Origin of the sequence: Sphingomonas paucimobilis NBRC 13935 (assembly GCF_000739895.2) — a bacterium.
In the GTDB taxonomy this organism is placed as follows: Bacteria; Pseudomonadota; Alphaproteobacteria; order Sphingomonadales; family Sphingomonadaceae; genus Sphingomonas; species Sphingomonas paucimobilis.
In genome coordinates, this window is the sequence record NZ_BBJS01000043.1 from 1 (window position 1) to 111,110 (window position 111,110).

Consider the following 111,110-nt stretch of genomic DNA (forward strand, 5'->3'; position numbering starts at 1 on the left):
TTGTCGAAAACGCGCTGCGCCGGCTTGCCGAGCAACAGCATCATGAAGGCCGATTGCTCAGCGTCAAGGAACGGCTCGCGACCGTGGCAGCCGCTGCGCGTGAGATGATCCGTCCCTCTGTGTACGGGCAGGCAATCATCATCCTCGTCTACGTACCGCTGCTCACGCTGACCGGCGTGGAGGGTAAAACGTTCGGACCGATGGCGCTGACCGTCATCATCGCGCTCGCCTTCGCCTTCATCCTCTCTCTCACCTTCGTGCCGGCGATGATTGCGATCTGGCTGTCGAAGAAGGTCGAGGAGAAGGACGGCCGCATCATCACGTGGCTGAAGAAGCGCTACGAACCCGGTCTCGACCGGGCCATGAAGCGCCCGACGCTGACGATCGGTGCGGGTGTGGGAAGCCTTGTGGTGGCGGCGCTTGCTTTCACTACGCTCGGCTCGGTGTTCCTGCCGCAGCTCGACGAAGGCGATTTGCTGATCCAGTCGCTCCGCATTCCGGCAACGTCGGTCCAGCAGAGCCAGGCGATGCAGGTGCCGATCGAGCGGATGATGTCGAAGCAGCCGGAGGTGCAATTCGTCTATTCCAAGACGGGCACCGCCGAGCTGGCGGCCGACCCGATGCCGCCGAACGCGACCGACATGTTCGTCATCCTGAAGCCGCGCAAGGATTGGCCGGATCCTGAGCTTCCCAAGGAGGAGCTGGTCAGCCGGATCGAGGGTAATCTCGCGAAGATTCCGGGAAATGCCTACGAGATCACCCAGCCCATCCAGATGCGCTTCAACGAGCTGATCGCCGGCGTGCGCGGCGACATCGCGGTGAAGGTGTTCGGGGACGACTTCAACCAGATGAACCGGACGGCCGAGCAAATCGCGGCGGTGCTGCGCAGAACGCAAGGCGCAGCGGACGTGAAGGTGGAGCAGACGACCGGTCTTCCCATGCTCGACATTCGCGTCAACCGCGACGCGATGGCGCGGTTGGGCGTTACGGCTCAGGATGTGCAGGACACCGTGACTGCGACGATCGGCGGGCGAACATCGGGCCAGATCTTCGAGGGCGACCGTCGCTTCCCCGTGGTGATCCGCCTGTCGGAGGCGCAGCGTGCCGACATCGGCCTGCTCCAACAGGTGCAGGTGCCGGTGGCAGGCGGCGGCTATGTACCGCTGTCCAGCGTCGCCGAGATCAAGGTGGTCGATGGTCCGAACCAGATCAGCCGCGAGAACGGCAAGCGGCGCGTGGTGGTGCAAGCCAACGTGCGTGGCCGCGACGTCGGATCCGTCGTGGCGGATGCGCAGGCGGCGATCGGCAGCCAACTCCGGCTGCCTGCCGGCACCTATCTCGAATGGGGCGGCCAGTTCGAGAACCTCCAATCGGCAAGCGAACGGCTGAAGCTGGTCATTCCGGCTTGCTTCATCTTGATCCTGCTGCTCCTCTACGGGGCGTTGGGATCGGTCCGCGACGCCGCGATCGTGTTCACCGGCGTGCCTTTCGCGCTGGTGGGCGGCGTCCTGTTGCTGTTCCTGCGGGGCATGGACTTCTCGATCTCGGCGGCAGTGGGCTTCATCGCCCTCTCGGGCATCGCGGTCCTCAACGGCCTCGTCATGGTCAGCTCGATCCAAGATCTGATCCGATCAGGGATGAGCCGCGAGGAAGCCGCGCATGTTGGCGCGATGCAGCGTCTGCGACCCGTCATCATGACCGCGCTAGTCGCCAGCCTCGGCTTCGTGCCGATGGCGCTGGGCGAAGGCGCCGGCGCAGAGGTTCAAAAGCCTTTGGCGACGGTCGTCATCGGCGGTCTGATCTCGGCGACGCTTCTTACGCTGTTCGTGCTGCCGACACTCTATGCCCGGTTCGGGCAGAAAGTGATCGAGAAACCCGAGCACTACAATGAGGAGCATGAAGGGGACGACCACGGTCAGACCTTCGTGAACAACTTGGCCTGATGGATGGGCGGGGCGATCCGCGATCGCCCCGCCCATCTCTGGGAGATGGGGATATGCCTCGCACCATAACCAGCTCGATGCTTCACGGCGGGCCACTGCGCATCTGGTCGGCACTCACCGATCCGGATCATCGCCGGGCGTGGAGTCCGCTCGTATTTCTCGATGATCCGTCCCGGCTCGGCGACACAGAATGCACCTTTGCGATCCAGGGCATCACCCGGCCAATTCGGACGCCAGCACGGATTGATCGATTCGATAAACCGCACGCCTTCGCTTGGTCCTGCGGCATCCCCTATCTGTTCACGCTCGAAGAGCGGTACGAGCTGGCGGGGGACGATGGCGGCACCAGGCTAACGCATAGCTGCACGCTGCGCGGGGCGCTCTCCCTGCCGTTCGCGGCGATGATGTTGCGCCGCCTGCGATCCCTGATGGTCGAATCTGACGATCGCCTCGCAACCTATCTCCGCTGGCGGGTAGGTCAGCCTGCCCGGGCTATCAATCGTCAGCGCGTCCCCTTCCGCTACAGGAGGAAGGCGCGATGATGATGCACTGTAAGCGGGTGCTGCCCGCCGTCATCCTCGTTGTCGGGCTCGCGGCGTGCTCGGAAAGAAAGCCGCCAGCCCCGCCAACGGAGCAGCAGATCCATTCGTCCGACAGCGCCGTGGCGACCGGGGAAATGGGGCGGCATAGATATCGCTGTTCCGACGGGGAACCGCTGTTCGTCGATTACAAGGACAACGGCCTGCAGATCGATTTGCGGCGCTCCAACGGGGGACCGCCGATGATGCTGACCGCGCCAGCGCAGGGCCTGCAATATGTCGGCGAAACAGCCACCGCGACCTTCAAGGGGTCGCAGCTCACCATCGTGGAAGGCGATGGCCGTACCCGGATCTGCGAGCGGGAAGGCACGCGATGAACTGCCCTGCCTTCGAACGCCACAGGGCGCTTCGTCGGAAGAGACCGATGTCTGACACGTCGATTTCAAATGTGACAACCTTGTGCGGCCTGAATCGGGCCGGTCTGGCGATCGCGCGCCTCGGCGTCGTTCTCGTCTCCGGGGCGGTTATAGGGGCGTGTAATCCAGCGCCGACCCAGCCTACCGAGCCGGCGCATGAAAAGCATCTGACGTCGAAACTAATCGCGCAGCGCATCATGTACTGCGACGACGGCACACGCGCCGATGTCGACTTCATCGATGACGGCTTGAAAATGGCCGTCACCTGGCTGCCGAAGGGCAGGACCGAGATCCTGCGCGCGCAGCGAACCGGTGACGAGTTTCGCGGCGACCATTCGCGGGCTGTCGTGGCGGGCGGATCGATCGCGTTCACGCGACGCGGGAAGATCCGCGTCTGCCACCGAACCCCGGAGGAGTCCTAGGAAATGCAGGCACTGCTCTATACGCTTGCGCCTGTGCTGGCGGTCGTGCTCGGCGCGATTGTCGCGAGCCGCACCAAGTTGAAACCTGGCCTCGTGGCGGGCCTACAGCATCTCGCTGCCGGCGTCGTGTTCGCGGCGGCAGCGACCGAAATCCTGCCGCAGGTCAAGCATGAGGCATCGCCCAGCGCGACGTTGATCGGCGGGGCGGCGGGCGTCGCGACCATGCTGGGGCTCAAGGCTCTTGAGGCCCGCTTCAAGGGGCTGATGGCGCTACTCGCCGCGATCGGCATCGACATTCTGGTCGACGGCCTGGTGCTCGGCCTCGCTTTCGTGGCGGGCGAGAAGGCAGGTCTCCTGCTGACGATCGCGCTCACTCTGGAAGTGTTATTTCTGGGACTGACGCTGACCGACGAGCTGGCGGAAACCTATCGCTCGCGCTTGCGCATCATCGTGATCGTCTCGGCATTGGCCCTGCTGCTGCCGATCGGCGCGCTCGCTGCCGTGCCGGTCGCCGCGCTGTCGCCGGTGATGATCGCCGGCTTCCTCAGCTTCGGGCTGATGGCGCTGCTCTACCTCGTCACGGAGGAGTTGCTGGTCGAGGCGCACGAGAAACCCGACACCCCGCTCATCAGCTCGATGTTTTTCGTCGGCTTCCTGGCCCTGCTGACACTTGAGGAGATGATGGGATGATCCCGGGCAACGACAACAATGGCGGGCAGGAGCGCCGCACACTGTGGATCGTCCTGCTGCTGAACGCGGCGATCGCTGCGGGCTTCTTCGTTTCCGGCTTCTTCGCGGACTCGAGCGCGCTGATCGCCAACGGCGTCGACAACCTGTCCGATACGGCTGTGTATGCGCTGAGCCTTGTGGCGCTCACCCGGGGCCAGACATGGAAGACACGCGCCGCGGTCGCTTCGGGCGTCATGCTGCTGATCTTCGCGGGCGGCATCTTGATCGATGTCGGACGGCGCTACGTGCAGGGCAGCGAGCCCATCGGACCTACCATGATGGTCATGTCCGCGATCGCCGGCGTCGTGAATTACCTCTGCCTGCGGCTGCTCCAGCGCCTCAAGGATCCGGACGTCAATCTCCGGGCCGCAACCACCTTCAGCTTCAACGACTTCATTTCCAACGGCGGCATCCTGATCGCCGGCGTGCTGGTGCTGTGGTTGGGTACCAATTGGCCGGACCTGCTGGTCGGCTTCGCCACCGCCATCATCGCCATCAAGGGCGGTGTCGAAATCCTGCGCGACGCGCGCGCCGAAACCAAGAAAAGCGAAAGGAGGTCGTCATGAACGACAAGCTCGAACTCGACATTCCAGTGTTGTTGCCGGACCTTCCTGACGCGGCCGATGCCTGCCTGGACCGTCTCGTATCAACCCTGTCAAAGCGCGAAGGTGTCGAGCGGGCGCATGTGATCTGTCTCGACGGCAACACGCCAGCGGCGCTGTGCATCCATTTCGATGCCGCCAAGCTGCCGCTGCCACGGTTGCGCGAAATGGTGCGCGCCGCAGGTGCCGAAATCACCGAGCGCTACGGCCATGCGATCTGGCAGGTGACGGGGATCAACCACGAACGTCGGGCGCGCACGGTCAGCGATGCGCTGTGCGCCTTGCCCGGCGTGGTCCAGGCAAGCGCCAGCACCAGCGGGTCTGTCCGGGTCGAATATGATCGCCGCGAAACCACCGAAGAGGAGGTGCGCGCTGCGCTTCGCAAGCTGAAGGTGAGGGTGGGCAAGCGGGTCGCTGCCGATGAACATGCCGGCCACGACCACGGCCCCGGGGGCCACGGCGCGGGCGAAGAGAAGCACGGCCCCGGCGATGGCCACGACCATAGCCACGCCGAATTTCTCGGCCCCAATACCGAGCTGATCTTCGCGCTCGCCTGTGGCGCGCTGCTGGGGATCGGCTACGCGATCGAGAGGCTGGTCGCTGGCGCGCCCGAATGGCTGCCGACCGCCTGCTATATCGCAGCCTATTTCTTCGGCGGATTCTTCACGCTGCGCGAGGCGATCGACAACCTCCGGATGAAGAAGTTCGAGATCGACACGCTGATGTTGGTCGCTGCGGCCGGCGCCGCTGCGCTGGGCGCATGGGCCGAAGGTGCGCTGCTGCTGTTCCTGTTCAGCCTCGGCCATGCGCTTGAGCATTATGCAATGGGCCGCGCCAAGAAGGCGATCGAGGCGCTGGCGAAGCTCGCGCCCGAAACCGCGACCGTGCGACGCGGCGGGCAGACCAGCGAAATCCCGGTCGAGCAGATGGTCGTCGGGGACATTGCCATCGTCCGCCCGAACGAGCGCCTGCCTGCCGACGGCTTCGTCATCAAGGGCACCAGCGCGATCAACCAGGCCCCGGTCACGGGTGAAAGCATCCCGGTCGACAAGGTGCCGGTCGCAGATGCCGCAGCGGCACGCGCCAAGCCCGATGCAGTCGACGCGGAAAGCCGGGTTTTTGCTGGTACGATCAACGGCGGCGGCGCGATCGAGATCGAGGTGACACGCCGTTCCAATGAAAGCGCGCTTGCCAAGGTCGTGAAGATGGTGAGCGAAGCGGAGACGCAGAAGTCGCCGACGCAGCGCTTCACCGACCGGTTCGAACGGATCTTCGTGCCCGCCGTCCTGGTCCTGTCAGTGCTCCTGCTGTTCGCATGGGTGGTCGTCGACGAGCCGTTCCGCGACAGCTTCTATCGCGCGATGGCGGTGCTGGTGGCGGCAAGCCCGTGCGCGCTCGCGATCGCAACGCCGAGCGCGGTCCTGTCGGGCGTTGCCCGTGCAGCGCGGGGCGGCGTGCTCGTGAAGGGCGGTGCACCGCTCGAAAACCTCGGGTCGCTCAAAGCGATCGCTTTCGACAAGACGGGCACGCTGACCGAAGGTCGTCCGCGCATCACTGATGTCGTGCCCGTCGATGGCGCCGATGAAGGCGAGTTGCTGGCGCTGGCTGTCGCCGTCGAAGCGTTGAGCGACCATCCCCTGGCCCAAGCGATCGTCAAGGACGGCCGCGAACGTCTGAACGATCGTGCCGTGCCGACTGCCGGCGACCTCAAGAGCCTGACCGGTCGGGGCGTCACCGCGAGCGTGGATGGCGAGACGGTGTGGATCGGCAAGGCCGAGATGTTCGGAAGTGAGGGCATTCCGGCGCTGGGGCAGGGCGCGCAGGACGCAATCGCGAAGCTGCGCGAGAACGGCCGCACGACAATGGTGGTCCGCAAGGGGGACCGCGACCTGGGCGCGATCGGCCTGATGGACACGCCTCGCGAAGCTGCCAAGACCGCGTTGCGTCGGCTGCACGAGATGGGCGTGTCGCGGATGATAATGATCTCCGGCGATCACCAGAAAGTCGCCGAAGCGATCGCCGACGAAGTCGGGATCGACGAAGCGTGGGGCGACCTCATGCCCGAAGACAAGGTTGCCGCGATCAAGAAGCTCGCCGGCGAAGACAAGGTCGCGATGGTGGGCGACGGCGTGAACGATGCGCCGGCGATGGCAAGCGCCACGGTCGGCATCGCGATGGGCGCGGCGGGGTCGGACGTTGCGCTGGAGACAGCCGACGTGGCGCTGATGGCCGACGATCTGGCGCACCTGCCATTCGCAGTCGGTCTTAGCCGCCATACCCGTGGAATCATCCGGCAGAACGTCTTCGTCAGCCTGGGTGTCGTCGCCTTCCTGGTGCCTGCTACCATCCTCGGCCTCGGCATTGGGCCAGCGGTGGCGGTTCATGAGGGATCGACGCTGCTCGTCGTCATCAATGCGCTCAGGCTGCTCGCCTACCGCGATCCGGCAGGGAAGGCGGCATGAAGTGGCTGATCGCCTTCGACCTCGACGGCACGCTTGCCGAGAGCAAGCGGCCGTTATCGGAGGATATGGCCGCAATCCTCGCCCGATTGCTCGCCATCACGGATGTGGCGGTGATCTCGGGCGGGGACTGGCCGCAGTTCGAAAAGCAGATCGCCTCGCGCCTTCCTGCCGGCGTCGCGCTCGACCGTCTCTGGTTGATGCCGACCACAGGCACGAAACTCTATCGGTTCATCAATGGCGCTTGGCGCGCGGTCTATGCCGAACTGTTCGACGACGCGGAGAAGGCGAAGATCCGCATGGCCTTCGATCAGGCGCTGACCGATGCCGGTCTCGCCGACGAACGTATCTGGGGCGAACGGATCGAGGACCGGGGCAGCCAGATCACCTTTTCGGGCCTGGGGCAGGCAGCGCCGCTGAAGGAAAAGGAAGCGTGGGATCCTGACCGAAAGAAGAGGACCGCGTTGCAGGCCACGTTGCGCGCGAAGCTGCCGGAGCTCTCGATCAATCTCGGTGGCACGACATCGATCGACGTGACCAGAGCAGGGATCGACAAGGGCTATGGCCTGAAGCGCCTGAGTGCCGAGAGCGGTGTCCCGCTCGACGGGATGCTGTTCATTGGGGATGCGATATTCCCCGGTGGGAATGACTATCCCGCTGCTGAAATCGGCCTCGACACAGTGAGGGTGCGCGACGTCGCGGAAACCACCGCCGTCGTGACCGCCATCATCGCGTGTCTGCACCGATAGGATCAAGATACATGGTCGGCTCCATCGCGGAATGCCGCATTGTCAAAGCTCTGGCTTCTGTCGCTTAGGGCAGCGCTTCCTAAAACGAAAAGAAGGCAATGTGCGCGTCTCCGCGAACAAAGCCTCCAGCGATCAATCTAAGAGATTCCGCCGCGCTTCTCAATCGTAGGGGGCGTTTGCGGGAGGGGGCGGAATCCTACGCTAAGGATTTGGGCCAGCGATATTCCCCGGTTGGATTGATGTGTTCCCATCCCAACGGCGAGACGTGGGCGAGTAGATCAGGCGCGATATGGGTACCGCTGGCGGCCCGGGTATTGACGACCTCGCCGAGCTTCATGGTGTTCCAGAATATGATGATGGCGGCGAGCAGGTTCATTCCGGCGATGCGATAGTGCTGGCCTTCGCCGGATCGATCCCGGATTTCACCTCGGCGGTGGAAGCTGATGGCGCGCTTTAGGGCGTGGTGGGCCTCACCCTTGTTGAGGCCGATCTGAGCCTGGCGCTGGAGGCCGGCATCAAGAATCCAGTCGATCATGAACAGGGTTCGCTCGATGCGGCCCACCTCTCGCAATGCGAGGGCCAGCTCATTCTGGCGCGGGTAAGAGGCGAGCTTGCGAAGAATCTGGCTGGGGGCGACGATCCCCGCTGCGATCGTCGCCATGATGCGCAGGATGTCGGGCCAGTTGCGCTCGATGTGCGGTTCATTGATCTTACCTCCGACCAGCGCTCGCACATTGGCCGGCGTCGCGTTGGGCGTGAAGGCATAGAGTCTTTTCTGAGGGAGATCGCGGATACGGGGGGCGAACCTGTAGCCGAGCAAGGCGCAGGCGGCGAACACATGATCGGTGAAGCCGCCCGTGTCGGCAAAATGCTGGCGAACGCGGCGGCCCGCGTCATTCATGAGCAGCCCGTCCAGGATATAGGGAGCCTCGCTGACCGTTGCCGGGATCACCTGGGTTGCGAACGGCGCATATTGATCGGACACATGGCTGTATCCCTTGAGGCCCGGGACGTTGCCATATTTCGCGTTGATCAGATTCATCGCCTCGCCCTGCTCGGTAGCAAGGAAGAACTGCCCGTCGCTGGATGCCGATTGCCCTTGTCCCCAGAAGGCGGCCATGGGCAGGGCGGCGTGGGCCTCCACGATCATGGCGAGCGCCCGATCATAGGCGCTGCCTTCGACATGCCAGCGCGCGATCCGCAGCAATTCCCAGAAGCTGTGCGTGTTGGTCGCCGCCGCCATCTTGCGCAAACCGAGATTGACGCCTTCCGCCAGCAACACGTTCATCAGGCCGATCCGGTCGCTGCAGGGCGCGCCGGTGCGCAGATGCGTGAACGCCTCGGAAAATCCGGTTCGCTCATCGACTTCCAGCAACAGATCGGTGATCCTCGCGGGCGGGAGCTGTTGATAGAGATCGAGCACGAGATCCTCGGCCCCTTCGGGCGTGTCGGCCCTCAGCTTGTCGATGTGCAGCTTGCCGTTCTCGATGATGCCGCCTGGGATCGTGCCGGTTCGCGCCGCGCGGCCAAACTCCTTCAGCCGTGTATCCAGTCGAGCCCTGCGCTCGGCCAGCCATTCGCCGGGTCGCAGCGGCACGGCGAGCCGCGCGGTCTGCTCTATCGCCTGTGGCGGGACCAGAAGCTGCTTGAGGTCGCCATAGCGGCGCGATCCCGCCAACCATATGTCACCGGACCGGAAGGCGTCGCGGATGTGGAACAGCACCGCGATTTCCCAAAGCCGGTGGTCGCCGCTGGGCTCAGCGCGAAGATGACGATGCCATTTCGAGTTGGGACGTAGAAAATCCACCGGCGGATCGACCTTGATCCGGGGACCGGTGAGAGGATGGTCGAAAACGTACGCTAAGCACAAAGCCGTGTCAGCGATCGTATGACATCACGGATGGCCGGCTTTCCATTTTACCGGAATACGCAAGTAGGTGACACCGTTCGCCTCCGCCTGATCGAAATGGCCCGCGCGGATGTTGACCTGGATCGAGGGCAGCAGGAGCTTGGGCACGGATAGCCCGGCGTCACGCTGCTCGCGCATGGCGACGAAGTCGTCCTCATTCACACCGTCATGGACGTGGACGCTCGACCGTCGCTGCTCGCCCACCGTCGTCTCCCAGCGATAGTCGTCGCGACCCGGTGCCTTGTAGTCGTGGCAGAGGAACAGTCGCGTCTCGTCGGGCAGCGCCAATAGCCAGCGGATCGAGCGATAGAGCGTCCGCGCATCCCCGCCCGGGAAGTCGGCGCGGGCGGTGCCATAGTCGGGCATGAACAGCGTATCCCCGACGAACGCCGCATCGCCGATCAGATAGGTCACGTCGGCCGGGGTGTGGCCGGGGACATGCAGCACCTCGACCGCCAGCGCCCCGATCGCGAACTGGTCGCCATTCTCGAACAGGCGGTCGAAGTCCGAGCCGTCCGTTTTCAGATCATCCATCGCGAACACGGGGCGGAAGATTTTCTGCACGTCGCGGATATGCGCGCCGATCCCGATCCATGCGCCTGTATGCGCCTTGATGAAGGGTGCGGCCGACAGATGATCGGCATGAGCGTGCGTCTCCAGCACCATCGCGATCCGCCAGTCCTGCTCGCGGGCGAAGGCGACGATCCGCTCGGCCGAGCGCGTGTCGGCGACGCCGCTCGCCATGTCGAAGTCGAGGACTGGATCGATCACCGCCGCAGTCCGTGTCGCGGGATCGCCGACGAGGTAGCTAATCGTATTGGTCGGCTCGTCGAAAAACGCCTCGATGAGGGGCTGAGTCATGATTTTCTCCGTTAGCGCTTGCTAATATATTAGCTGGTGCTACATAAGCAACACCTAATGGAGTGGCGATGATGCTCAAACCGCCGATGGACCTGGCGACATTCGAGGCGAAGGCCGGGCAGGTCGCCGACACGCTGAAGGCGATCGGCAATGCTCGCCGGCTGATGCTGCTGTGCAAGCTGGTCGAGCATGGCGAGATGACGGTCGGCGATCTGGCCCGTGATGTCGGCTTGTCGCAGTCGGCCTGCTCGCAGCACCTGGCCAGGATGCGCGACGAGGGTCTCGTCACCTACCGGCGGGAGAGCCAGACGCTCTGGTACGCCATCGCGGATGCCCGCGTCGAAACGCTGCTCGGCACTCTCTACCAGCTCTACTGCAAGGATTGATGCGATGACGCTCGCGACCCTTTCTCCCGACGATACCCGTGCCGCGATCGATGCCGGTGCGCGCCTGATCGACATTCGCGGTGCCGACGAGCATGCGCGCGAACGCATTCCCGGCGCGATGAACGTGCCGCTCGACCGGATCGGCGATCTCCCGCGCGACGATCGTCCGGTCGTCTTTCACTGCAAGTCCGGGATGCGCACCGCCGCCAATGCGGCGCAGCTCGGCGCGGCAGCGGGTGGCGCGCCGGCCTATATCCTGGGCGGCGGCATCGATGCGTGGCGGCAGGCAGGACAGCCCACCGTCGCCGATCGGTCGCAGCCGTTGGAAATCATGCGGCAGGTGCAGATTACCGCCGGTGGGCTGGTGCTGATCGGCGTTCTGCTCGGCACGTTCGTCGCTCCCGGCTTCTTCGGGCTGTCGGCGTTCGTCGGGGCGGGGCTGATGTTCGCGGGCGTGACGGGGTGGTGCGGCATGGCCAACCTGCTGCGCGTCATGCCCTGGAACCGGCGCGCGACAGCCTGAGGCGATCGTGGACACCGCTGCCACCCTTGCCGCGCTTGCATCGGGCGGCGTGATTGGCCTGATCCTCGGCCTTGTCGGCGGAGGCGGGTCGATCCTCGCCGTGCCACTCCTGATCTATGTTGTCGGCGTCGGATCACCGCACGCTGCGATCGGGACGGCCGCTGTCGCCGTCACCGTCAATGCGCTTGCCAGCCTGGTCGGCCATGCGCGAGCGGGCCGCGTGAAATGGCGGTGCGCCAGTGTCTTCGCCGTCTCCGGAATGATCGGCGCGGCGCTGGGGGCGGAGTTGGGCAAGGCGTTCGACGGCAAGCGACTGCTTGTCCTGTTCGGGCTTCTGATGATTGGCGTCGGTTTGTCGATGTTGCGCAAGCGCCGCACGGCGGAAGCGCCGGACGTGCGACTGACCCGCGATAGCGCCTCGACGCTGCTGCCGCGCTTGGTTCCGATCGGGCTGGGCGTCGGGCTTGCCGCCGGCTTCTTCGGGATCGGGGGCGGCTTCCTGATCGTGCCGGGGCTGATCCTCGCGACCGCGATGCCGCTGCCCTTCGCGATCGGCACGTCGCTGGTCGTCGTCAGCGCGCTGGGGTTGACCACCGCCTTGTCCTACGCCCTGTCGGGGCTGGTCGACTGGAGCGTGACCGCGATGCTGGTCGTGGGCGGCGTCGCTGGAACGATCGGCGGTATTGCATTGGGCAAGGTTCTCGGCACCCGTAAGGGGCTGCTCGAACGTGGCTTTGCCGCCGTCGTGATTGCGGTAGGAACCTACGTTACGGCATCGTCGCTCTGAACCTGAGCAGCTTCAGCCGACTGCTATCGGCGCCCTCGCGCCAACAGCTTTTCACCATCGGGCCTGATCTCGCCCTTCGGCGTGACGTGTCGGTAGAGTGTTTGGCGCGTCACGCCGAGTTCGGCGCATAGCTCCGCGACCTTGGTTTCCGGTTTGCCCATCGCGGCCTGGGCGAGACGCAGTTTGGCCGGCGTCATCTTGAACGGACGCCCGCCGTGCCGACCGCGTGCCCGAGCGGACTCCAGACCGGCGCGCGTGCGCTCGACGATCAGTTCTCGCTCGAACTCGGCGAGGCCGGCGAAAATCGCGAAGATCAGCCGACCGTTGGCGGTGGTTGTGTCAATCGACGCGCCTTCGCCCGCCAGCACCTTCAACCCGATGCCACGCTTCGTCAGATCACCAACCGTATTGACGAGGTGGCGCAAATCGCGGCCGAGCCGATCGAGTTTCCAGATGACCAGCGTGTCGTCGCGGCGCAGCGCCTTCAGGCAGGCGTCCAGTCCCGGTCGCTTGTCGAGCCGGCCCGATGCGGCATCCTCATAGATATGCTCGGGATCGACGCCGGCCGCGACCAGCGCGTCGTGCTGCAGGTCGTGGACCTGGCTGCCGTCCGCCTTGGACACCCGCGCGTAACCGATCTGCGTTGTCACATATACGTCCGTTCACGTGACGGAGCGGCATTGCCCGTCGATCAATCGCGATAATGTCACATAACCCGTCTTCTGGTCTATGCTCCATGAACGGGTACGCTTTCCTGTTTCGTGACGAACAGGAAGCCGATGCCGACCAAGACCATCCTGTCGCCCGCGCAGCGTGCTGTGATCTTCGACCCGCCTGCCGATCGCGCGACGATCGAACGGCTCTATACGCTCGGTCCCGACGATCTGGCACAGGTGGCGCGACGTCGGCGCGGGGCGAACCGGCTCGGCTATGCGGTGCAGCTTTGCTACCTGCGTCATCCCGGTCGCAGGCTACTGACGGGGGATGCGGTGCCCGCCGCCATGCTCGCGCTGCTCGCCGATCAGATCGGGTGCGTAGCCGACGACTTCACCGGCTATGCCACGCGCCCCACGACATTGCGCGAACACCGGGCCGAGATCGAAGCTCTGCTCGGTCTGCGCGCCTTCGCGCGGGTGGATGTACGGGCGATGCTGGCGCTGGGATCGGAGATTGCCGCTTCGACTGATAGAGGTGAGACGATCGTCACAGGCATGGTCGATCGCTTGCGGGCGGACCGGATCGTACTGCCGGCGACATCGACGCTGGAACGGCTCGCCCTCATCGTGCGGACACGGGCGCGCAAGGCGGCCCATTCCAATCTGATCCGCGACTGTTCGACCGAACAGGAAGCCGCACTCGAACACATGATCGCCTCCGACGATGATGGGCGCACCCGGCTAGGATGGATACGCGAATGGCCGGAAGCACCATCGGCCGCGAACCTGAAGGGAATCGTCGAACGGCTCGACACCGTGCGCGGCATCGGGATCGCGGCTGATCGAGCACGACGTATCCATGCTGCTCGCTATGCCGTCATTGCGCGGACCGCCGGCATCGTCACCGCCCAGCACCTGCGGCGTCTCGAACGTCCGCGCCGGCTCGCCATGCTCGTAGCTTCCGTGATCGAGATGGAAGCGACGTTGACCGACGCCGCGCTGGTCATGGTGGAGAAGATGGTGGGCGCGCTGTTCCGCCGTGCCGACCGCACCCGCTCCGATCGGCTGCTCGGCCAGGCACGGATGCTGAAGGACACCGCGCGTTTCCATGCCCGGCTCGGTCGCCTGCTGGTAGATGCTCGTGCGAGCGGGCGCGATGCCTTCCGCGCGATCGACGCGAAGATGGGCTGGGATCAGCTCGAACGCAGCATCCGCTTTGCCGAGGATCTGACGCGCTCGGCCGATGACGGGCTGGAAGAAGTGGTCGAACGCTATCCCGCCGTGCGGCGTTTCGCCCCGACGTTTCTCGCCGCTTTCACCTTCCGCACCGCGCGGTTGGCTGATCCGCTGCTCGGCGCGATCGAGGTGCTGCGCACGATGTACCGCGACGGTCGATCGGTCCTGCCGAAGCGAGTGCCGACCAGCTTCATCAAGCCGCGCTGGCGCAAGGTCGTGCAGCCGGCGGAAGGGACGATAGACCGGCGCGCCTATGAGATCGCAGTGATCGCCCACCTGCGCGAGCGGCTCGGCTCGGGCAGCATCTGGGTGGACGGCAGCCGCGCCTATCGCACGCTCGACGACTATCAGCTGCCCATGCCCGCCTTCGAAGCGATGCGCGCGAGCGGCGATCTGCGCCTGGTTGTGCCGACCGACTTTTCCAAATGGTACGAGGAACGCCGCACCCTGTTGGCCCGGCGCATGACGGAGGTGGAGCGCGCAGCCGCAGCGGGCGAGCTGGTCGATGTGACGATCGAACGCGGGCAGTTGCTCATATCGTCGATCCGGCGATCCCCGTCCGACGATGCCGATGCGCTAAAGGCCCGGCTCTACGCGATGCTGCCGCGCGTCCGAATCACCGATCGGCTGGTCGAGGTCGCCGCATGGTCGGGATTCGCCGACCGTTTCGTCCATGCGCGCAGCGGCGCCCCCGCCTCCGACCAGTCCGCGCTGATGGGTGCGATCCTCGCCGATGCGACCAACCTCGGCCTGGGCCGCATGGCCGAAAGCTCGCGCGGGCTGACGTTGTCTCGCCTGCGCTGGACGGCGGAATGGCATGTGCGCGACGAAACCTATCTGTCGGCGCTGGCGGCGATCGTCGATTGCCATACCGCGCATCCGCTCGCGGCGGTCTGGGGACCGGGCGATACATCGTCGTCGGACGGGCAGTTCTTTCGTGCCGGTGGTCAGGGCGAGGCCCGCGCCGATCACAACGCCCGCTATGGCACCGAACCAGGCGTGCTGTTCTACACCCACGTCACCGACCGCTTCACGCCGTTCCACACCAAGGTCATCGCCGCCAATGCCGGCGAGGCCGCGCATGTCCTCGACGGCCTGCTCGACCATGAAAGCGAGCTGGTCATCCGCGAACATGCGACCGATACCGCCGGCGCGGTCGATCATGTCTTCGGCCTGTGCCATCTGCTCGGCTTCCGCTTCGCGCCCCGCATCCGCGACCTCAACGAGCGCCGGCTCTACAGCCTGTCGCCGCTCGACTCGTGGCCGACGCTGCGCCCGCTCGTCGCCGGTCCGGTCAAGATCCGCGCGATCGAGGAGAACTGGGACGAAACCCTGCGCCTTGCCGCCTCGATCCGCGCCGGCACGGTGAGCGCCTCGGTCATGCTCCGCAAGCTGGCGGGCTTCCCGCGTCAGAACTCGGTCGCCCGCGCGCTGCGGGAGATAGGTCGGATCGAACGCACCCTGTTCATGCTCGACTGGTTCGATGATCCCGACCAGCGTCGTCGCACCGGCAGCATTCTCAACAAGGGCGAGGCCCGCAACGCGCTCGCCCGCGCCATCTTCTTCAACCGCCTCGGCGAACTGCGCGACCGCACCTTCGAGAACCAGCGCCATCGCGCCTCCGGCCTGACCCTCGTCACCGCGGCCATGACGCTCTGGAACACCGTCTATCTCGACCGAGCTGTCCGTCATCTGCGCGGCAGCGGCGTCGACGTGCCCGACGAGCTGCTCGCCCACGTCGCCCCTCTGGGCTGGGAGCATATCGGCCTCACCGGCGACTATCTCTGGGGCGAGATCGACAAACCTCGCGAGCGGTTCAGGCCGCTGCGCCTCCACCAGCAAAGCCGGGACGCTTAGCGTACGTTTTCGACCATCCTCTCACCGGTCCCCGTATTGCCTCAAACGGCGATAGCCTAAAGTGGAGAGTTTTATTTTGGGAGATCAGGAATGAACATCGGGATGAAGACGATCATGGCGTTGTCAATTGCTCTGCCCGCCGCGGCGTGGGCGCAGTCTGACGCTCGAGCCGCTGATGCGCGCGCCGTGAAGGCTGTGCTGTCGTCGTACAAGAAGGCGATCGAAAAGCTTGACGCCGCTGGAACCGAGCGACTGTTCACGACCAACGCGCAGATTTTCGAGACAGGAGCATCTGAGGGCAGCTACACCACGTACTTGGCTCATCATCTCGGTCCCGAGCTGAAGCAGTTCAAATCGTTCCGTTTCTCAGACTACAAGGTCGACGTCCGCTTCGAGGGACCGGTTGCCCTTGCAACCGAAACCTACCGTTACCGGATTCAGCCCAAAACCGGTGAGGCGGCCGAACGGCTCGGTGTTGCCTCAAGCGTACTTAAAAAGGTGGGCGGCAGCTGGAAGATCGTGTCCATGCACAACAGTGCTCGTAAGCCGAAGGGAAGCTAATGGAGGTAGGCGGAGGCTGGTGCGTGAACGTATTTCTCAGCAGGGATTAACGACTCAGGGAGGTGCTTTCGGGATTGCGCTACACCGGCATGCTCATAATGTCCTTGTAGGCGGACAGCACTTTGTTGCGAACCTGCAACGTCGCCTCGAATGCGATTGAGGACTCCTGCCGCGCAAGCATCACCTTCGCGATGTCGGTTTCCTCTCCGCGTTCGTAGGCAACCGTCAAAGCACCAGCGCGCGCATTGATCGCATTAATTTTTTGAAGCTGCGTCTGAAAAGTAGCGGCGAAGCCGCCTAGATCGGCGTGTCCTGATTGCGAAACGGCCGCCGCTCCGCCCACGCCTGAGACAGAATTTGGGCTATCCGCCTTTCCCAGCGCGGTGTGCATCGCTGCGTCAAAAGCCGCTCCTTTCGCAGCCCCGGACACGGAGACAGAGTTCGGGTTGCTTGCTACGTTCCGAAGCGCCGCGTTCTTGTCGAGGACAGCGTTCCGCAAAGCCATGACATCATTGATGGAGATGCTGCTCATATTTTACCTCGGTGCGCCTTCAGCGCACCGACATGTCGCATTGAAACCGTTATGGCATGGTTAATTGAACTTAGTACTGATTGCCTATTCATGAAGCTATGCACCGATCCCTCGCGCAACGTCTCGTCGCGGATAGGTTCGAGGGTATTGTCTTGATACCAGCGTCGCCCCTCGATCCGGCTCCCGGTGCGAAGCACGCCGGTCGCATAGGCAGCGCGGTCCGCATCATCCATCATAGGGTCGCACCAGCGCCAGCGCCGTTTCGTGGGGCCCGTCAAGCTATGTGGTGAAGTCACGCAGATGGAGGATTACCGGCATCGCCTTGGGATGCCATGGCGAGACGATCGCGTTCGGCGAAGGCGTAGGCTTCGCTACGCACAGTCGGTCGCCATATGCCGACGAAGAACGCGATCGGCTCATTGGGGATCAAGAACCACATCTGCCGGGGCTTGCCATCGTCGCCAGTCCCGCCCTCGGGGTGGGGTCCGGCGAAATGGGTGAACGGGACAAGGCAGCGCCGCTCCGGGTTGGCGAGCGACGGCTTCCACATCGATGAAGCGAGGTTGCGGCCATGGGTCACATACTTGTCCAGCTTCACGACCGGGTCGCGCTTGCTCGGCGCCTGGATCGCGAAGCCCCATTCCATCGTGACCGGCTCCAATGGCCGGTTGCCCGGCGACGATCACCGCACGCCCAGGCGCACCGAGGGGTCTTCTTCTCGGTAGGGAAGACTTCGCGCGGCACCGGGGAGGTCTCATCCCCAGGATTGGCAGACGTATCGCTAAAGCGATCCCCGGCAATGGGGTGCGGGTTCGATCCCTGCCGCTGACGTTAAGACCGAGCAAGACGGATCATGGATGTCAAAAATCGCGACTACGCGGTTTTAATCAAGAGAACGCAATAAAAGTTTAGCGTGAGTATTTTGCGCTCTCGATCTGATATTTCCCAACCCGGAAATGAAGTTCTTTGAAGCATGGAGGGTTGATATCAATTCTGAATGCCGGAAGCAGGCACTTTGAGATATTCGACACGAAGGTGACAACTCACGTTTCATCTGTGACGGTGACCGTATCAGGTTTCACGACCGCATCTCCTTGCGTTGACAATCCGGTTCCCGCTTGCGGCGGGGACCGCAATCACACAACCGATTGCACATTCCCCCGTCCTCCAAAAGCTGTCAGCGACTCCGGTCCTTATCGCGCGGTGCTGGCGCTTGCGCCGGGGTCGCGCGGCCGATTTTGACGTCCAGCGATCCGCCCGCTTTGATCCGATCGGCGACGAGCTGGCGCGTCGACTCCGCGATGGCTCCGACCATGCGCGCGCTCTCGCCCCGATCGCGCGCGGTCTTCATGGCCGCGTCGACGATTGCCTGGGCGGGCGCAAGGCGCGGATCGGCTTGGTTCTTCTCCGGCGTGTTCTTCAGGAACAGCTCGGCAAGCCGCTCCTGCCCCGGCGAGTGACCAGGGGGCAGGATCGGCCGCTCCAGCGACCGCACGGCGCGCTGGAGCTGGGCCGGCTGCTGGTTGTTGATTTGAACACCGAGTGCTGCGCCGATCTCCCGCACGCGCTCCAACGGCGTCTGCTGCGGCGTCACGACGGCATCGACCTGACGGACACCTAGATAGGTGAGAAGGTGCGATTGATAGATCGGCCCTTTGGCATGGCGGACATAGGCGAGTTCGGTGCGCGCGTTGGCGATGGCGGGGGAGGGGGCACCCTCCTTAATCAACCCACGCAGCCGATCGGCCGCCTGTTGGCGAGCGGCCGGCAAATAGCGTTCCAGCTCCTCGCGCGCCTTGGTCAGCGTCACGCGGTAGCGTTGCCCCTCGGGCGGCGCGCGCTTGGGGAGCATGGCGATCCCTGCGGGGCCAATCCGCGCCTCGGGCGCGAGGTCGCGCTTGATCGCCGCTGCGGAGAGAACCGCCGCCATTCCGCGATGATCGCCGGTAAGAAAGCCGTGACGGGACGCCTCCATCCAACGGTCCTTGTCGATCGCGGCGATGCGGATCGGGTGGCCGGCTTCGCGGGCGAGCTGGGCGGCATGGTGGCGCATGGTGCGCCCGTTCCCTTCGCGGAAGGGATGAATGGCGTTGATCTCGTTGATGTGGTTGCCGAGCCGATCGAAAAACTCGTCGCGAGGAAGCACCCGCAAGCCGCTCTGCGCTCCTACCTCGGCGAACCGCTTGTCGAGTTCGCGCGCGATGTAGGGGACGGCGGCGAAGCTCGATCCGCCCTTGGCGATGTTGACGGTGCGGTCCTGGCCTGCCCAATCGTAGAGGTCTTGGAACAGGTGTTTGTGAAGGGCACGGTAGCCGTCGGCGGTGGCTGGAAAGGTCAGGCGCGCAGCCTCCGCGCCGCGCGCCTGCGTCAGTCGTCGTTCGGCCTCGGTAAGCGTTTTGTCTTCCGTAATCCCGAGCCGGTTACGAAGCGTCTCGGTGCCGGGATATGTATAAGGATCGCTTGCCAAGGTCAGGCAGCGATCTGGCGGGTTCCGGGCTGATAGAGACTGAGGATAATCGAGGGCATGAGGGCGGGCGGAACGCCCTCGTCGAGCATCATCGAGAACATCGCGTCCTCGTCGATGGTCGGGGTCATATCCTCGATAACGAGATTGGCACGGGCTTCCGCTACGTCCTCGCGCCAAAGCGCAACCTGTTCAGGGCTGCCGCGCTCGAAATCCATCTGGCGGATGCGCTCGCGCAGCGTTTCAAGATCGATCTGGGCCATCGCGGTCATCCTTTCTGCTCATAACCCTACGCCTTCCAACGCGATTCCTCAACAAATCACGTGCGATAAGAGCCGGTCGGTGCGTCGCGATCCGCGCTCGCTTGAACGCGGATCGCACGCCGGGGACGTCAGTATTCGCTCGCGAGCATGATCGTCAGCACGCGCTTGGTCTGTTGCTCATCCCACGGCGCTTCGCTGCCATAGGTAAGCGTGTTGTCGTAGTAGTCCACCTTCCAGAAAACGGTTTCGGCGATTGCCTTGTCGTCGCTCGGTCGCTCCTGCGTCCACGTTCCCGTCGCGAGCCGATAAACCGCGCCGAAATCATGTTCTCCGTGAGGATCGTTGTCGCCGGTGAATTGCGAGAAGCCGACGATCGCCGCCAGCGCCGCGAAGCGATCCGCGTCGGGGAGAGACTGGAAACCCAGCGTGACGTTGGCGATGGATGCGGTGCCCGGTTGGCTCCGGGCTAGGTCATTAAGGCGACGGATGGTGTCGAGTTGTTCGGGGCTGCACATCACTGATCCTCCTTCTGGCATGGGCCGCAAGGCCGCTCGGCCTCACGGCCCTGCCTGTCCGGCGAGGACGGGATGGGGAGGGGGAGCGAGAATCTACCGCTGGTGCGGGCGAGCCGCCTAGCGCGGCCGAAGCCTCCGGCGACGGGTGCCGCGGTTGGCGGATTACACGGGCGGTCGATTGTCGTTCGGGAACGAAAGGGCAGCGCCCTTGGTGTTCCCCTAGCGCCGGTCGCGCGCATCGCGATCGGCGAGAGTTGCGCGGTGCGGATCTCCGCACGGCACTATCGCGCGCAAGCGCGCCCCCGTCAGGAGGGCGCGTTGCGTGCGTCGCGGGCGGCGATCACCAGATCGACGATACGCGGCTGATGGAACAGCTCGCCACGCTCGACAACACCGAGACCGGGACCATCGAGAACGTCGCGGATGCGATCCTGCACGACCTCCTCCAGGTCTCCGGCGAGAACCCAAAAGTGGCGCGGGTCACGATCGCGGCCATCGGCGCGGAACTGGTCGCTTTCGACGACGGCCTGGACCAGCGCGTTCAGCGCGGCCATCCCCAGCGCGCGCTCGAAGGCGAGCTGCGCGAATAGGCGATGATGGGACATGGAAACCTCCGTGTTGCCGTGATTGGCGACGACGGCGGGAGGGGCGCGGAACGCCGGGTCATAGGACCGCGCCAGCGGCCGGCTTGCCGGGCAGCGGGGGAGCCGATTTGCGCAGCAAATTGGGGGGACCGCTGATCCTTGAGGCGGCGTTCCGCGCCCCTCACGATGGGCGGAGACTGACGGACTGCCTCTACAAACCAACGCCCGCCCACGGGGCGGACCGCTAGCCGATTTTCTGCTTTCGTTCTCGACTCGGCTGACTCATAGAATCGTCATGCCGATCATGGCCGAACATCGCTGGCTCTACCCGATCGACTGGCCTGAGTTGTCGAGGCTGATCCGGTTCGGCCGCGCCAAGGGGCGCTGCGAGCATTGCCAGCGCCCGCACGGCCGGCGGGTGTTCCACTTGGGTGACGGACGCTGGTGGGACGCTGATCGCCACCAATGGCGCGACGGGCGCGGTCGCCGGGTGCGTGCGCCTAAGTCGGACGTGGCGACGATCGTGCGCATCACGCGGGTCTATATCGCGTGTGCGCATCTGAACCATGACCCCACCGACAACGCACCACGCAATTTGGCTGCACTCTGCCAGCGATGCCATATGATCCATGACGCGGCCGAACATCGGCGCCGGCGATGGCTGAATGCTTACAGACGTCGGGCCTTGGGCGATCTGTTCGCATGGTTCGAACCACGCGCGATCTTGGTGAGGAATGGCGGCGGTCGTAGTATCAGCTTGGGTGACGGGCTGCGCGGCTCACACGCGAATAGCAGAATGGAGTGATAGCAATGGATACCTTCAACGCTGGCGTCCAATACAACGACTTCAAGGGAACCGTTGCCGCGGACATTTCCGATAATGTCGCGCTTGCCGGCCATCTGGTGTCTTTGGGAAAAGCTGAAAGCGACGAGCGTGTCATTGGATTCAGGATCGCTTCTGGGGAGAACCAGGGGACACCCGTGACCGATGTGTCGCTGGTGGCTTATCTTCTTCGGTCTGCTGAGTTTGAGCCAGCCCCGGCAGAGGTGCGTGCTGTCGAATTGCGCATCACGCCGGGGGAAGCGCTCGCATTTTTCAAGCGTTTCGACCTCGTGGCAGTTCGGCGCGGCGTCGATTTGAGCGGCACTCACGTAGATGGCCCGCATTACGATTAAACTCGCCATCGCGCCGCCCGTCCCTTGTGGGCGGGCGGCGTGCGCTGATCTGCAAGGGCAGCGCGCGCGACGGCCATGCAGAGCATGGCTGTCGCGCCGGCGAGGGGGCTGATGCTGGGCGGTTGGTCGAGAAAAGGGGGTGATTATCACCGCCCCCCGTATCCGTTTACGCCATTTCGTCGGCCTCCATGTCCTCGCCATCGAAGGCATCGGCGTCGGGATCGTCCAGTTCGTGCCGCTCGGGCTGGTCGAACGCCCCGATCTGCATCGGCGCGGGAAGCCAGTGCGAAGCGAGCCGCCCCGACACGTTGACCGCCAAGTCTGCCTTCTTCTTGATGGTTGCGCAGTTGTCGGCGCTGGCATCGCCGCATTCGGCGCGGAGTAGGTCGATAAGGGCCGCACGGCGCATCTTGTCGAACAGGGCGATGGGGGCTTGCCAGCGGGTCGCAATGTCCACGCCTGTCGCGCGGGCCACCTGCTCAAAGTGATGGTGACGCGCACCGGGGGCACCGCCTGCGAACAAGGTGCCGTCCACCGTCATCGCCACCAATCCGGCGAGTAGCGCCATCTTGTCGTCGTGACTCATGGCGCGAATGACCTCGAACCGGCCATCTGCTGGGACCGATGCGAAGCGGTCGGCCATCGTTTCTTCGACCTCCCGCACGTCGCTGGTCGCCATAAGGTCGTCGGCAACATCGGTCGCGATGGTCTTGGCCTGCACGTCTATCGCCATCTGATAGCTGTGCGCGCCGTGGAGTAGCTGACCCGCAAGGCTGTCCAGCAGCACATCCAGCGCCAGCGCCGGGTCGGCTGAAACCGCCTCCTGCACGATGCGGGTCTTGATCCGCGACAGGTCTGCAACAAGGCTGTTGCTGTAGAGCGGCTGCGGCTCGCCGCTGCTCGCCTTGGGCTTCGGCTCGGCCTTCGCGCGATAGAAGCTCTTGCCGAGCGATCCGTCATGCGAAACCCAGAGCGCCACGCCCCCGACCGCGACCTGCTCGGCATTGAACCCGCGCAAGCCCTCAGTGATCGCATCCCGCTGATCGGACAACGGCGCGATGCGGTCGCTGTCCTCGCCCTCGGCCTCGGCGATCTGTTCGATAGCGACGTCGATTGCCTCGATCCGCGCGGCCTCGTCCTCGGTCGGCTCGCGCGTGGCCGGATACAGGCTGCCCTTCATGTAAAGGTCGTAGGGCCGGTCCAGCGTGGCGCGGACCTCATGCCAACCGATCGCGCGATACTCGTCGGCGATACCGTCCAGCTTGTCCTCCGCCAGTTCCTGCACAAGCTCGGGATGGTCGGCAAACCCCTCGGCCCCTTGGCTGAACAGGTCTACCGTGATCGTCCCGCCCTTCGCCTCGTAGGCGTCGCGCCCGACGAAGATAAACGCGCCGCTGGTGGTGTCCACCTTCTCGGTGGTGAGCATCCGCCGGATGGTGTGGGCGTGGCCGTTCGCCGCCTTGCATACCTTCACCTGTTGGTCGTGGTCGTCAGTGAGGGTGAGCGCGCGCGCCGCCTCAAGCGACAACTGGTCCTTGGCGATCAGGTCGATCAGCGCCGGTGCCAGCGCGGAAAGGCGAAGCATCTTATAGACGAAGCTGACCGCCTGACCGAACCGGGCAGCGATTTCCTCGGCGTCCATGCCGGTATCGCGTAGCGCCGCAAAGGCGCGGATGCTGTCTGCCGGGTGCATGTCCTCGCGCTGGAAGTTCTCCGCGAGCGACAGTTCGATGGCCTCTTCCTTGGTGCGGACCTCGACGGGAAACGCGTCGCTGTTCTTGATCTGCTTGCGCTTCGCCAGTTCTTTGAGGCCGCGATAGCGCCGCCCTCCGGCGAACACATAGAACAGGCCCTCGTCCTCATAGGCGACAAGGTTTTGCAACAGGCCGTGCGCGGCAATGTCGTCGGCCATGCTCTCGACGGCGGAAGGCTTCACGCGCCGCTGATTGAGCGGGGAAAGGCGAAGCTGCGACAGCTTGACGGTGATGATACCCATGATGATGCTCCTGATCTGAATAAGGTTCGGTGATGGGGGAGGGGTCAGCCTTCGAGGCTCGCGAGTTCGTCAAACTCGGCCGATGCGCGCGCCGCGCCGTCCCCTGCGTAGGTCGCGCCGGAACGCGGATAGAAGAACACGCGCTCGCCACGGCGGTAGGGGGTGCCGTCCGCGCTGGTCCCGTCCACATTGGCCCGTTTCCAGTAGGGATCGCCCTTGTATCGGGTGTAAGCCATTCTCTTTCCTCCTTCTTCCTGCGGCTGAAAGCCGGTTGCCGCAGCAACCGGGTCTGCCTCTCCGGCGAGGAGCGGGATGGGGAGGGAGGAGGAAAATCGATGGCCTGGCGCGGGCAGGCCGCCTTAGCGCGGCCGACGCCCCTTAGGGCGTCGGGTGCCGCGCTTGGCGGACCACACGGGGCCGTCTATTTTCCTTCGGGAACGAAAGGGCAGCAGCCCTTGGTGTTCCCCGCGCTGGCGGGCCTCCGGGGGAGGGCCGTGGCGCTCTACAGGGGAGCGTCTCGCATCTTTGCGCGTCCGCAGGTGTGCCACGTGGCACACCTCACGCGAGGATCGTTACCCTTTGGGACGAGACGCCGGGACGGTGGCTCGGTCGGCGCGAACGCGCCGATAGGGCCGTGCCCGTCAGGGTCGCGCAGGGTCTTCAAGCCTGATGGTATGGATTTCGCCGTCTTCACCGCCGAAGCGTCAGACCCGCTCATTATCATCGGTGAGGATGTTGGCAGATGCGTAGGAGAGTGCGACCGCGCTCGAATGCGATCGTTCCTCCGGCCATGATCGCACGCGTGTGACGCCCCGTGAAGGGCTCTCCTGTCTTGGACGCCGCCAGAATCTCGGTCGGCCCGGACGGCAACCATGTCACGGCCATGCGCAAACCGTCGTCGAGGAAATCAATGTCGGCCCGGCTGCCGTCTGCGCATGTGACGTATCGCTGTTCCAAGACCCGCGTCATTGAGTGAGGTCGGTGTATCTCCGACGTGTCGCGAGTATTTGGTGACGGCTCCGAACAGCCAACGGTCATCATAAGTAGCGTGGCGGCGCAGATGCGCACGTCAACCATTCCGCTTCCTCATTAATCCGGACTCACGCCTCGCGGGTCCGTCGCCAAGTTGGCCGGCAACCCCGAAGGGCTGCCGGCTCGGGTATGGTCCCGCAACGAGCCGATTATTCAGCTCGCCGAAGGGTTGGCGGAAACAACCTTGCCGTCCGCACCAATCACGACGTGAAGCGTGCGCCGTGCGACAGGCTCGGAGGGATTGGTGAAAGTCACGACGGTCTGACGCGCGCCGTTGGCGGTCCGCTGCGCGGTGCCCTCGACCTTTGCTTTGGACCAGCTCGGGGCGAGCTTGGATTGCGTCACCATGCGAACGACGTGCTGACGCGCCACCTCGGCGGGCGCTTGGCTATGCGCTTCCTCGTCGTGAACGGGATGGGCGGCGGCGGGGGCTGCGGCCAATACCGCGACGGCTAGGACTGCGTATTTCATGGGTAGTCTCCTCGTGGTGGAAAGGGTGGAGTGCATCGCTACGATCAGGATTTCGGCTTCGCAGCGAAGCTGCGGAACGTGCCGGTCGCCGTCACGGTGATGGTCACGGGCGCAGTGGTGCGGTTGCGCCAATACCATCCGTGCATCCCGTCGAAAGGAGCCTGGAAATCGCCCTTCTCGCCGGCGGACGATCCTTTCTCGTAGCTGGTGTATTTATCTGCCGGCGCGTCGTGTTCCTCGCCGTGAAGCTCGAAACGGACCTCCGGTCCGCCGGTCGACCAGGCGTAGGCGATCCGGTCGCCAGCGCGCATGTCTGCCTTCACTTCGCGACCTTCGTCGGGCTGGAGCGTGATCTTCACCTCGGCCGTCTGCGCGGTCGCCGGCACGCTCGACCTTGCAGCCGGCGAAGCCGGCGCCGTGGTCGCCGGGACTGTGGCGGTCTCGGCTGCATGTTCGGCCTGCTTGACCTCTCCCATGCGAGTGAGGCCGAGCAGGCGGCCCGTCCCGATCGGATCGACGCCGTATTCGGCGGGCAGGATCGTCGTCGCGAGCAGCGCGACGGCGACGCCGAAGGCAAGCGCCGTTGCCCGGTTGAGCTGGCGCAGCGTCGGGAGATCGCCGACGTTTGGCAGATTGGCGTTTTTCATCAGGCGTTCCCTTCGAGAATGAGGCCGGCGAGCTGGTAGCCGGTAAGGACGAAGCCCGCGGTCATCAGGACCACGTTCGCGGCAAAGGCATGTCGGCGGAAGCTGGCGGTGCGGCGCCAGTAGCCCATGACGATCAGGATCGCGGACAGAGCGAGTAACTGGCCGATTTCGACGCCGACGTTGAACGACAACAGATTCACCAAAAGGCCGTTCGATGGCAGCGCGAAGTCCTGGAGCTTGGTCGCGAGGCCGAAGCCGTGGAACAGGCCGAAGATCAGGACCGCGGCCTTGGCGTTAGGCTGGACGCCGAACCACCGCTGATAGGCACCGAGATTGTCGAGCGCCTTATAGACCACCGACAGACCGATAATCGCGTCGATCGCATAGGGACTGACGTGGGTGCCGAGCAGAACGCCGGCGATCAGCGTCGTGCTGTGGCCGATCGCGAACAGCGTCACGTAGGCGGCAACCTGCTTCATCCGGTAGAGGAAGAAGATCACCCCGAACAGAAACAGCAGATGGTCGTAACCTGTGACCATGTGCTTGGCGCCGAGATAGAGGAAGGCGCCAGGGGCGGGTCCGTTGATCGTTTCGATGAATGCCTGATCGCCTTCGGCGACCCCATGTGCATAGGCGGCGCTTGCCATGAACGTCGCGGTGGCGACGGCAAGGAACGTCGTCACCCCTCTCAAGTGCAGCGGGAGGCGCCACGGGCGGTTGGATGATGTTTCCACGGTAAATTGTCTCCGCTTCATCACGCGAGCGCGTGCGTCGGGGTGGCAGGGTCGGGGCGTCGCCGTTGCGACCACCGGCCCGCCAGGGCGGTGATCGCTGGCAGCACCAGCAAGGTCAGGGCGGTCGAAGTAATGAGGCCGCCGATGACGACGGTTGCGAGCGGCCGTTGCACCTCGGCACCTGTGCCGGTGGCGAGCGCCATCGGCACGAAGCCGAGCGATGCCACCAGCGCGGTCATCAGCACCGGGCGGACGCGCTCCATTGCGCCGTCCACGATCGCGTCATCGTCGCTCGCCCCTTCCTCGCGATGCTTCCCGATCGCGCTCATCATCACGAGGCCGTTGAGGACGGCGACGCCCGACAGGGCGATGAACCCGACCGCTGCGGTGATCGAGAAGGGGATGCCGCGCAGCAGCAGCGCAAACACGCCCCCGGCAAGCGCCATCGGCACCGCCGAGAACACGATCGCCGCCGACACGAAGCTGCCGAGCGCCATGTAGAGCAGGGCGTAGATCGCAATGAAGCAGATCGGCACCACGATCAGCAGGCGTAGCCGAGCCGATTGCAGGCTCTCGAAGGTGCCGCCCCACTCGGTATACATGCCAGCGGGGAGCTGCATCTGGCCGATCTTCGCCTGCGCTTCCTCGACGAACCCGCCAAGGTCGCGCCCACGCACGTTGATCTGCACGACCACCATCCGCTTGCCGTTCTCACGACTGATCTGGTTCAACCCTTGGGTGTAGTTGAACCGGGCGACCTGGCTTAGCGGGATCGAGCGCGCCACCTGACCTTCGGCAGCGGGCAGCATCACCGGGATCGACCCCAGCGTCTCAAGGTCGTCCCGCTGCGCGTCGGGCAGGCGGACCACGACGTCGAACCGCCGGTCGCCCTCGAACAGCAGCCCGGCCTCACGCCCGCCAAGCGCAGCCGAGACGGTGTTCGCCACCTCCTCGACCGACAGGCCGTAACGGCCCGCCGCCTGACGGTCGATCTGCACGTCGAAGGTCGGCGCGCCGGACGTCTGTTCGGCACTCACGTCGCCAGCGCCGGGGATCGTGCGCATGACGGCGGCGATGCGCTTCGCCTGTTCGCTCATCGCGTCGAGGTCGTCGCCGTAAAGTTTGATCGCGACGTCGGCGCGAACGCCGGCGATCAGCTCGTTGAAGCGCATCTGGATCGGTTGCTGGATCTCCGTCCGGTTGCCGATCAGCGGCTTCATCCGCTCCTCGATGCGGCGAAGAATGTCCTCCTTGCTTTTCACCTCCGTCGGCCACTCGTTCTCCGGCTTGGGGATGACGTAGGTATCCGACGCATTGGGTGGCATCGGATCGGTGCCGAGGTCGGCGTTACCGTTCTTGGAGAAGACCAGCGCCACCTCCGGCAGCGTCTTCAATGCATTCTCGATCTGGAGCTGCATCTGCGTCGATTGGTCGATCGACGCAGATGGCACGCGGAAGTTGGTGACGGTTATGTCCTTCTCGTCGAGCTGCGGCATGAACTCCTCGCCGAGGAAGCCAAAGCTCAGCACGGCCGCGACGAACACGCCGACACCGCCCAGGATGAAGGGCATCGGGCGGGCGACAGCCCGGCCCAGCACGGGGGCGTAGCGTTCCTTGAACCAGCGGATCGGCTTCACTTCCGTCTCACTGACCCGGCCCTTGACGACGATCGCGATCATCGCGGGAACGAAGGTAAGCGACAGGACGAAAGCAGAGGCGAGCGCCACCATCAACGTGATCGCCATCGGCGCGAACGTCTTGCCCTCAACGCCCTGGAAGGTGAGCAGCGGCACGAAGACGAGGAAGATGATGAGCTGACCATAAACGGTCGGCCGCACCATCTCCTTGGCCGCGAGCGTCGTTTCCTCCATCCGCTCTTCGCGGGTGAGAAGCCGGCCTTCATGCTCCTGGCGTTCGGCGAGGCGGCGAAGCGCGTTCTCGACGATGATGACGGCGCCGTCGACGATCAACCCGAAATCGAGCGCGCCGAGGCTCATCAGATTGCCCGACACGCCCAGCCCGTTCATTCCTGCGGCCGTCATCAACATGGTAATCGGGATGACTGCGGCGGTGATGAGCGCAGCGCGGATGTTGCCGAGCAGCAGGAACAGCACGACGATGACGAGCAGCGCGCCTTCGGTCAGGTTCTTTTCCACCGTCGCGATCGTCGCGTTGACGAGCTTTGAGCGGTTATAGACCGGCTCGGCGAACACGTCGGGCGGCAGCGCCTTGTTGATCTGCGTCAGCTTCTCGGCGGCGTCTGTCGCGACGATGCGGCTGTTGTCGCCTACCAGCATCAGCACGGTCGAGATGACCGCTTCCGATCCCATGCGACTGCCGGAGCCGGTGCGGACCGCACCGCCGATCACCACCTGGCCCACGTCCTTGACGCGAACGGGGACGCCGTTGCGGGTCGCGACGACGGCTTCCTGAATGTCTTCGATCGACTTCAGACGAGCATCGGCGCGGACAAGGAAGCTCTCGCCAGCGCGGCGGACATAGTTCGACCCGGCGGAGAGGTTGGCCCGCTCCATCGCATCCGCCAGCTCCGTGACGGACAATCCATAGCTGGCGAGCGCGTTGAGGTTCGGCTCGATCAGATATTGCTTCACATAGCCGCCGTTGGAATCGACGCCGGCGACGCCGCGCACCGCCCGCATCTGCGGGCGGATGATCCAGTCCTGCACCGTGCGGAGATAGGCGGCCTTCGCCAGTTCGGTGGTCAGCCGCTCGCCCTCGGGGGTGAGGTAGCTGCCGTCCGACTGCCAGCCCGGTTTGCCGTCGACCGTCTTCAGGCCCTTGCCGTCGGGATGGCGGAAGGCGACCGAATAGAAGAAGATCTCGCCAAGCCCGGTGCTGAGCGGCGCGAGGATCGGCTGCGCGTTGGCGGGAAGGCTGTCGCGCGACTGTGCGAGCCGTTCCGTCACCTGCTGGCGCGCAAAGTAAATATCGGTGCGGTCGGTAAAGACCGCTGTCACCTGGCTGAAGCCATTGCGTGAGATGGAGCGGGTCATCTCAAGCCCTGGTATTCCGGCAAGCGCCGTCTCCACCGGGAACGTCACCTGCTTCTCGATGTCGACCGGCCCCAGCGTCGGCGCGAAGGTGCTGATCTGGACCTGCCGGTTGGTGACGTCGGGCACGGCGTCGATCGGCAGCTTGGTGATCTGCCAGAGGCCGAAGCCGATGACGACGAGGGTCAGGAAGGCGACAAGCCATCGCATCCGGACCGAAAGGGAGAGGATGCGGCCGATCATTCCGCCGACTCCTTCTCGATCTCGGCCTTGAGAAGGAAAGCGTTGGTGGTGGCGATCTGCGTGCCGGCGGCAAGGCCGCCGGTGATCGCCACCATCCCGCCCGATCGGCTGCCGATCTGAACCGGCTGCGCGCGGAAGCCCTGGCCGGTGCGGACGAACACCACGCTGTCGCTGCCAAGCGTCTGCACCGCGTCTTGCGGCACCATCACGCCGCTCTTTGCGGCCCCGCCACTGGCGAGGATGCGAGCCTGAACAAGCTGGCCCGGGGCAAGCGTGCTGCCGCCGGCGGTCGGCGTGACGACGACCGTCGCGGTCCGCGATTGCGGATCGACGACGCCGGTCGCCGAACGCACCCGCCCTTCTATCGTGCGACCGTCTGTGGTGGTCAGCTCTACCCTGTCGCCTTCTCGGACACGGCCAGCATCGGCAGGCGGGACGCTTGCGGTAATCTGAAGCCGGCTCGGATCGGCGACGCGGAACAGCTCGGTTTCAGCCGCGACGAACTGGCCGAGATTGGCACCGGCATTGGTAACGCGCCCCGAAACGGGGCTGACGACCGCAACCGATCGACCGTCGCCCGACACGCGAGCCGCGCCCGCGGCGGCGCTAGCCCGGCGAGCGTCGGCCTGGGCGACGGCAAGGTTGGCCTGTGCCGATTCATAGTCGGCGCGGGGTGTCACACCCTGCGCGAGCAAACCGCGCTCTCGTTCGAGCTGACGCGCGGCGAGGGTGACGCGCGCGGATGCGGCCGAGCGGTCGGCTGCGATTTGTGAAGCGTCGCGGCTCTCGACCAATGCAAGGGTCTGGCCGGCGCGAACCGGATCGCCGATGCGGACCATGATACGGCTGACCGTGCCTGGCGCGCGCGCGGTCAGCACCGCCTCGGCGTCGGGCGTCGCCTCGACCGTGGCGGAGGCAAGGATCGCGGCGTCCAGCTCGCCGGATGCCGCCGGGGCTACAGTGATTTGCGATGCTGAAAGCGCCTGTTGCGTCATCGCGACCGTGTTCGACGGCTTTGCTGGCGCTGCGGCTTCCGTAGGGGCAGGGGCGGGGGTGGACGATTGGGTGAGGCGCGCAGCGCCGAACCCAAGCGCAGCGGCAGCGACCAGGCCAATGGCGGCGCCGGTGTAGAGACGATTTTTATCGGTCATTGCACCGCTTCTCCGGTGATGGTGAGGCCCTGCAGACGGGCCAGATTGGCGCGAGCGTCGAGGCGCGCTGCGGCGGCGTCGAGGATGACGCCACGGGCGACCCCGAGATTGTGACGCGCGGCAAGGAGTTCGATCAGCGGGCTTTTGCCCGCCTCGTAGGCCACGCGAGCGAGGCGATAGCCCTCTTGGGCGGTCGCCAACGTCCGCTGCGCGGCAGCGGCGCGAGCGTCGGCTGCCTCTACCAGTGCGAGACCAGCGCGTGTCCCCGCCTCGGCTTCGAGCCGGGCTGCTGCGGCACGCGCCTCGGCACCTTGCAGTTCGGCACGTGCCGCCGAGATGTTGCCCCGGTTGCGATCGAAGAGGGGCAGCGGGACGGATATGCCGGCAACGACGGCGGGGCCGCTCGCGACGCGAAGCTGGCGCACGCCGAGCTGCGCGGTGACGTTGGGGATGGCGAGGCGCTGTTGCACCGTCACCGCTCGCGCTGCGGCGTCCCGTTCGGCTTCTGCAACGCGCACCATCGTCGCCTGCATAGGGTCGATGGGGCCGAACGCCGGCTTGGCGTCGAGCCGATCCAAGAGTGATTCCGACAGGCCGGTGAAGGGGGTTGTAATACCGGCCAGCGCGGACAGGCGTGCCAGCGCGGCCGTCTTGAGGGCGCGCGCGTTTTCGAGGTCGGCCTGAAGCGTGTTGAGTTCTGTTTCAGCCTGCACCTGCCGGAGGCGGGCTTCCTTGCCAGCGCCGACCAAGGCGCGGGCCACCTTCAGGTCGTCGGTCGCCTCCTCAACTTCGTCCTCGGCAATAGCGATGCGCCGATCGGCGATCTCGGCGCCGGCATAGGCGCGTGCCAGCTCGGTCGCATAGACAAGGCGACCATCGCGATTGCGCGCCTGCGCCGCGACGATGCCGGCTTCACCGGCGGCGATCCGGGCTGATCGCTTGCCACCCAGCTCGATGGGCTGATCGATCTGGAACGTCGTTTGCTGCTGGTTGCGCGCGTTGCGATCGAGGTCGCCCGCGAAATTTTCGGCATAGACGTTGATCGACGGGTTAGGCCGCGCGCGAGCTTGCTCGGCAAGGCCCCGCGCGCGGGCGACGTCGGCTTCCAAGACCGTGACGCGGGGCACATCGCGCGTCTGGTTCAGAAGCTGTGCGAAAGGGGGCGCGGTCTGCGACCACGCTGCACCCGCGGGCCATAGCGCCGCGAGCGTGCCGGCCAGCGCAAGCACGCGCTGCCGGCGATAACTGCCGTTCATAATCCATAATCCTCCAGGGGTAAGTCTGTCGGCGCGTCACGCGCCGGCGAGACTCATCCGCGGGGAGGGCGCAGGAGCTTGGAAGGATCGATACCGCTCGCCAGCGATGTGGTGAGGATCGACCACGCGCGAGCGGCGACGATCGCCGGCACTTTCGCAGTCGTCGGCCCGTCGAAGGCGACCCAATGACCAGCGGCATGAGCGAGAACATGCACCGGACTGTCGCCGCCAGTCTGCTTGGCGGGAGCGTGATCGTTATGCTCGGCCGCAGCCGCATGGTCATGGTCATGGTCATGGTCGACGGCGGCGACTTGCACGGGCACATGGTCATGGACCATCGCGCTGTGCCACGACGACGCCGCGACGAGGCCGAGCATGGCGACGAGCGCCAGCACGGCTCCGAACAGCGCGGAAGAGGAACGACGCATCGCCATCGTGCGCAGCGTAGGCGGACGTTGGGAACGGGGCAAGGAAATCACTTACCCGGCCATTTTGGATGGCGACGGTCGATCACATAGGGATGTTCGCCGTGGCTGTGGACCGCGAGATGCGGATCATCGGCGGCGAGGTCGCTATGTTCATGCGCGATCACGTCGGGGTCGTTCGCGGGCCATATACGGACGGCGACGAGGGTGCCGATCGCAGCAAGAACGGCCATCGCACCGAACGCCGCCTCCATTCCGACGCGAGCGCCGAGCTGGCCGTCGAGCGGATAGCAGACCAGCCAGCAGACGTGGCTGAGTGCGAATTGTGCCGCGAACAATGCGGGGCGATCATCGGCGTTCGCCGACCGACGTAGCAGCCGTCCCAATGGCGTGACGCTCGCTGAATAGGCGACGCCCAGCACCAACCATCCGCCGAGCAGGACATGCCAGTAGGCCGGGCCTGGCTGCATGATGGCGGTGATCGCGGCGAGGGCCGCGAGCGCCAACGTCAGGATAGCGGCGGCGACCAGCATGACGGTCCGATCCGCAATCCGATCGAGGATACGAGGCAGGGTCAGCGCAGCGGTGATCGAGCCGCCCCCGAAGGCGGCGAGGGTCAACGCGACGTCGCGCTGGCTTAGGCCCATGCCTTTCACGATAACGACGGTGTTGACGATCACCATTGCGCTCGCGGCGGCAGCGGTGAGGGTCAGCGCCAGCAATCCGCGCAGGCGAGGCGTCGCGAGGTATATACGCGTGCCCCGCGTCGTCTTGTCGTAGATGCCGCCCTTGGCCTCAACCGGCGCCGGTCGGGGCAGGACGGTCGATACGACCAGCAGCGCCGACGCGACAAAGCCTATCGCGGTGCCCGAGAACAGCCAGTGGTAGCTCATCACCGTCAAAAGACCGGCCGCGAGGATCGGGCTCGTCAGGCTCTCCATGTCATAGGCGAGGCGGGACAGGGACAGCGCGCGGGTATAGTCGCGTTCCTCCGGGAGGACGTCCGGGATCGTAGCCTGAAAGGTTGGCGTGAACGCGGCCGATGCCGATTGCAGGACGAAGATCAAGATATAGACCTGCCAGACTTGGTTCACGAACGGCAGGCAAATGGCGACACCGGCGCGGATCACGTCCATTCCGACCAGCAAGGCACGGCGTGGCACGCGATTGGCGAACGCGCCGGCGATCGGCGCGACGCCGATATAGGCGACCATCTTAATCGCAAGCGCAGTCCCCAGCACCGCCCCGGCACTGCCGCCAGCTATGTCGTAAGCGAGCAAGCCGAGCGCGACCGTCGCCAGTCCCGTTCCTACAAGCGCGATGATCTGCGCGAGGAAAAGGTGCCGATACGTGCGGTTGGCGAGGACACTGAGCATGATCGCGCTATATCCCCCCGGGGGATCGAGTCTATCCCCCCTGGGGGATACTCGACAGCAGCCCCTCACGCGCACTAAATAAGGGGATGGCCCATCACGCTCACACCAGCCACCCCGCAATCGTCAAACGGCTCAACCGCGTCGCTGGTCATCTGCGTAGCATCGTCGGCATGATCGAAGAGGAGCGCCCCTGCGTCGATATTGCGCAACAGCTTCAAGCGGTCGAAAACGCCATCGCCAGCGCCAAGCGCGCGCTCATCAACGATCATATCGACCATTGCCTAGTCCATGCCGAAGAAGGTGAGGGGACCAAGGCGGCGGTGGAGCAGTTCCGCGCGATCTCAAAATACTGGTGATGCGCCGCGCGGCGAGGGGTGTGCCACGTGGCACACCTCCTGAAGACCGCTACCGGGCGCATTAGGCCCAGATCGCTTCCTGATCCCAGCCTTCGAGAAACCCGCCCTGCGCGGCGCTGGCGAATGGCATTTCGGGGAAGGAAAGCCAATGTGCTTTCATCCGGCCACTCCACGATGTGCCCGGATTGATCCGCTTGGCGAGATAGGAGGCAACTGCCGCCGCGCCATAGACACGGTTCCGCTGCACGACGTCGTTGCCGATATGGACCATGCGCGGCGCCTCGAACGCTTTGGGCACCTGGGGCTGGTTGATGATGCCGGTATTCCACAGCCGGGAATGATGCGCGCTGATGTTGCGCACGAAGGCAAGGCTCTTGATCCAGCTCACCAGCGTGTCGGGGAGCAGATTATAGCGTTTTGCGATGGCGAAACGGTCGTTGGGATGCGCCATTTCGAGCAGCCAGGATAGCGTTCCAAAATCCCATGCCTCGACAGCCATCCAGATCGGCATTGGCGGCGTGTAGGTATTGTAGAACTCCGACACCCAATCGTCTTTACAGCGGTCGACGGAATCGTCCGCCTTCGCCAACCAGCTCAGGTGCCGGGTCGTGCCTTTAAAATTAGCGTTCGCACGATTGGGATCGAGGTAGGCGACCGATCGATGGGCGAACAGGTCACGATTCCCGAGCGCATGGGCGAGATCGACGCGCAGCGCGACTTCGATCCGTTCGATGGCATCGAGGAAGAGCAAGCGGAGCTGCTTGTCGAAGAGATAGAGATCGACGGCATGGCGAAACTCGGCACCGGCTTGAAACTGGTCGGTGCGAATGGTGCGCGTGGCATCGTCGGGATCGGGGATGCGCTCTTGCAGCGGTTGCCAATAGGGCGACAGGCGACCGTAGCCGATTCGCTCAAGATGGCGGATGGCTTTGGCTTGGTCGGTGACGCCCAAACCGCGGCCTTCAAGGAGGGCGAGCTGGTCGGCGAAGCTGAGATGGGGTTTGGCGTAGGGCGGAAGCATCGCCCCAGATATGAAGAAGGCCGCCCCTTGATGCCATAGGCAACAGCGGGGACGGCCATGTTGTCCTCTATCTAGATGTTCGGGTCTGAGGATTCAATTAAAAATTGACGGCGGGTCGCCGCGTGACCGCTCGGGCGAGGCAAACGCGCTCCGACAAATTTTGGGGGAGGCAAATCTGTCTCCGCCCTATATGCTTCCTTATCCTGATTACACGGTATCGTGTTTACGGGCTCACTGTGCTTCGTGAGACATTGGTGCCTCCCTCACTAGGGACAACAATGTCTCCGAGTGGGCGACGTTTTTGTCTCCCCACCCCCTCTGGAAATGGTGCGCGAATGTGCTATTTCCACCATCATGAGCAAGCAACCCGACGATACCACAAAGGAGGCAGGATCGAACGTCTTTTCGATCGCGGCGGTGGCGAAGCCGAAGAAGCGGAAGGACAAGTGGCCGGATGCCGTCCTGTCGCGTGGCTACAGCATGATCCCGTCGATCCTGTTGTGGGGCCAGGCCAAGATGGGTCTGAAGCCTGACGAGTTGAACGTGCTGCTTCAGCTCATCAGCCATTGGTGGTCGGCCGATCACGATCCGCATCCTGCCAAGGACACGATCGCCCGCCGTATGGGCAAGGACGCACGGACGGTTCAGCGGCACCTGACCGCGTTGGAGACGAAGGGTTTCATCAAACGGGTCGAGCGCTTCAAGCGGCACAAGGGCCAGGACAGCAATGGCTACGATCTGTCCGGACTGATCGCCAAGCTGGAGACGATCGCGCCGGAGTTCGAGAAGGTGACGGATCAGAACAAGCGCCGACGCGCGAAGGCTGAGACGAAAACGGCATAGGTTTCAAGGATCGCGCGCCGCGAAAGCGGCGTGTGGGGCCGGTCAGTCCAAGGCCGGTTCGGAACGTAGGGATTGGCGCTTCGGGCAGAAGCATGGCCCCCTTCCAAAAGGGGTAATGACGCCGCCAATCCCTACGCTCGCTGATTTAGCACAGCGGGGCGCTGACCCCAAACCCCGGGGAAGCTCATGAGCTATACCGAAGAGACACGCCAATCGACCTGCCCTTCATGCGGCAAGCTCAACCATGTCATCGTGGCCTATGCCGGGGACTATCGGGCGTCACCTCAAGCTTTGTACGCTGAACAACGATTTTCCGGACATAATGTGAACATTGGTGTCAGGCAGCGGCGCGAAGGTACTGGTAGAGGGTTTCGCGGCTGATGCCCATGTCGCGCGCGATGGTCGCCTTGCGTTCACCGGCGGCAACGCGGCGGTGCAGATCGGCAATCATCTCATCCGAGAGCGACCGTTTCCGCCCCCGATAGGCGCCGCGCTGCCGAGCGATCGCAATGCCTTCGCGTTGCCGTTCGCGGATCAGGGCGCGCTCGAACTCAGCAAACGCACCCATGACCGAGAGCATCAGATTGGCCATCGGGGAGTCCTCCCCCGAGAAGGACAGGCTTTCCTTCTCAAACTCGATCCGGATACCTCGCTTGGTGAGGCCCTGGACCAGCTTGCGCAGGTCATCCAGATTGCGGGCCAACCGATCCATGCTGTGGACGACGACGGTATCGCCTTCGCGGGCGAAAGTGAGCAGAGCCTCAAGCTGGGGGCGGTTGACGTCCTTGCCCGATGCCTTGTCGGTGAAGGTCCGATCGAGCGACTGACCTTCCAATTGGCGATCCACATTCTGATCGAACGTGCTGACCCGGACATAGCCGATCCGTTGCCCCTTCACTGCGCACTCTCTCCATCAAAATGTCAGGTTGAAATCTATGATACGCAACGACATTCGTCAACAAATTCCGTTTAGTACCCTAATCTGACAGAAACCGCGGTAGCGCCCTGACGTCCGGTTAGGCTATACTCCAAGCTGACATCACAAAATCAAATCCCTCAAAGATGGCGTCAATTGCCTTGATGGGGTAAAAACTGGAGTGCTTCCAGGATGGGACATTCGGCAACGTCATCTCCAGTGCATCTGGCTAACGTGGTCGCCAGCGTCACCTCTATCTTCTGCAAATCTGCAATGCGGCGGCGGACATCTTCAAGGTGGAGTTCGGTTCTCGCCATAACCTCCGCGCAGGTTTGTGCACCGGTATCGGTGAGCGACAACAATGACCGTATCTCATCCATTGCATAGCCAAGGTCGCGCGCGCGCAGGATGAACTGCAACCTTTGCACCAGTTCCGGCGAATAGACGCGGTAGCCGTTGGAACTGCGAGGCGGCCCCGGCAGCAATCCCACCTTCTCGTAATAGCGGATGGTTTCGAGATTGCAGCCTGTTTTCCGGGCAAGCTGGGCACGCAAGATGCCGACCTGTTGCTCCATGAAAATACCTCTTGAGTCTGTAGTGGCTACAGAGCCTACACTGCGAATCACTCAGTTGGAACAAGGGATTCAAGCCATGGTCTCAACGCCGGAAGCGGGACAGCCAGCCCTCACCGAAAACCACGAGCCGAAGCAGGCAAACTGGGTTGCGGCGGGCGCATTGATCGGCGCGGGGCTCGCCTCGGCTTGCTGCGTCGTCCCGCTACTGTTGGTTATGCTCGGAATTTCCGGCGCGTGGATCGCCAACCTGACGGCGCTCGAACCTTACAAGCCCTATGTCGCAGGCGTAACGCTCGCGCTGCTCGGCTACGGCTTCTGGCATGTCTATTTCAAGCCGAAACCGCCCTGTGAAGACGGTTCCTACTGCGCTCGTCCACAATCGGCTTGGACCACCAAGGCGGTGCTGTGGCTGGGCCTTGCCGTCGCCATCCTGGCGCTCACCATCGACTGGTGGGCACCCTGGTTCTATTGAAAGGAAATACCCATGAAAAAGACAGTATGTATCGCTATGGCCGTGCTGGCTATGGCTGGCGGCGGGGTCGCCTATGCAGTTAGTGGCACGGCGCAAGATCGCCCCGCGGCTACCGCAACCGCTCAGAAGCAAACCACCTTTGCCATAGAGAACATGACCTGCGCCACCTGCCCGATCACCGTGAAGAAGGCGATGGAAGGCGTCGCCGGGGTAACGGCGGTCACGGTCGATTTCGCAGCCAAGACCGCGCGCGCAACCTATGACCCGCGCCGCACCAATGCTGCTGCGATTGCCGCTGCATCAACCAACGCGGGTTATCCGGCGCGCGCTATTCAAAACTGAGCGGGGCGCCGCCAGCGCCTCAAGAAAGCGATAAGCAATGAACGACTGTTGCAACCGCCCCGGGCAGGAAGGATTTGACGTGGCCGTCATCGGCGCGGGTTCTGCCGGGTTCTCCGCCGCGATCGCCGCTGCCGATCTGGGCGCGAAAGTGGCGCTCGTCGGTCACGGCACGATTGGCGGCACCTGTGTCAATGTTGGCTGCGTTCCTTCCAAGACGCTGATCCGCGCCGCCGAAGCGGTGCATGGTGGGCTTGCCGCCGCGCGCTTTCCCGGCCTTGGGGGCGCTGTCCAGATGGATGACTGGTCCGTATTGGCGGCGTCGAAGGACGATCTTGTCACGACGCTGCGCCAAAAAAAATATGTCGATCTGCTGCCCGCCTATGACGGTGTGAGCTATATCGAGGGCAAGGCACGCTTTGCCGATGGTGCGCTGATTGTCGGCGATGCGCCCATGAAGGTCGGCAAGGTCATATTGGCGATGGGTGCGCACGCCGCCGTGCCGCCGATTCCGGGGATGGACAGCGTGCCCTACCTAACCAGCACATCGGCGCTGGCGCTGGATCGCTTGCCCAAATCGCTGCTGGTGATCGGTGGCGGGGTGATCGGGGTAGAACTGGGACAGATGTTTTCGCGTCTGGGCGTTGATGTCACCATCTGCTGCCGAAGCCGCCTGCTCCCCGAAATGGACCCGGAAGTGAGTGCCGCGCTGAAAAACTATTTGGAAGCCGAGGGCGTGCGGGTTTGCGCAGGTGTCGGCTATCAGCGTATCGCCCAAACACAGAGCGGGGTCGAATTGACCTGCGAGGGGCATTGTGACACCGTCGCGGCGGAACAGGTGCTCATCGCCACCGGACGCCGACCCAATAGCGACGGGCTTGGGCTGGAGGAGCGCGGCATAGTGCTTGCCCGTAATGGTGGAATCGTCGTCGATGACCACCTCGAAACGTCGGTTCCAGGCATTTACGCGGCGGGCGATGTAACGGGACGGGACCAGTTCGTCTACATGGCCGCCTATGGCGCAAAACTGGCCGCGCGCAACGCGGTGACGGGCAACCAATACCGCTACGACAATTCCTCCATGCCATCCGTCGTCTTCACCGACCCGCAAGTCGCCAGCGCCGGCCTCACTGAAACGACAGCACGGGCGCAAGGCCTGGACATCAAGGTTTCGCTGCTCCCGCTCGATGCTGTGCCAAGGGCACTGGCAGCACGCGATACGCGGGGTCTCATCAAACTGATTGCCGACAAGGCGAACGACCGTTTGCTGGGCGGCCAGATCATGGCACCCGAAGGCGCGGATTCGATCCAGACACTGGTGCTGGCGATCAAACACGGCATGACCACCCTGGAATTGGGTGCAACGATATTTCCTTACCTGACCACTGTGGAAGGCCTCAAACTGGCGGCCCAAACGTTTGATAAGGATGTCGCCAAACTGTCTTGCTGCGCCGGGTGATTGCTCGGGGATCAACCGGCAACGAATGGCCTCCCTCCAGTGCAAGCCGCTTTGGTGTCAATTTTGTTATTCGCCTCAGCGGGAGAGCAAAATGGCACGACGCCGACTTCTGACCGGAGACGAGCGCCGGCGCCTGTTCGATCCTCCTGTCCAAGAAACCGCGATCATTGGGCATTATACCCTTTCTGCGGAAGATGTTGAATTGGTTGGGCGCCGCTATGGTCCAGCAAATCGCCTCGGTCTGGCTGCACAAATCGCTTTGATGCGACATCCCGGCTTTGGTCTGCAACCCGAGATCGGGCTTCCCGACGTCATTCTTCAGTACCTCGCGGCACAGTTATTCGTCGATCCTTCCTCCTTCTCTGCATATGGTCAGCGCGCGCAAACCCGTACCGATCATGCCGATCTCGTGGCGCGTTATCTTGGCATACGCCCGTTTCGACGCGGCGACCTGGCACTTGCCCTGAATCTTGCCGCGCAAGCCGCCGAGTATACAGACAGAGGTGAACCGATTGTTCGCGCCCTCATGGTTGGCCTGAAGGGTGAGCGGTTCATTCTTCCGTCGGGCGACACACTGGAACGCGCCGGTCTTGCTGGCCGGGCACGCGCACGCAAAGCTGCCGCAGCCGCAATCGTCGAAGGCCTCAGCTCTGCTGAACTGACACGGCTAGACGAACTCGTAATCAACAACCCGGATTTCGGCATGACACCGCTGGCGTGGTTGCGTAATTTCGAAGAAGCCCCGACTGCGGCCAATATCAATGGCTTGCTTGAGCGCCTGCGCTATGTTCGCGGCATAGGTATCCACCCGGTAGTTGGGGGCGCCATTCCGGAATTCCGCTTTGCCCAATTTGTCCGCGAGGGCGGCGTGGCACCGGCATTCCTGCTTTCGGATTACAGCGTCAATCGCAGGCGGGCGACGTTGACGGCCGCAGTGATCGACCTTGAGGCCAGACTTGCCGATGCCGCGATCCAAATGTTTGACCGACTTATCGGCGGCATGTTCACGCGCGCGCGGCGTGGGCGCAAGCGTCGCTACCAAGATAGTATTCAGTCGGTGGGGCAACTCATGCGGCTGTTTGGCGCCACGATTACAGCACTTGATGAGGCTGTCCAGAATGGCGGCGATCCGCTCGAATTGATTGACGAAGCGGTGGGCTGGCACCGGCTTGTTGCGGCAAAGGCCCAAGTAGATGCCCTTGCTGATCTTGCCGGCGAGGACGCACTGGTAACGGCAACCGAGCGTTACGCCACGCTACGGCGTCTCAGCCCGGCATTTCTGGACACCTTCACCTTCAAGGCGTCTGGAACAGGGACGGCACTGATCAAAGCCATCGATGTCATTCGCGATGCGAACACACGAAAGTCGCGCGACCTTCCCGATGGCGTTCCACTGCCATTCCCCAATCGGCAGTGGAAGCGTCTCATCACCGAAAGCGGCCGTATCGACCGCCGACGTTATGAAATTGCGATCATGGCAACCTTGCGTGATCGTTTGCGCGCCGGTGATGTATGGATCGAGGGAACCCGCAACTATCAGCGCTTCGATGCCTATTTGCTGGGTCGGCGCGACGCCGCCAAAGTGGCGGATGTGCTTCCGTTCGGTTCAAATGCTGCATCCTACCTCGCTGACCGGGCACGAAATCTTGACTGGCGGCTGCGCCGATTTGCCAAGCAGTTGAAAACAAACAAGCTTGAGGGAGTGTCGCTCGAACGAGACCGGCTCAAGCTTCAGCAAATGCCGCCTGTCACCCCACCGGAAGCTGAAGCCCTCGATCGCAAGCTCGATACCCTGCTTCCCCGCGTGCGCATCACCGAGCTGCTGCTTGAAGTCGCCGAACGCACTGGTTTTTTGAACGCATTCCGTGACCTGCGCTCAGGCAAGGAGCACGACAACCCCAGCACGGTACTCGCCGCAATTCTGGCTGATGGCACCAACCTCGGGCTGGAGCGGATGGCCAATGCCAGCGAAGGCGTCAGCTATGCCCAACTCGCATGGACCCACAACTGGTATCTTTCACCCGAGAACTATCAGGCCGCGCTGGCCATGATCATCTCAGCCCATCACGAATTACCCTTCGCGCGGCATTGGGGCGCTGGCACCAGTTCGTCGTCCGATGGCCAGTTCTTCCGGTCGGGGCGGAGCCGTTCAGGGGCGGCGGACGTCAATGCCAAATATGGCGCCGAACCTGGCGTGAAAATCTATTCTCACCTTTCCGATCACTTCGCATCATTCGGATCACGGATCATGTCCGCGACGGCAGGTGAAGCGCCTTACGTGCTCGACGGGCTTGTCCTGGGCGCCGGCAACCTTCCGTTGCATGAGCACTATACCGATACCGGCGGCGCCACCGATCATGTTTTCGCACTCTGCCACCTACTCGGGTTCCGCTTCGCGCCCCGGCTGCGCGATATTGGCGACCGCAAGCTGGGTTCGATCGCTGCGCCATCGACATACAAGGGCATCAAAAATCTGATGGGCCGCACCATCAAAACGGCAGCGATCGAGGCCGATTGGGATGACATCGTCAGGATTGTCGCCTCAATCAAGGATGGCACGGTGGCGCCGTCAGTAATCTTGCGAAAACTTGCCGCCTACAAACGCCAGAACAGGCTGGATTTTGCATTGGCTGAACTGGGCCGTATCGAGCGCACTTTGTTCACGCTCGATTGGCTTGAACAACCGGAACTGCGACGTGCCTGTCAGGCCGGTCTCAACAAAGGCGAGGCGAGGCACACGCTTGCCGCCGCCATCTATACCAACCGGCAGGGTCGGTTCACCGATCGCTCGCTGGAAAATCAGGAATTTCGCGCATCTGGGCTGAACCTGCTGATTGCGGCGATTTCCTACTGGAACACGGTCTATCTCGACCGGGCCGCCCAGCACCTCAACGCTGTCGGCACGACGTTCGATGCGGCACTGCTTGCGCACCTTTCTCCGATGGGCTGGGCGCACATCAGTCTGACCGGCGATTACCTCTGGGAGCAGGCCAGGCGACTTCCAGCAGGTGAATTCCACCCACTCAACGAGCCAATGGCGCGGTTGAAGCGTGTAGCGTAGCCCATGTTCCGCTTATGTCCGAGAAATCGTTGTCTGGCGAACAAACCTTGAGGTGACGCCTGGTAGCCGCAACAGGGTCGCTGCTTGTCGCATCAACCAAGCCCTGGCCCCAACCATCCCGGCCAACGACCGGTAAGGCAGGGTATACGGGGCTGGACACACCAAGCATATCCATTATGCTGGATATATGGAAAACGAGGATGCCATCTCGGCGCTGGGTGCTCTTGCACAAGGAACGCGCCTTGACACGTTCCGCCTCTTGGTACGGCACGAACCGGATGGTTTGGCTGCCGGCGATATCGCGCGTCAGCTCGACGTGCCGCAGAACACCCTGTCGGCGCACCTCGGCATCCTCGCCCGCGCTGGCCTGGTCCGCTCCGCACGGCATAGCCGCTCGATCATCTACCGTGTAGATCTGGACGGCCTGCGCGCGCTGACGCTGTTCCTCGTCAAGGACTGCTGCGCCGGCAATGCGGAGCTGTGCGCGCCGCTCGTCGCCGAACTCACCCCCTGCTGCTGAAAGGACGCCCTGTGGCCGTCGATGTCGTCGTCTATCACAACCCCGAGTGCGGCACGTCGCGCAACACGCTCGGCCTTATTCGCAACGCCGGCATCGAGCCGCACGTGGTCGAGTATCTGAAAACCCCTCCAGCCCGCGCGTTGCTGGTCGAGCTGATCGATCGCGCCTGCATGACACCCCGCGAACTGCTGCGCGAGAAGGGGACGCCCTATGCGGAGTTGGGCTTGGGCGACACGTCGCTATCCGACGACGCGCTGGTGGACGCGATGATGGCGCATCCGATCCTCATCAACCGGCCGCTGGTCGTATCGCCGCTCGGCGTGAAGCTCTGCCGGCCCTCCGAAGCCGTGCTCGACCTGCTGCCGACCAATCAGCTCGGAGCGTTCGCAAAGGAAGACGGCGAGCAAGTGGTGGACGCATCGGGCCAGCGCGTCGCCTGATGCTCCTTGCTGTCCTGATCTTCGTTGCGACGATCGCGCTCGTCATCTGGCAACCCAAAGGCCTCGGGATCGGGTGGAGCGCGATGGGCGGGGCCGTCGTGGCGCTGCTTGCAGGCGTCGTCACGCTGTCCGACGTGCCGGTGGTGTGGGGCATCGTCTGGAACGCGACAGCCGCGTTCGTCGCGATCATCGTTATCAGCCTACTCCTCGATGAAACCGGATTCTTCGAATGGGCGGCGCTCCATGTCGCGCGCTGGGGGAGGGGGCATGGTCGCCGGCTGTTCGTTCTGATCGTGCTGCTCGGTGCGGCGGTGTCCGCGCTGTTCGCCAACGACGGCGCGGCGCTGATCCTGACGCCGATCGTCATCGCCATGCTGCGGGCGCTGGGCTTCAACGACAAGGCGACGCTGGCGTTCGTCATGGCGGCGGGGTTCATCGCCGACACCGCCAGCCTACCGCTGGTCGTGTCGAACCTCGTCAACATCGTGTCGGCCGACTTCTTCCGGATCGGGTTCGGCGACTATGCGTCCGTGATGGTGCCGGTCGACCTGGTGTCGATCGCAGCGACGCTTGGCGCGCTGCTGCTGTTCTTCCGGCGCGACATACCGGCGGATTATGACGTAGGCGCGCTGCGCGCGCCGCGTGACGCGATCCGCGATGCCGCGACATTCCGCGCGGGCTGGATCGTTCTTGCACTGCTGCTCGCCGGCTTCTTCCTGCTCGAACCGCTCGGCGTCCCTGTCAGCGCCGTCGCCGCTGCCGGCGCGATCCTGCTGCTGGTGATCGCGGGGCGAGGCCATGTGATCCCAACGGCCAAGGTGCTGCGCGGCGCACCCTGGCAGGTCGTGATCTTCTCGCTCGGCATGTACCTGGTCGTCTATGGCCTGCGAAACGCCGGCCTGACCGACCATCTGGCAGCACTGCTGGATCGCACCGCGCAAGGCGGCGTGTGGGGCGCGGCGCTAGGAACGGGCGTCATCGCAGCGGTCCTGTCGTCGGTTATGAACAATATGCCGACGGTGCTGGTGGGCGCGCTCTCGATCGACGCCACGCACGCGAGCGGCGCGATCAAGGAAGCGATGATCTACGCCAATGTGATCGGCTGCGATCTCGGCCCCAAGCTGACGCCGATCGGCTCACTCGCGACGCTGCTCTGGCTCCATGTCCTCGGGCAAAAGGGCGTGCGGATCGGATGGGGCTATTACTTCCGTGTCGGCGTCACGCTCACCGTACCGGTGCTGCTCATCACGCTCGCGGCGCTTGCAATCAGGATTAGCATCGCATGACCAGAACGGTCGCCACGTTGCTCGAACCTGCCGGTCTGGCTGGCTTGGCACAATTGCTCGATGCCGCGGACCTGCCGAGTGCCGATATCGCCGATCCCGGCCGCCTGATCATCCGGATTGAGGCCGATAGCCTCGTCGGTTTCGGTGGGCTCGAGGGAGAAGGGTCCGACCGCTTGCTCCGCTCGATCGTCGTCGTCCCCGATCGACGTCGACATGGCCTCGGGCGGGTGTTGGTCGCCGCCCTCGAACGACAGGCACACGACCTCGGGGTGGAGCGCCTGCACCTCCTGACGACCACGGCCGCACCATTCTTCCGGGCGCTCGGCTATGCCGATGCCGATCGCGGCGCTGCTCCCTCGGCCATCGCCGCATCGCGCGAATTCACCGCACTGTGCCCCGCGTCGGCCGCCTACCTCGTGAAAGCCCTCTGATGCCGCTCCGCACGCTCGCCGATCCCAATATCATGCCGGCGCTCGATCCGGCCTATGCCATCCAGCGACCCGCCGTGAGGCTCGGCCCGCTCGATCCCGCGCCGCGTATCCTTCTGCTCTACGGTTCGCTGCGCGAACGGTCCTTCTCCCGGCTGTGCGTTGAGGAAGCGGCACGCCTGCTCCGGTTCTTCGGCTGCGAGACGCGCATCTTTGATCCATCGACCCTGCCGCTGCCTGACCAACATGCTGGCGACGACCATCCGGCCGTCCACGAGCTGCGCGAGCTGTCCTTATGGTCGGAAGGGCAGGTGTGGTGCAGCCCGGAGCGGCATGGCCAGATCACGAGCATTATGAAGCTTCAAATCGATCATCTGCCGCTTTCTATGGGCGGGATGCGTCCGACACAGGGGCGCACGCTGGCGGTCATGCAGGTGTCGGCCGGATCGCAATCGTTCAACAGCGTCAACACGCTGCGCGTGCTGGGTCGCTGGATGCGAATGATCACGATCCCGAACCAATCGAGCGTTGCCAAGGCGTTCAACGAGTTTGATGACGCGGGGCGCATGAAGGCGTCCAGCTACTATGACCGGATCGTGGATATGATGGAGGAACTGGTGCGGTTCACGGTGCTGCTGCGCCCGCACGCGGTTCAGCTTGTTGATCGCTACTCAGAGCGGAAAGCGGCGGGCGTGCCAATCGACCGCGCGACCGATCTGTCGAGCATAGCGATTGCGGCCAAACCGCGTGGCCGGCACGCCGTCAAGGCAGGCGGCTGATGCGACGTTTGCCGAAGCGAGCCACGCTAATGTGGTCCCGCCGGCTAATCCGGCTTGTGCTCTGCGCTTTGAGAAACCTACGGGTTTCAACCTGCGTGGCCGGCCTCCCCAGGCGTCAGCTGGATCGTCGAGCGCTACCTGTCTTGCGCTGACGCGATTATCGCTTCAGGTCGCTACAGCGACAGATGAAGGGGAGCGTGCTTGACGATGAACACCAAGGATCTGGCCAAGGACGTTGCCGCCAAGCGGGGCGTCACCGAGAAGCAGGCCCTCGAGGTCATGGCTGGGCTCCTCGAGGGTATCGCGGAGGCGGCCGCCAAGGGTGAGGAGATATCGCTTCCCGGCTTCGGCAAATTCAAGGTGAAGGACACGCCCGAGCGCTCCGGGCGCAATCCGTCGACCGGCGAGGCGATCACGATCGCGGCGTCGAAGAAAATCACATTCACGCCGGCCAAGGCGCTTAAGGACCGACTGTAGGCTCGACAGCACCGGCCGGCGTCGCCCGGCCACGTGTTGGATGTTCACGAATTATTCGCTATCTAAGGCGTTGGAGAATGACAGGCGCGTGAACACTGCCAAATCTATGCGGCTGGCCCGGCAGGTGAAGGGGAGGTTCGGCACGTGGGCGGCCGTGCGTCAGGCCTCGCGCGTCGAGAACGGCGTATATGTGGTCGATCCAAGCGCTGGCGGTGACCGCGACAGCAAGGATGTAGCGGTTCCCGCCACGGCGTAACGGCCGTGACGTTCAGCTACTCGCTGTTCCTCGCACTGCTGCTGCTTTTCCTGGGGCTCTGCTTCTGGGCAGGGTGGCGCGTCGGCGAGCGCACCGATTTCCTCAGCCCAACCCCGGACCGGCCGAACTCTACGGTGACGCTGTTCATCGTGGTGTTCGGCACCATCGCAGGGCACCTTCTGGGAACCGGCTTCTTCGCCGCCCAGGCGGCATGGTGCCGGGCGACAAGCGTCTGTTTCGACCCCGGCTTCGATCCAAATATCTATCGCGCGCTCGCCCGCGGCGGCGCTGGGGCACGCGATGCGTCCGACCTCGCGCTGGAAATGTGGCTTTTCGCGATGCTCCTCATCGGAGCCGCGACGGGCTCGATCGCGCACTGGTTGGTGCAGCGGGAAGCAGTTAGCGGGAAGACCGACGCGATCGCGTTCGGCTGGCTCAACCCGGCCGTCCAAGCGGTCAAGAAGGGAGACTCGTTTGTCGTCGCCTATGTGCTGACAAAGACGAGCCACGAGTGCTTCACGATCGCATACGAGGGCACCGTCCAGCAGCTCGCGCTGGACGAGGAACAATCGATCAGATTCGTCGTCCTGAACGACGTCGACCGATTCCTCGTCAAGATATCTGAGAACGGCCTCGAGCGTGTGGACGCGCCGTCGACGCCGATCACGCAGCTTCAGATCACCGCGGTCGAGATCGCCAACGTCGCGCTTGAGGTAGTACGGGCGCCAGACATGGATGTTGCGGCAATCGAGGCTGAAGACGCGGGTTCATAACGCGGCGTTCGAGATCGTCAGACGTCCGTCAGACCTGTCTCCATCCATAAAGTCTAAATCCAAAAAGCTCTGCATTTAACATAATCAATGTTATCGGACTGACGGATTTGCTTTACGGTCGAAGCACTTAGACCGCTCTGGCGGCCATCATCCGATCAGCGACACCCGCTCGCGCTGGCGTTGCTCTTGCTCCGCGAGCCACACATGAAACTGCGCCAAAATGTCGGCAACGTCCAGCCCAGTTCGACTATGGTGCAGGCCAACCCGAACGCGCAGCGGTGCCGGCCAATCTTTGCAGTTCTGGATCAACATCGCTTGTACCCATTTGGGCGTGCTGGCGAGCAGCCATTCGAGCGAATGCCATTCGTAAGCGGGCCTCACGCCCGACATCAGGCGGCTGACCGGCTCGTCCGACAGCAGTGCGATGACAGCGCATGAGACGTGAGCACGATACGCAGGCGAGAGTTCGTGAAAGGGCTGCTCTTCCCAGGTTTGCGGGTCGTGATCGGGCATGTTTGACAGCAACGGGCTGTTGAACAGATTTATGCGGCTGGTGCGATTGATGTCGGGCGCCAGCAAGGCTCGCGTGAGCCCGTGCAACACGGCGAGGAATTGCCGAGCCGAGACCTGCCCTACCCCGGTCAGCGACGCAGATCTGCCGAGCAGCGCCTTCCGCAACTCGCCATCGAATGCGAACAGGAGGTTCAAAGCGCGGGGCACATCCTCCGACGGACATTCTGACGCGGGTTTCGGGCCGCTCCAATGGTTTGTTCTGAGAGGTACGCCGCAGTCGGTGCAGGTGAACTCGATCCGGCTCCGCCAGCTGAAGCGGGGCTCATGGTGGGGCTGACAGCGGCGGCAGAAGTCCTGCCGCCAAGTGCCGTGCCGGCGACAGAAGACGAGCGGGAGCGCCGCTTCGGCATCGAGGTAGGCGCCACCTGTGGCGTGGCCTTCGGCAAGGCAGACATGGCACCAGGCGAGATCGAGCTCGCCTCGCGCTCGCCCTTTTCCGTCGGTTCGTGGCAACCAGGCGGCCACCAGCCACGGCCAGCGGCGCTTCAGGGCGAGGCGCATGATCGCCTCCTGATCGACGCGGAGCCGTTGCGCCGCGGATTTCGCCTCCGACCCTTTCCATTCTACGTCCGCTCTGACCTTGGTGCCCGAACTGCCCGGGGATAGCTCCTGCCGCAAATCAGTGATGGACACCTCATAACAAGCGGCGATGCGCGCCAGCCAGGAGGAGATGAGCTCGTCAGGATGAGGCCGTGCCGCGATCGGCAGCGCGCCCGACACGGCTCACACTCTTCCCCTGGCCCGCGTTCGCGCTCGGCGCTGGGCAATCACCTTCATGCTGACCGAAGGCATCAAGAGGTCGTCGGCATCGAGGTCGCTGGCCTCGATGCATTCGCTGCCGTTCTCGATCGCACGAATAGCCAACGTCTCGACGAGGCGGAAGATGCGCCCGGTATTGCCGTCGGAGAGATCGAGTACCGACGTGCGGCAACGCTCCTCTTCCAGCTGTGAAGATCTCCGAAGCGGCAAGATCGCAGCTAGCGTGACCATCAACAGGCGGAACGCTTCGTCGTTCTGCCACCGAACCAGTTCGACCGCGTCGAACCGCTCGGCGAGCGCCGCGTCTGTGAGCAGCGCCGCCTGCGCCTCGTGGTTGCCGGTGCAGACGAGTGGGATCTGCAGGTCGTTCGCGAGATAGCGGAGCGTGTTGAGGAAGATGCGCTGCTGGCGCGGCGTGCAGGCCAGCATATGGTTGATCTCATCCAGAATCAGCATGCGAGCACCCACCTGCCCCATCAGCCGGCGAGTCAGGAGGCGCGCGCGCTGCGTGTCCCCCCGCGCAGCGAAGCCGGCGCGGAGCTTCTCGAGGACCTCGCCGTAGAACTCGCCGTCGGTCGGCTGCGGTGGCAGCTGGACGGCGACAACCGGTATCGTCGCCACACCGGTCGCCTCGTTGAACCCGCGCGGGTTCTCTGCCTCAAAGCGCTCCACGATGCGCGACTTGCCCATGCCGGTTTGGCCGTAGATCAGCAGGCACGGCATGCGCGTGCGCGGCGGATAGCGCAGCATCGCGTCCAGCGTCTTGCGCACCGCTTCCGCCTTCGGGAAGCCGAGCCACCGATCCTTGCGGATCCAGGCGATCCGGTCGGCGTCGGGCCAACGCGCGCGCGCGCGATAACTATCGGCGAGATGGAAGAGGTCGCTCATCGGGGCATCTCCTCGACAAGATACGGAAGCACCTTCTGATCGCCGTCCGTCCTCTCCTCTACCGCAGATGCGCCTACGGCAGGGGTTACCTGCTCAAGCCGGCGCTTGCTGCCACCCCTTGCCCGACGGGCGTCGCGCAGTGCCGCTTTGGTCCGCTGAAGCGCGAGCCGCGCGGCCTTGGTCTTGTGCGCCGCTTCCGCGACGATCAATCGCTGGGTCTCGACAGCCTGGAAGATCAGCGTCTCGTCGACAGCCTGCTGGCCGCGCTCCCGCAAAGTGCGAACCGCCTCCCTCTGCTCCCAGCGGGTGATCGCGGGACGCCGCAGATCGCGATAGGGCACCTCGAGGTGCTCGCCATGTGGTAGCTCGAGCCAGACGCGCGAAAGGTCGCGGGGATCCCACCGCACCGGCATCGTCTGCCCCGGCCGCGTGTACCAGCAGGATAGCGCATCATCCCAATAATGAGTGCGGAACAGCTCGATGCCGTGTGGTGTTACGGCGCGCAGCTCGCAGGGTAGAAAGTCGAACAGAAACGCGGCATCGTCGGCCGGAAGGCGGACCAGCTCCGGGCGTCGTTCCACCCCCTCGGCCCAAGCAAGGGCGGGCGGAATGCCGATCCCACGGTGCCGCTCCGCATGATATGGGCCGATGATCTGCGCGGCGAGCCAGACTTCCAGCTCGCTCAGCGTCATGCACGCCTCACCTTCCGCATCGTAGTCGCCACGCTCGGCGACGTTAGAGAATGTAGTTCCGGGTAGGAGGTGGACGGCCCCCATCATCGTGCCAATCAGCCGCTCGATGTGACCGCCAAAGTGCGGCCGACGCACCGGCCGATATTCGACCGCAATCGAGTGAGCTCGGCAGCCGCGCTTCAGCGCGTCTGAGCGGTGCTCGCGCGCGTTGTCGAGGTGCAGCCGATCCATGAGCCCCTGGCTGTCCCACGGTGCCTTCATGCTCCGCTCAGCCAACCAGTCCCGCTTGGGGAGAACGGCGTGCCGCATGCACATACCGACTGAAACAGCGGACGGCGCGAGCATGTGGAGGTGGAAGCCGGGCACGGTTCGGCTCGCCACGTCGATCATCAGCGTGAGCCAAGGCCGGCCGATAGGCTTGCGGTACAGGTCGTCGACAACGATCACGTCGACCAGCGTGTGGTCCGACTGCACGAGCTCAAGCGCGTAGTCCGCCTCGAGCACGCCTCGCGTTGGCTCCCACTTGTCAGCCGCTGACTTGGCACCCTGTCTGCGGGCCGTAACGATCTGAGGAGCGAGCCGAGCCAACCGGGCCTGGATCGCCTTAGTGCTGGGCACCTTGACCCCGATCTTCGTTCCTTCGTGTCGCAGCCAGCGGCGGAGCGCCTGAACGCTGGGCTTCTCGAGTGTGAGGTAGAACTCAGCGATGCCGCGAGCGATAAGATGCTCAGCCGCGGCCGAGAGCCGCTGCTCCCCCTTCTCCCTTCCTCGCGGTCGCGGCAGCAGTGACGCCGCAGCGGGCGAGGCTCGGTAGAGTTGCAGGAGCTTGTGGAAGCGAGCGCGGCCGAGTTCTAGCTGGACCATCGCCTGGGCGGCCACATCGCCGGGCACGCGCGTCATCGAGGCGAGCGGGCGAATGATCTTCTCGCGGCGATGCGCCTCCGCCCAGTCGGCGTCGCTCGCCGTCCTCAGGTCCGCGGTTCGCATGGCACGACGCCTCGGCTAGTCCCAGCTGGGCGATCGTCCGCTGTTTCGGGAACAATGTCCACTGTTTCAGGTGCAGGTCGTCGCTCAGCGGCAATCTAGCCGCGAGTCCACCCTTTCAGGAGAACCGACACCACCCCTGCCCGGCAAGCTCAAGTCTGTCCGATAAGAAAGATTATCGGACAGACTTCTGAGGTGGTGCCGTTGCGGCTGAGCGATCAGAATCCGATCGTCCAGCCGCCATGCTGAAGGTCGATCGCCTGACCGATGGAGCGGCCGTAGACCGCCGGACTCACCAAACAGAACAGCGCCTGCCGTCCACGACGGCGGCGCTGCCTAGTCTTCCGGCCCAACGTTTCAGAGCCGGATTATTCCTCCCGCTGCCCGAACAGGCTGAGCAGCAGCTGGAAGAGGTTCACCAGGTTCAGGTAAAGCGAAAGCGCGCCCATCACGGCCAGCTTTTCGGCTCGCTCCGACCCGGCATAAGCCAGATATTCGCTCTTCAGGCGCTGCGTGTCCCAGGCCGTCAGGCCGGTGAACACGAGCACGCCGACAATCGAGAAGACGAGCTGCAGCGTCGAGGAGCCGACGAACAGGTTGACGATGCTCGCGATCACGACGCCGATCAGGCCAACCATCAGGAAGGTGGACCAGCGCGACAGGTCGACGTTGGTCGTATAGCCCCACAGGCTCATGGCGGCGAACACGGCCGCGGCGCTGAAGAAGGCCAGCGCGATGCTGGTGCCCGTGAACACCAGGAAGATACTGGCCATCGATACGCCCATGACCGCAGCAAAGGCGAAGAACGCCGTTCGCGCCTGTCCTGTCGTCATGCGCTCGACCCTGAACGAGAAGAACATGACAAATGCCAGCGGCGCGAAGATCGCGACCCACTTAAGCGGCGTGCCAAAGATTGGCTGGTACAGCGCCGGCACGCTGGCGACGAGGAATGCCACCAGCGCTGTAATGCCGAGGCCGAGCGCCATGTTGCGATAGACGCCGAGCATGTGCCGGCGTAGGCCTTCATCATAGACGGCCGTGGTTGTGGCCCGGGCCGACGGGAAAGGCCGATAGGTATTCGGTTCGAAAATTCTGTTCATGCCTCACTCCATTGCTCCAATGTCAATGAGGCACTCGGCCGGCTCCACCTGGGAGCCCGCGATCCTGCACCGAGCGCACTCGATGCGGTCCGACATGACGATGGCGTAACGCCGTCGACAGAGGGGCCCGGTCCGCAGGCTTAATGTTGTATTCGCCCGCACCCGTTTCAAGGGCGGAGATGCTTGCGAAGTGCTTTGCTGACTTCGCTAAATTCCACTTGAAACCTCTTGAGCCGTTCCTAGTTTTTCGATTGCCGGACGCCGTTCGGGTCCGGTGGACATAGAGGGCGTCGGCTCTCCGTTTCCGACGCTTCTCATGCCCAGATTGCTCACAGGAGGATTTGGAGATGAGAACCAACTTCGACTTTGCGCCGTATCGGCGATCGACGGTCGGCTTCGACCGTCTGTTCAACCTGCTCGAGGCAGGTGCCCGCGACGACGATGGCTACCCGCCCTTCGATATCGTCAAGGAAGGCGAGGACAGTTACCGCATCACGCTTGCGGTGGCCGGCTTCCGCCCGGAGGACATCGAGATCGTCGCTCAGCAGAATCTGCTCAGCGTCACCGGCAAGCGCGCCGAGGATGACGGGAAGGGCGAGTATCTGCACCGCGGCATCGCTGCCCGCTCATTCGAGCGGCGCTTCCAGTTGGCTGATTTCATCGAGGCCGGCGACGCCCGGTTCGAGAATGGCCTTCTGTCGATCGCGCTGAAGCGCGTCGTCCCCGAGGCCATGAAGCCGCGCAAGATCGAGATCGCCGGCGGGACCGGCGACAGCGATCGGCTCGAAGCGCCCAAAGGCGAGAACAGCGCAGCGGCCTGATCGCGCGATAGATGTGGCTCCGCCGGCGCGCTGCTTCGGCGGCGCGGCCGACGGACCATGTCCAACGCCTGCCAGGAAAGGAGGATAATCATCATGGCAATTCGTGATCTCATTCCCTGGGGCCGGCAGGAGAGCCGCGCTCCAGAACGGACCGACGACAGGTCCGACCAGCAGCACCCGCTTGTGTCCCTGCACCGCGACGTGAACCGCCTGTTCGACGACGTCTTCCGGGGCTTCGGCGTACCGGCTTTGAGCGGCTGGGGGCGCAGCCTCGAGTGGCCGACGATTGAGCTTTCGGAGACCGACAAGGAGATCCGCGTCACCGCCGAGCTGCCCGGGATGGATGAGAAGGACGTCGACATCAGCGTCGACGACAATGTCTTGTCGATCCGCGGCGAGAAGCGCTCCGAAACCGAGGACAAGGAGCGCGGCTATTCGGAGCGGAGCTATGGTCGCTTCGAGCGGCATATCGGGCTGCCGCGTGGGGTCGAGCAGGACCGGGCAAGCGCGACGTTCAACAAGGGCGTGCTGACGATCGTCCTGCCCAAGTCCGCGGAGGCGATCGAGAGCCGGCGCAGCATTCCGATCAACGCAGGCTGATGAGACGTCGGGCAGCCGCCGTCGGCGGCTGCCCGTTTCGGAGGCGCAAATGGCAACACGAGCTGATTCTCTTCCACCCTACATTGCGACGCCGCGCGTGCTGGCTCCGCGCCTTGCGGAGTTTGCAAACGATAACGTCGCGAGCGAGGTGTCTTCGCCGTTTGATACGGCGTGGCGACGCTACGCAAGCGCGCTGCCGACGGACGCATTTGCCATCATCGAACCCGATCCGCTCGCCGGTCGGTCCGGCGGCCGCGCCCGTGAGGGTCGATGGCGGCTCCGTTTCCGCCCGCGGTCGCGCCCGTTCGTCGATCCGCTCACCGGCTGGACGGGAGGAAGCGACCCCCTCGCCCATCTGGAGCTCGGCTTCCCTTCGCGTGAAGCCGCCGAGGCTTATTGCCGGCGGTACGGCCTCTCCTACGAGAGCCGGGGCGCACCGCGACGGTCGGGACCTCGGCCACGGGAGGAGATGGCTTTCATCCCGGTAGGCGCGCCTACCTGCTGCATGCCTGCGGGTCCTCATCCCGTGTGCTGCGGCAACGCAACGTCGGAGCCGATCGAGGCTGCCCATGCGGACACCTGAACAAGGCTTGCCGTCGCGCAGGTAACAGGGACCCAACGCTTGGCATTCCCCTGCCCCAACTGCCGCCACCAGCTTCACTTGGAGGAAAGCGCCTGCCCGAGCTGCGCACACGCCGTTGGCTATGACTGGCGCATAGACGCCTTTCGTCATCTCGACCCCAGGGCGCGCGAGTGGCACGATGCAGAGGGATCAGCCGCCGCGGTAAAGCCTTGCGCCAATGTTCATTACGGCGCGTGCAATTGGCTGGCAGATGAGACGGGCGCTGAAGCGCTCGGTCCGACCCGAGCAATGTGCCGCGCCTGCCGGCACAATCGCATGATCCCCGATCTCGCGGTGCGCGGCGTCCTTCAACGCTGGCGGCGGATCGAGGAGGCCAAGCGGCGCATGATTCGCGGTGCGATCAAGCTCGGCCTGCCCCTCGAGACCAAGGCCGAGCGCGGAGACGGGCTCGCCTTCGATTTCTTGTACGATGCCGCCGCCGAGAACGGCTATGTCCCACAGCTTCTCACCGGCCATGCCGGGGGTGTCATCACGCTGAACGTGATCGAGGCGGACGACGCGGCGCGGGAGCGCATACGCCATCAAATGGGCGAGCCCTACCGCACTCTTCTAGGCCATTTTCGACACGAGATCGGCCACTACTATTGGTACCGGCTCGTCGCTGGGACCGACATGCACGATCCCTTTCGCGCACTGTTCGGTGACGAGCGCATCGATTATGCTGCAGCGGTCCAGCGCTACTATGCCGGCCGTCCGGCACTCGGCTGGGCTGATGACCATGTCAGCGCGTATGCAACTGCGCATCCCTGGGAAGATTTCGCCGAGACGTTCGCTCATTACCTGCACATCGTCGACACGCTCGGAGCGATGGCGGACTTCGGTGTGGGGCTGGAAGGCAATCGCGCACCGCACCCGGACATCGATGCGTATCGTGTTGCAACGGCGACGCTCGTTGAGCGCTGGATACCGATCTCCTTCGCGCTCAACGCGGTAAACCGGGCAATGGGGCAACCGGATCTCTATCCCTTTCGTCTCAGTCCCGGCGTCATGCTCAAGCTCGATTTCGTTAGCCGCCTGATCGCGCGGGCCGCGGGCCGTGAGGAAATCCCGGAGGGGTCTGAGCTGGCCGCGATGATCGCAAGCCTCGGGCACGGCGTGTGAAACCTGCGGGACGCCGGATCGCGGAGTGGAGAGACGTCCATTCAGCTCGTAATGCCCTTTGGAGAACCCCTTGCCCACGCTCGTGCTGATCCGCCACGGCCAGTCGGTCTGGAACCTCGAGAACCGCTTCACGGGCTGGTGGGACGTGGATCTGACGCGGCAGGGCGAGATTGAGGCGAAAGCGGCCGGCGAGCTGATGGCGGCGAAGGGGCTGGACTTCGACTTCTGCTTCACGAGCCTCCAGACGCGTGCGATCAAGACGCTCAACCTTGCGCTCGAGGCGATGGGGCGGTTGTGGTTGCCCGTCGAAAAGGACTGGCGTCTGAACGAGCGCCATTATGGCGGGCTCACCGGCCTCGACAAGGCAGCGACCGCAGCCAGGCATGGAGCGGAGCAAGTGAAGATCTGGCGCCGATCGTTTGACATCCCGCCGCCGCCACAGCAGCCAGGGGGACCCTATGATGTCACCGGCGATCGCCGCTACGCCGGCATCGCAATTCCGAGCGCCGAGAGCCTGAAGGACACGATCGGGCGCGTGCTGCCCTATTGGGAGGCAAGGATCGCGCCGGAGCTCAAGGCCGGCAGAAGAGTCGTGATCTCGGCGCACGGCAATTCGCTGCGCGCGCTGGTGAAGCATCTGTCTGGCATCCCCGACGATGAGATCCCCACGATCGAGATCCCGACCGGTGAGCCGATCGTGTATGAGCTCGCGCACGATCTTACGGCAACAGACCGCTATTATCTGTACGAGCGGTAGGGCGACTACTGAAATGCCACTCGGAGCCCGCCTGTCGCGTGGAGCCCAGCGCGGTGGCTGATCCAGCGTCAGCGCGGCTTGGGGCGATCCGAACCCTTCGCGGAAAATGGTGCCGGCCTTGTCCCGCCTCCCATTCTGACCGGAGTTCGTTCGCTCCATTTATCGACCCAATGCTTGCCATTGCCGGCCATCGCGGGCGATCAGTGCGTCGGCGGCGCGAGGTCCGGAAGTGCCTGGCGTATATTCCTCCAGTACTCCCTCGCCACGAGCCCAGGCGTCCAGGATCGGCTGCACAACGGCCCATCCCGCCTCGATCTGGTCAGCACGCTGGAATAGCGTCTGATCGCCCATCATCATGTCATACAGGAGGGTTTCGTACCCTGTCCGGTGCGCGACGGCGAACTTCTCTGCATAAGCAAAATCGAGCGCTACGGGGACCGCCTCCACTTGCGGACCCGGCCGTTTGACCAGGAAACCAAGGTCAATCCCTTCGTGCGGCTGGATCTGGAACACGAGCTGATTGGCCGGGAGATGAGCGACCGGGGTCTCCCGAAACGTCGCGTAGGGCACCGGGTTGAAAGTCACCACGATCTCGGTGTCCCGTGCGGCGAGCGCCTTACCCGTGCGCAGATAGAAGGGCACGCCGGTCCAGCGCCAGGTGTCGACCATGAGCTTGAGCGCCACATAAGTTTCGGTGGCGGTGTTCGGGTCCACGTGCGGCGTCTCGCGATAGGCGGGGATCATCTGGCCGTTGACCTGGCCGGCTGCGTACATGCCCCGCACCGCGTCGCTTCGCGCCTCATCCGGGGTAATGCGACGGACGGCCCGAAGCAGCTTTGCCTTTTCGTCGCGAATGACCTCGGCGTCGAAGCTGTTTGGCGGCTCCATTGCAATCATCGACAAAAGCTGCATCAGGTGGTTGGGAACCATGTCCCGGAGCGCACCGGTTGTGTCGTAGAACGCCCCGCGGGTGCCGATGCCGATCGCTTCGGCGGCTGAAATCTGGATGTGGTCCACGTAGCGGTGGTTCCATACCGCCTCCAGCCAGGCGTTGCCGAACCGCGCGACCAGGATGTTCTGGACGGTTTCCTTCCCCAGGAAGTGATCGATCCGGTAAACTTGGCTCTCGTTCACTCGCGACAGGATCCGCTGGTTGAGAGCCCGTGCGGATTCGAGGTCGTGACCGAAGGGCTTCTCGATCACCACCCGCCGAAAGCCGCCGTCATGTTCCTCCGTGAAGCCGGCGTCGGCGAGCCTGTCCACGATGACCCCGAAGAACTGCGGCGGCGTGGCCAGATAAAATGCCGCGTCGCCCTCGCCCAGCCGCTGCTTGAGCCTTTCGTAGACAGTCCCAAGCGTGAAGTCGCCGGGGAGGTAGCTGGTCCGCTGGCGCAATCGTTGCCAGCACTGTGTCTGCGGCGCGAACTCATCGAGGCTCACGCGCAGACTTTCATCATCGCCATCCCGAAGGGCTATGCCGATGACGTTGAGCTCTTCGCTCAAGAGTCCGTCGAAGCAGAGGTTGGCCAGCGCCGGAACCAGCAGCCTGCGGGTGAGGTCTCCTGTCGCGCCGAAGATGACGATCGTCGCCGGGCGCCCCGGCACGGTCACTCCATTCACTGCGGGATCTCGACATGCCCGCCGAACCCGAAGCGCATCGCGGAAAGCACCTGGTCGGCGAAGGTGTGCTCGACCCGGCTCCGATACCGGGCAAACAGCGCAGCGGTAAGGACCACAGCGGGAACCGCCTCTTCCATGGCCGCCTCGACGGTCCAGCGCCCCTCGCCCGAATCCGCAACCCGCCCGGAGAACTGCGAGAGCATCTGATCCTTGGCGAGCGCCGCCGCAGTGAGGTCCAGAAGCCAAGAGGATATGACAGAGCCGCGCCGCCACACCTCGGCGATGTCGGTGAGATTGAGAACGTAGCGCTCATCCTCGGGAAGCTTGCTGGACTGCTTCGACTTCAGAATGTCGAAGCCTTCGGCATATGCCTGCATCAGGCCGTATTCGATGCCGTTGTGCACCGTCTTGACGAAGTGACCCGCGCCGGCGGGCCCGGCGTGGATATAGCCCTTCTCCGCGCGCGCATCCTCTCCCTCATGCTCCATCCGGTTCGGCGTCCGCGGAATGGTGCCGATGCCCGGCGCGAGCGCGTCGAAGATCGGATCGAGATGGTCGACGGCCTCCTTCGGTCCGCCGATCATCATGCAATAGCCGCGCTCGAGGCCCCACACGCCTCCCGAGGTACCGACATCAATATAGTGGATGCCCTTGTCGGCCAGCAGCTTCGCCCGGCGAATATCGTCCTTGTAGAAGCTGTTGCCGCCATCGATGACGACGTCGCCAGGTTCGGCGATCGTGCGGAGGATCTGGATCGTCTTCTCGGTCGGCTCGCCCGCGGGCAGCATGACCCAGAAGACTGCCTCCGTGCCCAGCTTCTTCTTGATTTCCTCAAGCGAGTCAGCCGGCTCGAATCCTTCAAGCTCGAGTTCCGCCACCGCCTCAGGATTGCGGTCGAAGACCACTGGCTGATGTCCGGAGCGTTGAAGCCGACGGGCGATGTTGCCTCCCATCCGGCCGAGGCCGATCATTCCGATCCGCATATTTCCAGGCTCCCGCTCAATTCCGGAGTGCTTCGTCGAGCAATTCTTCAAGGTCGCTCAGACTGGCGCTTTGGAGGTGGGCCCGCAGGACGCGCTGGCCCCGGCTGGCGAGCACGTCGAGATCGCCTCGCGCTTGGGCGAGCTGGACCGTGCCGAAGCTGGCTTTACGTCCTAGGATCGGGACGTCGGGATCGGGCGTGCGGGTGATCTCGAGAAACACTCCCGAGCGCGGCCCTCCCTTGTACGCCTGACCAGTCGAGTGGAGGAAACGCGGCCCGAAGCCAGCGACGGTGGCGACGTGTCGCGCCTTCACGACCCGTTCGCGCATGCGTGCGACGAGAGCCTCGTTCGCCGGGTTGCGTTCGACGTAGAGAAGGAACCCTACATAATCGCCGGGGCCGGGACGCGCTAAATGGGTGCGCAGGATCTGGACCGCGTTGTCGCCGGAATGGCCTCGGTCGGCGGGCCCGAAGAAGGCCACCCTGCCATCCTCGAAAAATGGTGTCTCGGGCGCCAGGCTCCCGGTGGCTTCGTAGGCGTCGATCAGCACCCGCGTCCTGATCTTGGCATCCTCGACGTCGGGCTGGTCGAAAGGGTCGATCCCGATCACCGCGCCGGCGACCGCGGTAGCGATCTCCCAGCGAAAGAACTCCTGCCCGATCATCTCCTTTGACGAGAGCGCTATCCGCACGACCGGCTGGCCGGCGGTAACGAGCGCATCGGCATGGGCGTCGAGCCTGGCGTGATCGTCGCCCGAAAGCGACAGCAGTACGAAGAGGCGGTCCGATCCATAGTGCGCCGGCGGTACCGGCGGTTCCAGGTCGACGGGAACGATGCCCCTGCCCTGCTTGCCGGTGGACTCGGCCAACAGCTGTTCGAGCCACGCTCCGAATGCCCGAAGCGCGGGCGAGGTCAGCACCGTCACCTTGTCGCGCCCGCGGTTCGCCGCTTCCCCCAGGATCGCACCGAGCCGCACGCCAGGATTGACGGCGGGCGGCGCGTCGGGCGCGCAGCTCTGCACCATCGGCGCAACCCTGGCGAAGAACTCGGCCACGTCCATGCCCATCACGGCCGCGGGCACCATCCCGAAGACGCTGAGAACCGAATAGCGGCCGCCAATCGTTGGATCGCCCAGGAAGACGCCCGCGTAGCCATGATCGTGCGCGATCTTTGCCAGGCGCGATCCCGGGTCGGTGATGGCGATGAAGCGACTGCCGTCCTGGCCCGCCAGATTCCAGAAATAGGCGCGCAGCAGTTCCGGCTCCATCGTCGAGCCCGACTTGGAGGCAACGATGAACAGCGTGTGCTCGGGGTCGATCGCCGCCGCCACTGCGGCGATTTGCTTCGGATCGGTGGTATCGAGCACATGGATCATCGGGCTGCCGCTCCGCGGCCCCACGATCTCGGCCAAGACCTCCGGGCCGAGGCTCGACCCGCCCATGCCGAGGAGCACCGCGGACCGATACTGGGCTGCCTGAGCGCCGAGAGCTTTCAATGCCTCGGGGTCGATCTGCTCGCCCTTACCTGCGGCAAGCCACCCGAGCCACTTGGCTTCCTCGCCGCCGGTCCATAGCGTGGCATCGCCTGCCCATAGCCGTCTGGACCAGCTTTCCTGACGCATTCGCTCGAGCCGCGCCTCTACCGCCTCGTCGAGCTCCCGCGGCAGTGCCTCGTGCATGCTGTTCAGCCCGTCTCCGACAATGGCGGAGCGCTTGGCAGCAACGGCACCAAGGAGCGCATCGGCTGCGTCGGCGAACTGCTTCACGCCGTCTCGCACGAGCTCGTCCGCGACCGCTGGCAAGTCGAGCCCGAGACGGTCTACCTCGCGGAGAATCCGACGCGCGCTTTCCACTTCGGCGGTCAGGGACGGCGCGAGCGTGCCATGATCACGGAAGGCGTCCATCGTCTTGGGCGGCAAGGTGTTGACGGTTTCCGGCCCGATCAGGTTGTCTACATAAAGGGTGTCGGGGTAGCTCGGATCCTTGGTGCCGGTGGAGGCCCAGAGGAGCCTCTGCGGCATCGCCCCGCGCTCCGCGAGCGCCTGCCAGCGTTCCGAAGCTACGAAGCCGAGATACCATTGATAGGCGAGCTTGGCGTTGGCGATGGCGACCTGTCCGCGCAGTCCCGTAAGCGCCTCGGCCTCCGCGTCAGCGCTTTTCAGGCGTTCGGCAATTTTCCTGTCGATCGCGGCATCGATCCGACTGACGAAGAAGCTCGCCACGCTTGCGATACGGTCGATCGGCTGGCCTTGGGCGAGCCGTGCTTCCAACCCCTCCACGAAGGCCATCGCAACCGCGGCGTAGCTCTGCTGGCCGAACAGCAGCGTCACGTTGATGTTAATGCCATCTTCGATCAGCTGGCGGATGGCAGGGACACCCGCCTGGGTACCGGGCACTTTGATCATCAGGTTGGGACGGTCGATCTGTCGCCACAGCCGCTGTGCTTCCGCGACCGTCTCCTCGGTGCTCTCAGCGAGATAGGGGGAGACCTCGAGACTAACGTAGCCGTCCGTCCCGTTCAGCCGCTCATAGACCGGCTGCAGCGTGTCGGCCGCGTCTTGGATGTCCTGAACCGCGAGCGCCTCATAGGCTTGGGTGATGCTCGTGCCGGGCCGGCTCTGGAGAAGAGCCAGGAGTTGCGCGTCGTAGGCATCGCCATGCGCGATCGCCTTCTCGAAGATGGACGGATTGGAGGTCACGCCGGTGACGCCGTCTTCCTCGACGAGCCTTTGCAGCCCACCTTCCTTGAGGAAGCGGCGGTCGACAAAGTCCAGCCAGGGGGCCTGGCCAAAATCGTGCAGCTTCCTGACCCGGCTCGCCATCGTCACGCCTCCTGCAAGATCATCGAGCGCGCTGCCTCGACCACATGGTCGACGGTGAAGCCGAACTTCTCCTGGAGTTTGGCAAGCGGGGCAGACGCCCCGAACGTCGACATCGTGATCGTTCGGCCGCGAGCGCCGACATAGCGGTCCCACCCGATTGCGCCGCCCTGCTCCACCGCCAGGCGCGCCTCTATGCCGGGGGTTAGGACCAACTGCTTGTAGGCGTCGTCCTGCTCCTCGAAGCGGGACCAGCTCGGCATCGACACGACGCGTGCCCGTACGCCCTCCGCTGCCAGCTTCTCATAGGCGCCGACCACAAGGCTCAGCTCGCTCCCGGTGCCGATCAGGATGAGCTCCGGATCATCGGCGCTGGCAAGGATGTACGCGCCCCTCGCGACCCCGGCGGCGGCCGCATAGCGGCTCCGGTCGAGCGTCGGCAGCGCTTGGCGCGAGAGGATCAGCGCGCTCGGCCGACGGGTCTGGCGGACGGCAAGTTTCCACGCCTCGGCCGCCTCGTTCGCATCTCCCGGGCGGATGGTGTCGAGCCCGGGCGTCGCGCGCAGTGTCGCCAGATGCTCGATCGGCTGGTGGGTTGGGCCGTCCTCGCCGACCCCGATCGAATCGTGCGTAAAGACAAAGGTGACGGGCAGCTCCATGATCGCCGCAAGCCGGACCGGCGCTCGCATATAGTCGGCGAAGACGAGGAAGGTGGCGGCAAAGGGCTTGATGTAGGACAGCGCCATTCCGTTGGCGATCGCGCCCATCGCATGCTCGCGCACGCCGAAGTGCATCGTGCGCCCGCCAGGATTGTCCGCCTGGAACGAGCCGAAATTCTTTAGCTCGGTCTTGGTGGATGGCGACAGGTCGGCCGATCCGCCCACCAGCCAGGGCACGTTGCCGGCGAGCGCATTCAGCACTTTGCCGGCGGATTCGCGCGAGGCGACGCCCTTGGGATCCGGGTCGAAGCTCGGCAGGCCCGACTCCCAGCCCGGCGGCAGCGCGCCCTTGCGCATCGCGTCCAGCTCGGCCGCCATGCCGGGATAGGTCTCACGATAGCCGGCGAAGGTCGCCTCCCACTCCTCGCGCAGCCGGCGCCCGCGCGAGGCGATCGCCTCGTTGAAGTGCTTGGCGACGCCGTCGGGCACGTAGAAGGTCTTGTCCTCCGGCCAGCCATACGCCTTCTTGGTGGCGACGATCGCGTCGGCACCAAGCGGTTCGCCGTGAGCCTTCTCGCTGTCCGCCTTGGGGCTGCCCCAGCCGATGATAGAGTGGACGACGACGAAGGTGGGTCGGTCGTCGGTCGCCTTGAAGCTTTCGATTGCCCGCGCGAACGCCTCAGTATCGTTGGCGTCGTCGACGTGGAGCACGTTCCAACCATAGGACTCGAAGCGCTTGCCCACATCCTCGGTGAAGGCGAGGTCGGTATGGCCCTCGATGCTGATACGGTTTGAATCGTAAATCCAGCAGAGGTTGGAAAGCTTGAGATGTCCGGCGAGACTTGCCGCCTCGCCCGACACGCCCTCCATCATGTCGCCGTCGCCGCACAGCACGTAGACGTCATGGTCAAAGAGGGTGAAGCCATCGCGATTGAAGTGCTGGGCGAGCCAGCGTTCGGCGACCGCCATACCGACGGAATTGCCGCAGCCCTGACCGAGCGGGCCCGTCGTGGTCTCGACGCCGGTCGTCACCCGATACTCGGGGTGGCCCGGCGTCCTGGAGCCCATCTGGCGAAAGTTCTTGATGTCCTCGAGGCTAACCGCAGGCAGGCCAGTGGCCCTGCCTTCCGCATCGACCTCCTTGATGCCGGCGAGGTGGATAAGCGCGTAGAGAAGCATGGAGGCGTGCCCGACCGAGAGCACAAAACGGTCTCGATTGGGCCAGTCCGGCACGTTGGGATCGATCCGGAGGAACTGCGACCACAGCGTGTAGCCCACCGGCGCAAGCGCCATCGGGGTGCCGGGATGGCCGGACTGCGCCTTCTCGACGGCATCCATGGCGAGCGTACGGATCGTGTTGATGGCTAGACGATCGAGGGCCTCGAACGCGCCGCGTGCGGTGGCGGGCTGGCGCAACATGTTACCTCCCGTGGGGCGTTCGCCAGGTTGAACGCCCCTTGTGCTTGTGTTGACCAGCCCCCGCGCGGGAGACGATCGAACGCCGAGTGCTGCCTAGCGCGGGCGCTGGCTCGACCGCCTGGCCTCGTCGAACTTGGGACCAAAGGGATCGAGCAACCCCTTGGCGGATTGCGAGCCGGCGGTCTTACGCTCGAGATCGTCGACCGAGGCGATCAGGTCGGTCATCTCGCTGTCAGTGGCATAGCCCAGCGCTTTGCCGAGCTGGAGCTGCGTGCGGGCCGTTCCCAACAGCTGGCGCATGCGGGCGCTTTCCGCGTCGGTCCGCTTCCTTTTCTCGAGCAGGCTGCGCGCGTCCTCGAGCGCGAGCTGCGCGCGAACGAGAGGGAGCGGGATCACGATCTGGTCGATCACGATCGTGCCCAGTGCGGTCTGAAGGACCACCTTGGCCTCCTGCGGCTTGCCCTGGTGCAGCAGCGCGGCCGCCTGCTTGAGTGCGGCGGGGTAGGTGCCGAGCGGGAGCTTGCTGATGTTCACGACCGTTTCGGAACCCAGGTCGGAGATGAGCTTGCGCGCCAGCTGCAGGCGACCCTGCGCGATCGCGGCGCCCACCTCTCCGCGGATTTTCTCGACGTCGGCCGGGGTTCCGATCACGTCGTGCGTCACGACGCTCACATCGACCGGAGCGAGCGCAAGCGTCGGCGTGCGGGCGAGGACGATCTCGAGCTTGCCGGTCGCGCGCTCCAGCGCCGCGATCGCGTCGTCGTTCTTGTTCTGGTCGATTGCGGTCAATGCGTTCTGCGTCTCGCGCACCGCGGCAACCGCCTCGTCGACGAGCTTGTCCCGCTGCGCCTCGGGTGGATCGGTGGGCTTCGACTGCGCTTGGGCTCCGGCCGGCGGAGCCGCTTGAGTCGAAGGCTGCGGCTGCGCTTGCTGACTGGCTGCAGAAGCCTGGGCCGCCGCGGCGCTCGACCACGCCGAAATGGCGAGGGCGCCAAGGGCTGTCGAGATGATTAGGTGTTTCCGCATCGTCCATCCTCCGTTTGTGAGTTAAAGTTCGGATTTCACAACGCGTGCTGCCGAGTACGGCGAAGTGCTTTCGGACGGGATGGCAGTGCTTCGCTGCCCCTCCGAACCGGCAAGTTGTTGCGGCCTATCGTCGTCACTCGGCACCTGCTCTTGTTTGCAAAGCATCGCGCGAGCATTGCTATGGAGACGCCGTCTGCTAGCTGCGCTGACATATCTCAGCCCGGTTCCGGCAATCTCGCCGTCGTCAGGAAGCCGGCGCGCCGCTTGTTCTCGGCGCTGCGGAGCTTCCGGGTTCAGCCGACGACCCGCCGATTTGCCGCACGGCGTAGGGCGCAATCGCGCCCGTCAGAAGCATGGAGTCCACGAGAGTGTCCGAAATGGCTTAGGCGATGAGAGCGACGCCTGGGCCCGGTCTTCTCCGCGTGGTCAGCACGCGCTCTCGCCGCGGCAGGAGAGTTTCAATGCCTGATCTTGAACGCGCGATCGAAGCGGCGGCTCGTGCCCTTTGCCGTCTTGATGGGCACCCCGAGAATATCAAGTTCGAGGGAAAGCCGATGTGGAAAAGCTATCTCAGCGGCGCCAGGACAGCGGTTGAGGCGGCGATACCACACCTCCGGTCTGCCGATGATCAAAGCCCATGATCACCGCGGCCCTGGCGAGGTGCGATCCTGTTAGTGGAAGTCATGGCTGCGGATGCGCAGAACCTCGGCTTCGTCGATCGCAGTTCCGAACGGCGGCGAGGCGAGCGTACGGGCGCGCGCAAAGTTCGGGTCACGCGGGTCAGGCCCGCCGCCGTTCTTCGCCCCGTCTCCGCGGCCTGGTGCGACGCTGAACTCCATTCGGCCAATCGAGCGCAGCATGTCGTCATGATCGACGATGCGATCGCAGATGATATGGATGACCTCGCCTTCCTTCTGTAGGTGCCCGCGCATCGCGATCATCGACGACGACATGACCTGGCGGCGGTAGATCTCGAACCGGTCGGGCCAGAGGATGCCGTTGGCGATGCCGGTCTCGTCCTCGATCGTCACGAACAGCACGCCTTTGGCGGAGCCCGGACGCTGACGCACGAGAATGACGCCGGCGACCTCGATGTTGCGGCCGTCGCGGATCGTCGCGAGATCGGCGCATCGGACGATCTTCATCGTATCGAGCTGTTCGCGCAGAAAACTGACCGGGTGGCCGCGAAGCGATAGCTGGGTCGAGCGATAGTCCTCGACCACTTCCCGGCCATCGCTCATGGGCCGCAACGCCACCGACGGCTCCAGCCCCTCGGGCGAGAATTTGGCCTCGCGTTCGTCCGCCGCCGCAAACAGCGGCAATGGTGCTTCGCCCAGGCCCTTGACCTTCCATAGCCCCTGTCGCCGGTCCTCGGCGATGCAGTGGAACGCGTCGGCTTCCGCAAGCCGCTCGATCGCGGCGCGCGGCATGCCTGCGCGGCGCCAGACTTCCTCGACGCTATCGAACGGCGCAGGCCCGCGTGCGCCGACGATCGCCGCGCCGTGGATGTTGGCGAGCCCCCGGACCTGCCGCATCCCCAGCCGCACCGCCATGTAGCGGCCTTTGGCCGGCTCCAGCGTGCAATCCCAATGGCTGTCGTTGATCGACACCGGCCGCACCTCGACGCCATGTTTGCGGGCATCGGCGACGATCTGCGCGGGCGCGTAGAATCCCATCGGCTGCGCGTTGAGCAGGGCGGCGCAGAACACGTCGGGATGATGGTGCTTCATCCAACAGCTCGCATAGGCGATCTTGGCGAAGCTGGCGGCATGGCTTTCCGGGAAGCCATAGGAGCCGAACCCCTCGATCTGCTTGAACGTCCGCTCGGCGAAATCCTTCGAATAGCCGCGCTCGACCATCCCGCCCACCAGCTTGTCGTAGAAATGCGAGACGCCACCCGTCAATTTGAACGTCGCCATCGCACGGCGGAGCTGGTCGGCCTCGACCGCGGTGAACCCGGCGCCGACGATGGCGACCTTCATCGCCTGCTCCTGAAACAGCGGCACGCCCAGGGTCTTCTCGAGCACGGCGCGCAGCTCGGGCTTGGGATATTCGGGCTTCTCCTTGCCCTCGCGGCGACGAAGATAGGGATGGACCATGTCGCCCTGGATCGGACCGGGGCGGACGATCGCGACCTCGATCACGAGATCGTAGAACTCCTTGGGCTTGATCCGCGGCAGCATCGACATCTGTGCGCGGGACTCGATCTGGAAGACACCCAGGGTGTCGGCCTTCTGGATCATCGCATAGACGTCGGGATCATCATCCTGCAGGTCGGCCATGCCGACACCGATCCCCTTGCAGTCGCGCAGCATGTTGAACGCCCGGTTCATGCAGCCGAGCATGCCGAGGCCAAGCACATCGACCTTCATGAACTTCAGCTCGTCGATATCGTCCTTGTCCCACTCGATAATCTGGCGATCCTCCATTCGCGCTGGCTCGATCGGCACGAGCTCGTCGAGCCGGTCCTGGGTCAGCACGAATCCGCCGGGGTGCTGAGAGAGGTGGCGCGGCGTGCCGATGAGCTGACGCGCGAGCAGCAGGGTGAGCTTGAGGCGATGATCCTCGGCGTTGAGGTTAAGGCCGGCGATCTGTTCGTCGGTGATGCCATCGACCGACCAACCCCAGACGAGGCCGGTCAGCATCTTGGTCAGGTCGCGCGGCAGGCCGAGCGCCTTGCCGACCTCGGCGACCGCGCCGCGGGTGCGATAGCGGGTAACGACCGCGGTCAGCGCGGAGCGGTCGCGGCCGTAGGTCTCGTAGATCCACTGGATAATCTCCTCGCGGCGTTCGTGCTCGAAATCGACATCGATGTCGGGCGGCTCCTTGCGCTCGCCCGACACGAACCGCTCGAACAGCAGCTCATGCTTGATCGGATCGATCGACGTGATGCCGAGCAGGTAGCAGACGCAGCTATTGGCGGCCGAGCCGCGGCCCTGACACAGGATGCCGCGTCGCCGGCTTTCGGCGACGATCGCGTTGACCGTCAGGAAGTAGGGCGCGTAGCGGAGCTGGTCGATCAGTCGCAGCTCATGGTCGATCTGGTCGCGGTAACGCTGCGGCAGGCCATCGGGAAACGCCCGCGCCGCCGCATCTTCGGTCAAACGGGCCAGCGCCTGCTGCGCCGTGCGGCCGGCCATGACCTGCTCATAGGGATATTGATACTGGATCTCGCCAAGATCGAACCGGCATCGGGCGGCGATGTCGGCGCTGGCCTGAATTGCATCGGGAAAGGCCGCGAACCTTCGCTCCATCTCGACCGGGGATCTGAGATTGCGGTCCATGAACCGCTCGCGCCGGAACCCCAGCGCGTCGATCGTCGTCTTTTCGCGGATCGCGGTCATCACGTCCTGCAGCGGCCGCGCCTCCGGCGTGTGGTAGAGCACGTCGCCGGTCGCGACGCTGCGCATTCCGGCATCGCGCGCCAGCGCGTCGAGCTGGACCAGTCGCTCCACATCGTCGGGTCTGCGCCGCAGCGACAGCGCGAGATAGCCCCGCGCGTCGAACGTCTCGCGCAGCTCGGCGAGATGCGCGGCGGTATTGTCGTCCGGCAGGTCAGGGACGAGGATCGCGATCAGACCCTCGGCATGGGCGACGACATCGCACCAATCGAGGATGCAGCAGCCCTTGCCACCGCGCGCCTTGCCGACCGATAGCAGCCGAGTGAGCCGCGACCAGGCCGCGCGATCGGTGGGGTAAAGCAGCAGCGCGCGGCCGTCAGTGAGATCGACCCGCGCGCCCGCGATCATCCGCACGCCGGTCGCCTTCTGGCCACGCCAGCCTCGGACGATGCCGGGCACACCGCCCCAATCGGTCAGGCCGAGCGCGCTGTGGCCGAGCAGCGCGGCGGCCGAGAACAGCTCCTCGGGCGACGACGCACCGCGCAGAAATGAGAAATGGCTCGTCACCTGAAGTTCGACGTAAGTCGCCATCAGCCAAACAGCCCGTGCATGTACCAGCTAAGATCGCCGGTGCTGCCCTCGACTCCGTCGCCGCGCCGGAACAGCCAAAACCGCTCGCCGCCCTCGGCCTCCACCCGGAAATAATCGCGGACCGCCCACATCTCGCGCTCGCTGCGCCACCACTCGCCGTGGATGCGCTCGGGACCATCGCCGGCGACGACGCGATAGGACTGGCCACGCCACACGAACCGGCGCGGCGGATGATCGGGCAGCAGCGCCACCACGTTGGACAGTAGCTCCGGCCGACGCAGCAGCCGCGCGGGCCGCTTCCATTTGGGCCATCCCGAGGGGCACGCAAGCGCATCGGCGCGGACGATCGCGCGCTCGGGCACGTCGCTTTCCTGGGCGCCGATGCGAAACAGCGCGGCATCGCCGGCACGGCCGGCGAGCTGGTCGACCAGTGGCGCAAGGTCGGGCGTGCTGGATTCGGCCAGCCCGGTGCCGAGCGACACCGGCATCAGGTCTTCGACCCGCGGTGCGGTCAGCGCCATCGCTTCGATGCCGAGGTCGGGTTCGATCCGCTCGACCCGCATCGCGAACATGCGCTTGAGATGCTTTGCATCGCGCGTTGCCTTGGCGGTGCCAAGGCCGATGCGTTGTTCTACCCCATCCACTCGCAGGCAGATGAGGACAGCAGCACGTAAGCCGAGACCGCGTGCCTGGAGCACGCCCACCATGTCGTCGATCAGATCGTCGATGACCTGGGTGATCGCCTCGGCGGTGCTGATCGGTTCGAGCAAGCTGCGCTCGACGCGCGGTTCTTCGAACGGCACGACGGGCACGATCGGCTCGGCGACGAGCCCGCGGGCCTGGTCGAGCCGCGTGACCGTCGTCATGCCGAGCCGTCGGGCGAGCGGTCCGCGCGCGATTGGGTAGAGATCGGCGACGCTTTCCAGCCCGAACCGCGCGGCGGAGCTCAACGCCTCCGGGGTCAGCCGGAGCGCGGCGAGCGGCAGGTCGGCGATGGCCTCCATTTCGCGACCGGGAGGGAGGACGGTGACGGGCTCGCCGCCGTAGCGCGCCAGCGCATGCGCGGTGCCGGGCGAGCCGGCGATCGCGATGCTGGCGGTGAAACCGAGCCGATGAAGGAAGCGGAGCAATCGGCGGCAGAAGCCCGCCTCGCCGCCGAACAGGTGCGTCGTGCCGGTCAGGTCGAGCCACAGGCCATCCGGCCCGGCGACGCTCGCGGTCGGCGTCCAGCGCCCGACTGCATGCAGGGCCAGCCGGTCGAGCAAGGCGCGATCGTGATCAGGCTCGGCATCGCGCACGTCGAGATCGGTGACAAGCGCGCGGGCGTGCGCCGCGGCCATGCCGGGACGCAAGCCCAGCTCCAGCGCGACCGGGCAGGCAGCGGTGACGACATCGCGTTGGCCCATGCGTTCGATCAGGATGGTCGGTCGCGTCCATGCCGCCACGAGTGGCAGCGGCGCGGCGACGGCATAGCCCGTCGCGCCTTCGTCGGGCGGCATCGCCTTGAACGGATTGTCGGCGGCCTCGCTGCGTCGGCCCATCTCGCGCATCGTCGGTCGCTGGTGCGCCGGCAGCGCATCGATCTCGGCCTGGCTCGGCTTATCCGGCCGCGCGCCCTCACGCGGCCAGCTCGCAGCGCCGTGGTCGGCGAGCGCCCAGCGCGCGCCCGGCCGCCAGCCGCCGCCACGCGGCACCGAGCAGGCGCCGGGGTCGTCGTCGATCGGCGCTGCAAATCTCGATTGTGCGGGGACCGGCGGCGCGTCAGGCGGCTTGGCTGGCCGCTCCAGCCGTCGCAATCGCTCTATGGGGAGCTGCGGCAGGTAGAGCGAGGCGACCCGTATCATCACATGCTTCAAGTTCGAGGGAGAAAGGATTGCCGTTCCGCTGGCGGACCAGCTCGACGGACCAGCGAGCGCGGCCGACACCGGCATAGGGCAGCCGTGCCGATGAGGCGCAACCGATCCGCCAGCGCGTCATCGCCGAGGAGGGTTGATCGAGCGGGCAGCGGTCGCGGGCACGGTGGCGGCGATAGAGGAGCATCGGGGTCTTGCCATCCGACGCGGCGAGCTGGAGCCGGCGGGTCGCCGTCTGATCGGCCGCCTTCACTTCGGCAATGACGCAGGCGATCGAGCCATCGCGAAGCGCGTCCTCGGCCATCGCCAGCACGTCGGCGTCCTTCCGGCCCTGCGCGTAGAGGATACGATCGGGACCGAGCCCGACCTGTTCAATGCCGGGTGCATAGAGGTCGAATTTGGAAAGTGCCCAGATCACCGTGAAGCCGGGTCGCGAGGCGAAGCGGGCAGCGATACCCGCCGCGAACAAGGTCGCGGCCGCATCGTCGCTCAGCGACGGCCGCGCCGCCGCGATCTCATGCAGCCCTGCGCCATCGAGGCCGTGATCGGCCAGCCGGTCGTCGAGCGCCGCCAGCCCGAACGCCAGTGCCGGCCCGCGCTGGCTCTGGGCCTGCGCGAGCTGAGCGCGAAGCGCAGCTAGCTGATCGGCGCAAGGCCGATCGATGGGCGACGGTTGGACAGACATCGGGCAAAATCGACTCACTTGTTCCCATTATGTTCCGCCTCAATCGGCACTTCGTCAAGCAGAGTCAGTCGTCGCCCAGGAGCCGTAGCGTCATCTCGTCGCGCTTGCCGCCGAACCAGCGGTCGAGCGCGGCGGCGAGTAGCGGCGAGGGGCGGACCGTCTCGAAGAGAGTCAGCGACGATCGCAGCTTCATCGCGTCGATCTCGCCGAACACCGCGACGGGATCGCTGATGGGCAAGTCCTGCAACGCGGTCACGCACTCGATATAGCGCGGGCCGAGCACCGGATGATCGAAATAGTTGCGCGCTTCGTCCGCTGAGCGGATCGCGAAATGCTGCGCGGTCGAGCTGCGCCCGAGCCCCGCGATCTGCGGAAAGATGTACCAAATCCAGTGCGAGCGCTTGGCTCCGCGGCGGATTTCGGCGAGCGCGCCGGGATAGGCGAGCGTCTGGGCCTCGACGAAGCGGTCGAGCGAATTGGCGTCGGGCATTGTCAGAGCAGCGCCGGCTCGGCGAGGGGCGGATAGACCTGCGTCACGGTGAGGCTGCCCTTCGGCAGTGCCTTCAGGACATCGGCCGCGGGCACGGCGGGATCGAGCCAGTCCGCCCATTGATCGCGCCGGAGCGGGACGATCTGGCGATGGTGATAGGGCTTCACATCCTCACCCGGCTCCATCGTCAGCATCGTGAAGGCTTCACCTGCCTGGGGATGCGAGCGCCAGATCCCGGCGATGCAGAACCATTCATGGTCGTCCAGCGTGAACAGGTATTTGGTCTTGCGCTTATGGCCGGGTTGGGGGTCCCCAAATTCGTAGAAGCCATCAGCAAGAATTAGGCACCGCCCGCTGGTGAACTCGCGGCCTTCGGACCGGAAATTATACACCGGCTTCCCGCCCTGGCCGGGCCAGCTCCACTTGCGATTGACCAGTTCGCCAGCCCCCCGCTCGCCCTCCGCGCTGCGGACGATCGGCGCGGTATCGCTGATCCTGATATCCTCGCGCGCGGCCACGTTCGGTGTGCCCTCGGGCATTTTGATCTTGATCTTCAGATCGTCGAAATCCCCGGCGATCGAGGCGATATCCACCTCCAGTCGGTAGTCATTGCACAAAGCGGTCAGCCTTTCTTGCGACTCTTCGTTGTTCCCATTATGTTCTAGACTATGGAGTCGCCAACCCCCTTTGATTCGGATGCGCCGCTGGGCGCTCGCCGCGCCATCATCCGGCGAAATCCGGACGATGCCAGCGAAATCGAGATGGTCGAGGCGACCTGGGGATCGAACCCGCGTTTCAGCGACGGCGAGTCTTACCGCTTCGTGCGCTCGGAGGGGCGGACCTTTCCGAGCCATCGCTGCCTCATTCCGGCGAGCGAATTCCACATGACGGTCGGCAAGAAGCGCTACCGGGTGTCGCTCGACGACGGCAATCACTTCTACCTTGCCGGCATCTGGGAGCCGGCAATGGGCGACTGGCCGCTCTGCTACCGCGTCGTCACCGTACCGGCGAACTCCGAGGTCGCCCGCTATCAGGATCGCCACGGCGCGATCATCTATCGCCGGCAGGTCAAACAGTGGCTCGATCTCACCTTTGCCGAAGCGGACCTGCTGGTGACGCCGCCGGCGCGGACGTTCGTGGTCGAGGAAGTCGGCGCCAGCGCCGGCCAGCGCATGCTGGCGATCTGACATGCGGGGGCGGTCATCCCGAGAGGAACCCTGCCATGATCAGCTCTTCCAGCGCACCGGGGTGAGGCGGATCGGCAGGGCGGGATCGATGGCGCGCCAGCCGCGCTGGCCGATCACATCATTGCTCTCCTTCGCGGCCCGGCCCGGCGCGAGCGACCAGGTAATATGGAAATGGCTGCCGTCGCCGCGCGCGGTAGTTCCGCCAATCTCGACCACAAGCGCCTGCACGCCCACTTCATCGTCCGCCTCGCCGCTACCTCGCCCGCGGTCGCGGTGGGCAGTGGTGTCGCCTCGTCGGTGGAGAACCGCAGCGTCACATGATCGGCGACTGTCTCGGCATAGCGGGGCGGGAAGCGCGCGAGCAGCGCCGGCGGTCATCGGGATCGAGCTTCCAGCCGACCGTCATGCTTTCCAGCTTTGGCGAAGCGGGCCGTCCTTCCCGAGGATCGGGTCTTCCGCCGGGACGGGGAGCGCGCGCATCCGCTGTCGCGCTTCGTCGGACGGCGCCTCGCGGCAGATGTCCCAGTCCTGCCCCTGCGGGTAGGCGCCGACGACCATGAAGTCGTCGCTTACCTCGAGCCGGCGATGGCCAGTGGCTACCGGCAGAACCACCGCATCGCCGGCGCACTTCGATCTCGCGCCCGCCCGGACCACCGAGCAGCAGCGTCCCGAACCCTGTCGCCACGCCGAGCGCTTCGTGCGCGGTCGAGTGATAATGGTGATAGCCATAGACCGTATCGCGCCATTGCGGCGGCCAGCCGTGATCGGTGAAGAGACGCTCGAATTGCTCGGCGGCCTCCTTGCCTTCGGCTTTGACGGCACCGCGATAGACGATAACCGGGAGCCGCTCGTTATTCGGCACCCAATCCTTCTGGTGCAGAATGAACTGTTCGGTCTCTATCATGCCGTCTGCCGCGCTGTCGCCTTGCGGCGACGTTTCGGCTTGTCCGCAAGTTCGATCCACACCGGGGCATGGTCGCTGGTCTTCTCCCACCCGCGCACATGCGCGTCGACCTGCGCATCGACGAGCCGGTCGGCGAGCGCGGGGCTGAGCAGCAGATGGTCGATGCGCAAACCAGCGTTACGGGCATAAGCGTTCCGGAAATAGTCCCAGAAGGTATAGATGACCTCGCCGGGATGGATCGTCCGCAGCGCATCGGTCCAGCCCTGGTCCAGCAGGCGGAAATAGGCGGCCCTGACCTCGGGCGCGAACAGCGCGTCGTCGAGCCAGCGCTCGGGTTTATAGACGTCGAGATCGGTCGGCATGACGTTGAAGTCGCCGGCGAGCATAACCGGCAGGCCGCTGTCGAGCAGTCCCTTCGCGTGCTCGATCAGCCGATCGAACCATTTGAGCTTGTAGTCGAACTTGGGACCGGGCCTGGGATTGCCGTTGGGCAGATAGAGCCCACCGATGAGGATGCCGTTGACGGCGGCCTCGATATAACGGCTGTGGCTGTCGTCGGGATCGCCGGGGAGGCCGCGGCGCGTTTCGTGGATTTCGCCGACGCGGCTCAGGATCGCGACGCCGTTCCAGCTTTTCTGGCCGTGCCAGATCGCGTCATAGCCAAGATCACGGATCGATTGTTCCGGGAATCTCTCCTGCGGCGCCTTCAACTCCTGCAGGCAAACGATGTCGGGCTGCGCCTCTTCAAGCCAGCGTAGCAATACGGGGAGTCGGCCATTGACGCCGTTCACATTGTAGGTGGCGATCTTCACAGGTCGGGGAGGGTCTGATCGGCGCGGCCCCAGCCGGCGAGCGCCTTCGACGCGGCGCGCTTCACCAGTTCCTTGGCATCACCGACACGCCAGTGCGCGGGCGTGTCGATCGTCTCCATCTCCTTCCATGAGATCGGCGCTGCGACCGGCGCGCCCGATCGTGCCCGCACGCTATAGGGCATGATGGCAGTCGCGCCGTGCTGGTTGCGCAGATAATCGACGAAGATGCGGCCCTTGCGCTGCGCCTTGGGCAAGGCGGCGGTGAAGTTGTCGGGGTCGCTCTGCGCGACCGCCTGGGCCAGGCGGTGCGCGAAGCTCTTCACCTCGGGCCACTCGGCGCGCGGTACCAGCGGCGCGATAACGTGGATGCCCTTGCCGCCGGTGACCATCGGGAAAGTTTTGAGCCCGATCGACTGGAGGATCTCGCGAAAGTGGAAGGCGGCCTTGCGCACGGCCTCGAAGTCGAGCCCTTCGTCAGGGTCGAGATCGAACACCAGCCGGTCGGCTTTCTCGACATCCTCGATGCGCGCTCCCCAGCCGTGGAACTCGATCGTGCCCATCTGGACGCAAGTCAGCAGGCCGTCCGGGGTGTCGATGTAGAGATAGGGTTCTTCGTGTCCGTCCTTCTCCATGATGCCGACATGCTTGACGGCATCGCCGAAGCTGCCGGCGTCGTGCTTCTGGAAGAAGCACTTCTTGGCGCGGCCCTGCGGACAACGCACCAGGCTGATCGGCCGCGATCCGACCCATGGCAGCATGATCGCGGCGACGGCGGCATAGTGGTCGGCGAGCGCGCCCTTGGTGATACCGCTGTCCGGATCGATGATCCGCTCCGGGTTGCTGATCTTTACCGACGATGGCGCCGTCACGGTCTGGACTGGCGCCGCGGTCTCCAGCACCACCGCCTCGGGCTTCTTGTCCTCGCGCAGGCCGAGATAGCTCGGATGGCGAAGCGTGCCTTCATTGGTCATCTCGGTATAGGCGATCTCGGCGACCAGCTTGGGCTTGAGCCAATGCGCGCCGCGAACTTCGGCACGGGGCGCTTTCACGGTGGGCGCCGACTGCTCGATCGGCTTCATGATCTCCATGAGCCGGATCAGCTCGGCGGTGTCGAAGCCAGTGCCGACCTTGCCGGCGTAACGCAGCTCGCCTTTCTCGTGGATGGCGAGGATCAGCGAGCGGAACAGCCGCGACTTGTCCGACGGTGTCCAGCCGACGACGACGAACTCCTGCCGCTTGATGCACTTGGTCTTGACCCATGCACCCGACCGCGAGCCGACATATTTGCCGGTCGCGAGCTTCGAGATCACGCCTTCGAGCCCGGCGGCGCAGAACTGGTTGAGGAGCTTTTCGCCGCTGCCCACGATATGATCGGAGTAGCGCAACCGGCTCTTGCCCTTGGGCAGGATCTTCTGGAGCTTCGCCTTGCGCTCGACGAGCGGCAGGCCGGTCAAATCCTCGCCGTCGAGCTCCAGCAGGTCGAACGCGAAATAGTCGATCGTGGCTGGCGCGCCCTTGAGCGCACCTTGCAGCGCCTGAAAGCTCGATCGCCCGTCGGCATCGAGCACCACCGCTTCCCCGTCGATCAGCGCCGACCCGACCTTGAGCTTGAGGGCGTCCGTAACGATGCCGGCGAAGCGATCCGACCAGTCGAGACCGGAGCGGGTGTAGGCGCGGCCCTCATCGCTGCCGACCGAGATCAGCGTCCGGTAGCCGTCATACTTCATCTCGTGGAGCCAACGGTCGCCGCTCGGCACGGTATCGACGAGCTGCGCGAGCTGGACAGCCCGAAAGGGCGGTGGCGCTGTTGCCCCGGCGCGCCGGCGCGACGCGCCTTGCTCGCTGTGGGCGCGGGCAGCGTCCCGGGCCATCAGGTTTTCGGCGGGAATCGCGATCATCGCGACATCACTTCTTCTTCTGATCGCCGCGATCGCCCTGGCCGGGCTTGACCGTCGTCTTTGCCTTGGTGCGCCGATCAGCGGCCAAGGATTTGCCGACGTCATCTGATTCCTTGAACTGGCCTTTCTCGTCACGCCGAACGTAGCGTTTGTCTGTACCCGTATCGATCAGTTCGCGCTTGCTCATGGACGCTCTCCTTCTTGGTGGAGAACGCGCGAGGAGTCGAGCGGTGCCCGGCCAGGCTTCGCCTTCGGCCGCAATGATTGCGGCGCTACTGCCCGGTCTCATCGAGCGTTGTCCGGTGAAGCAGTTCTCGACCATGCCGTGCCAGCAATCCAAGCGGCTCGGGAAGCGCGGCGGTAGGTTCGTTCCTCTTCGATGGAATCAGAGCCAATCTGTTCAGAACTCGCTCGCACGGTGGTAATCCGCTGGGCGGGTAGTGAACGAGGCGGATAAGACCCGCTTGTCCAGCGCAGTGAGGATCAGGATCCGACAGCAGCGAGTTCACGGAGGCCAACAAGCGCTTCTTGACTGCGCGCCAGGCCTTGATCTTGTTCAAATCATTTCCAAATCTTTCGAGCGGTTCAGCCGGACCGAAGCATAGCCGCGACCTGAAACGAAAGGAGGCAGAGTCATGTCGCAGCCTGTTTCCCGATACCTTCATCCCTTCGATGTCGCCGAGCATCCGACACTCGAACCCGAGGTGAAGCGCGCCATCCTCGCTTCCTGGGCATCCGACCGCGTCGCGGTCGAGGGTCAGCCGGCGCTCCGCCGGCCGCCAGGCGCCCGACATCCCGTCTCAGTCGACGAGATATTGGCTGCTCTACGATCGCTGGACGGCGAAGACGCTGGGCCAACCCTGCAGTGAAAGGCGGACCGCTTCGGCGCTGGCGCGAGCGCGGCGGACGGGTTGTACGCGTCCTGCTGCCCTTTGAAGACATCATGGATGTCGCGCTCGCGCTGCTTGCCCTCTCGCCGGGTGAGCTTGCCGCGCTGGGCTGGAGCTTTGCCGCTCGCAAGCGTCTGCTCGAGCACTTTCTCATAGCCGGGAAAGAAGCGGATGCGATCGATCCGACGGCGCTTGACCGAACGATCCTGACGTTACGTCTGCCAGCGCGGGACGTGCGGCGGCTCCAGGATTTCGCTCGCCGGGAGCTCCCCAAGATGGCGAGCCGCGCGGCCGTGATCGATCGACTTGAAGCGGCGCTAGACACTGCCATCGGTGGGGAGCGCTGAACCCCGCCCGCGCGGCGGGTCACCTCCCCGTCCCCTCGACGGCGAGCAAAGGCGGCGGGTCGCCGATCTTGACCCGCGTCTTCAACGTTCCATCCGGGCGTCGATGCAGGTCGATCCCTCCGAAATGCCGTCGCGTGAATGTCATGAGCTTCACGATGCTTTCGTAAGTCGTCGATGGTCCGAAGAACTTCACGGGCCCATGCCATTTGTCGCCCTCGATGACACGCATCCGATAGGTGCCAGGCGAAACCGGGACAGTGACGTCATCGTCGCCATGGACATAGACCGAGATGACGTGGTGGTCGGATCCGGGGTCGAACAGTTGGACGACAGCATTGGCCGATGCCGTCACCACCCGCATGCGCGATGTGGCATCGTGCGGGTCTATGGCCGCGTTCACCGTGACGCTTCCCGAGGGCGGAAAAGGCAAGGCTGCTTCCCGATCGGGGAGCCAGCCACTGCGCCTCGCTTCCCGGTACATCGGATAAAGGAAGGAGGCGGCGGACAGCAGAATGATCCACTTTTGCATGGGGTGGGGACCGAACCGCACCTTGCGGCCCTTCTGATAGTCGAAGCCCCGGTTGGTACCATCGAACCACGGGGCGCCTCCGAAACGTCCCACCCTGCGCCGCCGTTCGCGCATATAGTCCCTGTCATCGAGGCCCACGGCAACCCTCTGGTGGCGAGGTTCGGGGGACACAGCCGGAGCCGGCGCGCTTCGCGATCGGCAGGGGCGCGAGGCGCATGCAAAAGGCTGCCGTCCGGCTCCAGTGGATGCCAGGGTGCCGAAGCAACAGGATCGCGGGGCCGGGCCCACCCATCGCCTTCAAGTGTCGCTCCGATGGCATAGCGCGTGGCCGTGGGCGCGGAAGCTCAGTGGTCGCGGTAGGCTCGCGAAAGCTAGTGCGCCGAGCGGGGAGCTTCGCCGGCGCCGGCCGCTGATCAAGCATCGCCCGCCTGCCGGTCTTCAGCCGCCGAGATGCTCGTTCTCGACTGGAGGAGGGGCGCGAGCGCGAGCCGGACATCTGGAAGGGCCGGCTTGGCCCGGGCGGGAATGCGGATCGTCGTGTAGCCCGCGCGCTGCGTCATCGCATCGCGGTCCTGGTCGCGACGCGCGACGTGAGAGGAATCGTCGACCTCGATCAGGGCGACGACGGATCCGCTCGAGCGATCCTGCACGACGAAGTCGACAATTTTTTGCGAGAAGCTGTTGCGATCCGCCGCGCTGGCCTTGCGTCCATCGCGGCGGGGTGCCCGCAGGAGCGCTCCCATGGATACTTGGGCGTGGATGCGATGGCCGGGGAGGATCTGCTCGATCGCGGCCAGCATGGCCTCCTCCCTTTCGGTTAGGAACTGCCGCGCGACCGGTTCCGCTTGCGCTTGCGCTGGGACCGGCTCGGGCGGACCGCCGGGACGGGACGAGCTGTTGTTGAGCAATATCAGCAGCGCGAACGCGCAGCCGAGGAATATGATCATCGCAAGGGACGATCCGATGAGGCTGGGCATATGTCAGGCTTCCTCATTGTGGGCGATGTCCCGGCGCAGCCGCGCCGGCTTTGAAAGTCAGCTCCAGCCGTCGCGGCGGCCCTCACCGCTGTCCTTGAGCCCGCGCCGGTCGAGGCTTGAGCGCCGGATCTCCAGTTCGACACCGTCCCGGGTGTCGCGCGTCCGGATGTCCCGCGGATCGACATCGTTTCGCTTGGCAAAATCCTCGGCCGCCTTGGCGCTGCCGAACTTGCCCACCTCGTCGAAATCCCATCCACTCATCGTCGTCTCCATCATCAAGCTCCGGCGTCCGGCCGGCCGGTCTTCACAGGTCGAGCCCCAGGCTACGTTCCGGCAGCGGCGGCAGGGCGTCGCCAAGGTCCGGCTTGAGGTCGGGCGGTGACTTGGAATGGCCGGCAGCGGCGGCGGCGCCTTGCGTGTCGGCTGCGGACGGCAGCTCACCCGGCAACGGCGGCAGGTCGGCCAGGTCGACCGGGCCGACATGAAGCTTCTCGCGGGGACCGCTGCTCTTGCCGCGTGTGCGTCCCTGATCGACGTCGAGCCGACCGAGGGTTTCGAGTGCCGACGTCTTGTTGCCAGGATTGTTGTCGAGCTGGCGCTCGAGCTTCTCCTTGTCGTCGACCACCATCGTGAGCTCATCCCGCACGCGCGTGACCCCGACATTGAACAGACGCTGGTTGGAGAGATTGCGCTCCTGGCTCGACATGACGGTGATCGCCTTGTCGGTCGTGATGCCCTGCGCCATGTGCATGTTAAGTGAGTAGGCAAGGTCGAGCCGCGACAGCATCGGGTCGCCGAGATCGAGCGTCAGCCGCTCTTTGCCGGTGGTCTCGACGGTCACGCCGCCGGCGTCGACCGCGAGCACCCGCGCCAACGCCGAGTTGTGGAGCCCGCGTTCCTTGTCGTTGGCGGTCCAGCGAATGCGGTCGCCCTCACGCAGGTGGAGATCCTTTTTCTCGCTGAGCTGCAGCCGGTCGCGCTTTTCGGTCGGCGACAGCTTCTGCGGATCAAAGCGTATGGACCGGTTGCCGAGCTTCAGGTCGACCTTGCCGTTCGGATGGACCTTGGCGACGTCATAGCGGCCAGCGGCCAGGCCGACGTCCTGGCCGCCGCCGCGGCCGACCTCGAGTGTCTGCCCGGCCTGATAGGTGGCCGCATAGCGCAGCTCCTCGCGCGTGGTGTTGACGCGCTCGTACACCGTGAGGTGGATGCCCTCCCCTCGCACGCTGCCTTCGGTGGCGAGGCCGTCCTGGATGCGCTGGTTGATGACTGCTCGCGCCGCGCGCCCCGACGCGAACACGGCCGTCGCGTCGCGATCGGCGGCGGAAAGGCCGAGCCACATCTCGGCCGCATGGAGCGCCGGACTCTGATGCTCGACGACGCTTTCGCCCAGCACCTTCATCGCTTTGGACGCTTCGCCGAGGTTCGCGAGCGCCGCGACGGTGCGGAGCTGATCCGTGCGCTGCCGGATATTCTCGTCCATTCGCGCCATCGTGCCTCCACCCGCCTGGATGAGCGCGAACGACTTTCCGGCGTCGATTGAAGAGAGCTGCTGGCGGTCGCCCACGAGGACGAGCTTGTCGACGCCGAGCGCGGCGGCGATCTGGTGGAGCTTCAGCATGTCGTCGGACGAGACCATCGAGGTTTCGTCGACGATGAGCATCGAGCCGGCGAGCGCGGCGCGGGCTTCGTCGTATGCGGGTCCCCCGGCCTGAACGTGGCGCTCGTTGGCGAGGATGAACGAGGCGATCGTCTGGGATCTGATCCCTGCCCCTTCCGCGAGATCGGCGACCATCTTGTTCTGGAAGGCCAGGCCCACGACGGCGCGGCCCTCGGCTTCCGCGACACGCGCGACCGCCTGCAGCATGGTCGACTTGCCGGCGCCGGCGATGCCCTGGATCGCGACGGTCCTGTCCTCAGAGGAAAGGATCAGCGCGGCCGCGCCGAGCTGGCCGGCGTTGAGCTCCCTGTCTGCGACCGCCTGGAGCCGCCCTGGAGCGTCGTGCGCGGCGAGGATGGCCGAGGCGAGCCCCCTGCCCTCCTCGACTGCCCCGAGGATCCGTTCCTCGGTCAGGAGGGCTTCCCGGGTCGTGACCATCCGCGGGCGCGTGTCGCCGATCCGCGTCTCGCCCGCGATGAGCTGGCCACGCCCGACAAGCTGCTCGATCCGCCGCTCGACATGGTCGACCGTCACTCCCTTCAGCCCGAGGTCGAGCGCGGTCTTGCCAAGCTGGTGGACGCTGAAGGCGGCTTCGCGTTCGGACAGCATCCGGACGGCGGAGGCGACCGCCAGTTGCGCGCGTGCTTCGGCCGGCGAGGTGGTCACTCGCGCAAGGCCGCGATCGACGAAAGGATCGTGCGCGCGCAGGGCCGACCCGAGCTTGTCCCATGCCGTCGACACCGCTTCCGATACGGCACGGTAGCCGCGTTCGAGCGCGCTGCCGGGATCGCGTTGCGCCGCCCGGGCGAGGGCTGCGTCGAGGAGCGACTTGCCGTCGAAACCGAGCGCTGCCGCCTTGTCGATCCATGCCTGCCGCAGCGCCTCGCGATCCTCGACGTTGAGCTTGGAATCGCGCGTGTTGGTGGTGACGCCGTCCCGCCCCTTTGGCGAGGAGATGCCGAGCTCGGCCGCCTTTTCGAGGATCGCCTCGCGGCGCTGGCTGAACGCGTCCAGCACCGGCTTGGGCACGCCGGCGATCTCGAACGTGCCGTGCTTGCCCTTGAGCTCCACCTGGTAGCCGAGCTTCTCGAGCTCCTCGCGCAGGAAGGCATGGTAGATTGAGCCGATCACGGAGTTGTTCGACCAGATCTTGTCTGCGTGGAGCGCCTGCCACTTGCCGTCGGGCATTTTGGTCAGGTTGGCGATGACGGCGTGGACATGGGCCTGCGGGTCGAGGGCGCGGCTCGTGTCGTGTTGGAAGAGCGCGTAGACGAGGTTCCCGCTCCGCATCGGAACCTTGCGGCCTTCGATGTCCTTGCGCCCCTCGGCGAGGTTGCTCTCGACCCAGGCCATTGCGCGGGTCACGGCTTTCATGTTGGCGCCGTCGGGACCGAGGATGCGCTTGTCGCCGGCGACATAGGCGAGCACCGAAACGGATTTCGGGGCCGAAAAGGTGAGATCGACTCCGGCCCGCCGGTTCTCGACCTGGGCGACGGCCTCGCCGCCCGGCAAGATGCCGTTGAGAACGCGTTCGAATGCCTCCTTCGACACCTCGCCCGAAAGGCCGAGCGCGGCGGAACCTTCCCCGCCCCAGGCGCTGATCTCCGACGAGCCTTCGACCGTGTAATAGTCGTCCTTCGCGAAGTAGCCCGCGGCGCCGGACGCGGATCGGACCGATGCGACCGAGAGCATGGGTCAGATCCCCATGTCTGCGCCGTCATGATCCCGGCTCGCGGAGAAGTCCTGCCGCAATTCGGCGAGCGTCTGATCCTCGGGCATGGGGGCTGTTCGGGCCGCGCGACTCTCGCGGCGATCGTCACGGGCCTCCGTTGGCGCCTGCGCCTGATCGGGCGAGTTGCGGACCGCCTGTGCCCGATCGACGGCGTGCGCGCGCGGAGCTTGCTCCTCGCCGCGATTCTCGGTGCGCTCGGCTGGCGGGCGGCTTGCTTGGTTGTGCTCCTCCGTGGCCTCCGCGGAAAGGATCCGCGCGGCCAAATCCTTGGCGATGTTGACCGGCTCGACGGCCTCTTCCACGACCTGGCCGGCGCCATCCCGCCCGCCCGCGTCGCCCTCCCCGCCATCGTCGAACACCTCCTCTCCGCGCCTTGACCGGACCGGCTGAAGGTCGGGTCGCGGCAGGAAGCCCTCGGCGACCTGGGGATAGTCCTTCCAGAGGAGTTGGGTGCGCGCGGCGGGGAAGCCGTCGGGGAACTTCACGAAGCCGTGCATCGACGGCAGGTTCGTGATGTCATCCGCAATCACGAGCGGCTCGACCTGCTTCCTGGGAGTCAGTGTCGAGGCGTCGCGGGTGTTGTTGTAGCCATAGCTATAGGCTTCATCCATCTGCCGCACCTCGCGATTGCCGATGTAGCGCGCGCACTGCTCGGCGGTGTCGAGATCGGCCGTCGCAAGGATCAGCTTGGAACGTGCAAGCGAGGCGAGGTTGCGGGCGCCTTGCTCGCCATAAACCTCGATCAGTTTCTCGAAGCTGTGGATGCCGAGGATCATGGCGCCGCCGAACGCGCGCGCGGTCTGGAGGCCGTTCTCGATTGCCGGCAGCTTGTGCAGTGCGCCGAGCTCGTCGAACATGAACCAGGTCCGCAACTCGCGCGTGCGCGGCATTGTCATGAGGCGGTTGATGGCGAGGTCCATCCAGAGCGTCAGCAGCGCCCGGTTCATCGGGAGATCGACGTAGTTGGAGGTGATGAAGAGGATCGACCCGGGCTGCTTCTCGCCGGTGATCCAGTCCCGGATCGAGAAGGGCTCGCCAGTGTCGGGAAGGAAGCGCAGGACCTGCGCATTCGTGTTGAAGACGGCGCGGATCGACTCCGCCATGCGCGCCGCTTCGGGCGCGGTCAGCGGGTCGGCGATCGTGTTCTGGAGGAAGCGATGGACCCGCTTCAGATCCGCGGTCATCAGGTTCTCGGAAAGCGCCAGGTTGGTCGTCTGGCCCCGCTCGACCAGGCGGATGCACATCTCGATGAACAGGGTCCGCGCTGCGAGCGCCCAGAACGGCTCGGACGAGCCGCCATCGGCGGGGATGAGGGCGGCGGCGGCGGCGGTGAACTCGCTGTGCGTGCGGCAGTCCGAAAAGATCGACCATGCAGGGCAGCGGCGGTCCATCGGATTGAGGATCGTGTCGCGCGCCGGGTCGTAGAAGGCCTCCACATAGGCACCGGTCAGGTCGAAGATCACGGCGCTGTCCTGACGCTCGCGCATCTGCCGGACGAGGCTCCGGAGCTCGGTGGTCTTGCCCGAGCCGGTCGTACCGATCAGCATGGTGTGCGACTGCTCCATCCGGTGCGGAAAGGGGATGCCGGCGAGCGTGTAGGGATGGTGGATTCCGGCGCGCTTGCGCGCCGTGAAGGGAAGCGCGAGCACCTGCTTGGGCGACAGGCCCGGGAAGCATTTGCGCACGTCCGTCTCGAAGGCGGCCGCGTTATGCTGCGAGACCTCGGCAACGAGGACCTCGCGATCGACAAGCATAGCGCCGCGCTCGTGCCGCTCCTGAAGGATCGTCTTGCCACGGCGACGCGAGAGATCGACGAACCAGATCGACAGGGGAATGGTGAGGAACACCGAGAAAAGCAGCGCGCCGAGAAGGCCGCGCACGGCGATGCTCCAGGCCCGCTGGACCTCGGGCATCAACGGCACCACGGCCATGATCGTGCGGTGGAGTTCCCCGCTCGGAAGCCTGACGTTGACGCGCTTCGTCGGGTCGAACCCGACCCAGTCCCAGAGCATGGCGTAGAGCTTCATGCAGACGAGTTGGAAGCCGTGCTCGTCCAGTTTGAGCGACATGATCACGAACCAGGCCGCGAGAAACACGAAGAACCAGACGACGAAGGGGAGTTTTGCGCCGGCGAACCACATCAACAGCTCGTGGGTCAGGAGCTGGCTGCCGCGCGTGAAATTTCCAGAATTGCGTTGGACTTTTCCGCGTGCGGAATGGTGGGTCAGCGGGATCGGCCGGCCGTCGGTGCGGATGTCGTTACGCGCCATGGTATTGCTCCAGGCGCTTGTCGGCGTTGGCGATGATCCGGTCGCGGAACTCGGGATATTGCTCGCTGATGATGACGTCGAGCGCGAGCTGCATGAACTCGCTGATTCGCGCGAGCCGACGATGGCTTGACGTGAGGAGCGTGGCGGTGCCGAGATAGGCATCCACGGCCGCCCGGATCACCTCCGACGGATTGCAATTCTGCTCGGTAGCGAGCGCGAGGATGCGATCGTGCTGCTGGCGGTTCAGCCGAACCGTGCAGTGCCTGGTAGTGGACAAACCAGCCTCCTAGCAGAGAGGCTGGTGGGGATCGAAAGAGGCGACGAGCCTTATAGTCGATCGCCGCACTCGGCGCAAAGGGTATTGCCGTCGCACGGACCGCGTGTGACCGAGTGGGACGCATAAGTCATTGGAATCGCTGAAATCGGACGTAAGCGCCGAGCTGTCCCACGGCGTGGCACTTACCAGATTGCCCGTAAGCCACTGATATACCCCGGAAAACCTGCACCGCCAGGTGCGTAGGGTGTGCTAGAATCCATCAGGATTGCTCCAGGTCGCGGGCGGTCCTGGTCATCGTCGTTCAGGGGTGGGTCCCGGCTCCGGCCGGGAATGGAGCCGCGCGTCGCGCGGTACCGGCGCCGCCGGGAACGGCTGGCGCGAAAGGGGGGACCTGCGGCATGCGTCGCCAGCTGTCCGAAACATCCGCGCCTCGGATGCGAAGGCCGAACCCGATCGGCAGGGATCGTCACCCGAATGGGCGAAGACGGCGCGTGCCGGCTTCGTGAGCGTGTGTTCGACACGCGAGTAGAGCCCGTGCGGCGGCGCCGGAAGGTGCCGCCGAGCCGCCCGAAACATGCCAAGCCCCTTGAATGCGCGATCAAGGCGCTTCAACAATAGGCCGCGTTCACGGCCCGATCAGCTTTGAACAGCGAGGCCCTTATGGCACGGACTTTGGAACAGGAACGACAGGCGCTCGAGGAAGAGGAGCGCAGGTTGGCGGAGCGCCGCGAGCAGCTCGCGAAACGCGAGCGCGAGGAGGCGATCAGGACGATCGAGAAGGCGGGGTTGCTCAGGCTGCCCGCCCCTCGCCTGGAGGCGCTGACCAAACGCATCAAGGCGCTCGGAATCGAGGAAGTGGAGCGGCGGCTCGCGGCCTGAGCCGGACCCGCCGCGACGCAGTCGCGGCACGGGCATGGGGGGCTCGATGCCCCTCATGCCCGTATGCCCCGGCAGCAAAAAAAGGGAGAGGCGTTTCCGCCCCTCCCTGTCGTTTCAGAACTCGTCGGACATGCCGCCGGGGACCGTGTGCACCACCCGGTCGATGAGCGCCATCGGCAGCGCGCCATAGTCGCCTTCATCGATGGCGATGTAGCCCCGCGCTTCGTCCTCGATGACGTGCTGGTCGAAGAAGCTGTGGAGTGCGCGGCGCTCGGCGTATCCGAGGGCGGCGAGGTAGGCGGCGGTATCGTTGTGGGCGCTGGTCGGGTTGATCTGCATTGGAGCCTCCTGTCGTCTTGAATGACAGGGGAATGGCCGTCGTTGAGGGAGACGCCGTGTCAGGAACGGAGGCGAAGCCGGAGCCGCGAAGCGGGGAGCGGGGGTGCCGATTTTGTCGTGGTCGGAGTGGAGCGAAGCGGAGCGCAGGCCGCGGCAAAATTGGGGGCACCGCTCATTCTTGACGCGGGGTCTCCCTCAACGACACACTGGGAAGTCTGTGAGAGATTTCATCCTCTGATCTGGGCGCGACGGCCGGCGTGAGCACCCTCGACCGCGGCGGTCGATTTGACACGCGGGAATGGTCCGGCCACGTGCGGCGGGACCGCGAGATCTGATCGATCTTGGGGCCGCCGCGCGGGCGCGCCCAACCATCATTGACCGGGGGGCGCAAACAGCCGGCGAGCAGTCGCGGGTTGGTTCGCCGATATGCCTATGTTAGTCCGCAGGGGCGCTGCAGAGCGGCAGCGCCGGGACTGGTAATCCCGTCGAGAACGGCAACTCGGTGTGGTCTCACGCCGGGGTGCCTGCGCATATGTCCAGGTGCCCCGGCACTAAAAGCGTAGGCGCATGTCTCGACGTGTTACCAGCCCCGGCTCCCGCGCCCAGCGCGCGGGAGTTCGTTGGACGGGGCGCTCCGACGCGACCGCTGGGATCAGGTGCGCCCGGGCAATCGAAATGGACGATCTCGATACGGACCCGACGCTCCAGAAAGCGATGGCGCTCGCGCTGATGCGGCAGGCGCTGGAGTGGCTGGAAGCGGCGGAGGAGGACAAGGCTGCCGCGCACCTCCGCGAGGCCGTGGATGCAGTGCTGAAGCGGGCTCCGCAGATGGATCGTGCGGCCGCATCCTGACGCGGGTGAGAGGCCTGGCTTTCGGAGGCGGTGAGGGCGCGCCAGCGAGCTGGCGCGCCCCGCCTGGCGACCGGTTCTGGGTGGAGGCTAGGCCCATTCCAACCGGCAGGATTCGTCGGGAGCCGCCGCCGCGACAAGGCGCTCGAGCCGTTCGATATGGTGGGCTACGCCCTGCTCGGCCGCGTGCCGCCGGACGGCCGGGCTGGCGAGGCGTTCCCGGATGGTCTCGATCGCGGTCTCGCCCACGCTTTCTGCGCCGAGGCCGAGGCTCTCGAGCAGCGCGAACGCGTTGTTCGAGGCGAGGTCGAGTTCAAGCGCCATGTCGGTGGTGAGCGCCACGGTCAGGTTGATCGTGCCAGCCGCCTCGTCGCGAAAGACGCTGACGCGCCGCCCGCGGAACTGTGCTTCCTCGACCACGGTAATGACGTCCGCGGCATAGTCGAAGAGGCGGGCGATTGACGCCAGTGCGAGCGGGCAGACGCGAGCCTCGAAGCGGTAGGAGAGGAACGCGTCCTCGGGAGCATCCGGGTCGAGCAGCACGGCGCCGATACGCTCGCCCTCGCCGCGCAGGAAGGTGCGAAAGGCGGCGAGCTGGCGCGCGGCAATGACCGCCATCGGGCGGGCCTCGTCGTCAGCGGCGGTGGCGATGCGAAACGTGATGGACATCTCGTCCTCCCCTGTTGAACGCTCCCACTCAATCCCTCTCCCCTTGGCCGCCTCGCGGGTCTGCAGGTCGGCTGCGCGTCGGCGCCGGCTCCTCGCGGCGCGAGGGGGCTCGATGCCCCCGAGCGCCGCCCTTGACGCAGCAAAAGGAGGAGAGGCCCCGGCCGTGGCCGGAGCCTCTCCGCGAGGGCTTCACGCCCGCCGTGCGGTGCGCTGGTGGGCGAGCCGGACGATGTGCAGCGGCACGCCTGCCTGGCGCAGCTTCTGGGCGAGGTTCTGCTGGATGCCCGAGCCCTCGCAGATGACCGCCTCGACCGGCTTCAGGCCGAGGATGCGGTCGTTCCGGACGAAGGCCGCGCGGTTGCCCTGGCTGCGGTCGAGACGGAACTGGATGACCTTGACGCCGCGCGATGCCGCCCAGGCGTGTGCCACCGCATCGCAGCCCTTGGCCTGCGCGGTTGTCGCGAGGATCATCTCGGGGATGCGGGCCTTGATGCTGTCGAGGCCGTTCCACAGGAGGTCGGCATCCTCCCAGACCTGCCCGCCGGAGAAGGCCACTACGGGACCCTCGGGTGCGAACTGCTCACGGCGTTCCCGCGCGCGCGACGCGAGATAGTCACGGGCGTCGATCATCGAGGCGTTGAGGGCGCTGGAGACCCTGCTGCCGCGGACCGGCGAGAAGGGCTTGCCGGTCTCGACGCGGTACACCTCGGCGGCGTGATCGCGCATGCATTCCATTGCCTCGCGGCACCCCTGGAGGGTCTGGCAGAGCAGCTGCGTGTCCTCCAGTTCGGTCGCGTAGATCTCGGACGGATCGTAGTTGCGGGCGAGTTCGCCGAGCTTCTTGGCGGCATCGTCCTCGCGCCCTTCGATCCGCTTGGCGACGACATGGAAGCTGTTGGCGAACCCCCAGGCGAGATCGTTCGCGAAGGGCTCCATGCGCGTGTCGCGAAGGACATCGAACATCGTCTGCATCATCATGTCGACGGCGGCCCGGACCTGCTCGGGATCGGGCATGTCGAGTGCCTCCGGCGCGTCGACGATGCTGAGCTTCGCCATCTCGTTCGGCTCGATGAACGCGCCGTCGTAGGTCTGCGTCAGCTCCTCGTTCTCTCGGCTTGCCGCGATGTGGCTGGCGAGGTCGGCAAAGTTGGTGAAAGTGGTCTGCATGATAGCCTCCGTTGGATCTCATCCACTCGATGAGGCTTCCCCTTCGACGTGCGGCGGTCGGGGCAGTCAGGGACGTTAACCGGGAAGCCGGCGCAGCCGGACCCCGGTTAACGCCGCGCCAGCGGGGAGCGGGGGAGCCGATTTTCTCGGGCGCGGAGCGGACGCGTAGCGGGCGTTGCGGGCTCGTGAAAATTGGGGGAACCGCTCATCCTTGACGGGCTCGAATCCCCGCACGTCATATCTAGGAAGTCAGAGAGAGAGAGATTTTTGGTCACCACGGTGCAGCCAGGCCCCCCGCAAGGTGATCGTCACCCGAAGGGCGGAGACCCGCGCATCGCGGGGCTCCGGGAGCCGGAGGCGAGTAGAGCGCCGGTCCCGGCCTGAGCAGCGCGAAGGGCCGGGATGCGCCGCCCTCCAGCGGATGCTCTGGTGCGGCGATTGCCGGTCGCGCGGATGGGGATGATCTGACAGGATCGCGCGCATGAAGGATCCGTTTGGCTTCCCCGAGAGCAGCGTCGAGCGCCTCCTGCGCGAGGAGCGCGAGCGCACCCGGCTGCTCGGCGGCGGCACCGCCGCCCAGGCTATCCTAGAGGCGACCGACGTGCGAAAGCGGCTCGGTCTGGACTTCGGCGCTCCCTATCGCGGCGTCCTCGATATGCTGGAGCGGGATCGCCGGCAGCAGCTTGAGTTCCGGCAGCTCACCAGCAGTGCCTGGGCGCTGTCGATCTCTGAAACCGCGCGCAGCATCGTCGACCGGAACGCAGGGTTGCTCGACGACCAGCGCCGCCTCTCGAGCAGCCTGCTCGACACGGTGAAGACCTTCGATCTCAAGCGGTCGACGATGGCGAGCGTGATCGCCGCCGCGGCGACCGGCGGGACCTACCGCCGGATGATCGAGGAAGCGCTGCCGCGCCTGTCGGCATTTTCGCCCATCGCCGAGCAGATGCGGCTGCTCGATGCGATGACGCTTCGCGCGAGCGAAGGCGTGATCCAGTCGGCGACGGCGCTCGCGACCGAGATGGTGCTTGAGACGCAGCGGATCGCCGAAGCGATCCTTGCCGCGTCGACGGACGAGGAAAGCGCCGAGCTGCAGGGCCGGCTGATCGACCTCATCGTCGGGTTCGTGCAGCAGCTCGGTCCGCGGACGATCGCCGAGCTGCACGAGATGGGCCTGTTCCAATGGTCCGGCTGGCTGGCCGGTATTCTCGGCCTGTTGCTGGCGATCGCCGCCCTCCATCCTGATCAGTCGCCCGAGGAGAAAGCGGCGTTCGCCGCGTTGAACCAGAAGGTGGAGGCGCTTCAACAGGAGACCCGTCGCTATCACGAGGCCGAGGCGCGCGCGGACGAAGCCTATGTCGCGGACCTTCCAAGGGCCGAGCTGAGCCGGGATGCGACGTTTCGGCGCGAACCGCGGCGCGAGGGCGCCGTGGTGCTGAAGGCGCCCGACGGAATGGTGCTGGCGATCGAGAGGCGGCAGGGGCGCTGGCGCCTGGTGGTGTATCGCGATCCGCTCACCGGCCAGCTTGCCCGAGCGTGGGTCCATGCGAGCGCGGTGTCGCCGCTCGCGCCGCCCGTTGACGCTGACGCGCGGTAGCGGGGCTCGACCGATCCGGACGGCGCCGGAGCGCCGCCCGGGCATTCGCTCAGAAGAAGTCGAGCTTGTCCGCGATGATCTCGCAACCATAGCGGGTGATGCCGTCGCGGTCTTCCCAGCTCGAATAGTGCAGCCGGCCCGTCACTGCGACGACATTGCCCTTCTCGCGCGACGCGGCCGCCTTGCCAAGGCCGTTGAAGCAGGTGACCTTGTGGAACTCGGTTTCCTTGGCGGTATAGCCGGTCGCCTCGTCGACATAGGTCTTTCCGTCCCTGAGCTTCACGCGGTCGGTCGCGACGATGAGGGTCGTGACGCTGCCGCGGGTGTCGGGATCCTTGGCGACCCGGCCGGCGATGTTGACGTTGTTCATGGCGATGCTCCTTGTTGGGTCCAGCGGCCTTTCCGCCGGTGCCACCGGGGAGCGGCGTGCAGCCCGCTCCGCACCGGAGCGCGAGCGGAGGGGAACTCCTGAAGGGAGCTGGCGCGGGCAGCCGCGAGAGCGGCAACACGGGCGACCGGCAGGGGTTGCGGGGCCGGCCTGTCACGCCGCAGGTGGCAGGAACAGGCGGAGGAAGGCCGCGGCGCCCTGGGACGCGGCGCCCCTGCAACGACCAACCGCCGGCCGGCGGCTCAGACCGGGGTCGGCAGGCTCCCGCCCCGGTCGATGACGCGGAGGTGCAGATGGGGGACTGGCTGGCGCACTCCGAGCGAGACGGCCGCCGTACGCGGACCGTGGGTCTCGATCGAATGGCGGACGAGACGGCGGCGCTCGGCGCTGGTCAGTGCGTCCCACCAGGCTGGGCTCAGATAGCTGTTCTCGAGATATTCGAGACCAAGGCGGACCGCGGCGGCGGCGTGGTCATCGTCCCCGAGGTCCTGGTAGGATCGCACGAAGCGCTCCGCCGGGCCCTCGGGCCCGCCGGTCCACCCGAAGACGATGACCGACTGGCCGCCATAGGATGTGATGTTGAGCGTGACCTGTTCGAACGTACCCGTGCCATGGGCAAGTCGTTGGAGCGGGCGACCGGTCAGATCATTGTCGGGCAGGAACGCGCCGCAGCAGACCAGTGGCAGGAGCCCGTTGAAGCGTGTCCAGGCATAGGAGAAGCCGTTCGCGTCCCGGGCTCGGACCCGCGCGTCATAGGCCGCCTTCCGGGCGCGCGTGCCGGCCTCGCCCGCGAGAGCGCCGTGATGGAAATTGCGCGCCATGTTTTGGGCGAGTTCCTGGTCCTCGACGGGCAGGCCCTCGTCCAACCGTGCGAAGAGCGGCGCTACGGCAAGCATGGCGCGCTTGAAGAAGGCTTCGAACGACACCGCGCGATAGGCGAAGAGCAGCGCCTCCCAGGCGCCGATCGCGCAGTCCTTGTCCTCGATCGGCTTGAAGAGATCGTTGTCGTGGGTCGAGCAGAAGCCCGGGAAGACCGAAGCGTCGCCGATGCCCACCAGCCGCGGGTCGAGGCGGCCACCATTCTTCTCGAGCCCGCCCATCGTCGCGATGAGAGAATAGACCTTCCCAGCGCGCGAGATCGCCCGCAGCCCGCCTTCCTTCTGGACAGTGTGGGCGCCGATGATCTCGGCGCCACATGGCTCGCCGGCCTCGCCGGCATAGGAGCAGTAGCGTCGGCGCAGCTCCTTGCGGAACGCCTCGGCAACATGGTGGTGGTTGAATTGCGGCAGCCGCTCACGCCCGTCGTGACACGCCTTGAACTTCCTGCCCGATCCGCACCAGCACGGGTCGTTGCGGCCGATCTTCGGCGGGCGGTGGACGCGGGGCGGCCGGTTCAGGGGCATGAACAGCGAGGGGTGCGCAGCGGGAGGCGGTTGGATCGGCATGTCTTGGAGGTTGAGCGGAACAGGGTTGGACGGCGTGCCGGGCAGACGGAGAGGACCGGCGACTTTGGGGAGCTATCGTCACTCGGTGCGAACGCCTCAATGGACGTCGCTCAGCCAATTCTCCACCTTGAGGGCCCGGACGCGGGAGAACTCGCCGATGTTGGCGGTCACCAATGTGGCGCCGAGCGCATAGGCATGAGCCGCGATGAAGAGGTCGTTGGGCCCGATGGGTTTGCCCGCGCTCTCCAGCTCGGCTCGGATACCGCCATATTCAGTGTCCGCCGGGACATCGAGCGCAAGCACGGACACGCTGCCGAGGATCGCCTCTATCTGGGCCAGGAGCCTGGGGGACCCTTTCTTCGCGCAGCCGTAGCGCAGCTCCGCCGCGGTGATGATGCTGACGCAAATCGCATCGGCACCGACTTGCGCGATGCGGGTTGCTACGGCGCCGTGCGGGTTTCGCGCGAGTTCCGACACGATGTTGGTGTCGAGCATGTAGAGCTGGGTCACAATTCGACGGCCTTGGCGGGAAGCAACGTGCCGTCGATGTCCGGGAACTCATCCTCGGGGCCAAGGGGTTCGAGGCTCGCAAGGACCTCGACGATGTTTCGGCGCCGGATCGGCTCGATGACCAGTCGATCTCCCTCCCGGTGGATCATGACCCGATCCCCAGGCAGCTCGAAATCGGCCGGGATGCGCACTGCCTGGCTCTTGTTGTTGCGGAACAGCTTCGCTTCTCTGGTGACCGTTGCTTCATGATCGGGCGTCACGGCAGACTCCTTTGCATATACATAGGCATATACATCACTGGGTGGGTTTGTTCAATGATGTGTTGCCGACGGGAAGAGAACGTGGTCGCACGCTGCCAAAAAAAAGGGCCCGCTTCGCGGTGGGGCGAAGCAGGCCCTGTCGTGGCGTCGGCGCGCAGAGGAGCTGCGCGCCAATCGGTTGGCGGCGATCAGTCCGCCATCTCGGGCGTGCGGCGCCGGCGGCCGCCCGGCGCGGGCTCGCTGCCGCCGAACGCGCCTTCGGCCGAGGACTCACCCAGACCGTCGGTTCCCACGGGTGCGGCCGGCTGCTCGGTCCCCGGCAGCGGCGGCAGGCCGTCGTCGGTTGCGACCGTGTCGGTGGGCGCCTCGCGGCGGCGGGTGGGGCGCGACCAGACGATGTTGTAGGAGCCGTCCTCCTGGCGGAACGCCGAGATGTAGAGCGGCTTGTCGAGGCTCGGATCCTCGATCTTGCCGTTGAGGAAGGTCTCGCCGGTCGAGTTGGAGGCGAGCTCGAAGAGCGCGCCGACTTGCACCCACTGGCGGGCGGCAGACAGTGCGAGGATTTCGAACTTGGGCGCGCGCGGGTTGGTCGACTGGACCGTCCGAAGCGCGATCACGATCGCGACGGTGAGCGTCGAGATCTTGCCGGTGTAGGTGCCGCTGGCGTTCTGGGTGATGGTGCCGATGTTCATGGGAAGTCTCCTGAGATTGAGCGCTCGAACCCCTTGTCCGAACACTCTCTCTCACCCACTCAGCTCCTCGGCCGTTCGGCCGAGTAAGGCGCGTCAGCGCCGCTCCGACGAGCGCCTCTTCGGCGCCGTCGGGATCGTCCCGCAGGTGCCTGGGCCCGGAACCTCAGGCCTCGACTGCGCCAGCGTCTGCGGGTTGCTGCTTGCGCCGCCGCGGCGTCTTGGCGCTGGCCTGGGCGGGGGGCGTGTCCTCGGCCTTGGCGGGGCGGGCGCGGGGCTTCGGTTGCGGAGCGGGCGCGGCGTCACCTGATGGCGGTGCTGCCTCGGCGGGCGCTGTGGGCTCCTGCCGCTTGCGACCCAGGCCGAGACGCTTGGCTACCTCGCGCCGGTGCGCCGAGTAACCGGGCGCCACCATCGGATAGTCGGACTTGAGACCATAGCGGACGCGGTATTCGGCAGGGGTCAGGCCGTGGCTGCTGAGATGTCGCTTCAGCGACTTGTAGGGCTTGCCGTCGATCATCGAAAGAATGTGATCAGGCGAGGCGAGGCTCTTGCGCACGGAGACGGCCGGCGTGAACTCGGGCTCGGCCGCCGGTGTCTCTTCGGCGGGTGTTTCGGGTTCCTTGGCGATGCCGGTGATCGCAGCGTGAGTCTTGGCGATGAAGTCCGGCACGTCTTCGGGTCGGATATTGTTGTGCGCCACGTAGCTTGCGACGACTTCGATCGTCATCGCGACCAGGTTGTTCTCTTCCGGCAACCGCACCTCCCACGAAAGGATACGCCCTGGCGATCTTCGCCCGACGACTTCCCGTTATGGCGCGCGATGGATATCGCGCAAGGTTTGGCGCCCCTCCGGGGGGGTGTCTGTGGCGGCCTCGGTCCGAAAATTCGGGTACCGGCGCCCGGTCAGGTCGCCGAAGTCGAGACCGGCTTGCGCCAGAGCGCGATGATGTCCTGCATCTCCTCGGCGAAGCCGAGGGCATCGATGTAGATAGCGCCGGGGCGTTGTCCGAGATAGCCGACGATGGTCGCAATATCGTTGGCCACAGCGACATCCAGCCCGAACAGGTCGGCGATCTCGAAATGGCCGAGTTCCGGCCCGTTCCACCACGCCATCAGGAAGTTCGCGACCCGGCGCGACTGGCCGGTATCGCTCATCGCGATCGGTATCAGCCGGGTCAGCGCGGCCAGCATCGCGTCGTGATCGGTGGGTATCGAAGTCATCGGCATCTCCGGCGACGATGCTATACGTCTGTGTCGATCGCGCAATCGCGACGTTCGGATCAAAGGCGCAGGGGCTCCGGCATCGCCAGCCATTCGGGCTGGTCGTGCGCGAGAGGCACGTTATGGTTCGCGGCCTCGGCCTCGCTGAAGACCCGCGCGCGCGACAATCGGTCAAAGCCGGTATCGTCGTTCCAGAAGCTGAGCCCGTGCTGCGGATCGCGGATCGCGAGGACGAATCCGTCGGCGCCTTCATCCCGTGCCCGGCAATTGCACGGTCGAGCAATTGGGTCGTGTGGCCATAGCTGATGCCGTGTTCGCTGATGACGACATAGCCGCCGCCGAACTCCCCGATCCGCAGCCTGTCGCAATCCGACGCCCATTCGAACCCGAAGGGCAGCGCCGAGCGCGCGCAATGTTGGATCAGCCTGGCCGCGACATCGATTCCGAACTGCTCGCCCGAGAACGTCACGAGCACCCGGCCGAGCTGGTCGGCCTCGCTGAACGCGACATCGAAATCGAGATAGGGATATTGCGGATCCTCGAAGAGGTCGAGCACTCCCGCAAACGGGTCCTCGTCGCTGCGCGGGAACAGGGCGGCGAAGTCCGGGCCAAGGCTGGTATAATGCGCTTCGCGAACGTCGATCCCGGCCTCGGTGTCGTCGATCAGTTCCACCGTGGCGATGACCCGGCGGAGCATGTCGGCCTCGGCGACGGTGACGGTCAGGTCGAACGCCGCCTTGGTGTAGCTATTGGACATGGTGCGCTCCGTCAGTCGAGGTGAGCGCGGGAGCGGCGGCGGCGGCATCTGCAACGACGAGCGCCGGCACGACGAATTCCGCTGCATCGAAATGAGCGAAGATCGCATCGAGCGAGCCAAGCGCCGTGATGGCGCTGCGGCTGATGACAACCTCGTCATCCTCGGTGACAGCGTAGGACACCGCCTTGCCGTCGCCGATGGCGACGACGCGCTCGGGTCCCCACTGCCCGGAATAGCCGCCGCACCAGCGTACGAAGGGGACGCGATGCATCACGCACCAGTCCTCGATCTCCTCGAAGCGACCGCCTGCGACTTCGTGCGCAAACAGGCGAAGCGGCTCGCCGTCGACGCGATGTTCCGGCTCGAACGGATCGCCGTCCCACTCGACGGCAAGACGCTCGGCAGCAATGAGCTCGGCAAGTTCTGCGAAGGCGGGAGCGTCAAGCTCGCCGCCGATGACGATGGAGGCGGATACCCGGTCGGCCATGATAGTCTCCTCTGGTTGGGCCGGCGCAGCGCGCACGTTCGGCCACCGCGCCGTGATCGCGGGGACCGTTGATGATCGGGCCTTGGAAAGGTTCGTGGCGGCAGCGGCTCGGCTGCGCCGGCACCTGTCTGATTGCAGCTTCAGTGGGTAGAGCCGAACAGGTAGCGCTTGGCGGCGACTTGCTGGCTGCCATCCTCGATGCCGATGGACGACTGCATGTCGGCAGTGAGCTGCCGGTGGAGGTCGGGAGGAATGATGGCATGAGGCGCGACAACGGCGATCGCGGCATCGGCGGAGAGGAGTTCGCCCGGCTCCGTGCCGATCCAGACGAGGGGCTCGCCTTCGGCGGGCTCGTCTTCGGTGCGAAAGAAGACTTGCGCGAAGAAGGTCTGAAGCGGCCGGTCCCATCCGACCGTCGCGCGGACGACGTCTGGGCTGTCCGGCTTGGCCTGAAGGTCGTGACGGCTCATTCCATCGTCCTCCGGATGCGATGCTGGACATGGCGCGCCGCGCCTTCGGCGCTGCTGATCGCCTTGCCGGCGGCCGAAGCAGCCTGACGCGCTCCGGCCTGGCGAAGCAAGGTACGGGCTTCGCGCAGCCGCTCAACGGCTACCGCAATGGCGTGCCCGTCAGCGGGCGTGGCGGAGGCGATCCGTCGCATGGGCTTCTCCCTTGGATGGACGATGGATGCGGAAAGGCGCGTCTGCGGCGGGCCCCAAGGTCATTCGCAGGGTAGGTCCGCTTGCATTCACGCGCCTACTGCCCGACCCGCTTCCCCTTCACTTTTCCCAGGTTCAGTCGTCCTCGGGCAGCATGATCGTCATGACTCGCGTGGTGACGTGCGGATCGCCAGGGTCTTCCGATCCCCATCCCAGCGCGCGGTCGTAATAGTCGATCGCGAAACGGACGGCGTGGCCACAGACGGTGAACTCCCCGCGAGAGCGTTCCGGGCCATCGTCGCGCGTGAATGCGTAACCTCGGATCGCTGCGAGCAGCTCGGCCTGGGCGGAGAGATCGCCGGCGAAGGCGGCGACGCAAGCCGCAGTGATGACGACGCGGGCAGTCGGATCGAGGCCGTGCCGGCAGCGGTCGTTGAGTTCGGCGATGCGGGATAGCTGATCGGTCATGCAGCCTCCATCAGGCCGGCGTTGAAGGTCTCGATCCAGGCTTCCATCGTCGGCCGCTGGGGAAGCGGCACGATGCTCGCTGCATCCTGGAACCGGATGAGATCGGTGGGTGCATCGCGGCGAATGGCTTCGATCTCGGCGGCCGGGAGCAGCCGCTCGGCGCAAATGAAGTCTGTGATCCTGCCGGGCTTCGTCCTGGTCGAACGCCGCCAGAGCCCCTCGACGGTGCGCAGCCGAGGCTCCGCGCGCGCCTCGATGAGCACGATCAGCCTGAGGCACCAGGATGGCAGCGCCCGTACTTCGTCCGGCTGGATTGCCCCGCAGAAGAAGCAGCTCGATTTGGGAGGGATCGGAAGACCGGCCTGCTCGATACGGGCGGCGCACCGGTCGCGGTTCCAGTTCCACTCACGCAGCGGATAGCGGCACTCGAACAGCGGATCGTTCAACGCGGACGCATGCGCGTAGCGACGCGTGTCGGCAGGCGAGGCATCGTAGCCGATCAGCCGAACGACCTTCTGGCCTCGCTGCCACGCGGCCTGGGCCGGCGCCCATTGCTTGAGGTAGGCGTCCTGCGGCGCGACCTTCCACTTGAGAGAACAGCTATGCCGGCCAAGGCTGATGCTGGGGAGCGTCGCATTGGTGAGCACGTTGGCCAGGATCGAGTAATAGGGTGGCCAGTGCTTGAAGCGCTGCGGCACGTAGCGGACCACCTCATAGGGGATGCGCCGCGCGGCCATCCACGCCGCGATCAACTTCTGGTACTCGTACGTATCAGGCTTCTCGGCGCCGGGATCGGCCGTGAGAACCAAGTCCGGCGGCTCGCCCCGCGAATCGAGTTCGACGAGCAGGGCCGTGGAGTCCACGCCGATACCATAGGCGAGGACGACCGGCGGCGGCGCGCACACCATGATGGTGTCGACCGGCCTCGGCGTGGCAGAGGTGATCATAGGGGCCTCGGGCTTGAACGCGGCTGAATGCCGCCAAACTCAAGGCCCCCCTCCCCTCGCTTGTCCGATGCGACAGCGCCGGAGAGGCGGGTGTCTTCGGGCCGCCTCTCGAAAGCGGGTCTCGCCAGTTATCCGGCGGCCGTGTCGTGCTGGGGTGCCGGGACGGTCGGTTCGCCCATCAGGATCACGGCGATCGAGGGCTTGTCGTCGGGTCCGAGCCTGCGGCTGTCGAAGACGTTCCGGCCGCCCAGGCCGATCGTCAGCATGTCGAAGGTCGGTGACGTACCGCCGTTCGCGTTGGCGATGCGTGTCCCGTTGTCGTGATATTGGATGTCGACGAAGCTTGGCGGGGAGCCGCGCTTGTATTCGCCGAAGAAGAACGTGATCCGACGACCGTCGGTGGTTTTGGCGCTGATCGTGAAGTTGCCGTCGGGGATGTCGATCGGAAGCGTCGGCACGTCGTTGAAGCGGGCGAAGCCGATGCTTTCGGCATCGGCCGCGGTTATGACGGGCAGCTGCGTGATGTCAGCCATGGAGGGTCTCCTGATCGGGCCAAATGAGCGGAAGCAGCGCGTTTCGCGGCGGAAGGGCCTTGGGATACGGCAGGCGCGGAAGGGTGCGGCCGCGGCGGCGGGCCTCGCGCGTCAGCTCGAAGCAATAGGCGAACAGCCCAGCCTGCTGATGCGTGACGAGATGGCGCTCGCGCTGGAGCCGCCACAACCAGCTTCGCGGCTCCTCGCCGATACGCGGCCTCGGGACCCCCAGCGAGACGAGCTGATCGATTGCGCCGGCTTGGCCCTGCTCGCCCAGGCGGATCTTGGACAGCGTGCGCCCCGAGATCGTGATGTTGCCGACCCGAAGGACCGATCGCGGCTTCGTGACTGCGCGGTGGGCGGCCGAGAGCGCACAATAGACGCGGCCGATATGCCCCGCCCCTGGATCGCTGTACGACACCACCGCCTCGATCCCAGGCCGTTCCCGGCGCAGGTGGCGAAAGGCCCGCGCGACGAAGAAGCTCTCGCCGTTCTGCGGCACGGCGTCGGTCAGAATGAGGCGCGCGAGAACGCAGCCGCGGCGAGGATCGTCAAACCCGGTGTGGCGCGAGACGACGGCGCTGGTGGTCGGAACGGCGAAAACGGCAACGCCTTCGAGCGCGCCCTTGCGCGCGAACAGCCCCACCGCGAGCTGCGCGGCCGGATAGCGGGGCAGATAATGGTGCTGCGCGATGAAGGCGCGCGCGGCGGCGTGATCGATGACGTCGACGCTGTAGGCGCCGGGATCGATCAGCGTGAGATCGCGCGCCCACAGAGCGCGCCGTTCGCGCCAGCGCTGGCTGCGGTCGGTCTGCATGGGACGTGGTCCGTGGGTCAGAGGAGCGCGGGCCGGCGCGCGTGGCGGGCGATGATCGCGTGTGCGAAGGCGTCCGCACCTGCCTGGCTCGGGCAGGGGAAAAGATCATGGGAGCACAGCAGGCGGAGGCTGTGGTCGAGCTCCATCGCACAGAGCCAGCGGTCGCTGCCATCGATGTCGACGACGGTAAGCGCGAGGCAGCGCGAGCCGCCATAGGGGCTCGGATCCAGTGGATCGCCCGGAAAGCCGGCAAGCATCCAGAAGCGCCAGCCCAGGGGCGGCGGGTCCTCGATGCGGGCGACGATCCGGAAGGAGCCGGCGGCGGCATGGATCGTCGTCACGACGACATCTGCCGCCCGGCCGCGACCCTCAGCTCTGCAAAGCGCGCCTGGACGGCTGATCCTGTCGGATAGCGGTTCTCGAGCCTGTGGCGCGCCAGGATGGGCCGCCGTGCCGCGGCGATATCCTCGGCCTCGGCGAGGGTGGGCATCCGCGGAGGCCAGCCTTTGACGTATCTGAGGCCTGCCGGCATCGAGGCCTCGAGATGCCGGCGCTCGAGCTGGTCGGCCTTGGCGCGTTCAACGTCCGCGCGGAGCCCGCCGCTCAACAGATGCGGTGAGATGTCGGCGAGCCAGCGTGTCGGCTGGAATGGAAAGGTCGATCGCGCCTCGATGCCGACGAGCTCGCGATAAGCCTCGGTGTTCGCCGGGGCTGCGGCAGAAGCCGACAGGTCGTGAAGCGAGGCGAAGATGCAGTAGCGGCACGAGAGGCGCGTTGCGCCCCATATCGAATAGGCCTCGTGCAGGGTGATGCCGAGCGTGCCGTGAGCACGAAATACGTCTTCGCTGTTCCAATACGCGATCGGGTGCCAGAGGGTGATCGCGGTGCCGTGCCGGTTCCCGGCCTTGGCATGGCGAAGATCGGCCTTGGCGATCGGGGTGGCGGCGCGGTTGTGGCTTTCGTCGCGGCGCAGGCCCAGAACGGAGATGATCTGCTGGCCTCGCAGCATTCTGGCGAGCGCCGGACCGATCACGGCCGCCTTCATCTCGGATTGGCAGAAGCGGAGCGATGCCGACGACCAGGGACCAATCAGGTTGTAGGTCTCGAGCGCCTCGTAGCGGCGCTTGCCGCTTTCGAACCGCTGGATCCAGCGGTCGACCAGGTCGCCGGCCGCCCGGCGCACGACTGTCAGCGGCACGTCGGCGCTAGCGGCTATGCGCGCGACGGTATCGGGGGTCGAATCCCATTCGGCGCGGCCAAGATCGGCATGGATCGCCATCCGCCGCGCCCGCGGATGGCCGAGTGAATCGAGTTGAAGGTTGACCGCGAACAGGGCCGCGCTCGAGTCCTTGCCGCCTGAGAGGTTGAAGACGATCCAGGCGCCGGCGCGGATCGCGGCGACAATCTCGGAAGTGATGGCGATGTCCGGCAGGCCGGGGACGGCCGGATAGGACCGAGTGGCCGCTGCCGCGGCTGCGAGCTGGGCGATGGGTGGCATGACGGCTCCGGAAAAGGGCGGCGGCCTGGTAACTGGCGGCGTCAGGCGAAGAGGCGCTCGGACTGCCGGACCGGCGGCGAGAGCGCGAGTTCGCGGCGGAGCCGGTCGGCGAAGCGGTCTGGGGCCAGCAATTCGGCGATCGAGGCAAAGTGGTTGCGCTCGCCGGTATAGTCCTTGCGCCCCCTGCAGCGCCGGAACAGGATTTCGCGGCCGGCCCCCATCGCGCCCAGGCTGAGGTGGACGTACACCTCCTCGCCGTGGAGGGTGATCTCGCCCGAGACAGCCGGACCACCCTTGTTGGAGCGGACCTCGTAGCTATCGGCCTCCAGCCCAAGGGCCTCGGCGAGCCGGCGCATGGCAATGCGCCCCTCGCTGTGAAAGGTGCGTTTGGCAGCCTCGTCGTAGGCGACACCACGACAAGCGAGGGTCCGCAGGACAGGGTGGCGCCGGATCTCGGCGATCTGGTCCAAGCAGTTGCGGCGCAGCGCCATGTCGTCCGGGCGGCGTTCGCAGACAGTCCCGAGGTGGCGGGCGAGAAGGATGACCGCCGCGTCGATCTCGGGGTCCTTGCCCGCGTTGCGGCAGTCGGTGATGGCGGCACCGATCGCGTGGAGGGTGGCTGCCATCGTGGTCAGCGCGCTGGGATCGAGCGCCTGCTGGTGGCGCATCGCGACATCGTAGTGCATGGGGAGGTTCTCCGGGCTAAAGCGCACGTCCGCTCGCCCCTCCCCTTCCCCCTCTTCTTTTCCTGGCGGTCAGCCGCGCCGACGCCCTGGCCCGGGGCCGATCGCGCGCGCGATGTGACCGGCATAGACACCGCAGGCGGCCCAGTATGCGGCAACCGGCGGCTTGCGGCTCTGCCAGCTCCGTTCGGCGCGCAGCCGGGCTTCGCTTTGGATGTCGAGCAGCACGGACAGCAGCGCGAGGCGCGCCTCCGGACTGAGCGCCCGGAGCCGGGCGACCGCCGGCAGGGCAAGAACGGGGTTGCGCACCTCGGCCCTGGAGGATCGAGCGCCCATCACGCGGGTCCGGGCAGCGCGGCCGATACGAGCTGATCCTGCGCCTCCTCGACCGCGGGAAGCGGGATCGGGACGCATTGCCCGCGAACGAGGTTGATGAAGCCACCAGCGTGGCCGATCGACCCGCGCCCGACGAGGTCGAACAGCAGCGCCAGAGCGTGGCTTGCCAGGACGCGGTTGACGAAAAGCGACTGCCGTTCGAGCGCCTCGGCCACCGAGCAGGACGGCGCATCGTCGTCGGGCTCCGTTTCGTCGGCGATCTCGGGGAAATATTCGACGACGGTCGGGAGGCGCCGCCGGTCGTGGGCGGTGGAGCGGCGAGGCGACCCGATCAGGAACTGCCCGTCTCCGGCGCGGTTGCCGAGGTCCATCCAGTAGGCGGGCACGGGCTTCCCATTCGCCAGATCGGCGCCGAGGGCGCGGCGCGCGGAAGCGGTGTCGACGCAGCTGATGAGGATATCCACGTCGGCGATCTTGACCGCTTCGGGAGCGCGGCCATGGACGGCTCGCCAGCAAAGGCCGTGCGCGAGATTGATCCGCTCGACGAGCGTGCGGGCCTTGGAAGCGCCGAGGTCGCATCGGTAGAAGGGTTGCCGGCCGAGATTGGCTTCGCTGACGACGTCGTCATCGACGACGGTGACCTGGAGCGACCGGGTGGAGATCGCGCGTAGCGCTGTCTCGAGCGAAGCCAGTCCCATCAGCATCTGCGCGCCATTTCCGCCGCAGCCGACTAGAAGGACCTTGATCGCGCGATTGTCGAAGCCGGCAGGAAGATAGTGGCGATTGGGGATGTCAGGCTGCATCGTCGTCTCCTGAAAACGGGCTGCGCGGCAGCGGCAGGAACATCCCGCCGGCGCACAATCGCGAAGCGATGGCGGGTCCTTCCGGTTGACCAAGACGGCCGAGCACCAGCGCGATCTTGGTGGAGTGCGCGTCGTCGGCATCGTCCGTCGCGCTGAAGAATGCCGCGCCATGCGCATGACTGTGGATGTCGCAGATGAGATGTTGGTCGGGCGCCAGAATCGGGGACCGATAGGTCACGCGGGACGGAGTGGCATCGTCGATCTGGGGGTAGTGGATCGAGAAGCTTCGCTCATTCTCGTTCCACAGGACGAAGGCGGCAGCTTCGTTGGGCAAGGCCGCTCGGAAGTGATCGAGAATCCGGCCGAGCAGTTCGCGGGGCATTAGCCCGCAGCGTAGTTCCGCCCGGCGCTCGCCGACGCTCCCATAAGGCAGGTAGGCGGGAAACGGCGGCGTGACGGGAATGTCGAGCTCGAGCCATGGCCGTCGCACGATGAGCATGACTCCGTCCCTCCCGACCGCGAGACATTGGCTTGTGCGGGAGGCGCGTACCGCGTCGATCGCGGGGGACCGACCGACCGGCGGAACCGGATAACAGGGCGCCGCTGCGAGAATGGCGGCCGCGGTCGGATCGTCGGCGAGGACGGTCATGACGCCGCGCCTTCAGCGATCAGCCGCTCGAGCGTCATCGGTTCGGCGTTGGCCTTTCTCGATGGAGGTCGCTGGCTCGTGCCGGTGAACGGCCGGAGGCGCCTCACCGGGAAGCGCGTCGCCTGGCGCGCCGCAAGGTCGTCCCAGAGCTTCAGCAGGCCACCCTTGCCGGTGACGGTCAGCTCCTGCCCGGGATTGGGGTGCGTCGACCAGGAATCGAACAGCGCCCGCTCGAAGTCGGGGATGGCCGCGACGTCCAGCGTGCGCGGCCTCGGGATGTTCCCCCAGCAGAGAGAGCCATCGACGAAGACGTTGAGGACCGGCGAGTGGAGCACCCGCGTGGTCGCCGAGGGGCGCTCATTTTCGGCGAGTGCATAGACCCCGAGCCGGCGCGGCGTCGCCACGAACAGCTGGGCGGGATACGGAACGGGCCGGATCGTCCGTTGCGCGAGAACGCGCAGGCCGGCCGGCGGTGTGGACAGATCGAAATAAGCCGGGCGGACCTGCTCGGGCGTCCACCAGGCGAGCATGTCGCGATGGGCAACCAGCACATTGTGGGGAAGGATCTGAGGCGGCGCTGCGCGCCCGAGCGCCTCGGTCCATTGGCGAAGGTGGGCGCGGGTCAGCGGCGTGCCGGCGGCGATCGTCGGCCCGCCTTCGCCGCCATGCTCGACATGATGGATGCTGGCGAAGGCATGTCCATCCTGCCTGGGGGCGCGGTGGGGATCGAGTCCGCGGGGGGTCTCGGTGCGGTACAGGAGGATGGCGTTGGTGAGCACCATGCCTCCGGCGGTGGCTTCGAAATGGGCGCTATGGTCCGGCATGGGGGCCTCACAATTTGTCGGGATCGAGCTGGATCAGCTGCTGCGCAGCGAGCAGGAAGTGAGCGCCGGTCCGCAGCGACGCGAACCATCGCTCGACGTGCGCGGCCTCGGAGAGCGGACAGATCCCCGCGACATCCATGAAGCCGTATTCCATGCCGTGGCGTCCGACATCGTCCACCTCGGCCGCGAAGAACTCGACCGGCACGAGCGTCAACGGGGGCAGCGTCGAACATTCCTCAAGGCCGGGAACATATTCGTAGAGAATTTGCCCGTCGAAGTGCCAGGCGTTGCAATCTCCCGGCAGGAGCCGAAGCGCGTCGTGAGCGCTGCGGAGTTCGCGTAGTGCCTTGCGAAGGTCGAGAGGCAGCTTCGCCAGCGGCGCTGCATTCGCCGCGATCATCCATGCGGGCTTCTTGGCCTCCATGGTCGACGGCAGGGCGACTTCGTCGAGGTCGCCGGGATCTGCGCCGTGATAGTTGATGAGGCACTGGCGGGCGGCGTCATCGTCGGTCTCGCCGTCCCAATAGTAATTGGATATTTCGTCGAAGAGATCCTGGTAGCCGAAGATCGGCAGGGCAGCCCCCAGGGTCTGCTCGAGCGCCACGTAGGCAGCCGCGCGCCAGGCGATCGGCGCCTCGCTGGTCTCGATCCATCCGAGATCCAGTTGGCCGATGCTCTCGCAGATGATCACGATCGCCGGCGCTCCCTCGGACTCGCCGTTGAGCACGACCACGCGAAGCTCGGCGAGATCGATCGGACGCAGCGCCTCGCCAGCGGCAGAGATGAAAACATGCTCGATGCGCCGTCGCGCCTCGCAGCGGGAATATCGTCTCGTCGCCTTCTCGCGCGACGCCACCCAACGCCCGATCAGCTTATGGTGTCGTGCAAGAGGCTGGTCGAAGGTTCGTGGTATGTCCGGCGAGATCTCAACCGATCGGCCCGCGAGATCAGCCGAGCGGCGGAAGTCGGAGGCTTGCTGGTGGCTGAAGGGGCTCGGGGGAGTGGCTTCGGTGAGTGGGCTCGAGCGCGAGCTGCGCATGGAGGGCCCGGGCCTGGATGCTGCAGGAAGGCTGGGAGATGCCGGTTGCGTTGCCATCATCGAACTCGATCCATTCGAGAAGCGTCTTGCGCGGTGCGGCGGGGATGGCTCCGCCGTGGCGGCGGGGCACGATCAACCCTTGGTGCCGACGGCGCGGCGGTACTCGGTGACGTGGACGCCGCCGGTCACGCCAACGTCGACCGTCTCGGCGTTGAGGATCGCCGGGTAGAGCGTTGCGTGATAGGCTCGCAGAGCCTGCGGGTCGTGGGCGAGATGCGGCGGAACCGGGAGATCGATGCCGTCATATCGATAGGCGCGGTCAAGCTGGTTGATCTGCATTGGGGCGTACTCCTTGGCGTTGGACAGGGGCTCGAGGTGCTCACCAGAGGCTGGCGGGTTCGTCCGACTTGGCATCGGCCGGAGGCGAGCCCGGAGGCGGCGTGGCCGGCGAGCTGCTCGTCGGGGACGGTCGCGGCGCCGTGGAGGCGGCTTTCGCCTTGGCCGCTTCCGCCGATGCCGCGCGTGCGGCCTCGGCCGCCTCGCGCTGCTCGGAAATCTGCTCGGCGAGCGTTTTGCGCGAAGCGATGAGCTGGCCGAGCGCGCCGTCTGCCCCCTTGGCGAGTTCGATGTCGATCTCCGCTGCCGTCGCCGTGATCGAGATCGGCCGCAGCTCTCCCGTCTCGAGGCGCTGGGCTTTGCCCTCCGTTGCGCGAGGGATGACGGTCAACGTAACGGTCTCGCCCGGACCCGCGACGAGGTCGAATCCAAGCGAGTAGCGGCCGAGCAACGGCAAGAGACTTGCGATCAGCATGATTGTCAGTCCTTATTTCGGAGGGAGTGAGGGCCGTCAGGCCGCGATCGCGGAAACACCGCGGTCGGTTTCGGCGCGAAGAGGAGCCGGAGGAGGCCCGTATTTGCCGTCGAGGGTCATGCCGCTCGGCAGGCGGCCGGTCCAATCGAAGCCGACCGCGTTGAGCATCCCGGCGACGAGGTCGGCCTTCTTGGAAGCGAGCAGCTTCGCGAACGCCTTCTCGCCCAAGTGCGCGATGAGGCCGCACTCCTGAGCGATGAATTTGAGCTCGTCCTTTGTGTACCGCTCCAGGAAGGATCGATCGACACGCCAGCCGTGCCGGATGTCGATTGCGAACGCCCGGGCAAGGTCGGCGACATGCGCGAACGACTGCACGTCGCGCGCATAGGCCGCTGCGATCGCGGCAAGGGCGGTCGCTGCCTGCGCGTCCGAAAGCGCGCGGATCCCCTCGATCTTCTCTCCGAAGCTCAGGTCGGGAAACGAAGGGCTGACCAGCAGCCCGGCGCGGGACGTCAAGGTGGCCGGCTTGATCTGCGCGAGCGTACCCGTCAGGCCGGCGACGAGGATCGCAGCATGCGCATGGGAGGGATTATCGGCGAGGCCCCGGGCAAGCGCCGTTCGCCAGGTCGCCTCCCGAAGGTCGGCGGTGCGGCCGGCGATCGATTTGACGGAGACGGTCGCACCGTCAGCCCGGGCGGCCGGCTTGACGATCGCGCCGGACGACGACCGATTGGCTGCGACCGCGGTCGCTCGAACCCCTGGACGCGAGGCTGCACCGTCGCCATCGTCGTCGGTATTTGCCAGCTCGTCCGCGTCGGGAGCAGCTTCCCCTTCGCCACCGTCAGCTTGCCGATCGGCGGCCTCGGCCTGTGCCGCAGCCGCAGCGCGCTCCTGGGCCTCGATCTGCGCCCTCTCGACTGCTTCGGTCTTGAGCTGGAAGCAACCGGGATTGGTGCAATGGCCTTCATCGACATGGGTTTCGAAGAGGGCTCGTTGCGTTCCGGAGTTGAACGGGCAGGCCATGCATTCGGTCTTGTCGAAGCAGGCGTTGGCTAGATCCTGCGTGACGCGCATCAAGAGATCGCGCGTCTTGCCGACGTCGAGACCGGAAGCGGTGATCGTGTCGAGAGCCTTGTCCTGCTTGTCCGCCGGAATGGCAGCGAGCAGCTCGGCATGGCCGACCTTGATGCGGCGCTCATCGAGCGCGAGTTTCACGGCGTCGGAGAGATTCGCGAGGGCGAGGCGGCGGTCGAATTTGGCCTGGGACCAGCCGAGCCGCCGCGCCGCCTCGGCGCGATCATTCTGGCAGGCGGCGAGAACCCGAACGGCGGCGTCCGCCTGCTCCGTCTCCGACGCATCGTCGCGATTGTCGTTCTCGTCGATCGCCGCTTCCAGCGCTTCCTGGTCGGTCATCTCGCGGATGACGACGGGCACCTCCCCTTCTGGACCGAAAGCCTCGAGGGCGGCCCGATACCTGCGGCCTCCCGCGACAACGACGTAGGTGTCGTCGACGTCGGCTGCCGGGCGGAGAAGCATCGGCTGAAGCATGCCGCGCAGCCGGAACGACGCGACCAGGTCCTCGTGCTTCTTTCGGTCGAAATAGCGACGTGGATTGTATCCAAGCATGATCTTGGAGAGCGACAGCGTCGTGGCTGCATTCGGATGCGATGGGGTCAAGGCGGGTCTCCTTCGGGATTGGCGTCGCGCCTCCTTCGCGGGTGCGCGCCTTCTTTCCGTCGAGCCTGATGCTCAACCCTGCCCTTCCCCCTCCCCTCTTCATTGCTCGGCGGCTTGCCTTCGGTGGATGTCAGCGGCCCATTGCTCGACCCAGGCTGCGGTAATCTCGTCATGGTCGAGATCGCCGGACTCGATGAGGTCACGGATTTCCGAACGGGCTCGCGCAATCGCCGCTTCCCAAGGATCGGACGGAGGGTTCTCCCGCTCGGCGTGGAGCTGCTGGGGCAGCCGCTGTGGCGGCAAGCTCAGCCTGCGCTGCTGGCCCGCCACCCAACGCTCCAGGTGATCGGCGACGAACTCGTCCGTCTTGGGGGTGCGGGCAGTGTGGGCCGCCCGTCGCGCGCTGATCCCATAGGCCTGGCTGTCGATCGAAGCGATCCTGTGGCGGAACGGAAGCAAGAATGGCAGCGCTGTCCCCTTCACGCCGAAGGCATGGAGCCGGACACCAATCGGCAGGATCTGGTCGAGGTGATCGACGACAGCGATGAGACCTTCCGGTCCATGGATGTCGCGCCGGCACATGCTTCCGACGCCAATAAGCGCCCCAGGCCGGAGCGAGCCCCAGAGGGCGTCGACGCACCGCTCATAGTCGGTCGGCCGCCGGCCCTGGATCACCGGGATCAAGGTATCGGCGTTGCCTTGGTCCTCGGCGAGCCTGCGGCAATCGCGGTTGGCGCGGATCGTCCGGGCGAGCCGGTCGATGACCTCCTCTCGGTCGGCGGCGATCTCGGCCTCGACGCAATAGTCGGCGCTCGCCCACCATCTGAAGGGATAGGCAGCTGCAAGCGAGACATAGTCCGCCAGCGACCATGGGAAGCCGCCATAGCGGGCCGCTGCGACGAACCCACCGGAATCGAGGCAGAGCGACGCCAGGCCTCGTGCGTTTCGAAGCTGATCGAGCCGCCAGCCCGTCCATTCGCGCCAGCCGCGCCGGTCTGACCAGCGCGACAGACAGTTCGCGGAGATCAGCGTGGGCTGCCGCAGCGTGCAGGCTCGCCTGAGGATCGGACCGGCGCCAAGGTGCGGAAGCCCGACGATGATCTCGATATCCATCGATTGCGCCTTCTGAATGGTGGGGAGACGACGTGGTTGACGGGAACTATTGTTCACGTTACGTTCCCGGTCGCAGGAGATTTGCCATGGCGGCCGCCAGATTCAGAGAACGGTTCGACCTCGACATCACGCTGCGGGACGCGGCGCTGGATGCCGACAACCGACCGACGCGAAGGATGATCGCGAACGCCGCGATCGGCATCGACGTCGAGGACGCCTATTATTCCGTCCGCGAGCTGCGCGAGGCGGTCAGCTGGGTCCATGAAGGCGTGCCCGGTGGCAAGCTGAAGCTGGCAGCGATCCTCGCGAACGATGGTGCTGACGACTTCCAGCGCTGCATCTACTTCTGCCTTGCGGGCCGCGGCGTCGTCGCCATGCTCGACGATCTTGAGTGGCTCGAGGACCTTCTGGAACGAAGGGGCCGCGTCGCGGGAGAGCAGAAGCGGATGAAGACCACGCTGATGCCGCTCATCAATCCCTATGTCGCCGATACGCCTGATGGGCCGATGGTGAAGCTCGATGGCGAATTCGAGCAGGGTCCGTCCTGGTGGGCGGAGACGATGCCGTCGGCCTGATTGTCAGGGGGCCGGTCGTCGCT

The 111,110-nt window shown here is 65.4% G+C and carries 117 protein-coding genes and 1 pseudogene (1 of these 118 running past the window's edge); 41 read left to right on the forward strand and 77 right to left on the reverse strand.

Annotation, left to right across the window (positions count from 1 at the left end):
- The 8 genes from SP6_RS12910 to SP6_RS12945 form a co-directional block, all read left to right on the forward strand.
- The coding region (locus SP6_RS12910) for an efflux RND transporter permease subunit (RefSeq protein WP_042469167.1) at positions 1-1,943 on the forward strand (1,943 nt) is incomplete at its 5' end.
- A gap of 53 nt (positions 1,944-1,996) precedes the next feature.
- Entirely contained in the window at positions 1,997-2,485 is a 489-nt protein-coding gene (locus SP6_RS12915; protein WP_004212879.1) for an SRPBCC domain-containing protein, read from the forward strand.
- Complete coding sequence (locus tag SP6_RS12920; RefSeq protein WP_004212880.1) at positions 2,482-2,859, forward strand: hypothetical protein; 378 nt, start codon at positions 2,482-2,484, stop codon at positions 2,857-2,859. Before SP6_RS12915 ends, SP6_RS12920 begins: the two co-directional genes overlap by 4 nt.
- Before the next feature lie 47 nt (positions 2,860-2,906).
- Entirely contained in the window at positions 2,907-3,320 is a 414-nt protein-coding gene (locus tag SP6_RS12925; RefSeq protein ID WP_004212881.1) for a hypothetical protein, read from the forward strand.
- 3 nt (positions 3,321-3,323) lie between these two features.
- Positions 3,324-4,010: a ZIP family metal transporter gene (locus tag SP6_RS12930; RefSeq protein ID WP_042469170.1), complete on the forward strand. Its 687-nt coding sequence runs from the start codon at positions 3,324-3,326 to the stop codon at positions 4,008-4,010.
- Positions 4,007-4,615, forward strand: coding sequence for a cation efflux transmembrane domain-containing protein (locus SP6_RS12935; RefSeq protein ID WP_004212885.1), 609 nt, complete (start codon positions 4,007-4,009; stop codon positions 4,613-4,615). The genes SP6_RS12930 and SP6_RS12935 overlap by 4 nt, the downstream gene beginning before the upstream one ends.
- Positions 4,612-7,113 carry a heavy metal translocating P-type ATPase gene (locus SP6_RS12940; protein ID WP_004212886.1) on the forward strand — a complete coding sequence of 834 codons (2,502 nt, stop codon included), beginning with the start codon at positions 4,612-4,614 and terminating at the stop codon, positions 7,111-7,113. The genes SP6_RS12935 and SP6_RS12940 overlap by 4 nt, the downstream gene beginning before the upstream one ends.
- A complete protein-coding gene (locus SP6_RS12945) occupies positions 7,110-7,859 on the forward strand; it encodes an HAD-IIB family hydrolase (protein ID WP_042469173.1) in 750 nt (249 codons plus the stop codon). Before SP6_RS12940 ends, SP6_RS12945 begins: the two co-directional genes overlap by 4 nt.
- 196 nt (positions 7,860-8,055) lie before the next feature.
- Here the strand turns inward: SP6_RS12945 and SP6_RS12950 are convergent.
- Both SP6_RS12950 and SP6_RS12955 read right to left on the reverse strand, forming a co-directional pair.
- Positions 8,056-9,699: pseudogene (locus SP6_RS12950) on the reverse strand (Tn3 family transposase); the annotation flags it as partial.
- Between the two features lie 54 nt (positions 9,700-9,753).
- Positions 9,754-10,629: an MBL fold metallo-hydrolase gene (locus tag SP6_RS12955; protein ID WP_042469175.1), complete on the reverse strand. Its 876-nt coding sequence runs from the start codon at positions 10,627-10,629 to the stop codon at positions 9,754-9,756.
- A gap of 68 nt (positions 10,630-10,697) precedes the next feature.
- Between SP6_RS12955 and SP6_RS12960 the strand changes: the two genes are divergently transcribed.
- Genes SP6_RS12960 through SP6_RS12970 form a run of 3 tightly spaced genes read left to right on the forward strand, consistent with a single transcriptional unit; the run spans position 10,698 to position 12,325 of the window.
- Positions 10,698-11,015, forward strand: coding sequence for an ArsR/SmtB family transcription factor (locus SP6_RS12960; RefSeq protein WP_042469298.1), 318 nt, complete (start codon positions 10,698-10,700; stop codon positions 11,013-11,015).
- Positions 11,016-11,019: 4 nt separating this feature from the next.
- Positions 11,020-11,538, forward strand: coding sequence for a rhodanese family protein (locus tag SP6_RS12965; RefSeq protein ID WP_042469176.1), 519 nt, complete (start codon positions 11,020-11,022; stop codon positions 11,536-11,538).
- A 7-nt stretch (positions 11,539-11,545) separates the two neighbouring features.
- The gene (locus tag SP6_RS12970; RefSeq protein ID WP_042469177.1) at positions 11,546-12,325 is read left to right on the forward strand and encodes a sulfite exporter TauE/SafE family protein; all 780 of its coding nucleotides are present in this window, start codon (positions 11,546-11,548) and stop codon (positions 12,323-12,325) included.
- Between the two features lie 23 nt (positions 12,326-12,348).
- Here SP6_RS12970 and SP6_RS12975 read toward each other — a convergent pair whose 3' ends face one another.
- Complete coding sequence (locus SP6_RS12975; protein WP_082052512.1) at positions 12,349-12,975, reverse strand: recombinase family protein; 627 nt, start codon at positions 12,973-12,975, stop codon at positions 12,349-12,351.
- Positions 12,976-13,104: 129 nt separating this feature from the next.
- Between SP6_RS12975 and SP6_RS12980 the strand changes: the two genes are divergently transcribed.
- A complete protein-coding gene (locus SP6_RS12980) occupies positions 13,105-16,074 on the forward strand; it encodes a Tn3 family transposase (RefSeq protein ID WP_042469179.1) in 2,970 nt (989 codons plus the stop codon).
- Between the two features lie 102 nt (positions 16,075-16,176).
- On the forward strand, positions 16,177-16,635 hold the full coding sequence (locus SP6_RS12985; RefSeq protein WP_042469300.1) for a YybH family protein: 459 nt from the start codon (positions 16,177-16,179) through the stop codon (positions 16,633-16,635).
- Positions 16,636-16,714: 79 nt separating this feature from the next.
- Here SP6_RS12985 and fliE read toward each other — a convergent pair whose 3' ends face one another.
- The 6 genes from fliE to SP6_RS13015 form a co-directional block, all read right to left on the reverse strand.
- Positions 16,715-17,167, reverse strand: coding sequence for a flagellar hook-basal body complex protein FliE (gene fliE, locus SP6_RS20475; RefSeq protein ID WP_042469180.1), 453 nt, complete (start codon positions 17,165-17,167; stop codon positions 16,715-16,717).
- Positions 17,168-17,459: 292 nt separating this feature from the next.
- Entirely contained in the window at positions 17,460-17,828 is a 369-nt protein-coding gene (locus SP6_RS12995) for an SOS response-associated peptidase family protein (RefSeq protein ID WP_233419826.1), read from the reverse strand.
- Between the two features lie 516 nt (positions 17,829-18,344).
- Complete coding sequence (locus SP6_RS13000) at positions 18,345-19,634, reverse strand: Fic/DOC family protein (protein WP_042469182.1); 1,290 nt, start codon at positions 19,632-19,634, stop codon at positions 18,345-18,347.
- Positions 19,635-19,636: 2 nt separating this feature from the next.
- Positions 19,637-19,894, reverse strand: a complete 258-nt coding sequence (locus SP6_RS13005) for a hypothetical protein (protein WP_042469301.1) — start codon at positions 19,892-19,894, stop codon at positions 19,637-19,639.
- A gap of 128 nt (positions 19,895-20,022) precedes the next feature.
- The gene (locus tag SP6_RS13010) at positions 20,023-20,409 is read right to left on the reverse strand and encodes a DUF3768 domain-containing protein (protein ID WP_042469183.1); all 387 of its coding nucleotides are present in this window, start codon (positions 20,407-20,409) and stop codon (positions 20,023-20,025) included.
- A 305-nt stretch (positions 20,410-20,714) separates the two neighbouring features.
- Positions 20,715-21,014, reverse strand: coding sequence for a hypothetical protein (locus SP6_RS13015; protein ID WP_042469185.1), 300 nt, complete (start codon positions 21,012-21,014; stop codon positions 20,715-20,717).
- A 274-nt stretch (positions 21,015-21,288) separates the two neighbouring features.
- On the opposite strand from SP6_RS13015, the gene SP6_RS13020 reads away from it, so the two are divergent.
- Positions 21,289-21,798 carry a hypothetical protein gene (locus SP6_RS13020; RefSeq protein ID WP_231738850.1) on the forward strand — a complete coding sequence of 170 codons (510 nt, stop codon included), beginning with the start codon at positions 21,289-21,291 and terminating at the stop codon, positions 21,796-21,798.
- Between the two features lie 5 nt (positions 21,799-21,803).
- Positions 21,804-22,169: a hypothetical protein gene (locus SP6_RS13025; protein ID WP_042469187.1), complete on the forward strand. Its 366-nt coding sequence runs from the start codon at positions 21,804-21,806 to the stop codon at positions 22,167-22,169.
- A 166-nt stretch (positions 22,170-22,335) separates the two neighbouring features.
- Here the strand turns inward: SP6_RS13025 and SP6_RS13030 are convergent, their stop codons facing one another.
- The 10 genes from SP6_RS13030 to SP6_RS13080 all read right to left on the reverse strand — a co-directional run bounded on the left by SP6_RS13030 (position 22,336) and on the right by SP6_RS13080 (position 34,511).
- Positions 22,336-24,165, reverse strand: a complete 1,830-nt coding sequence (locus SP6_RS13030) for a ParB/RepB/Spo0J family partition protein (RefSeq protein WP_042469188.1) — start codon at positions 24,163-24,165, stop codon at positions 22,336-22,338.
- 44 nt (positions 24,166-24,209) lie between these two features.
- Positions 24,210-24,401, reverse strand: a complete 192-nt coding sequence (locus tag SP6_RS13035; RefSeq protein WP_042469189.1) for a hypothetical protein — start codon at positions 24,399-24,401, stop codon at positions 24,210-24,212.
- Positions 24,402-25,350: 949 nt separating this feature from the next.
- On the reverse strand, positions 25,351-25,668 hold the full coding sequence (locus tag SP6_RS13045) for a DUF6488 family protein (RefSeq protein ID WP_042469191.1): 318 nt from the start codon (positions 25,666-25,668) through the stop codon (positions 25,351-25,353).
- Positions 25,669-25,712: 44 nt separating this feature from the next.
- Entirely contained in the window at positions 25,713-26,315 is a 603-nt protein-coding gene (locus tag SP6_RS13050) for a hypothetical protein (RefSeq protein WP_042469192.1), read from the reverse strand.
- On the reverse strand, positions 26,315-26,962 hold the full coding sequence (locus tag SP6_RS13055; protein WP_042469303.1) for a HupE/UreJ family protein: 648 nt from the start codon (positions 26,960-26,962) through the stop codon (positions 26,315-26,317). The genes SP6_RS13050 and SP6_RS13055 overlap by 1 nt, the downstream gene beginning before the upstream one ends.
- Positions 26,963-27,069: 107 nt before the next feature.
- Complete coding sequence (locus tag SP6_RS13060; RefSeq protein ID WP_042469194.1) at positions 27,070-30,303, reverse strand: efflux RND transporter permease subunit; 3,234 nt, start codon at positions 30,301-30,303, stop codon at positions 27,070-27,072.
- A complete protein-coding gene (locus SP6_RS13065) occupies positions 30,300-31,454 on the reverse strand; it encodes an efflux RND transporter periplasmic adaptor subunit (RefSeq protein ID WP_042469196.1) in 1,155 nt (384 codons plus the stop codon). Before SP6_RS13065 ends, SP6_RS13060 begins: the two co-directional genes overlap by 4 nt.
- Positions 31,451-32,710 carry a TolC family protein gene (locus SP6_RS13070; RefSeq protein WP_042469198.1) on the reverse strand — a complete coding sequence of 420 codons (1,260 nt, stop codon included), beginning with the start codon at positions 32,708-32,710 and terminating at the stop codon, positions 31,451-31,453. Before SP6_RS13070 ends, SP6_RS13065 begins: the two co-directional genes overlap by 4 nt.
- A gap of 53 nt (positions 32,711-32,763) precedes the next feature.
- A complete protein-coding gene (locus tag SP6_RS13075) occupies positions 32,764-33,144 on the reverse strand; it encodes a hypothetical protein (protein ID WP_042469200.1) in 381 nt (126 codons plus the stop codon).
- 41 nt (positions 33,145-33,185) lie between these two features.
- The gene (locus SP6_RS13080; protein ID WP_042469201.1) at positions 33,186-34,511 is read right to left on the reverse strand and encodes an MFS transporter; all 1,326 of its coding nucleotides are present in this window, start codon (positions 34,509-34,511) and stop codon (positions 33,186-33,188) included.
- An 86-nt stretch (positions 34,512-34,597) separates the two neighbouring features.
- On the opposite strand from SP6_RS13080, the gene SP6_RS13085 reads away from it, so the two are divergent.
- Positions 34,598-34,867 (forward strand): metal-sensing transcriptional repressor, encoded by a 270-nt coding sequence (locus SP6_RS13085; RefSeq protein WP_042469202.1) that lies wholly within the window; start codon positions 34,598-34,600, stop codon positions 34,865-34,867.
- A 61-nt stretch (positions 34,868-34,928) separates the two neighbouring features.
- Here SP6_RS13085 and SP6_RS13090 read toward each other — a convergent pair whose 3' ends face one another.
- Entirely contained in the window at positions 34,929-35,888 is a 960-nt protein-coding gene (locus SP6_RS13090) for an Abi family protein (protein ID WP_042469203.1), read from the reverse strand.
- Positions 35,889-36,176: 288 nt separating this feature from the next.
- Here SP6_RS13090 and SP6_RS13095 point away from each other — a divergent pair, with 288 nt between their 5' ends.
- Positions 36,177-36,731: a helix-turn-helix domain-containing protein gene (locus tag SP6_RS13095; RefSeq protein WP_126053488.1), complete on the forward strand. Its 555-nt coding sequence runs from the start codon at positions 36,177-36,179 to the stop codon at positions 36,729-36,731.
- A gap of 337 nt (positions 36,732-37,068) precedes the next feature.
- Here SP6_RS13095 and SP6_RS13100 read toward each other — a convergent pair whose 3' ends face one another.
- Together SP6_RS13100 and SP6_RS13105 are read right to left on the reverse strand one after the other, a co-directional pair.
- Complete coding sequence (locus tag SP6_RS13100; protein ID WP_004213255.1) at positions 37,069-37,629, reverse strand: recombinase family protein; 561 nt, start codon at positions 37,627-37,629, stop codon at positions 37,069-37,071.
- Between the two features lie 170 nt (positions 37,630-37,799).
- Entirely contained in the window at positions 37,800-38,222 is a 423-nt protein-coding gene (locus SP6_RS13105; RefSeq protein ID WP_014072603.1) for a MerR family transcriptional regulator, read from the reverse strand.
- Positions 38,223-38,298: 76 nt separating this feature from the next.
- Here SP6_RS13105 and SP6_RS13110 point away from each other — a divergent pair, with 76 nt between their 5' ends.
- The 11 genes from SP6_RS13110 (at position 38,299) to SP6_RS13160 (ending at position 48,512) form a co-directional block, all read left to right on the forward strand.
- A complete protein-coding gene (locus SP6_RS13110; RefSeq protein WP_014072602.1) occupies positions 38,299-38,694 on the forward strand; it encodes a mercuric transporter MerT family protein in 396 nt (131 codons plus the stop codon).
- A gap of 12 nt (positions 38,695-38,706) precedes the next feature.
- Complete coding sequence (locus SP6_RS20480; RefSeq protein ID WP_082052513.1) at positions 38,707-39,036, forward strand: heavy-metal-associated domain-containing protein; 330 nt, start codon at positions 38,707-38,709, stop codon at positions 39,034-39,036.
- Positions 39,037-39,115: 79 nt separating this feature from the next.
- A complete protein-coding gene (gene merA / locus SP6_RS13120; protein WP_021222959.1) occupies positions 39,116-40,492 on the forward strand; it encodes a mercury(II) reductase in 1,377 nt (458 codons plus the stop codon).
- A 91-nt stretch (positions 40,493-40,583) separates the two neighbouring features.
- Positions 40,584-43,553, forward strand: a complete 2,970-nt coding sequence (locus tag SP6_RS13125; protein WP_042469208.1) for a Tn3 family transposase — start codon at positions 40,584-40,586, stop codon at positions 43,551-43,553.
- A gap of 187 nt (positions 43,554-43,740) precedes the next feature.
- Entirely contained in the window at positions 43,741-44,073 is a 333-nt protein-coding gene (locus tag SP6_RS13130) for an ArsR/SmtB family transcription factor (RefSeq protein WP_042469209.1), read from the forward strand.
- An 11-nt stretch (positions 44,074-44,084) separates the two neighbouring features.
- Positions 44,085-44,513, forward strand: a complete 429-nt coding sequence (gene arsC / locus SP6_RS13135) for an arsenate reductase (glutaredoxin) (protein ID WP_042469211.1) — start codon at positions 44,085-44,087, stop codon at positions 44,511-44,513.
- Complete coding sequence (locus SP6_RS13140) at positions 44,513-45,799, forward strand: arsenic transporter (protein WP_042469213.1); 1,287 nt, start codon at positions 44,513-44,515, stop codon at positions 45,797-45,799. The genes arsC and SP6_RS13140 overlap by 1 nt, the downstream gene beginning before the upstream one ends.
- On the forward strand, positions 45,796-46,230 hold the full coding sequence (gene arsN2 / locus SP6_RS13145; RefSeq protein ID WP_042469214.1) for an arsenic resistance N-acetyltransferase ArsN2: 435 nt from the start codon (positions 45,796-45,798) through the stop codon (positions 46,228-46,230). Before SP6_RS13140 ends, arsN2 begins: the two co-directional genes overlap by 4 nt.
- Complete coding sequence (gene arsH, locus SP6_RS13150) at positions 46,230-47,006, forward strand: arsenical resistance protein ArsH (protein WP_042469215.1); 777 nt, start codon at positions 46,230-46,232, stop codon at positions 47,004-47,006. The genes arsN2 and arsH overlap by 1 nt, the downstream gene beginning before the upstream one ends.
- A 207-nt stretch (positions 47,007-47,213) precedes the next feature.
- Positions 47,214-47,483, forward strand: a complete 270-nt coding sequence (locus SP6_RS13155) for an HU family DNA-binding protein (protein WP_042469217.1) — start codon at positions 47,214-47,216, stop codon at positions 47,481-47,483.
- Positions 47,484-47,744: 261 nt separating this feature from the next.
- On the forward strand, positions 47,745-48,512 hold the full coding sequence (locus tag SP6_RS13160) for a hypothetical protein (protein ID WP_042469218.1): 768 nt from the start codon (positions 47,745-47,747) through the stop codon (positions 48,510-48,512).
- 147 nt (positions 48,513-48,659) lie between these two features.
- Here the strand turns inward: SP6_RS13160 and SP6_RS13165 are convergent, their stop codons facing one another.
- The 4 genes from SP6_RS13165 to SP6_RS13180 form a co-directional block, all read right to left on the reverse strand.
- Entirely contained in the window at positions 48,660-49,805 is a 1,146-nt protein-coding gene (locus tag SP6_RS13165) for a TniQ family protein (protein ID WP_066516440.1), read from the reverse strand.
- A gap of 3 nt (positions 49,806-49,808) precedes the next feature.
- A complete protein-coding gene (locus SP6_RS13170) occupies positions 49,809-50,732 on the reverse strand; it encodes a TniB family NTP-binding protein (RefSeq protein ID WP_042469221.1) in 924 nt (307 codons plus the stop codon).
- Complete coding sequence (locus SP6_RS13175; protein ID WP_053003297.1) at positions 50,729-52,411, reverse strand: TnsB C-terminal domain-containing protein; 1,683 nt, start codon at positions 52,409-52,411, stop codon at positions 50,729-50,731. The genes SP6_RS13170 and SP6_RS13175 overlap by 4 nt, the downstream gene beginning before the upstream one ends.
- Positions 52,412-52,776: 365 nt before the next feature.
- Positions 52,777-53,508, reverse strand: a complete 732-nt coding sequence (locus tag SP6_RS13180) for a Bax inhibitor-1/YccA family protein (RefSeq protein ID WP_030541305.1) — start codon at positions 53,506-53,508, stop codon at positions 52,777-52,779.
- Between the two features lie 347 nt (positions 53,509-53,855).
- Here SP6_RS13180 and SP6_RS13185 point away from each other — a divergent pair, with 347 nt between their 5' ends.
- From SP6_RS13185 to gpmA, 5 genes are all read left to right on the forward strand, one after another.
- Entirely contained in the window at positions 53,856-54,329 is a 474-nt protein-coding gene (locus SP6_RS13185) for an Hsp20 family protein (protein WP_030541304.1), read from the forward strand.
- Between the two features lie 93 nt (positions 54,330-54,422).
- The gene (locus SP6_RS13190) at positions 54,423-54,929 is read left to right on the forward strand and encodes an Hsp20/alpha crystallin family protein (protein ID WP_037486176.1); all 507 of its coding nucleotides are present in this window, start codon (positions 54,423-54,425) and stop codon (positions 54,927-54,929) included.
- Between the two features lie 49 nt (positions 54,930-54,978).
- Positions 54,979-55,512, forward strand: coding sequence for an NADH dehydrogenase ubiquinone Fe-S protein 4 (locus SP6_RS21720; protein WP_082052514.1), 534 nt, complete (start codon positions 54,979-54,981; stop codon positions 55,510-55,512).
- A 39-nt stretch (positions 55,513-55,551) separates the two neighbouring features.
- Complete coding sequence (locus SP6_RS13195; RefSeq protein ID WP_042469223.1) at positions 55,552-56,673, forward strand: zinc-binding metallopeptidase family protein; 1,122 nt, start codon at positions 55,552-55,554, stop codon at positions 56,671-56,673.
- A 70-nt stretch (positions 56,674-56,743) separates the two neighbouring features.
- Entirely contained in the window at positions 56,744-57,430 is a 687-nt protein-coding gene (gene gpmA / locus SP6_RS13200; protein ID WP_037486207.1) for a 2,3-diphosphoglycerate-dependent phosphoglycerate mutase, read from the forward strand.
- Between the two features lie 159 nt (positions 57,431-57,589).
- Here the strand turns inward: gpmA and zwf are convergent, their stop codons facing one another.
- The 10 genes from zwf to SP6_RS13250 all read right to left on the reverse strand — a co-directional run bounded on the left by zwf (position 57,590) and on the right by SP6_RS13250 (position 73,532).
- Positions 57,590-59,035: a glucose-6-phosphate dehydrogenase gene (zwf, locus tag SP6_RS13205; RefSeq protein WP_206434258.1), complete on the reverse strand. Its 1,446-nt coding sequence runs from the start codon at positions 59,033-59,035 to the stop codon at positions 57,590-57,592.
- Between the two features lie 11 nt (positions 59,036-59,046).
- Complete coding sequence (gene gnd / locus SP6_RS13210) at positions 59,047-60,033, reverse strand: phosphogluconate dehydrogenase (NAD(+)-dependent, decarboxylating) (protein ID WP_042469226.1); 987 nt, start codon at positions 60,031-60,033, stop codon at positions 59,047-59,049.
- 16 nt (positions 60,034-60,049) lie between these two features.
- Positions 60,050-62,854, reverse strand: coding sequence for a bifunctional transaldolase/phosoglucose isomerase (locus SP6_RS13215; RefSeq protein WP_042469227.1), 2,805 nt, complete (start codon positions 62,852-62,854; stop codon positions 60,050-60,052).
- Positions 62,855-62,856: 2 nt separating this feature from the next.
- Entirely contained in the window at positions 62,857-64,929 is a 2,073-nt protein-coding gene (gene tkt / locus SP6_RS13220; protein WP_042469228.1) for a transketolase, read from the reverse strand.
- A gap of 93 nt (positions 64,930-65,022) precedes the next feature.
- A complete protein-coding gene (locus SP6_RS13225; RefSeq protein ID WP_042469230.1) occupies positions 65,023-65,955 on the reverse strand; it encodes a YfdX family protein in 933 nt (310 codons plus the stop codon).
- 671 nt (positions 65,956-66,626) lie between these two features.
- Positions 66,627-69,887 carry an error-prone DNA polymerase gene (locus SP6_RS13230; RefSeq protein WP_042469231.1) on the reverse strand — a complete coding sequence of 1,087 codons (3,261 nt, stop codon included), beginning with the start codon at positions 69,885-69,887 and terminating at the stop codon, positions 66,627-66,629.
- Positions 69,887-71,731, reverse strand: a complete 1,845-nt coding sequence (locus SP6_RS13235; RefSeq protein WP_082052516.1) for a DUF6504 family protein — start codon at positions 71,729-71,731, stop codon at positions 69,887-69,889. Before SP6_RS13235 ends, SP6_RS13230 begins: the two co-directional genes overlap by 1 nt.
- The gene (locus tag SP6_RS13240; RefSeq protein ID WP_125972939.1) at positions 71,649-72,425 is read right to left on the reverse strand and encodes an ImuA family protein; all 777 of its coding nucleotides are present in this window, start codon (positions 72,423-72,425) and stop codon (positions 71,649-71,651) included. The genes SP6_RS13235 and SP6_RS13240 overlap by 83 nt, the downstream gene beginning before the upstream one ends.
- A 64-nt stretch (positions 72,426-72,489) precedes the next feature.
- Positions 72,490-72,915, reverse strand: a complete 426-nt coding sequence (locus SP6_RS13245; protein WP_042469232.1) for a DUF1810 domain-containing protein — start codon at positions 72,913-72,915, stop codon at positions 72,490-72,492.
- A 2-nt stretch (positions 72,916-72,917) separates the two neighbouring features.
- On the reverse strand, positions 72,918-73,532 hold the full coding sequence (locus tag SP6_RS13250) for an SOS response-associated peptidase (protein ID WP_042469234.1): 615 nt from the start codon (positions 73,530-73,532) through the stop codon (positions 72,918-72,920).
- Between the two features lie 51 nt (positions 73,533-73,583).
- On the opposite strand from SP6_RS13250, the gene SP6_RS13255 reads away from it, so the two are divergent.
- Complete coding sequence (locus SP6_RS13255; protein ID WP_042469235.1) at positions 73,584-74,102, forward strand: SOS response-associated peptidase family protein; 519 nt, start codon at positions 73,584-73,586, stop codon at positions 74,100-74,102.
- 39 nt (positions 74,103-74,141) lie between these two features.
- On the opposite strand, the gene SP6_RS21535 is transcribed toward SP6_RS13255, so the two are convergent.
- From SP6_RS21535 to SP6_RS13280, 5 genes are all read right to left on the reverse strand, one after another.
- Entirely contained in the window at positions 74,142-74,330 is a 189-nt protein-coding gene (locus tag SP6_RS21535) for a hypothetical protein (RefSeq protein WP_232252441.1), read from the reverse strand.
- Between the two features lie 85 nt (positions 74,331-74,415).
- Positions 74,416-75,006: a cupin domain-containing protein gene (locus tag SP6_RS13265; RefSeq protein WP_233419827.1), complete on the reverse strand. Its 591-nt coding sequence runs from the start codon at positions 75,004-75,006 to the stop codon at positions 74,416-74,418.
- Positions 75,003-75,818: an exodeoxyribonuclease III gene (xth, locus tag SP6_RS13270; RefSeq protein ID WP_042469237.1), complete on the reverse strand. Its 816-nt coding sequence runs from the start codon at positions 75,816-75,818 to the stop codon at positions 75,003-75,005. Before xth ends, SP6_RS13265 begins: the two co-directional genes overlap by 4 nt.
- Positions 75,815-77,716 carry a DNA ligase D gene (gene ligD, locus SP6_RS13275; RefSeq protein WP_082052517.1) on the reverse strand — a complete coding sequence of 634 codons (1,902 nt, stop codon included), beginning with the start codon at positions 77,714-77,716 and terminating at the stop codon, positions 75,815-75,817. Before ligD ends, xth begins: the two co-directional genes overlap by 4 nt.
- A 7-nt stretch (positions 77,717-77,723) precedes the next feature.
- Positions 77,724-77,903 carry a hypothetical protein gene (locus SP6_RS13280; protein ID WP_042469238.1) on the reverse strand — a complete coding sequence of 60 codons (180 nt, stop codon included), beginning with the start codon at positions 77,901-77,903 and terminating at the stop codon, positions 77,724-77,726.
- A gap of 448 nt (positions 77,904-78,351) precedes the next feature.
- Here SP6_RS13280 and SP6_RS20490 point away from each other — a divergent pair, with 448 nt between their 5' ends.
- Positions 78,352-78,585 carry a hypothetical protein gene (locus SP6_RS20490; protein WP_066518880.1) on the forward strand — a complete coding sequence of 78 codons (234 nt, stop codon included), beginning with the start codon at positions 78,352-78,354 and terminating at the stop codon, positions 78,583-78,585.
- A gap of 74 nt (positions 78,586-78,659) precedes the next feature.
- A complete protein-coding gene (locus SP6_RS13285) occupies positions 78,660-78,953 on the forward strand; it encodes a hypothetical protein (RefSeq protein WP_232252440.1) in 294 nt (97 codons plus the stop codon).
- A 19-nt stretch (positions 78,954-78,972) separates the two neighbouring features.
- On the opposite strand, the gene SP6_RS13290 is transcribed toward SP6_RS13285, so the two are convergent.
- From SP6_RS13290 to SP6_RS13315, 6 genes are all read right to left on the reverse strand, one after another.
- A complete protein-coding gene (locus SP6_RS13290) occupies positions 78,973-79,620 on the reverse strand; it encodes a hypothetical protein (RefSeq protein ID WP_042469241.1) in 648 nt (215 codons plus the stop codon).
- A 275-nt stretch (positions 79,621-79,895) separates the two neighbouring features.
- A complete protein-coding gene (locus SP6_RS13295) occupies positions 79,896-80,459 on the reverse strand; it encodes a DUF2726 domain-containing protein (RefSeq protein ID WP_042469242.1) in 564 nt (187 codons plus the stop codon).
- A gap of 57 nt (positions 80,460-80,516) precedes the next feature.
- Entirely contained in the window at positions 80,517-80,732 is a 216-nt protein-coding gene (locus SP6_RS13300; RefSeq protein WP_226998467.1) for a hypothetical protein, read from the reverse strand.
- A 31-nt stretch (positions 80,733-80,763) separates the two neighbouring features.
- Positions 80,764-83,811, reverse strand: coding sequence for a MobF family relaxase (gene mobF / locus SP6_RS13305; RefSeq protein WP_042469244.1), 3,048 nt, complete (start codon positions 83,809-83,811; stop codon positions 80,764-80,766).
- A 3-nt stretch (positions 83,812-83,814) separates the two neighbouring features.
- The gene (locus tag SP6_RS13310) at positions 83,815-86,121 is read right to left on the reverse strand and encodes a type IV secretion system DNA-binding domain-containing protein (RefSeq protein ID WP_042469245.1); all 2,307 of its coding nucleotides are present in this window, start codon (positions 86,119-86,121) and stop codon (positions 83,815-83,817) included.
- A complete protein-coding gene (locus SP6_RS13315; RefSeq protein WP_030541282.1) occupies positions 86,111-86,398 on the reverse strand; it encodes a hypothetical protein in 288 nt (95 codons plus the stop codon). The genes SP6_RS13310 and SP6_RS13315 overlap by 11 nt, the downstream gene beginning before the upstream one ends.
- A 660-nt stretch (positions 86,399-87,058) precedes the next feature.
- On the opposite strand from SP6_RS13315, the gene SP6_RS13320 reads away from it, so the two are divergent.
- Positions 87,059-87,277, forward strand: coding sequence for a hypothetical protein (locus tag SP6_RS13320; protein WP_042469246.1), 219 nt, complete (start codon positions 87,059-87,061; stop codon positions 87,275-87,277).
- A 114-nt stretch (positions 87,278-87,391) separates the two neighbouring features.
- Here SP6_RS13320 and SP6_RS13325 read toward each other — a convergent pair whose 3' ends face one another.
- The gene (locus SP6_RS13325; RefSeq protein ID WP_042469248.1) at positions 87,392-87,616 is read right to left on the reverse strand and encodes a hypothetical protein; all 225 of its coding nucleotides are present in this window, start codon (positions 87,614-87,616) and stop codon (positions 87,392-87,394) included.
- A 675-nt stretch (positions 87,617-88,291) separates the two neighbouring features.
- Between SP6_RS13325 and SP6_RS21000 the strand changes: the two genes are divergently transcribed.
- Positions 88,292-88,468 carry a hypothetical protein gene (locus SP6_RS21000; RefSeq protein ID WP_156146121.1) on the forward strand — a complete coding sequence of 59 codons (177 nt, stop codon included), beginning with the start codon at positions 88,292-88,294 and terminating at the stop codon, positions 88,466-88,468.
- Positions 88,469-88,555: 87 nt separating this feature from the next.
- Here the strand turns inward: SP6_RS21000 and SP6_RS13330 are convergent, their stop codons facing one another.
- Both SP6_RS13330 and SP6_RS13335 read right to left on the reverse strand, forming a co-directional pair.
- Positions 88,556-89,134: a hypothetical protein gene (locus tag SP6_RS13330; RefSeq protein ID WP_042469249.1), complete on the reverse strand. Its 579-nt coding sequence runs from the start codon at positions 89,132-89,134 to the stop codon at positions 88,556-88,558.
- Between the two features lie 189 nt (positions 89,135-89,323).
- Positions 89,324-90,301, reverse strand: coding sequence for a DUF2493 domain-containing protein (locus SP6_RS13335; RefSeq protein WP_030541261.1), 978 nt, complete (start codon positions 90,299-90,301; stop codon positions 89,324-89,326).
- A 481-nt stretch (positions 90,302-90,782) separates the two neighbouring features.
- On the opposite strand from SP6_RS13335, the gene SP6_RS13340 reads away from it, so the two are divergent.
- Positions 90,783-91,895 (forward strand): hypothetical protein, encoded by a 1,113-nt coding sequence (locus SP6_RS13340; RefSeq protein WP_042469251.1) that lies wholly within the window; start codon positions 90,783-90,785, stop codon positions 91,893-91,895.
- Positions 91,896-91,944: 49 nt separating this feature from the next.
- Here SP6_RS13340 and SP6_RS13345 read toward each other — a convergent pair whose 3' ends face one another.
- The 7 genes from SP6_RS13345 to SP6_RS13375 all read right to left on the reverse strand — a co-directional run bounded on the left by SP6_RS13345 (position 91,945) and on the right by SP6_RS13375 (position 96,411).
- Positions 91,945-92,265 (reverse strand): single-stranded DNA-binding protein, encoded by a 321-nt coding sequence (locus SP6_RS13345; RefSeq protein ID WP_042469252.1) that lies wholly within the window; start codon positions 92,263-92,265, stop codon positions 91,945-91,947.
- A gap of 260 nt (positions 92,266-92,525) precedes the next feature.
- A complete protein-coding gene (locus SP6_RS20140) occupies positions 92,526-93,728 on the reverse strand; it encodes a YecA family protein (RefSeq protein WP_082052518.1) in 1,203 nt (400 codons plus the stop codon).
- Between the two features lie 96 nt (positions 93,729-93,824).
- Complete coding sequence (locus SP6_RS13355) at positions 93,825-94,223, reverse strand: type II toxin-antitoxin system VapC family toxin (RefSeq protein ID WP_206434259.1); 399 nt, start codon at positions 94,221-94,223, stop codon at positions 93,825-93,827.
- A gap of 11 nt (positions 94,224-94,234) precedes the next feature.
- On the reverse strand, positions 94,235-94,498 hold the full coding sequence (locus SP6_RS13360; protein WP_042469255.1) for an antitoxin: 264 nt from the start codon (positions 94,496-94,498) through the stop codon (positions 94,235-94,237).
- Between the two features lie 188 nt (positions 94,499-94,686).
- On the reverse strand, positions 94,687-95,190 hold the full coding sequence (locus SP6_RS13365; protein ID WP_030541254.1) for a DUF736 domain-containing protein: 504 nt from the start codon (positions 95,188-95,190) through the stop codon (positions 94,687-94,689).
- Between the two features lie 163 nt (positions 95,191-95,353).
- Positions 95,354-95,944 carry a Ros/MucR family transcriptional regulator gene (locus SP6_RS13370; protein WP_232252439.1) on the reverse strand — a complete coding sequence of 197 codons (591 nt, stop codon included), beginning with the start codon at positions 95,942-95,944 and terminating at the stop codon, positions 95,354-95,356.
- Positions 95,945-96,093: 149 nt separating this feature from the next.
- Positions 96,094-96,411: a DUF7673 family protein gene (locus SP6_RS13375; protein WP_042469311.1), complete on the reverse strand. Its 318-nt coding sequence runs from the start codon at positions 96,409-96,411 to the stop codon at positions 96,094-96,096.
- Positions 96,412-96,721: 310 nt separating this feature from the next.
- On the opposite strand from SP6_RS13375, the gene SP6_RS21005 reads away from it, so the two are divergent.
- Positions 96,722-97,192 (forward strand): hypothetical protein, encoded by a 471-nt coding sequence (locus SP6_RS21005; protein ID WP_156146122.1) that lies wholly within the window; start codon positions 96,722-96,724, stop codon positions 97,190-97,192.
- Here the strand turns inward: SP6_RS21005 and SP6_RS13385 are convergent.
- The 19 genes from SP6_RS13385 to SP6_RS13475 all read right to left on the reverse strand — a co-directional run bounded on the left by SP6_RS13385 (position 97,158) and on the right by SP6_RS13475 (position 110,512).
- On the reverse strand, positions 97,158-97,655 hold the full coding sequence (locus SP6_RS13385) for a hypothetical protein (protein ID WP_042469256.1): 498 nt from the start codon (positions 97,653-97,655) through the stop codon (positions 97,158-97,160). The two genes, SP6_RS21005 and SP6_RS13385, sit on opposite strands and share 35 nt — an antisense overlap.
- Before the next feature lie 140 nt (positions 97,656-97,795).
- On the reverse strand, positions 97,796-98,125 hold the full coding sequence (locus SP6_RS13390) for a hypothetical protein (RefSeq protein WP_042469258.1): 330 nt from the start codon (positions 98,123-98,125) through the stop codon (positions 97,796-97,798).
- Positions 98,122-98,316, reverse strand: coding sequence for a hypothetical protein (locus SP6_RS13395; protein ID WP_042469259.1), 195 nt, complete (start codon positions 98,314-98,316; stop codon positions 98,122-98,124). Before SP6_RS13395 ends, SP6_RS13390 begins: the two co-directional genes overlap by 4 nt.
- 133 nt (positions 98,317-98,449) lie before the next feature.
- On the reverse strand, positions 98,450-98,782 hold the full coding sequence (locus SP6_RS13400; RefSeq protein WP_042469261.1) for a DUF3768 domain-containing protein: 333 nt from the start codon (positions 98,780-98,782) through the stop codon (positions 98,450-98,452).
- Entirely contained in the window at positions 98,779-99,729 is a 951-nt protein-coding gene (locus tag SP6_RS13405) for an adenine nucleotide alpha hydrolase family protein (RefSeq protein ID WP_042469263.1), read from the reverse strand. The genes SP6_RS13400 and SP6_RS13405 overlap by 4 nt, the downstream gene beginning before the upstream one ends.
- A gap of 128 nt (positions 99,730-99,857) precedes the next feature.
- Positions 99,858-100,262 (reverse strand): hypothetical protein, encoded by a 405-nt coding sequence (locus SP6_RS13410; RefSeq protein WP_042469264.1) that lies wholly within the window; start codon positions 100,260-100,262, stop codon positions 99,858-99,860.
- Entirely contained in the window at positions 100,255-101,079 is an 825-nt protein-coding gene (locus tag SP6_RS13415) for a Mom family adenine methylcarbamoylation protein (protein ID WP_042469266.1), read from the reverse strand. The genes SP6_RS13410 and SP6_RS13415 overlap by 8 nt, the downstream gene beginning before the upstream one ends.
- A gap of 17 nt (positions 101,080-101,096) precedes the next feature.
- Positions 101,097-101,420 (reverse strand): hypothetical protein, encoded by a 324-nt coding sequence (locus SP6_RS13420; protein ID WP_042469267.1) that lies wholly within the window; start codon positions 101,418-101,420, stop codon positions 101,097-101,099.
- Positions 101,417-102,577 (reverse strand): phosphoadenosine phosphosulfate reductase domain-containing protein, encoded by a 1,161-nt coding sequence (locus SP6_RS13425; RefSeq protein ID WP_042469268.1) that lies wholly within the window; start codon positions 102,575-102,577, stop codon positions 101,417-101,419. Before SP6_RS13425 ends, SP6_RS13420 begins: the two co-directional genes overlap by 4 nt.
- A gap of 41 nt (positions 102,578-102,618) precedes the next feature.
- The gene (locus SP6_RS13430; RefSeq protein ID WP_042469269.1) at positions 102,619-103,263 is read right to left on the reverse strand and encodes a hypothetical protein; all 645 of its coding nucleotides are present in this window, start codon (positions 103,261-103,263) and stop codon (positions 102,619-102,621) included.
- 69 nt (positions 103,264-103,332) lie between these two features.
- A complete protein-coding gene (locus SP6_RS13435) occupies positions 103,333-103,596 on the reverse strand; it encodes a hypothetical protein (protein WP_042469270.1) in 264 nt (87 codons plus the stop codon).
- Positions 103,596-104,399 (reverse strand): PRTRC system ThiF family protein, encoded by an 804-nt coding sequence (locus tag SP6_RS13440; protein ID WP_042469272.1) that lies wholly within the window; start codon positions 104,397-104,399, stop codon positions 103,596-103,598. Before SP6_RS13440 ends, SP6_RS13435 begins: the two co-directional genes overlap by 1 nt.
- Positions 104,389-105,048 carry a PRTRC system protein A gene (locus SP6_RS13445; RefSeq protein ID WP_042469274.1) on the reverse strand — a complete coding sequence of 220 codons (660 nt, stop codon included), beginning with the start codon at positions 105,046-105,048 and terminating at the stop codon, positions 104,389-104,391. The genes SP6_RS13440 and SP6_RS13445 overlap by 11 nt, the downstream gene beginning before the upstream one ends.
- Positions 105,045-105,872 (reverse strand): PRTRC system protein B, encoded by an 828-nt coding sequence (locus SP6_RS13450; RefSeq protein WP_042469275.1) that lies wholly within the window; start codon positions 105,870-105,872, stop codon positions 105,045-105,047. Before SP6_RS13450 ends, SP6_RS13445 begins: the two co-directional genes overlap by 4 nt.
- Before the next feature lie 7 nt (positions 105,873-105,879).
- The gene (locus SP6_RS13455; protein ID WP_232253933.1) at positions 105,880-106,911 is read right to left on the reverse strand and encodes a hypothetical protein; all 1,032 of its coding nucleotides are present in this window, start codon (positions 106,909-106,911) and stop codon (positions 105,880-105,882) included.
- 132 nt (positions 106,912-107,043) lie between these two features.
- Positions 107,044-107,250, reverse strand: coding sequence for a PRTRC system protein C (locus SP6_RS13460; protein WP_042469276.1), 207 nt, complete (start codon positions 107,248-107,250; stop codon positions 107,044-107,046).
- Positions 107,251-107,290: 40 nt separating this feature from the next.
- Positions 107,291-107,722, reverse strand: coding sequence for a PRTRC system protein E (locus tag SP6_RS13465; protein WP_042469277.1), 432 nt, complete (start codon positions 107,720-107,722; stop codon positions 107,291-107,293).
- Positions 107,723-107,758: 36 nt separating this feature from the next.
- The gene (locus SP6_RS13470) at positions 107,759-109,348 is read right to left on the reverse strand and encodes a PRTRC system ParB family protein (protein WP_172463292.1); all 1,590 of its coding nucleotides are present in this window, start codon (positions 109,346-109,348) and stop codon (positions 107,759-107,761) included.
- A gap of 150 nt (positions 109,349-109,498) precedes the next feature.
- A complete protein-coding gene (locus SP6_RS13475) occupies positions 109,499-110,512 on the reverse strand; it encodes a deazapurine DNA modification protein DpdA family protein (RefSeq protein WP_042469281.1) in 1,014 nt (337 codons plus the stop codon).
- 86 nt (positions 110,513-110,598) lie between these two features.
- Here SP6_RS13475 and SP6_RS13480 point away from each other — a divergent pair, with 86 nt between their 5' ends.
- Positions 110,599-111,087, forward strand: a complete 489-nt coding sequence (locus SP6_RS13480; RefSeq protein ID WP_042469282.1) for a hypothetical protein — start codon at positions 110,599-110,601, stop codon at positions 111,085-111,087.
- Between the two features lie 3 nt (positions 111,088-111,090).
- On the opposite strand, the gene SP6_RS13485 is transcribed toward SP6_RS13480, so the two are convergent.
- A protein-coding gene (locus tag SP6_RS13485; RefSeq protein WP_053003299.1) for a thermonuclease family protein crosses the window boundary here: on the reverse strand, positions 111,091-111,110 show its 3' end. 496 nt of this gene lie beyond the right edge of the window; only the last 20 of its 516 coding nucleotides appear in the window; the start codon falls outside the window, past its right edge — the gene reads right to left on this strand; it ends in the stop codon at positions 111,091-111,093.

Bases quoted from the DNA above. Each gene is read 5' to 3' on its own strand.
- SP6_RS12915 (WP_004212879.1), top strand. From the start codon at position 1,997: ATGCCTCGCACCATAACCAGCTCGATGCTTCACGGCGGGCCACTGCGC.
- SP6_RS12920 (WP_004212880.1), top strand. From the start codon at position 2,482: ATGATGATGCACTGTAAGCGGGTGCTGCCCGCCGTCATCCTCGTTGTC.
- SP6_RS12925 (WP_004212881.1), top strand. From the start codon at position 2,907: ATGTCTGACACGTCGATTTCAAATGTGACAACCTTGTGCGGCCTGAAT.
- SP6_RS12930 (WP_042469170.1), top strand. From the start codon at position 3,324: ATGCAGGCACTGCTCTATACGCTTGCGCCTGTGCTGGCGGTCGTGCTC.
- SP6_RS12935 (WP_004212885.1), top strand. From the start codon at position 4,007: ATGATCCCGGGCAACGACAACAATGGCGGGCAGGAGCGCCGCACACTG.
- SP6_RS12940 (WP_004212886.1), top strand. From the start codon at position 4,612: ATGAACGACAAGCTCGAACTCGACATTCCAGTGTTGTTGCCGGACCTT.
- SP6_RS12945 (WP_042469173.1), top strand. From the start codon at position 7,110: ATGAAGTGGCTGATCGCCTTCGACCTCGACGGCACGCTTGCCGAGAGC.
- SP6_RS12955 (WP_042469175.1), bottom strand. From the start codon at position 10,629: ATGACTCAGCCCCTCATCGAGGCGTTTTTCGACGAGCCGACCAATACG.
- SP6_RS12960 (WP_042469298.1), top strand. From the start codon at position 10,698: ATGATGCTCAAACCGCCGATGGACCTGGCGACATTCGAGGCGAAGGCC.
- SP6_RS12965 (WP_042469176.1), top strand. From the start codon at position 11,020: ATGACGCTCGCGACCCTTTCTCCCGACGATACCCGTGCCGCGATCGAT.
- SP6_RS12980 (WP_042469179.1), top strand. From the start codon at position 13,105: ATGCCGACCAAGACCATCCTGTCGCCCGCGCAGCGTGCTGTGATCTTC.
- SP6_RS12985 (WP_042469300.1), top strand. From the start codon at position 16,177: ATGAAGACGATCATGGCGTTGTCAATTGCTCTGCCCGCCGCGGCGTGG.
- fliE (WP_042469180.1), bottom strand. From the start codon at position 17,167: ATGAGCAGCATCTCCATCAATGATGTCATGGCTTTGCGGAACGCTGTC.
- SP6_RS13005 (WP_042469301.1), bottom strand. From the start codon at position 19,894: ATGGCCCAGATCGATCTTGAAACGCTGCGCGAGCGCATCCGCCAGATG.
- SP6_RS13010 (WP_042469183.1), bottom strand. From the start codon at position 20,409: ATGTGCAGCCCCGAACAACTCGACACCATCCGTCGCCTTAATGACCTA.
- SP6_RS13015 (WP_042469185.1), bottom strand. From the start codon at position 21,014: ATGTCCCATCATCGCCTATTCGCGCAGCTCGCCTTCGAGCGCGCGCTG.
- SP6_RS13020 (WP_231738850.1), top strand. From the start codon at position 21,289: ATGCCGATCATGGCCGAACATCGCTGGCTCTACCCGATCGACTGGCCT.
- SP6_RS13025 (WP_042469187.1), top strand. From the start codon at position 21,804: ATGGATACCTTCAACGCTGGCGTCCAATACAACGACTTCAAGGGAACC.
- SP6_RS13030 (WP_042469188.1), bottom strand. From the start codon at position 24,165: ATGGGTATCATCACCGTCAAGCTGTCGCAGCTTCGCCTTTCCCCGCTC.
- SP6_RS13035 (WP_042469189.1), bottom strand. From the start codon at position 24,401: ATGGCTTACACCCGATACAAGGGCGATCCCTACTGGAAACGGGCCAAT.
- SP6_RS13045 (WP_042469191.1), bottom strand. From the start codon at position 25,668: ATGAAATACGCAGTCCTAGCCGTCGCGGTATTGGCCGCAGCCCCCGCC.
- SP6_RS13050 (WP_042469192.1), bottom strand. From the start codon at position 26,315: ATGAAAAACGCCAATCTGCCAAACGTCGGCGATCTCCCGACGCTGCGC.
- SP6_RS13055 (WP_042469303.1), bottom strand. From the start codon at position 26,962: ATGGCAAGCGCCGCCTATGCACATGGGGTCGCCGAAGGCGATCAGGCA.
- SP6_RS13060 (WP_042469194.1), bottom strand. From the start codon at position 30,303: ATGATCGGCCGCATCCTCTCCCTTTCGGTCCGGATGCGATGGCTTGTC.
- SP6_RS13065 (WP_042469196.1), bottom strand. From the start codon at position 31,454: ATGACCGATAAAAATCGTCTCTACACCGGCGCCGCCATTGGCCTGGTC.
- SP6_RS13070 (WP_042469198.1), bottom strand. From the start codon at position 32,710: ATGAACGGCAGTTATCGCCGGCAGCGCGTGCTTGCGCTGGCCGGCACG.
- SP6_RS13075 (WP_042469200.1), bottom strand. From the start codon at position 33,144: ATGGCGATGCGTCGTTCCTCTTCCGCGCTGTTCGGAGCCGTGCTGGCG.
- SP6_RS13080 (WP_042469201.1), bottom strand. From the start codon at position 34,511: ATGCTCAGTGTCCTCGCCAACCGCACGTATCGGCACCTTTTCCTCGCG.
- SP6_RS13085 (WP_042469202.1), top strand. From the start codon at position 34,598: ATGGCCCATCACGCTCACACCAGCCACCCCGCAATCGTCAAACGGCTC.
- SP6_RS13090 (WP_042469203.1), bottom strand. From the start codon at position 35,888: ATGCTTCCGCCCTACGCCAAACCCCATCTCAGCTTCGCCGACCAGCTC.
- SP6_RS13105 (WP_014072603.1), bottom strand. From the start codon at position 38,222: ATGGAGCAACAGGTCGGCATCTTGCGTGCCCAGCTTGCCCGGAAAACA.
- SP6_RS13110 (WP_014072602.1), top strand. From the start codon at position 38,299: ATGGTCTCAACGCCGGAAGCGGGACAGCCAGCCCTCACCGAAAACCAC.
- SP6_RS20480 (WP_082052513.1), top strand. From the start codon at position 38,707: ATGAAAAAGACAGTATGTATCGCTATGGCCGTGCTGGCTATGGCTGGC.
- SP6_RS13125 (WP_042469208.1), top strand. From the start codon at position 40,584: ATGGCACGACGCCGACTTCTGACCGGAGACGAGCGCCGGCGCCTGTTC.
- SP6_RS13130 (WP_042469209.1), top strand. From the start codon at position 43,741: ATGGAAAACGAGGATGCCATCTCGGCGCTGGGTGCTCTTGCACAAGGA.
- SP6_RS13140 (WP_042469213.1), top strand. From the start codon at position 44,513: ATGCTCCTTGCTGTCCTGATCTTCGTTGCGACGATCGCGCTCGTCATC.
- arsN2 (WP_042469214.1), top strand. From the start codon at position 45,796: ATGACCAGAACGGTCGCCACGTTGCTCGAACCTGCCGGTCTGGCTGGC.
- arsH (WP_042469215.1), top strand. From the start codon at position 46,230: ATGCCGCTCCGCACGCTCGCCGATCCCAATATCATGCCGGCGCTCGAT.
- SP6_RS13155 (WP_042469217.1), top strand. From the start codon at position 47,214: ATGAACACCAAGGATCTGGCCAAGGACGTTGCCGCCAAGCGGGGCGTC.
- SP6_RS13170 (WP_042469221.1), bottom strand. From the start codon at position 50,732: ATGAGCGACCTCTTCCATCTCGCCGATAGTTATCGCGCGCGCGCGCGT.
- SP6_RS13175 (WP_053003297.1), bottom strand. From the start codon at position 52,411: ATGCGAACCGCGGACCTGAGGACGGCGAGCGACGCCGACTGGGCGGAG.
- SP6_RS13180 (WP_030541305.1), bottom strand. From the start codon at position 53,508: ATGAACAGAATTTTCGAACCGAATACCTATCGGCCTTTCCCGTCGGCC.
- SP6_RS13185 (WP_030541304.1), top strand. From the start codon at position 53,856: ATGAGAACCAACTTCGACTTTGCGCCGTATCGGCGATCGACGGTCGGC.
- SP6_RS13190 (WP_037486176.1), top strand. From the start codon at position 54,423: ATGGCAATTCGTGATCTCATTCCCTGGGGCCGGCAGGAGAGCCGCGCT.
- SP6_RS21720 (WP_082052514.1), top strand. From the start codon at position 54,979: ATGGCAACACGAGCTGATTCTCTTCCACCCTACATTGCGACGCCGCGC.
- gnd (WP_042469226.1), bottom strand. From the start codon at position 60,033: ATGCGGATCGGAATGATCGGCCTCGGCCGGATGGGAGGCAACATCGCC.
- SP6_RS13215 (WP_042469227.1), bottom strand. From the start codon at position 62,854: ATGGCGAGCCGGGTCAGGAAGCTGCACGATTTTGGCCAGGCCCCCTGG.
- tkt (WP_042469228.1), bottom strand. From the start codon at position 64,929: ATGTTGCGCCAGCCCGCCACCGCACGCGGCGCGTTCGAGGCCCTCGAT.
- SP6_RS13225 (WP_042469230.1), bottom strand. From the start codon at position 65,955: ATGCGGAAACACCTAATCATCTCGACAGCCCTTGGCGCCCTCGCCATT.
- SP6_RS13230 (WP_042469231.1), bottom strand. From the start codon at position 69,887: ATGGCGACTTACGTCGAACTTCAGGTGACGAGCCATTTCTCATTTCTG.
- SP6_RS13235 (WP_082052516.1), bottom strand. From the start codon at position 71,731: ATGATACGGGTCGCCTCGCTCTACCTGCCGCAGCTCCCCATAGAGCGA.
- SP6_RS13240 (WP_125972939.1), bottom strand. From the start codon at position 72,425: ATGTCTGTCCAACCGTCGCCCATCGATCGGCCTTGCGCCGATCAGCTA.
- SP6_RS13245 (WP_042469232.1), bottom strand. From the start codon at position 72,915: ATGCCCGACGCCAATTCGCTCGACCGCTTCGTCGAGGCCCAGACGCTC.
- SP6_RS13255 (WP_042469235.1), top strand. From the start codon at position 73,584: ATGGAGTCGCCAACCCCCTTTGATTCGGATGCGCCGCTGGGCGCTCGC.
- SP6_RS13265 (WP_233419827.1), bottom strand. From the start codon at position 75,006: ATGATAGAGACCGAACAGTTCATTCTGCACCAGAAGGATTGGGTGCCG.
- ligD (WP_082052517.1), bottom strand. From the start codon at position 77,716: ATGATCGCGATTCCCGCCGAAAACCTGATGGCCCGGGACGCTGCCCGC.
- SP6_RS13280 (WP_042469238.1), bottom strand. From the start codon at position 77,903: ATGAGCAAGCGCGAACTGATCGATACGGGTACAGACAAACGCTACGTT.
- SP6_RS20490 (WP_066518880.1), top strand. From the start codon at position 78,352: ATGTCGCAGCCTGTTTCCCGATACCTTCATCCCTTCGATGTCGCCGAG.
- SP6_RS13285 (WP_232252440.1), top strand. From the start codon at position 78,660: ATGGATGTCGCGCTCGCGCTGCTTGCCCTCTCGCCGGGTGAGCTTGCC.
- SP6_RS13295 (WP_042469242.1), bottom strand. From the start codon at position 80,459: ATGCCCAGCCTCATCGGATCGTCCCTTGCGATGATCATATTCCTCGGC.
- SP6_RS13300 (WP_226998467.1), bottom strand. From the start codon at position 80,732: ATGGAGACGACGATGAGTGGATGGGATTTCGACGAGGTGGGCAAGTTC.
- mobF (WP_042469244.1), bottom strand. From the start codon at position 83,811: ATGCTCTCGGTCGCATCGGTCCGATCCGCGTCCGGCGCCGCGGGCTAC.
- SP6_RS13310 (WP_042469245.1), bottom strand. From the start codon at position 86,121: ATGGCGCGTAACGACATCCGCACCGACGGCCGGCCGATCCCGCTGACC.
- SP6_RS13320 (WP_042469246.1), top strand. From the start codon at position 87,059: ATGGCACGGACTTTGGAACAGGAACGACAGGCGCTCGAGGAAGAGGAG.
- SP6_RS13325 (WP_042469248.1), bottom strand. From the start codon at position 87,616: ATGCAGATCAACCCGACCAGCGCCCACAACGATACCGCCGCCTACCTC.
- SP6_RS21000 (WP_156146121.1), top strand. From the start codon at position 88,292: ATGGACGATCTCGATACGGACCCGACGCTCCAGAAAGCGATGGCGCTC.
- SP6_RS13330 (WP_042469249.1), bottom strand. From the start codon at position 89,134: ATGTCCATCACGTTTCGCATCGCCACCGCCGCTGACGACGAGGCCCGC.
- SP6_RS13335 (WP_030541261.1), bottom strand. From the start codon at position 90,301: ATGCAGACCACTTTCACCAACTTTGCCGACCTCGCCAGCCACATCGCG.
- SP6_RS13340 (WP_042469251.1), top strand. From the start codon at position 90,783: ATGAAGGATCCGTTTGGCTTCCCCGAGAGCAGCGTCGAGCGCCTCCTG.
- SP6_RS13345 (WP_042469252.1), bottom strand. From the start codon at position 92,265: ATGAACAACGTCAACATCGCCGGCCGGGTCGCCAAGGATCCCGACACC.
- SP6_RS20140 (WP_082052518.1), bottom strand. From the start codon at position 93,728: ATGCCGATCCAACCGCCTCCCGCTGCGCACCCCTCGCTGTTCATGCCC.
- SP6_RS13355 (WP_206434259.1), bottom strand. From the start codon at position 94,223: ATGCTCGACACCAACATCGTGTCGGAACTCGCGCGAAACCCGCACGGC.
- SP6_RS13365 (WP_030541254.1), bottom strand. From the start codon at position 95,190: ATGAACATCGGCACCATCACCCAGAACGCCAGCGGCACCTACACCGGC.
- SP6_RS13375 (WP_042469311.1), bottom strand. From the start codon at position 96,411: ATGACTTCGATACCCACCGATCACGACGCGATGCTGGCCGCGCTGACC.
- SP6_RS13385 (WP_042469256.1), bottom strand. From the start codon at position 97,655: ATGGCCGACCGGGTATCCGCCTCCATCGTCATCGGCGGCGAGCTTGAC.
- SP6_RS13390 (WP_042469258.1), bottom strand. From the start codon at position 98,125: ATGAGCCGTCACGACCTTCAGGCCAAGCCGGACAGCCCAGACGTCGTC.
- SP6_RS13395 (WP_042469259.1), bottom strand. From the start codon at position 98,316: ATGCGACGGATCGCCTCCGCCACGCCCGCTGACGGGCACGCCATTGCG.
- SP6_RS13400 (WP_042469261.1), bottom strand. From the start codon at position 98,782: ATGACCGATCAGCTATCCCGCATCGCCGAACTCAACGACCGCTGCCGG.
- SP6_RS13405 (WP_042469263.1), bottom strand. From the start codon at position 99,729: ATGATCACCTCTGCCACGCCGAGGCCGGTCGACACCATCATGGTGTGC.
- SP6_RS13410 (WP_042469264.1), bottom strand. From the start codon at position 100,262: ATGGCTGACATCACGCAGCTGCCCGTCATAACCGCGGCCGATGCCGAA.
- SP6_RS13415 (WP_042469266.1), bottom strand. From the start codon at position 101,079: ATGCAGACCGACCGCAGCCAGCGCTGGCGCGAACGGCGCGCTCTGTGG.
- SP6_RS13425 (WP_042469268.1), bottom strand. From the start codon at position 102,577: ATGCCACCCATCGCCCAGCTCGCAGCCGCGGCAGCGGCCACTCGGTCC.
- SP6_RS13430 (WP_042469269.1), bottom strand. From the start codon at position 103,263: ATGCACTACGATGTCGCGATGCGCCACCAGCAGGCGCTCGATCCCAGC.
- SP6_RS13435 (WP_042469270.1), bottom strand. From the start codon at position 103,596: ATGGGCGCTCGATCCTCCAGGGCCGAGGTGCGCAACCCCGTTCTTGCC.
- SP6_RS13440 (WP_042469272.1), bottom strand. From the start codon at position 104,399: ATGCAGCCTGACATCCCCAATCGCCACTATCTTCCTGCCGGCTTCGAC.
- SP6_RS13445 (WP_042469274.1), bottom strand. From the start codon at position 105,048: ATGACCGTCCTCGCCGACGATCCGACCGCGGCCGCCATTCTCGCAGCG.
- SP6_RS13450 (WP_042469275.1), bottom strand. From the start codon at position 105,872: ATGCCGGACCATAGCGCCCATTTCGAAGCCACCGCCGGAGGCATGGTG.
- SP6_RS13455 (WP_232253933.1), bottom strand. From the start codon at position 106,911: ATGCGCAGCTCGCGCTCGAGCCCACTCACCGAAGCCACTCCCCCGAGC.
- SP6_RS13460 (WP_042469276.1), bottom strand. From the start codon at position 107,250: ATGCAGATCAACCAGCTTGACCGCGCCTATCGATATGACGGCATCGAT.
- SP6_RS13465 (WP_042469277.1), bottom strand. From the start codon at position 107,722: ATGCTGATCGCAAGTCTCTTGCCGTTGCTCGGCCGCTACTCGCTTGGA.
- SP6_RS13470 (WP_172463292.1), bottom strand. From the start codon at position 109,348: ATGCTTGGATACAATCCACGTCGCTATTTCGACCGAAAGAAGCACGAG.
- SP6_RS13475 (WP_042469281.1), bottom strand. From the start codon at position 110,512: ATGGATATCGAGATCATCGTCGGGCTTCCGCACCTTGGCGCCGGTCCG.
- SP6_RS13480 (WP_042469282.1), top strand. From the start codon at position 110,599: ATGGCGGCCGCCAGATTCAGAGAACGGTTCGACCTCGACATCACGCTG.